Annotated in this window: 98 protein-coding genes and 4 pseudogenes; 44 read left to right on the top strand and 58 right to left on the bottom strand. The window is 54.2% G+C overall.

The features are described from left to right. Nucleotides 1-509 precede the first annotated feature (509 nt). Nucleotides 510-902 carry a cupin domain-containing protein gene (locus tag QRT08_RS18105; protein WP_286047389.1) on the bottom strand — a complete coding sequence of 131 codons (393 nt, stop codon included), beginning with the start codon at nucleotides 900-902 and terminating at the stop codon, nucleotides 510-512. Nucleotides 903-954: 52 nt separating this feature from the next. Then, nucleotides 955-1,628, bottom strand: a pseudogene (locus QRT08_RS18100) (IS6 family transposase). 124 nt (nucleotides 1,629-1,752) lie between these two features. Here QRT08_RS18100 and QRT08_RS18095 point away from each other — a divergent pair. Continuing rightward, nucleotides 1,753-2,637 (top strand): NAD(P)-dependent oxidoreductase, encoded by an 885-nt coding sequence (locus tag QRT08_RS18095; RefSeq protein ID WP_286047388.1) that lies wholly within the window; start codon nucleotides 1,753-1,755, stop codon nucleotides 2,635-2,637. A gap of 259 nt (nucleotides 2,638-2,896) precedes the next feature. Here QRT08_RS18095 and QRT08_RS18090 read toward each other — a convergent pair whose 3' ends face one another. The 10 genes and pseudogenes from QRT08_RS18090 to QRT08_RS18990 form a co-directional block, all read right to left on the bottom strand. Then, a complete protein-coding gene (locus tag QRT08_RS18090; protein WP_286047387.1) occupies nucleotides 2,897-4,036 on the bottom strand; it encodes an acyl-CoA dehydrogenase family protein in 1,140 nt (379 codons plus the stop codon). A gap of 54 nt (nucleotides 4,037-4,090) precedes the next feature. Further along, nucleotides 4,091-4,492 carry a nitrile hydratase accessory protein gene (locus tag QRT08_RS18085; protein WP_286047386.1) on the bottom strand — a complete coding sequence of 134 codons (402 nt, stop codon included), beginning with the start codon at nucleotides 4,490-4,492 and terminating at the stop codon, nucleotides 4,091-4,093. A 2-nt stretch (nucleotides 4,493-4,494) separates the two neighbouring features. Then, the gene (gene nthA, locus QRT08_RS18080) at nucleotides 4,495-5,142 is read right to left on the bottom strand and encodes a nitrile hydratase subunit alpha (RefSeq protein WP_286047385.1); all 648 of its coding nucleotides are present in this window, start codon (nucleotides 5,140-5,142) and stop codon (nucleotides 4,495-4,497) included. Beyond that, entirely contained in the window at nucleotides 5,135-5,824 is a 690-nt protein-coding gene (nthB, locus tag QRT08_RS18075) for a nitrile hydratase subunit beta (protein WP_286047384.1), read from the bottom strand. Before nthB ends, nthA begins: the two co-directional genes overlap by 8 nt. 208 nt (nucleotides 5,825-6,032) lie before the next feature. Further along, on the bottom strand, nucleotides 6,033-6,668 hold the full coding sequence (locus QRT08_RS18070) for a carboxymuconolactone decarboxylase family protein (protein ID WP_286047383.1): 636 nt from the start codon (nucleotides 6,666-6,668) through the stop codon (nucleotides 6,033-6,035). Between the two features lie 206 nt (nucleotides 6,669-6,874). Next, nucleotides 6,875-7,657 (bottom strand): creatininase family protein, encoded by a 783-nt coding sequence (locus QRT08_RS18065; protein ID WP_286047382.1) that lies wholly within the window; start codon nucleotides 7,655-7,657, stop codon nucleotides 6,875-6,877. An 85-nt stretch (nucleotides 7,658-7,742) separates the two neighbouring features. After that, complete coding sequence (locus QRT08_RS18060; RefSeq protein WP_286047381.1) at nucleotides 7,743-8,288, bottom strand: carboxymuconolactone decarboxylase family protein; 546 nt, start codon at nucleotides 8,286-8,288, stop codon at nucleotides 7,743-7,745. 96 nt (nucleotides 8,289-8,384) lie between these two features. Beyond that, on the bottom strand, nucleotides 8,385-8,783 hold the full coding sequence (locus tag QRT08_RS18055) for a universal stress protein (protein ID WP_286047380.1): 399 nt from the start codon (nucleotides 8,781-8,783) through the stop codon (nucleotides 8,385-8,387). A gap of 424 nt (nucleotides 8,784-9,207) precedes the next feature. Next, nucleotides 9,208-9,639 carry a carbon-nitrogen hydrolase family protein gene (locus tag QRT08_RS18050; protein WP_286047379.1) on the bottom strand — a complete coding sequence of 144 codons (432 nt, stop codon included), beginning with the start codon at nucleotides 9,637-9,639 and terminating at the stop codon, nucleotides 9,208-9,210. Nucleotides 9,640-9,784: 145 nt separating this feature from the next. After that, nucleotides 9,785-10,012, bottom strand: a pseudogene (locus QRT08_RS18990) (nitrilase-related carbon-nitrogen hydrolase); the annotation flags it as partial. A gap of 414 nt (nucleotides 10,013-10,426) precedes the next feature. Here QRT08_RS18990 and QRT08_RS18045 point away from each other — a divergent pair. From QRT08_RS18045 to eno, 3 genes are read left to right on the top strand one after another with little or no spacing between them, the layout of a single operon-like run. Continuing rightward, nucleotides 10,427-11,287: a DUF6282 family protein gene (locus QRT08_RS18045; RefSeq protein ID WP_286047378.1), complete on the top strand. Its 861-nt coding sequence runs from the start codon at nucleotides 10,427-10,429 to the stop codon at nucleotides 11,285-11,287. Next, nucleotides 11,284-12,663 carry a glycerate kinase type-2 family protein gene (locus tag QRT08_RS18040; protein ID WP_286047377.1) on the top strand — a complete coding sequence of 460 codons (1,380 nt, stop codon included), beginning with the start codon at nucleotides 11,284-11,286 and terminating at the stop codon, nucleotides 12,661-12,663. Before QRT08_RS18045 ends, QRT08_RS18040 begins: the two co-directional genes overlap by 4 nt. Nucleotides 12,664-12,687: 24 nt before the next feature. Further along, entirely contained in the window at nucleotides 12,688-13,965 is a 1,278-nt protein-coding gene (gene eno, locus QRT08_RS18035; protein WP_286047376.1) for a phosphopyruvate hydratase, read from the top strand. A 163-nt stretch (nucleotides 13,966-14,128) separates the two neighbouring features. On the opposite strand, the gene QRT08_RS18030 is transcribed toward eno, so the two are convergent. The 3 genes from QRT08_RS18030 to QRT08_RS18020 form a co-directional block, all read right to left on the bottom strand. Further along, nucleotides 14,129-15,682: a sodium:solute symporter family protein gene (locus QRT08_RS18030; RefSeq protein WP_286047375.1), complete on the bottom strand. Its 1,554-nt coding sequence runs from the start codon at nucleotides 15,680-15,682 to the stop codon at nucleotides 14,129-14,131. Next, nucleotides 15,675-15,977: a hypothetical protein gene (locus tag QRT08_RS18025; protein WP_286047374.1), complete on the bottom strand. Its 303-nt coding sequence runs from the start codon at nucleotides 15,975-15,977 to the stop codon at nucleotides 15,675-15,677. The genes QRT08_RS18030 and QRT08_RS18025 overlap by 8 nt, the downstream gene beginning before the upstream one ends. Before the next feature lie 614 nt (nucleotides 15,978-16,591). Further along, nucleotides 16,592-17,164 (bottom strand): DJ-1/PfpI family protein, encoded by a 573-nt coding sequence (locus QRT08_RS18020; RefSeq protein WP_286047373.1) that lies wholly within the window; start codon nucleotides 17,162-17,164, stop codon nucleotides 16,592-16,594. A gap of 268 nt (nucleotides 17,165-17,432) precedes the next feature. Here QRT08_RS18020 and QRT08_RS18985 point away from each other — a divergent pair, with 268 nt between their 5' ends. From QRT08_RS18985 to QRT08_RS18000, 5 genes are all read left to right on the top strand, one after another. Next, nucleotides 17,433-17,642: an NAD(P)-binding domain-containing protein gene (locus QRT08_RS18985; protein WP_369684863.1), complete on the top strand. Its 210-nt coding sequence runs from the start codon at nucleotides 17,433-17,435 to the stop codon at nucleotides 17,640-17,642. Next, on the top strand, nucleotides 17,643-18,095 hold the full coding sequence (locus tag QRT08_RS18015) for an NAD-binding protein (RefSeq protein ID WP_286047372.1): 453 nt from the start codon (nucleotides 17,643-17,645) through the stop codon (nucleotides 18,093-18,095). Continuing rightward, nucleotides 18,092-18,745, top strand: a complete 654-nt coding sequence (locus tag QRT08_RS18010; RefSeq protein ID WP_286047371.1) for a cyclase family protein — start codon at nucleotides 18,092-18,094, stop codon at nucleotides 18,743-18,745. Before QRT08_RS18015 ends, QRT08_RS18010 begins: the two co-directional genes overlap by 4 nt. A gap of 632 nt (nucleotides 18,746-19,377) precedes the next feature. Further along, entirely contained in the window at nucleotides 19,378-19,680 is a 303-nt protein-coding gene (locus tag QRT08_RS18005; RefSeq protein WP_286047370.1) for a PadR family transcriptional regulator, read from the top strand. Nucleotides 19,681-19,806: 126 nt separating this feature from the next. Beyond that, entirely contained in the window at nucleotides 19,807-21,942 is a 2,136-nt protein-coding gene (locus tag QRT08_RS18000; RefSeq protein WP_286047369.1) for a DUF262 domain-containing protein, read from the top strand. A 180-nt stretch (nucleotides 21,943-22,122) separates the two neighbouring features. Here QRT08_RS18000 and QRT08_RS18980 read toward each other — a convergent pair whose 3' ends face one another. Further along, a complete protein-coding gene (locus QRT08_RS18980) occupies nucleotides 22,123-22,527 on the bottom strand; it encodes a DDE-type integrase/transposase/recombinase (protein WP_369684862.1) in 405 nt (134 codons plus the stop codon). Between the two features lie 181 nt (nucleotides 22,528-22,708). On the opposite strand from QRT08_RS18980, the pseudogene QRT08_RS18975 reads away from it, so the two are divergent. After that, nucleotides 22,709-23,062 (top strand): annotated as a pseudogene (locus QRT08_RS18975) (Gfo/Idh/MocA family protein); the annotation flags it as partial. Between the two features lie 281 nt (nucleotides 23,063-23,343). Here the strand turns inward: QRT08_RS18975 and QRT08_RS17995 are convergent. From QRT08_RS17995 to QRT08_RS17985, 3 genes are all read right to left on the bottom strand, one after another. Then, complete coding sequence (locus QRT08_RS17995; RefSeq protein ID WP_286047368.1) at nucleotides 23,344-23,682, bottom strand: hypothetical protein; 339 nt, start codon at nucleotides 23,680-23,682, stop codon at nucleotides 23,344-23,346. Further along, a complete protein-coding gene (locus tag QRT08_RS17990) occupies nucleotides 23,679-24,773 on the bottom strand; it encodes a ComEC/Rec2 family competence protein (RefSeq protein ID WP_286047367.1) in 1,095 nt (364 codons plus the stop codon). Before QRT08_RS17990 ends, QRT08_RS17995 begins: the two co-directional genes overlap by 4 nt. A 162-nt stretch (nucleotides 24,774-24,935) precedes the next feature. Continuing rightward, entirely contained in the window at nucleotides 24,936-25,124 is a 189-nt protein-coding gene (locus tag QRT08_RS17985) for a hypothetical protein (RefSeq protein ID WP_286047366.1), read from the bottom strand. 220 nt (nucleotides 25,125-25,344) lie between these two features. Here QRT08_RS17985 and QRT08_RS17980 point away from each other — a divergent pair, with 220 nt between their 5' ends. The 5 genes from QRT08_RS17980 (at nucleotide 25,345) to QRT08_RS17960 (ending at nucleotide 29,027) form a co-directional block, all read left to right on the top strand. Continuing rightward, nucleotides 25,345-25,779, top strand: a complete 435-nt coding sequence (locus QRT08_RS17980; protein ID WP_286047365.1) for a TRAM domain-containing protein — start codon at nucleotides 25,345-25,347, stop codon at nucleotides 25,777-25,779. 614 nt (nucleotides 25,780-26,393) lie between these two features. After that, nucleotides 26,394-27,212, top strand: coding sequence for a ParA family protein (locus tag QRT08_RS17975; RefSeq protein ID WP_286047364.1), 819 nt, complete (start codon nucleotides 26,394-26,396; stop codon nucleotides 27,210-27,212). Further along, the gene (locus QRT08_RS17970; protein ID WP_286047363.1) at nucleotides 27,209-27,607 is read left to right on the top strand and encodes a DUF8160 family protein; all 399 of its coding nucleotides are present in this window, start codon (nucleotides 27,209-27,211) and stop codon (nucleotides 27,605-27,607) included. Before QRT08_RS17975 ends, QRT08_RS17970 begins: the two co-directional genes overlap by 4 nt. A gap of 359 nt (nucleotides 27,608-27,966) precedes the next feature. Continuing rightward, nucleotides 27,967-28,503, top strand: coding sequence for a DUF7437 domain-containing protein (locus QRT08_RS17965; RefSeq protein ID WP_286047362.1), 537 nt, complete (start codon nucleotides 27,967-27,969; stop codon nucleotides 28,501-28,503). Next, on the top strand, nucleotides 28,500-29,027 hold the full coding sequence (locus tag QRT08_RS17960; RefSeq protein WP_286047361.1) for a PIN domain-containing protein: 528 nt from the start codon (nucleotides 28,500-28,502) through the stop codon (nucleotides 29,025-29,027). The genes QRT08_RS17965 and QRT08_RS17960 overlap by 4 nt, the downstream gene beginning before the upstream one ends. A gap of 252 nt (nucleotides 29,028-29,279) precedes the next feature. Here QRT08_RS17960 and QRT08_RS17955 read toward each other — a convergent pair whose 3' ends face one another. From QRT08_RS17955 to nrfD, 4 genes are all read right to left on the bottom strand, one after another. Beyond that, on the bottom strand, nucleotides 29,280-30,560 hold the full coding sequence (locus QRT08_RS17955) for a tyrosine-type recombinase/integrase (RefSeq protein ID WP_286047360.1): 1,281 nt from the start codon (nucleotides 30,558-30,560) through the stop codon (nucleotides 29,280-29,282). 506 nt (nucleotides 30,561-31,066) lie between these two features. After that, nucleotides 31,067-32,224: an Mrp/NBP35 family ATP-binding protein gene (locus QRT08_RS17950; RefSeq protein ID WP_286047359.1), complete on the bottom strand. Its 1,158-nt coding sequence runs from the start codon at nucleotides 32,222-32,224 to the stop codon at nucleotides 31,067-31,069. Nucleotides 32,225-32,228: 4 nt separating this feature from the next. Next, entirely contained in the window at nucleotides 32,229-35,246 is a 3,018-nt protein-coding gene (locus tag QRT08_RS17945) for a molybdopterin-dependent oxidoreductase (protein ID WP_286047358.1), read from the bottom strand. A gap of 3 nt (nucleotides 35,247-35,249) precedes the next feature. Beyond that, nucleotides 35,250-37,061 (bottom strand): NrfD/PsrC family molybdoenzyme membrane anchor subunit, encoded by a 1,812-nt coding sequence (gene nrfD, locus QRT08_RS17940; RefSeq protein ID WP_286047357.1) that lies wholly within the window; start codon nucleotides 37,059-37,061, stop codon nucleotides 35,250-35,252. A gap of 560 nt (nucleotides 37,062-37,621) precedes the next feature. Between nrfD and QRT08_RS17935 the strand changes: the two genes are divergently transcribed. After that, a complete protein-coding gene (locus QRT08_RS17935; protein WP_286047356.1) occupies nucleotides 37,622-37,846 on the top strand; it encodes a hypothetical protein in 225 nt (74 codons plus the stop codon). Nucleotides 37,847-38,186: 340 nt separating this feature from the next. Here QRT08_RS17935 and QRT08_RS17930 read toward each other — a convergent pair whose 3' ends face one another. The 11 genes from QRT08_RS17930 to QRT08_RS17880 all read right to left on the bottom strand — a co-directional run bounded on the left by QRT08_RS17930 (nucleotide 38,187) and on the right by QRT08_RS17880 (nucleotide 50,738). Continuing rightward, entirely contained in the window at nucleotides 38,187-39,425 is a 1,239-nt protein-coding gene (locus tag QRT08_RS17930; protein WP_286047355.1) for a TRAP transporter large permease, read from the bottom strand. Nucleotides 39,426-39,454: 29 nt separating this feature from the next. Beyond that, nucleotides 39,455-40,000: a TRAP transporter small permease gene (locus QRT08_RS17925; RefSeq protein ID WP_286047354.1), complete on the bottom strand. Its 546-nt coding sequence runs from the start codon at nucleotides 39,998-40,000 to the stop codon at nucleotides 39,455-39,457. 44 nt (nucleotides 40,001-40,044) lie between these two features. After that, entirely contained in the window at nucleotides 40,045-41,145 is a 1,101-nt protein-coding gene (locus QRT08_RS17920; protein WP_286047353.1) for a TRAP transporter substrate-binding protein, read from the bottom strand. Between the two features lie 786 nt (nucleotides 41,146-41,931). Then, entirely contained in the window at nucleotides 41,932-42,096 is a 165-nt protein-coding gene (locus QRT08_RS17915) for a hypothetical protein (RefSeq protein WP_286047352.1), read from the bottom strand. A 233-nt stretch (nucleotides 42,097-42,329) separates the two neighbouring features. Beyond that, nucleotides 42,330-42,695, bottom strand: coding sequence for a Rieske (2Fe-2S) protein (locus QRT08_RS17910; RefSeq protein ID WP_286047351.1), 366 nt, complete (start codon nucleotides 42,693-42,695; stop codon nucleotides 42,330-42,332). Nucleotides 42,696-42,717: 22 nt separating this feature from the next. Continuing rightward, nucleotides 42,718-43,803, bottom strand: coding sequence for an amidohydrolase family protein (locus QRT08_RS17905; protein ID WP_286047350.1), 1,086 nt, complete (start codon nucleotides 43,801-43,803; stop codon nucleotides 42,718-42,720). Between the two features lie 1,009 nt (nucleotides 43,804-44,812). After that, the gene (locus QRT08_RS17900) at nucleotides 44,813-45,595 is read right to left on the bottom strand and encodes an IclR family transcriptional regulator (protein WP_286047349.1); all 783 of its coding nucleotides are present in this window, start codon (nucleotides 45,593-45,595) and stop codon (nucleotides 44,813-44,815) included. Nucleotides 45,596-46,426: 831 nt separating this feature from the next. Further along, entirely contained in the window at nucleotides 46,427-47,440 is a 1,014-nt protein-coding gene (locus QRT08_RS17895) for a YeiH family protein (RefSeq protein WP_286047348.1), read from the bottom strand. 149 nt (nucleotides 47,441-47,589) lie between these two features. After that, entirely contained in the window at nucleotides 47,590-49,071 is a 1,482-nt protein-coding gene (locus tag QRT08_RS17890; RefSeq protein ID WP_286047347.1) for a tripartite tricarboxylate transporter permease, read from the bottom strand. Nucleotides 49,072-49,092: 21 nt separating this feature from the next. After that, complete coding sequence (locus tag QRT08_RS17885) at nucleotides 49,093-49,650, bottom strand: tripartite tricarboxylate transporter TctB family protein (protein ID WP_286047346.1); 558 nt, start codon at nucleotides 49,648-49,650, stop codon at nucleotides 49,093-49,095. A 38-nt stretch (nucleotides 49,651-49,688) separates the two neighbouring features. Then, the gene (locus tag QRT08_RS17880) at nucleotides 49,689-50,738 is read right to left on the bottom strand and encodes a Bug family tripartite tricarboxylate transporter substrate binding protein (protein ID WP_286047345.1); all 1,050 of its coding nucleotides are present in this window, start codon (nucleotides 50,736-50,738) and stop codon (nucleotides 49,689-49,691) included. Nucleotides 50,739-50,925: 187 nt separating this feature from the next. Between QRT08_RS17880 and QRT08_RS17875 the strand changes: the two genes are divergently transcribed. The 4 genes from QRT08_RS17875 (at nucleotide 50,926) to QRT08_RS17860 (ending at nucleotide 54,580) form a co-directional block, all read left to right on the top strand. Beyond that, nucleotides 50,926-51,696, top strand: a complete 771-nt coding sequence (locus tag QRT08_RS17875; protein WP_286047344.1) for an IclR family transcriptional regulator — start codon at nucleotides 50,926-50,928, stop codon at nucleotides 51,694-51,696. A 272-nt stretch (nucleotides 51,697-51,968) separates the two neighbouring features. Continuing rightward, nucleotides 51,969-53,090 (top strand): mandelate racemase/muconate lactonizing enzyme family protein, encoded by a 1,122-nt coding sequence (locus tag QRT08_RS17870; protein WP_286047343.1) that lies wholly within the window; start codon nucleotides 51,969-51,971, stop codon nucleotides 53,088-53,090. Nucleotides 53,091-53,144: 54 nt separating this feature from the next. Next, nucleotides 53,145-54,218: an amidohydrolase family protein gene (locus QRT08_RS17865; protein ID WP_286047342.1), complete on the top strand. Its 1,074-nt coding sequence runs from the start codon at nucleotides 53,145-53,147 to the stop codon at nucleotides 54,216-54,218. Further along, nucleotides 54,215-54,580: a Rieske (2Fe-2S) protein gene (locus QRT08_RS17860; RefSeq protein ID WP_286047341.1), complete on the top strand. Its 366-nt coding sequence runs from the start codon at nucleotides 54,215-54,217 to the stop codon at nucleotides 54,578-54,580. The genes QRT08_RS17865 and QRT08_RS17860 overlap by 4 nt, the downstream gene beginning before the upstream one ends. 6 nt (nucleotides 54,581-54,586) lie before the next feature. Here the strand turns inward: QRT08_RS17860 and QRT08_RS17855 are convergent, their stop codons facing one another. Together QRT08_RS17855 and QRT08_RS17850 are read right to left on the bottom strand one after the other, a co-directional pair. Continuing rightward, nucleotides 54,587-54,904 carry a hypothetical protein gene (locus QRT08_RS17855; RefSeq protein ID WP_286047340.1) on the bottom strand — a complete coding sequence of 106 codons (318 nt, stop codon included), beginning with the start codon at nucleotides 54,902-54,904 and terminating at the stop codon, nucleotides 54,587-54,589. Nucleotides 54,905-54,918: 14 nt separating this feature from the next. Beyond that, complete coding sequence (locus QRT08_RS17850; RefSeq protein ID WP_286047339.1) at nucleotides 54,919-56,136, bottom strand: MFS transporter; 1,218 nt, start codon at nucleotides 56,134-56,136, stop codon at nucleotides 54,919-54,921. A gap of 123 nt (nucleotides 56,137-56,259) precedes the next feature. On the opposite strand from QRT08_RS17850, the gene QRT08_RS17845 reads away from it, so the two are divergent. From QRT08_RS17845 to QRT08_RS17810, 8 genes are all read left to right on the top strand, one after another. Further along, the gene (locus tag QRT08_RS17845; protein WP_286047338.1) at nucleotides 56,260-57,057 is read left to right on the top strand and encodes an SDR family oxidoreductase; all 798 of its coding nucleotides are present in this window, start codon (nucleotides 56,260-56,262) and stop codon (nucleotides 57,055-57,057) included. 52 nt (nucleotides 57,058-57,109) lie between these two features. Beyond that, on the top strand, nucleotides 57,110-57,517 hold the full coding sequence (locus tag QRT08_RS17840) for a universal stress protein (RefSeq protein ID WP_286047337.1): 408 nt from the start codon (nucleotides 57,110-57,112) through the stop codon (nucleotides 57,515-57,517). 89 nt (nucleotides 57,518-57,606) lie between these two features. After that, entirely contained in the window at nucleotides 57,607-57,900 is a 294-nt protein-coding gene (locus QRT08_RS17835) for a hypothetical protein (protein WP_286047336.1), read from the top strand. A 654-nt stretch (nucleotides 57,901-58,554) separates the two neighbouring features. Then, nucleotides 58,555-59,286, top strand: coding sequence for a haloacid dehalogenase type II (locus QRT08_RS17830; RefSeq protein WP_286047335.1), 732 nt, complete (start codon nucleotides 58,555-58,557; stop codon nucleotides 59,284-59,286). Between the two features lie 1,291 nt (nucleotides 59,287-60,577). Beyond that, nucleotides 60,578-61,114 carry a hypothetical protein gene (locus tag QRT08_RS17825; RefSeq protein WP_286047334.1) on the top strand — a complete coding sequence of 179 codons (537 nt, stop codon included), beginning with the start codon at nucleotides 60,578-60,580 and terminating at the stop codon, nucleotides 61,112-61,114. 896 nt (nucleotides 61,115-62,010) lie between these two features. Continuing rightward, entirely contained in the window at nucleotides 62,011-63,300 is a 1,290-nt protein-coding gene (locus QRT08_RS17820; RefSeq protein ID WP_286047333.1) for a hypothetical protein, read from the top strand. A 212-nt stretch (nucleotides 63,301-63,512) separates the two neighbouring features. Then, nucleotides 63,513-64,499: a hypothetical protein gene (locus QRT08_RS17815; RefSeq protein WP_286047332.1), complete on the top strand. Its 987-nt coding sequence runs from the start codon at nucleotides 63,513-63,515 to the stop codon at nucleotides 64,497-64,499. Then, entirely contained in the window at nucleotides 64,496-65,032 is a 537-nt protein-coding gene (locus tag QRT08_RS17810) for a hypothetical protein (RefSeq protein ID WP_286047331.1), read from the top strand. Before QRT08_RS17815 ends, QRT08_RS17810 begins: the two co-directional genes overlap by 4 nt. 1,422 nt (nucleotides 65,033-66,454) lie before the next feature. On the opposite strand, the gene QRT08_RS17805 is transcribed toward QRT08_RS17810, so the two are convergent. Further along, nucleotides 66,455-67,120, bottom strand: coding sequence for a hypothetical protein (locus QRT08_RS17805; RefSeq protein ID WP_286047330.1), 666 nt, complete (start codon nucleotides 67,118-67,120; stop codon nucleotides 66,455-66,457). Nucleotides 67,121-67,441: 321 nt separating this feature from the next. Between QRT08_RS17805 and QRT08_RS17800 the strand changes: the two genes are divergently transcribed. After that, complete coding sequence (locus QRT08_RS17800; protein WP_286047329.1) at nucleotides 67,442-67,717, top strand: hypothetical protein; 276 nt, start codon at nucleotides 67,442-67,444, stop codon at nucleotides 67,715-67,717. A gap of 101 nt (nucleotides 67,718-67,818) precedes the next feature. On the opposite strand, the gene QRT08_RS17795 is transcribed toward QRT08_RS17800, so the two are convergent. Then, nucleotides 67,819-67,965, bottom strand: coding sequence for a hypothetical protein (locus tag QRT08_RS17795; protein ID WP_286047328.1), 147 nt, complete (start codon nucleotides 67,963-67,965; stop codon nucleotides 67,819-67,821). A gap of 923 nt (nucleotides 67,966-68,888) precedes the next feature. Next, complete coding sequence (locus QRT08_RS17790; protein ID WP_286047327.1) at nucleotides 68,889-69,545, bottom strand: hypothetical protein; 657 nt, start codon at nucleotides 69,543-69,545, stop codon at nucleotides 68,889-68,891. A gap of 100 nt (nucleotides 69,546-69,645) precedes the next feature. Here QRT08_RS17790 and QRT08_RS18960 point away from each other — a divergent pair, with 100 nt between their 5' ends. The 3 genes from QRT08_RS18960 (at nucleotide 69,646) to QRT08_RS17780 (ending at nucleotide 71,100) form a co-directional block, all read left to right on the top strand. Further along, entirely contained in the window at nucleotides 69,646-69,846 is a 201-nt protein-coding gene (locus QRT08_RS18960) for a KH domain-containing protein (protein ID WP_369684860.1), read from the top strand. A 197-nt stretch (nucleotides 69,847-70,043) separates the two neighbouring features. After that, nucleotides 70,044-70,355: an MBL fold metallo-hydrolase gene (locus QRT08_RS17785; RefSeq protein ID WP_286047326.1), complete on the top strand. Its 312-nt coding sequence runs from the start codon at nucleotides 70,044-70,046 to the stop codon at nucleotides 70,353-70,355. A 292-nt stretch (nucleotides 70,356-70,647) separates the two neighbouring features. Further along, complete coding sequence (locus QRT08_RS17780; RefSeq protein WP_286047325.1) at nucleotides 70,648-71,100, top strand: MaoC/PaaZ C-terminal domain-containing protein; 453 nt, start codon at nucleotides 70,648-70,650, stop codon at nucleotides 71,098-71,100. Nucleotides 71,101-71,109: 9 nt separating this feature from the next. Here the strand turns inward: QRT08_RS17780 and QRT08_RS17775 are convergent, their stop codons facing one another. The 8 genes from QRT08_RS17775 to QRT08_RS17740 form a co-directional block, all read right to left on the bottom strand. After that, the gene (locus QRT08_RS17775) at nucleotides 71,110-71,523 is read right to left on the bottom strand and encodes a VOC family protein (protein WP_286047324.1); all 414 of its coding nucleotides are present in this window, start codon (nucleotides 71,521-71,523) and stop codon (nucleotides 71,110-71,112) included. Further along, nucleotides 71,516-71,842 (bottom strand): Zn-ribbon domain-containing OB-fold protein, encoded by a 327-nt coding sequence (locus QRT08_RS17770; RefSeq protein WP_286047323.1) that lies wholly within the window; start codon nucleotides 71,840-71,842, stop codon nucleotides 71,516-71,518. The genes QRT08_RS17775 and QRT08_RS17770 overlap by 8 nt, the downstream gene beginning before the upstream one ends. A gap of 1 nt (nucleotide 71,843) precedes the next feature. After that, entirely contained in the window at nucleotides 71,844-72,998 is a 1,155-nt protein-coding gene (locus QRT08_RS17765; protein WP_286047322.1) for a thiolase domain-containing protein, read from the bottom strand. After that, nucleotides 72,995-74,659: a class I adenylate-forming enzyme family protein gene (locus tag QRT08_RS17760; RefSeq protein ID WP_286047321.1), complete on the bottom strand. Its 1,665-nt coding sequence runs from the start codon at nucleotides 74,657-74,659 to the stop codon at nucleotides 72,995-72,997. The genes QRT08_RS17765 and QRT08_RS17760 overlap by 4 nt, the downstream gene beginning before the upstream one ends. Before the next feature lie 52 nt (nucleotides 74,660-74,711). Then, the gene (locus QRT08_RS17755) at nucleotides 74,712-76,268 is read right to left on the bottom strand and encodes a sodium:solute symporter family transporter (protein ID WP_286047320.1); all 1,557 of its coding nucleotides are present in this window, start codon (nucleotides 76,266-76,268) and stop codon (nucleotides 74,712-74,714) included. 404 nt (nucleotides 76,269-76,672) lie between these two features. Further along, nucleotides 76,673-76,903 carry a hypothetical protein gene (locus tag QRT08_RS17750; protein WP_286047319.1) on the bottom strand — a complete coding sequence of 77 codons (231 nt, stop codon included), beginning with the start codon at nucleotides 76,901-76,903 and terminating at the stop codon, nucleotides 76,673-76,675. Between the two features lie 8 nt (nucleotides 76,904-76,911). Further along, nucleotides 76,912-77,577 carry a helix-turn-helix domain-containing protein gene (locus QRT08_RS17745; protein ID WP_286047318.1) on the bottom strand — a complete coding sequence of 222 codons (666 nt, stop codon included), beginning with the start codon at nucleotides 77,575-77,577 and terminating at the stop codon, nucleotides 76,912-76,914. A 46-nt stretch (nucleotides 77,578-77,623) separates the two neighbouring features. Next, entirely contained in the window at nucleotides 77,624-79,186 is a 1,563-nt protein-coding gene (locus QRT08_RS17740; RefSeq protein ID WP_286047317.1) for an AMP-binding protein, read from the bottom strand. Between the two features lie 184 nt (nucleotides 79,187-79,370). Between QRT08_RS17740 and QRT08_RS18955 the strand changes: the two are divergent. Beyond that, nucleotides 79,371-79,726 (top strand): annotated as a pseudogene (locus QRT08_RS18955) (hypothetical protein); the annotation flags it as partial. 98 nt (nucleotides 79,727-79,824) lie between these two features. On the opposite strand, the gene QRT08_RS17735 reads toward QRT08_RS18955, so the two are convergent. Beyond that, nucleotides 79,825-80,373 (bottom strand): DUF8170 family protein, encoded by a 549-nt coding sequence (locus QRT08_RS17735; RefSeq protein WP_286047316.1) that lies wholly within the window; start codon nucleotides 80,371-80,373, stop codon nucleotides 79,825-79,827. Between the two features lie 129 nt (nucleotides 80,374-80,502). On the opposite strand from QRT08_RS17735, the gene QRT08_RS17730 reads away from it, so the two are divergent. From QRT08_RS17730 to QRT08_RS17720, 3 genes are all read left to right on the top strand, one after another. Further along, nucleotides 80,503-80,916 (top strand): MarR family transcriptional regulator, encoded by a 414-nt coding sequence (locus tag QRT08_RS17730; RefSeq protein ID WP_286047315.1) that lies wholly within the window; start codon nucleotides 80,503-80,505, stop codon nucleotides 80,914-80,916. A 254-nt stretch (nucleotides 80,917-81,170) separates the two neighbouring features. Then, nucleotides 81,171-81,494: a DUF6788 family protein gene (locus tag QRT08_RS17725; protein ID WP_286047314.1), complete on the top strand. Its 324-nt coding sequence runs from the start codon at nucleotides 81,171-81,173 to the stop codon at nucleotides 81,492-81,494. A gap of 1,284 nt (nucleotides 81,495-82,778) precedes the next feature. Further along, nucleotides 82,779-84,104, top strand: a complete 1,326-nt coding sequence (locus tag QRT08_RS17720; RefSeq protein ID WP_286047313.1) for an orc1/cdc6 family replication initiation protein — start codon at nucleotides 82,779-82,781, stop codon at nucleotides 84,102-84,104. An 803-nt stretch (nucleotides 84,105-84,907) separates the two neighbouring features. Here the strand turns inward: QRT08_RS17720 and QRT08_RS17715 are convergent. The 7 genes from QRT08_RS17715 to QRT08_RS17685 form a co-directional block, all read right to left on the bottom strand. Beyond that, nucleotides 84,908-85,813, bottom strand: coding sequence for an immunoglobulin domain-containing protein (locus QRT08_RS17715; RefSeq protein WP_286047312.1), 906 nt, complete (start codon nucleotides 85,811-85,813; stop codon nucleotides 84,908-84,910). A 55-nt stretch (nucleotides 85,814-85,868) separates the two neighbouring features. Next, entirely contained in the window at nucleotides 85,869-86,072 is a 204-nt protein-coding gene (locus tag QRT08_RS17710) for a DUF8008 family protein (RefSeq protein ID WP_286047311.1), read from the bottom strand. A gap of 101 nt (nucleotides 86,073-86,173) precedes the next feature. Then, nucleotides 86,174-86,767, bottom strand: a complete 594-nt coding sequence (locus tag QRT08_RS17705; protein ID WP_286047310.1) for a hypothetical protein — start codon at nucleotides 86,765-86,767, stop codon at nucleotides 86,174-86,176. A gap of 432 nt (nucleotides 86,768-87,199) precedes the next feature. Continuing rightward, a complete protein-coding gene (locus QRT08_RS17700; protein WP_369684859.1) occupies nucleotides 87,200-88,312 on the bottom strand; it encodes an acyltransferase in 1,113 nt (370 codons plus the stop codon). Nucleotides 88,313-88,791: 479 nt separating this feature from the next. Then, nucleotides 88,792-89,541: a hypothetical protein gene (locus QRT08_RS17695; RefSeq protein ID WP_286047308.1), complete on the bottom strand. Its 750-nt coding sequence runs from the start codon at nucleotides 89,539-89,541 to the stop codon at nucleotides 88,792-88,794. A 173-nt stretch (nucleotides 89,542-89,714) separates the two neighbouring features. Next, nucleotides 89,715-90,479, bottom strand: coding sequence for a DUF8112 family protein (locus tag QRT08_RS17690; RefSeq protein ID WP_286047307.1), 765 nt, complete (start codon nucleotides 90,477-90,479; stop codon nucleotides 89,715-89,717). After that, nucleotides 90,473-90,685: a DUF8118 domain-containing protein gene (locus tag QRT08_RS17685; RefSeq protein ID WP_286047306.1), complete on the bottom strand. Its 213-nt coding sequence runs from the start codon at nucleotides 90,683-90,685 to the stop codon at nucleotides 90,473-90,475. The genes QRT08_RS17690 and QRT08_RS17685 overlap by 7 nt, the downstream gene beginning before the upstream one ends. Nucleotides 90,686-91,882: 1,197 nt before the next feature. Here QRT08_RS17685 and QRT08_RS17680 point away from each other — a divergent pair. The 3 genes from QRT08_RS17680 (at nucleotide 91,883) to QRT08_RS17670 (ending at nucleotide 96,819) form a co-directional block, all read left to right on the top strand. Further along, a complete protein-coding gene (locus QRT08_RS17680; protein ID WP_286047305.1) occupies nucleotides 91,883-92,215 on the top strand; it encodes an ATP-binding protein in 333 nt (110 codons plus the stop codon). Between the two features lie 198 nt (nucleotides 92,216-92,413). Further along, complete coding sequence (locus QRT08_RS17675) at nucleotides 92,414-96,226, top strand: helicase-related protein (protein ID WP_286047304.1); 3,813 nt, start codon at nucleotides 92,414-92,416, stop codon at nucleotides 96,224-96,226. Between the two features lie 47 nt (nucleotides 96,227-96,273). Then, complete coding sequence (locus QRT08_RS17670; RefSeq protein WP_286047303.1) at nucleotides 96,274-96,819, top strand: TBP family protein; 546 nt, start codon at nucleotides 96,274-96,276, stop codon at nucleotides 96,817-96,819. 3 nt (nucleotides 96,820-96,822) lie between these two features. Here the strand turns inward: QRT08_RS17670 and QRT08_RS17665 are convergent, their stop codons facing one another. Beyond that, nucleotides 96,823-100,401: an Eco57I restriction-modification methylase domain-containing protein gene (locus tag QRT08_RS17665; protein WP_286047302.1), complete on the bottom strand. Its 3,579-nt coding sequence runs from the start codon at nucleotides 100,399-100,401 to the stop codon at nucleotides 96,823-96,825. A gap of 112 nt (nucleotides 100,402-100,513) precedes the next feature. Here QRT08_RS17665 and QRT08_RS17660 point away from each other — a divergent pair, with 112 nt between their 5' ends. Both QRT08_RS17660 and QRT08_RS17655 read left to right on the top strand, forming a co-directional pair. Beyond that, entirely contained in the window at nucleotides 100,514-101,920 is a 1,407-nt protein-coding gene (locus tag QRT08_RS17660) for a hypothetical protein (protein WP_286047301.1), read from the top strand. A 157-nt stretch (nucleotides 101,921-102,077) separates the two neighbouring features. Beyond that, on the top strand, nucleotides 102,078-103,034 hold the full coding sequence (locus tag QRT08_RS17655; protein ID WP_286047300.1) for a DUF4268 domain-containing protein: 957 nt from the start codon (nucleotides 102,078-102,080) through the stop codon (nucleotides 103,032-103,034). 64 nt (nucleotides 103,035-103,098) lie between these two features. Here QRT08_RS17655 and QRT08_RS17650 read toward each other — a convergent pair whose 3' ends face one another. Together QRT08_RS17650 and QRT08_RS17645 are read right to left on the bottom strand one after the other, a co-directional pair. Next, the gene (locus QRT08_RS17650; protein ID WP_286047299.1) at nucleotides 103,099-104,274 is read right to left on the bottom strand and encodes an McrC family protein; all 1,176 of its coding nucleotides are present in this window, start codon (nucleotides 104,272-104,274) and stop codon (nucleotides 103,099-103,101) included. 105 nt (nucleotides 104,275-104,379) lie between these two features. After that, nucleotides 104,380-107,403 (bottom strand): McrB family protein, encoded by a 3,024-nt coding sequence (locus tag QRT08_RS17645; protein ID WP_286047298.1) that lies wholly within the window; start codon nucleotides 107,401-107,403, stop codon nucleotides 104,380-104,382. Nucleotides 107,404-107,585: 182 nt separating this feature from the next. On the opposite strand from QRT08_RS17645, the gene QRT08_RS17640 reads away from it, so the two are divergent. From QRT08_RS17640 to QRT08_RS17630, 3 genes are all read left to right on the top strand, one after another. Then, the gene (locus QRT08_RS17640; protein WP_286047297.1) at nucleotides 107,586-108,671 is read left to right on the top strand and encodes an endonuclease NucS domain-containing protein; all 1,086 of its coding nucleotides are present in this window, start codon (nucleotides 107,586-107,588) and stop codon (nucleotides 108,669-108,671) included. A gap of 164 nt (nucleotides 108,672-108,835) precedes the next feature. Next, nucleotides 108,836-112,018 (top strand): PD-(D/E)XK nuclease family protein, encoded by a 3,183-nt coding sequence (locus QRT08_RS17635; protein ID WP_286047296.1) that lies wholly within the window; start codon nucleotides 108,836-108,838, stop codon nucleotides 112,016-112,018. Further along, the coding region (locus QRT08_RS17630; RefSeq protein WP_286047295.1) for a UvrD-helicase domain-containing protein at nucleotides 112,011-115,343 on the top strand (3,333 nt) is incomplete at its 3' end. The genes QRT08_RS17635 and QRT08_RS17630, both read left to right, overlap by 8 nt.

The following is a 115,343-nucleotide window of genomic DNA, read 5'->3' as shown; positions in this document are numbered from 1 at the left end:
AGCCAAACTCGCATCGTTCCGATCGGAGAAACGATCTGAGAGGCGATCGAGCGCCCAGTCAATGGATACATATCCTCCAGTGGCAGGTCCCTGGGGCGATCGCCGGAACGTTTCTCGTGTTGTCGTTGATCCTCGTCGGTGCAATCGTGGCTCCAGTCCCGACGGCAGTCCTCTTGGCAGTAGTGCATCTCGTCGTCAACACGATTCTAGGTGTTCGTCGCTGGACAGTCCTGTTGGGCTATCCGGTGGTATTTGTGTTCGTACCTCTGGTTGTATACGCGCTCGCTCGTCAGACGCTCGTTTGGGGTGGCCGGTGATACCACTGGCGTGGAAAGTTCGACGTGACGGTCCTCAATTAGCGACCTCAGCGGTACATCTATAATCCTCTTGTACAACACGCGCATTTGTACGTCGGCTAATATTGTACAAGGTCACAGCTCACAAACACTCGCACAGAGAGTCAACACTGCTCTCAGTGCGGGAGTTAGTTATACCGATCAGTGGGGACATCAAGCGTCAGTCGACGGCTCGTATTCATGCGCATCATCGACGGATGGTGCGCCGATAGCGAGCACACGAACCGGACCATCTGCGGACTCGGGATTGAATGCCCGCTGTGGACTTCCAGGATCGACAAACAGCGCTTGGTCAGATTCGACGACGTACTCGTCGTCGGGCGTCTCGACGTGCAGTGTCCCCTCGAGCACGTAGAACGCTTCGACTTGTTCATCGTGATAGTGATAGCTTAGTCCCGATTGCTCACCGGGAGAGAGTTCATAGACGCGAAGACCGAGCTTCGAGTCTTGGTAGTCGTACCCGGCTGCAACACTCAATGAGCGAACGTCTGTTGGGCGATCGTCCCACTGCCCAAGTTCTTCAGCGTTGACAAGGTGATACCCCATATTCCGCTATAACTATTGGTAGCTACTAAACCTATAGTTTGAGGGGCACTGTCTAGTTTAGCGCCTCCTCAATCGGTGTCTTTCTATCGAGAGCTTGGTGCAGCCTCTGACGGTTGTAGTAGTGCATAAACTGTTCACGCCATTCGTGGCGCTTGACCGACTGCCCACCCACGAGTTATGAACGCGGTCGATGCGCATTTTGAGCGTGTGAAACCACTTTTCGATCAGGTTTCGCTCGGTATAGTCCACCCGATCGCTCAATCCTACTCGAGCAAGGGAAGTCCGATATCCGAATTGGTCAACAAGAAACTCAGCCTCGGAGAGTCGTGTTTTTCCTTGAGCCGATGGAGAAATGCAGCCGCCAGATCAGTGCCACGTCGACCAAATAACGCGACGTCGAGAATCAATTTTGTCTCGGTGTCGATTGTAGCGTACACCCAAAACCAGTCGCCGTTGATCTTGGCAGCGGTCTCGTCAACCACGACCCGCGTCGGCTGCGCCTCAAGCGGGTCTGACACACGGTCAGAGCTGATGTACCCCGTTCCAAACTGCCTGATAAGAGCGTGTTACGCCGAGTAAGCGAAGAACCTCTTGTGTCTTTCGAAGCGAACAGCCAGTCGCGTGAAGCCGGACGGAGAACACCTTGACGGGCATCGCCGTCCGCTCACACTCCCACCATCCTCCTAAATCCGCCGCATAGCTCTCACTGAGCAGGTCTGCGAGCATCTTAACCAACTCACTCAATGACCTGCTCGTTCCTCAAACTGGCTTAACTAGACCGTGCTCGCGAGGATTATTAGTAGCAATTTCCGACGCTAACTTCTTATCCCGGTACTGTGATTCGTGATCCATGACAGCCCTTGGCTTCATCGGACTCGGTCAAATGGGCGGATCAATGGCAACACATCTTGCTCAAAACGACAATGAGGTCTTTGTTTTTGATCAACGTCAAGAAGCAATTAGTGCTGTTGAATCAGTAGGGGCTACAGGAACCAGTTCAGCCTCGGAGGTCGGAAAAAAAGCAGAAGTGATCTTTCTCTCGTTACCGGATCCAGAGATGGTACGAGCAGTGGTTTCGGAACTCGAAGCCACAATTAGCCCGAATTCGGTTATCATTGATACCACTACTTCGACACCAGATACGACCCGATCGATAGCAGACCAACTTGCAAATGATAATGTGGCAGTCCTTGGAGCGCCAGTCAGTGGCGGCGCAACTGGCGCAGAAAATGGAAATCTTACTGTTATGGTGGGTGGGGATCGAGCGACGGTTGAGGCTTGTCAGGAGTTTTTTGAAGCGTTCGCAACGAACGTTTTCCATATTGGAGAAGACCCTGGTTACGGACATGCAGTGAAATTACTCAACAACTATCTCTCGAATACGGCCATGGTCGCGACCTCTGAAGCGATCATTCTCGGGCAGGAGATTGGGCTTGACATTGAGACAATGTGCGAGATATTCAATGTCAGCACTGGTCGTAACTCTGCAACCGAAGACAAATTCCCGGACTACATTTTGAATGACCGTGACGTTGGGTTTGCGCTCGGATTAATGGAAAAGGATCTTCGTCTATTACTCCAATTCGCCGAAGACAACCGGATTCCACTCCTTCTCGCAAGTGTCGTGCGGAACCAAGTCGGTCGGACTCGAAATCAGTATAGCGAAACTGGAGATATGACCGACGTCTATGACTATCTTTGCGATGTTATGACGACTACGGACACAGGAAAGTAGTCGCTGTACTTGGGGCCCTTTACGTGGGTTGTGAAAGCGGTGCAACCTTACTGCTGGTCATGTAGATCTCGTAGCCGAGATTGCGACGTCAAGACGCTCCGGATTTCGATCTCCCAGCACTCGGGATACAGAGGTCAATACCTGAAGTGCTTCGTCAGATCGCTCAGTAGACGTCATTGTACATGATCGTAATTTCGATATTCCCCACGACACAGTAACGGTTCTATGAACCGAAAGAGACCGCTGGAACTCGATTGAATCAGTCGTCGTCTCGCTCGAAAACGGCCTCAGCGAGCGTATTCTTGTGGCCTTCGTTCGGGCCACCGGCAATCGTGAGAAGTTTTGCGTCACGCAGATACCGTTCGACATGGTGCTCAGTCGTGTAGCCGATACCACCGTGGAGTTGCATTGCGTCGTTTGCGTTGTCTACGGCGGCCTGTGTGGCATTGATTTTCGCCATACTGAACTCGCGTGTGACGTCGTATCCGCGATCGGCACGGTCGGCTGCACGGAGGGTGTGTAACCGAGCGGTATCGACTCGTTCAGCCATCTTCCCGACCTCCCAGCTCACCCCTTGGAAGTCGCTGATGTGCTGGCCGTACTGCTCACGGGTACTCGTGTAGGCCACTGTATCTTCGAGGGCTGCCCGGGCGATACCGACACCGCGAGCTGGGACGTTCACACCGGTATGTATCTCCCCACGCTGAACGTAGCCTTCGCCCTCCTCCCCGACGAGTCGATCATCGGGAACGCAAACATCCGAGAGGGAGACGCGCGGGGATTTGACGCTGTTCGCGCCTAGCGTCTCCCACACCGTCTCGACTTCAAAATCGTCGGTCGGAACGAGAAACGCGCTGATGTTGTGTAATGCGTCCTCCTCAGGGCCCGTTTTCGCGTACGTGAGGACGTAGTCTGCGTCAAAAAAATTCGTCACCCACTGTTTGTGGCCGTTGAGTACCCACTCATCCCCGTTACGCTCAGCGCTGGTCTCCATCTCCAGTTTATTACTTCCTGCGTTCGCCTCACTCAAGCCGAGTGCGCCGACAGTATCGAAGGACGCCATTTCGGAGAGGAGGTCCTCACGCTGCGCTTCGGTTCCGAAGCGCTCAACGACTGCCGCAACTCCGAGGTGGAGTCCGATAGTACTCGCTACGGACATGAGCCCAGCCGATAGCTCTTCGATCATCAATGCGAGTTCGACGAGGCCTTCGCCCCGGCCCCCGTACTCTTCCGGAAGCGTCACGCCCGTCAAGCGACGTTCGCCGAGTTCGCCGAAGATCGTGCTCGGGTACACCTCCTTTCGGTCGAGGTCTCGCGCCTTCGGTTTAATCTCCTCTTTTATGAACTCCCGAACCTCATCTCGTAGCTCCCGTTGATCCTCCGTCAAGTCAAATCTCATGTGCCTTGGATGTACCCCTAGCCAAGTGAAGGTTGGTCAGTGAACTAGAGGGAATTACCGGTGATGGTGACCATCGTTGCCATCATGGTTATGTTCGTGTTCGCCTTCGACAAACTCAGAAGCATCCCGGTCGCCAGAAGCAAATTCATCTACTCGCTGTTGTAAACGCTCTGCACTAATCATCTCGTCATTGAGCACTGTGCGTTCAAGTGCTTGCAACCATTGCTCGTAATAGATCTCTTCAGAGTAATTGCCTTCATTATCGCTTTTTTCAATTTCGTCGACTAATCTCGATTGGAAAGCTTTCCATTTGTATTCATTTGCGTCGTATTCAGAGAGAATAACTGCGAGAGCAAAAGCGCGCGCTTGCCATGGCGATTCGAAAACAGGTTGATCATCACTCATCGGTAGATGATCAATCGAGTATCCATCGGTGGAGGTTGACTGTTCAGTCATAATTATGCCAATCGGTCAACACCGATCATAGCGTTTCGCGTTACGTGCTCAACCAATTCGTCTTCGGAAAGATCGTCCGTACCTGGTGGCTGCTGTGGAAGAACCATATAGCGTAGCTCGGATGTACTATCCCAGACGTTGATCTCTATGGAGTCATCGAGATCAACGTCGAATTCCTCCCGTAGTAGTTCTCTGGGTTCACGTACTACTCGAGATCGATATTCCGGTGATTTGTACCAGGTTGGTGGAAGACCAAGGACGGCCCATGGGTAGCAGGAGCAAAGCGTACAGACAATAATATTATGAGTGTCTGGAGTGTTTTCCAGAGCAGTAATCTCCATTACATCTTCATTGATTTCGATATCCAATTCAGCAATAGCATCGATACCGTTGTTAAGTAGTCGCTGTTTGTAGTCCGGGTCTGTCCATGCACGAGCAACGACCTTGGCACCATTTAGTGGTCCTATTTCAGTTTCATAGGTCGAAACAACTGCATCCACAGCATCAGTCGATAATAGTCCTTCTTCGATTAGTAATGACTGAAGCGCGCGAGCCCTCGGTTCTGGGTCGTATTCATGTGCTAACTTTTCGACGGTTTCATTGATATGGTTATTTGGCGAATGGTTGTCGGTGTCTTCGTTGTTACTCATTTTTTACCTCCTCTAAATAGCTCTCCCAGAGCTCGATTCGAATATTATTGTCTTTGCTTCCCGTATCTCCCCAGATTTCGTCTAAACTGAATTCAACATTATACATAGGTTCAGCCACATCACCGCCATGAGCATGAGAATCAGGCAGAGTATGAGTTCCACGATCCTCTCGAATGATCCCTTCTGCTCGTCGAACGTATTCTGGACATCGAGTATGTCCTTTAGGATTCATATTTCGAACACGGACTTTATCACCGACTGAGAACGAGGGTTCTTGAGTCTCGCGTCGAGAACTATATCCTTCGGTAACGCCTGCAAGGAGTTCGTCAATAAGCATTGGATTGGTTTGTCGAGGAAGAGAAACATCCTCCGTATTACTGAACTCTTCGACACGGTCACGTAATTCGTCGGGGGATACAACACCCTTCTCGACGAGTAGGGTTTGAACAGCAATCAACCACCGATCATAGTATCTTGCTGTGAGATAATGATCAGGTTTCATGCGTTCAACAGCATGTCTAAACTCGTCCATATTGTGAACTCTAGAGCCAAGGGTACCGACGAATGCGCTATGAACAAGCCCCTCCCACTGATCATAGTATCCAATCGTATCTATCGTGTTTTCATCTGTATCAAGATCCCCAAACCCATCCATTCCACCAACGTCATGGATGCCATTCATAGTGTGTGTTATCTCCACGCATGGGCTTATACATATTGGAGTATTCCGGACTATTCTCCGACATACTAGAAAGAATAATGCAGAGGATTCGAGGAGAAACATAAAGATCGGACGAGATCCGTACCCTACGGGATCTCGGCCGATGGAACAGAGCTTTCGGCGAACATATCCGCCTGAAGCGTGGGCGTGCTCGGCGCGACGGTCCGAATCAGGCCAGAGTCGTCCACTCCTCGCGGCTCATGCCCGGGTAGACGATGCCAGAGATCGCCTGTAAGACGGCCGTGTAGACGTGGATCGCGATGCAGTCGAGGATCTCGAGGAGTTCGGCCTCCGAGAAGCCGAGTTCGCGCAGAGCCTCTAGGTCCGTATCGGTAATCGCGTGGGGGTTCTCGGTCGCCTTCTGTGCGAACTTGAGGACGACCTCCTCCGACGGTGAGAAGCCAGTCTCGCGGATTTCCAGACCCTTCAGGTCCTCGATAGCCGATTCGTCAATGCCGAGGTTCTCGAGCGTTGACTCGTGGAAGAACTTGCAGGCCTCGCACTCCATGACCGACGCCACGACGAGAGAGATCTTCGACTTGAGCTCAAACGGTATCTCGCCGCCGTGGTACATGTGGTGCATGTGGTCCCAGACGACCTTGAGGAGGTCCGGATCGTTGCCCAAAAGCAGCCAGAGTTTGTTGAGTCCCAAGTCCTCGTCGAGTTCGCCCTCGCGCTCTGCGCGGATCGTCCGGTAGAACTCTGCGACGCGTCCCTCGGCCTCTTCTTCAGTTACGAGGCTGACGGAGTTCTCGCGCACGTTCGTCCGATCGCCGCCGGCGGCGTCAGAATTTAACTCGACCATGTCAGCTCCCATGTATCCGGTCGAGATAAATGCATCCCGGAGGTCGGCCAATTCTCACCACCGCGAGGAGCCATACAATTATATCCGGCCTAGTGGGTGGATCGAACGCGCCGGCGAATGGGGGGTAATCTCGTCGTTTCCCGGAAACAAACCTCCTGGGGTGTCCCTACTGGTGCGGCAGTGTCTCCATCCCGCGTCGGACTCTGTCACTCCTCGATTAGCTGGGTCACCACGTCGATGCCGGCCTCGACGATTCCCTCATAGATCGTCTCCCCCTTCTCGGCGCTCGACATGGTCGGGTCGCCGACGTGCCCGAGGTTGCCGTTCTCGGGAGTGTGACGGGGGCTCGGCGAGAGGACGCGGTCATCCGGCGTGACGAGGTCGTTCGTGTGGTAGTCCGTCGGAGGGTCGCTCGTCTCCGGGACGAAGGAGTCCTCATCGACGAGGTCGGGGTACCGCGCGAGCATGAACGAGGTTTCGAACTCCCCACCGTGCATGCCGTCCTCAGGATCGCCGTCGCGCAGTTCGCGGTGCAGGCGCATACCGATCCGGAGGGGGTCGATAGCGACGAACGACACCTCGGGATAGTCTTCTGCCGCCTCCTTCATTGCTGTCTGGATCGCCGGGAGGTTCGCGACGCGGTGGCCGTTGACGGTCACGACGTTCTCGAACCCGTGGCCGGCGAGGCTCGCGTAGACGTCGCCGAGTACCGCCACAACCGTTTCCGGCGACAGCGAGACCGTCCCCGGGAAGCCCAGGTGATGGTTCGCATCCCCGTACCAGATCGGTGGCGTCGCGAGCGCGTTGGTGCTCTCGGCGATCCCCTCGGCGATATCCCGTGCCTGGAACGCGTCGACGCCAAGCGGGAGGTGCGGACCATGCTGCTCCGTCGAGCCGATCGGCACGACAGCCGTTGGTGTCGAGTGCTGGTCGAGGTACGTCTCGACGTCCCGCCAGGAGAGCTCCTGCAGTCGAACGGAATTGGTCACGCGGTCTCACCTCCGCACGCGAGAGCTACCGGGTCGGAGGTCGTGGTTGAGGCGCAGACCGTCCGGATTGGATTCGCTGTGCACATCACTTGACCTCCCATCCCACGAACTCCTCGCTGGACTCGAGTTCGACTCCTAGGGCGTCGATGACCCGCCCGAGTGCGAGGTACGCGGCGGCCACTGCCGCCGCGCCGACGACCGCTCTGTCGTCGAGGTATTCCGCTAGCGCCTCGTGGTGGGCGTCTGTCACCCGTCCACGGATGACCGCCCGCCCGTACGCGACGAGCGCCCGTTCCTCCTCGGAGAAGGGCGGGCGCTCGTCGCGAGCGATCGCACGGATCTCGCCCTCCGAAATCCCCAAATCGGTCGCGATATTGACGTGCTGGTGCCATTCGTAGGCCGATCCGATCTCCGAGGCGACGGTTAGGATCAGGAGTTCTCGCTGACGATCCGAAAGCCCCGAGTCGCTCCAGAGTGCGCCGAGGAACCCGCGTAATCCGGCGAGCACCTCTTGGTTATTCCCGACGGCGCTGTATACGTTCACCCGTTTGCCTGGCTGCAACGACGAGACGACGAGATCCCGATACTCCGGATCTAAGTCCTCGTCGACCGCGTACGGCACTCGAGCCATGGCCGAGGTACAGAATGGTGGACGATAACAATTGTGCAAGCAGGAACGTAACCCGGACGCCTGTCGGACCGGCACAGCGGAGAGTTCGAACAGAACTCAGCGGACGATCGTGACGGGTACCGGCGACCTGCGGGCCACCGTTTCGGCGACGCTGCCGAGGAGCACCCGCGTGGGGCCGGTCCGGCCGTGACTACCGACGATGACGTGGTCCACGTCAGCCGTCTCGGCGTAGTCAACGATCTCTCGTCGAGGTCGGCCCGTGACTACTTCGACGTCGACCGAGATTCCGGCCTCAGTCAACTCGTCTTCGAACTCCGCTAAGCGCTCTCGCATCTCCTCGAGGTCCGGCGGGTCCTCGTATATCGCCGTGTCGATCATCGGGATCGTGACGTGTAGAAGCGTAACCTCGGCGTTGGGGAAGGTCGAGTGGACGAAGTCGACCGCTTTCCGAGCCGGATCCGAGTTGTCCACGGCGACTAGCACATGCTCGGTCATACTTGGAGGTCGATCGGTATGTGTCAAAAACATAACGGAGATTCCGAGTTTCCGGGAAATAGACGGAGGTACTGACAGACTGAGTCACCCTCAGACACGTCGAGCCGCCGGATACGCGGGATCGCCGGATCTAGCGTCTGGGATTGGCCGGCCGTTCAGCGAGGTTTCCCGACGTGTGACGGTCAGAGTCAGTCTTCGAGCATCGGTACGAGTCGATGGTGAGAATCTCTACAGAGAATACAGCAAGAGTGTCCCGAGGCTTGATCCAGAGGCAGTTCACGGCGTCGCTATCGAACATCATGGAAGGGGTTGGGCATCATCCGTCTTCGATGTCGTGTTCGCTGCGCTCGCGTCCACGTCTGGGTTACTGGGTAGTTCTCGCGCTTGCGGGCGCGAGGTCCGTACCCATAGTCGGTTGGGCTCATCAGGGGAAGTTTGGCTCTGCTTCCACCGGTTCCTCGTCCCGTTGGGACTCGCGCTGGCGACCGTCCGTTGCCTCTAGGCCGGGCACCTCTCGTTCTCCTCGCTCGTGGAGGGGCTTCAGCCGGTTGCGGTTCACGCCGAACTTGAAAATGTCGAATCGATTGTACTGGCCGATGACGTCGTGCATCAGCTTCTGCTTGATCGTCGATTCAAGGTCGAACTCGGCGTAGACGATGCCCTTTTTGTCGTCGAGCGGTCCGGCCAGAATCTCGTCCGTCGGGCCCACGACCGCGGTGAAGTACCCCTGGTTCTTCCCGCCGAGCAACTCTTCGGCCCGGTCGGTCTCGCAAACCTCGTCGAAGTACTCGATCGAGACGATGTTGAAGAGCTTCTCCTCGAAGGCGTGCGTGTGCGACCGGATCTTCGTCGCCACCGCAATGTCGTACTCCTGGTTGAAGTGGAACGCCGGATAGTTGGAGACGTGTAGCTGCTAGCACTGCGCCATGAACGCGTAGCGGGCCAGAGAGTTTGTGCTCTCCCCGCAGGCGAGGGTGCCGAGCTGTTCTGTACGGCGTGTCGTAGGTCCGGATCGAGGAGCCGTCGCCGCGGCCCCACGAGAGCTTCTCGGCGTGGGTAGGGATGATCTTCCGGTGCTTGCCGAGCAGCTCGCCCTCGTCGCTGATGACGAGATGTGTGTTGTAGAGTGTCCCGGTCGTCGCCGGGCCGCGCTCACAGACGCCGATCACGAGGTAGATGTTCTCCTGATCGGCGACCACGCAGAGGCGGTCGGTCGGCGGACCAGGCACACCCACTGACTGTCCACGGTATACCGCTTGTACCAGTCGTAGTCGTCGATCGGGGTGTTCACCCAGTTCCAGTATGGATAACCGGGATGTACGTCTCCGGGAAGCCGATCACCTTGGCGCCGTTACCGGCTGCCTTCCGGACTAGTCAACACGTCTTCTCCACGAACGCCTCCCTGTCGAGGTAACCGGGCGACGCTTGGACCGCCACTACCGTGAACGTCTCATGCGAATACTTGTGAAGATCTCCCATATGTGACAGTAGCAGCATTTTATGATGTAAAAAGGATTACGGAGAGTGAAACGCGCTTGACGGCTCGCGGGGTGTTGCCCTCGCGACGAGCGCGCTGGAGACAGACGGATGATGACAACGCTCACCGAGACACGGACGATCGGAATCTCCGCGGAGGCGCACAGATGACGGACATTCTCGCAGACGCAATAGACATCCACGTACACACCGCTCCCGACCTCATCGAGCGGAACCTGACGGACCTCGAACTGGCGAGGGCGGCCGTCGATGCGGGCATGCAAGGAGTGGTCGTGAAGAGCCACGTCGTCCCGACCGTCGGCCGTGTCGACCTCGTGAACGACGCGGTCGGTGAGGAGGTACTCCACGGCGGAATCGCGTTGAATGGCGCCGTCGGCGGCCTCAACATCGATGCGGCGGAGACTGCCCTGAAGCTCGGGGCGAAAGTGGTCTGGCTGCCGACCGCGTGGAGCGCGAATCACGCCCGTCAGTGGCGCGAGGCGGGCACGTCCCGCTTCGTCGGTCAGCGGATCCCGGGACCGAGCGAGGAGCTTACTGTCGCGCGCAACGGAGAGGTGACAGAGCGCGTAGCCGAGATCATTGACTTCGTGGGGTCCTACGACGCGACGCTGGGAACTGGCCATGCGAGCGCGGCGGAGACGGAGGCCGTCGTCGCCGCGTGCGCAGACGCGGGCGTCCGTGTCATCGTCAACCACCCGTTTTTCCGCGTCGTCAACCTCTCTGTCGACGAGCAGCGGCGGCTCGCGGAGATGGGTGCGATCCTGGAGTACTGTGCGTACTCCGTACGGAGCACCGAAGGGCACACTGTCGAACGGGTCGCTGACGCGGTCAACAAGATCGGTGTCGAGTCGTGTCTCCTGGCGACGGACCTCGGCCAGCGGGACAATCCCCCGATCGAGGGGTTCCGCGAGTTCGCCCGCGGTGTGCGCGAGGCGGGCGTGTCCGAGGAGGACCTTTGGACCCTCGTCGCGGAGAACCCTGCGCGCGCGCTCGGACTGTCGCCGTGACCGCCGACCGACCGGGAGAGGCCGATACCGCGAACGGGACGATCCGAAACCGAGAGGACCTCATCGACGGCCCCGAAGCGGACCTCCGTCGCGCAGCCCTCGACGTGATAGAAGATGCCATCGCCGCCGTCCACCCGCATCGGCTTCTCGATCGGGAGGTGGAGAGACCCACCGAGGGCATCTTCACGATCGGCGGTGTCGAGTACGATATCGCCAATGTCGAGCGTGTGTTCGTCGTCGGCGCAGGCAAGGGCTCGCAAGCGCTGGTCGAGGCGGTCGTCGACCTGCTTGAGGGGGCCGCGGACGTAATCGAATCGCTCGCCGTCGAGAAGGCCGGCGGCGCCGAGGAGAGCGATCGCGTCCGGGTGCTCGAGGCAGGCCACCCCCTGCCCACGGAGGCGAGCGTCCGCGCGGCCGACGCCGTCTTTGACGTCGCCACCGGGGCCGAGGACGGCGACCTCATCTTCGTCTGCATCACCGGCGGCGCCTCTTCGCTCCTGGCCGCGCCGGACGACGTCACCCTCTCAGACCTCCGGACGACGACCGACCTGCTCCTCCGGTCAGGGGCACCAATCGAAGAGGTGAACGCGGTGCGGAAGTGTCTCTCCCAGGTGAAGGGGGGGCGGCTCGCTGAACGGATCGCGCCGGCTACGGGTGTCGGACTGATCGTCGTCGACGAGGTCGCTGGCGAGCCGTGGGGACCGACCGTCGTCGACGAGGTCGACCCGGCCGAGGCTGTCGAGGTGCTCAACGGCCTAGATCTCTTGGACGCGGTCCCCCGCGACGTTCGGCAGGCCCTCGCGAAAGCAAAGACGCCGGAGATCGGACCGGTCGACGTGGTTGATAACGTGACGCTGGCCACCGCGGTGGATGTCTGCGAGGCGGCCGTCGAGTGCGCGCGGACGCTGGGGTACGAGCCGCTTTTACTCTCAACGACGATCGAGGGCGAGAGCCGGGCGGTCGGGCGCGTGCTCGCCGGCATCGCGAGGGAAGCGGCGACGCACAGACGGCCGGTCGCACCCCCTTGCGCGCTCGTCTCGGGGGGCGAGACAACGGTCTCCGTCTCCGAGCCGGCGGGATTGGGCGGCCCGAACCAGGAGACGGCGCTTGGGTTCGCCCGGGGGATCGACGGCCTCGAAGGGGTTGTCGGTGCGTTTATCGGGACCGATGGGACCGACGGTCCGACAGACGTCGCGGGCGGTATTGTCGACGGCGAGACTGTTGCCCGGGCCGAAGCCCATGGCCGCCCCGTCCAAGAGGGGTTGAAGAACCACGACTCGACGGTCGTCCTCGACCACGTCGGGGACGCGATCCGGACAGGGCCGACGCACACGAACCTGATGGATCTTTGCGTGATCCTCGCACGGAGACTTTAACACGTCGGATCGAGAGGTCGTGGCATGGCTGGAGAGACGATCGAGGCGGTCGACGCGCGCGAGATCCTCGACGGACGTCTGGAGCCGACGCTTCGGGTAGAGGTCGTGACCAGCGGCGGGTCTGTGGGGCGGGCGGACGTTCCCCATGGCAGATCCAGGGGGGCGAACGAGGCAGTCGAGGTGCGCGACGGCGGCGAGCGCTACCGAGGACAGGGCGTTAGCCGTGCGGTCCGAAACGTGACCGAGGTGATCGCACCCGAACTCTCGGGGCTCTCCGTCACCCGCCAGCGGACGGTCGACGAGCGGCTCGTCACACTTGACGGGACCGATGACCGCTCGAACCTTGGCGCCAATGCGCTGACCGGCGTCTCACTCGCGACGCTGCAGGCGGGCGCGGCCAGCGTCGGACTGCCACTGTACCGGTACGTGGGCGGCGTAGACGCATCGCTTCTTCCCATCCCTTTTTTCGATATGATCGAGGGCGGAGAGCTCGCCGAGAGCGGCCTCGACTTCCAGGAGCACCAAGTCGTCCCGATCGGGACCAACTCCTTCGAGAGCGCACTCCGAAAGAGCGCCGAGGTGTATTACGAACTCGGCGACCTTCTCAAGGACGAATGGGGCGCCTCGTCGCTCAACGTCGGCGACGAGGGAGGGTATACGCCGCCGATGGACGACGCACACGACGCGCTCGACGCCGAGTTGCGGGCGATCGAGCGACTGGGCTATGACGACGAATTCGGACTGGCGCTCGACGCGGCGGCGACACACCTCTACGACCTCGAGTCCGAGACCTACCAGTACGGCGGCGAGGACTTGACCTGGGATGAACTGTTCGATGTCTACGGGGAACTCGCGGAGACGTTCCCGATCGTGTCGATAGAAGATCCGCTCTACGAGGAGGACCTCTCTGGATTCGCACGGCTCGCTGATCGACTTGATGTCCAGATCGTTGGCGATGACCTGTTCGCGACGGACCCCGCCCGCGTTGCGCGCGCGGTCGATCTCGGCGCGGCGAACGCGCTCCTCCTGAAGGTCAACCAGGTCGGGACGGTGTCAGAAGCCATGGACGCGATGGCCGCAGCCGTCGACGCCGGCTACGGCGTGCAGGTCTCAGAGCGGTCCGGACAGACGCCCGACAGCTGGCTCGCCGAGCTGACGGTCGGCCTCGGCGCTGGGCAGATCAAGACGGGTGTGACGCGGAGCGAGCGGGTTGAGCAGTACAACCGCCTGTTGGAGATCGAGGCAGAACTCGGCGGGGCGGCGTCGTACCCGGCGTGGTCGGCCGTGCGCGGCGGCCGCTGAGGGGCGCTCGCGGGACTCGAGGACCCGCTCGTGGTCAACTCGTGACAGCGGCCGAGCGAGTCAACTCGCTACCAGGGAGGACCGCCGCGTCACGTCGGGCGAGGAACGCGCGGCTTTTGATTGCGCGGAAAAATACGGAGAGAACGGTCCGGAGGCGACGCCGTCAGTCGTCAGCGGGTGTGGCGCCGGAGTCATCCGGGCGGTGGATACGCATACCCTTGACGAGCACCTCGCGGTACTCCTCCTGATGCTCCATAGGCACGGGATTGGAGACTTTTGAGACGATGTAGTAGACGACCGCGGTCAGCGCCAGGCCGTATACGGCCGGACCAAAGAACGGGAACATGCCGCCAAGTGGCGTCCAGATCGCGAGCTGCATGAAGACGAGTCCGACAAGTAGCGACCACTTCGTCCCCGCCGTGGAGGCACCCTCCCAACAGAAGAGGCCGATCACGCAGGGGATGTAGAGCAGTACCAACGCGACGCCGTCGGTTGCGAGTGGGATAATCGCCTGCTCGGCTGCCGGACTCAGCGCGAACGCCAGTACGACAAGCGAGAAGATGACAGTGAAGTACCGACCGATCTGCCCCTCGCGCTTGGACTCCATGTCAGGTCGGAACGGCCGCTTGACGATGTCGCGGACGAACAGCGAACTCGTCGTCAGGATCTGGCTGCTGATCGTCGACATTCCCGCGGCGAAGGCGGCGACAACGATAATGAGCGCGCCGACCGGCGCGAACTGCGTGTACACGTACGTCATTAGACCGTCGGCGGCGATCCCCGCCGGGAGTTCCTGGATCAGCCCCGAACTGACCCCGCCGATGATGAGCGCCGAGAAAGTGATGATCCACAGCGCCGCCGTCCCGGACAGAACCGCGGTCTTCGCGATGACCTTCGGGTTGTCGGCCATTAGCATCCGCTGCCACATGTGCGGGACGAACACCCACGCGAACATCCAGATGAGCGCGCCGGTGTACCAGTCGCCTGGCGACTCATTTTCGGTGAACACCCACAGATCGGGGTTGTTCTCAAGGGCAAGTGAGAAGCCTGCCTGGATGCCACCGGCCCAGTAGGCGACGGCGGCGGCGGTGATGACGAGCATGCTCATGAAGATCGCACCCTGGAGAGTGTCAATCCACGCGACGGCTCGTAGTCCGCCGACGTAGAGATACAGGGCGACCATCCCCATGAGGGTAAAGACCCCCCACGTGAAGTATTCGGGGACGCCAAGGGCGCCGATGAGAGCTTGGGCGGCGCCCGTGAGCTGGATGACAGCGTAGGGGACGAGTGCGAGGATCCCGATCAGCGCGACGAGGATTCGGATGACGTCGTCGCCCTCGTAGAAGTCCGCCACCAAGTCCGAGGGAGTGATATGGCCGAACCGCTGCCCGAGGAGCCAGAACCGGGTACCGATCACCCAGATCAAGAACGCCCCCGAGATATTGAAGAACGCAAAGTACAGCCACGATGTCCCACTGGAGTAGTACGTGCCAGGGCCGCCCAAAAATGCGAACGTGCTGTACCACGTCGCGAGCACCGTCCCGGTCAGGACGATGGTACCGAGGCCACCGCCGAGGTAGTAGTCCGACGGTTCAACGCTTAGCTGTTTGTTGGCGTAGTAGGCTATTATGAGCACAACCGCCATGTAGAGACCGAGCACCAGGATGACGTTCTGGAGCGTCAGAATACCGCTCTGCAGGAGGAAGAGGTCACTCACCGACGATCACCTCCGCCTCGTCGGACTCCCGCTCCTGCACCGGTTCAATCACCGTGTTGTCGACCGTATCGGCCCACGGCTTGAATAGGAAGATGTATGTCCCGATCAGCACGAGGTGCATGACTCCGTACCAAAGGTAGTGCCAGAACGCCGACTGGGGGAGCGGCCCGATCAACTCGGGTTCGTTGAACACAAGCCCGAACACTGAGAGAGCTGTAGCGAACCACGCGAACAGGATGATTCCTAGGAACACCTTCCCAATCGTCGTTTGAGGGATGATCGGAAACGCTTGCATATCAATTGACGACATATGCACCACCTTCTATCCAGTTACTACACCGGCCGCACCCCATGTGGTCAGGTAACATGAGGAATGATTCTCGTCCTTGTATTTAAATCTGCAGGGAGAGATGCTGTAGCCACGCACGGTCTAGTGTTAGCCCCCGTTTGACTAATGTACGGAAGTTGAGTGTTTGTTGTAGTCGGTGAAAATTACACTGCTGAATAAAGATTTGTACCTATCGTCGGATGTTAGGCCGACTGCCGACCCACGTCAAGTGAAAGCGATCGATACGCGTCTTCAAAATATAAAATTGCTCTTATATTTTTCAGTTACGATAGTTGAATCGACGTCAACCTAATCGAGAGAAGGCAGTCAGATGACTGTAGCTATCAACAAGACATATCGTTTCGGAGGGATCAATTTCCGGGACAGTCAATAGAAAAGGCTGCAGCAGAATCAGTACCCGGCAGCTGAACAGTCCGATACCCAATAGCAGCTGTGAGTCGATATCGATCACAGCATAGAGCCGATAATGGACTGACTCTACTGTTCCCCAAGGACTGCCACATGATAGTTTTCCGACACAACGTCAACTAATTGTTACTATTGATGGACGATCGAGGACATCAAACGAAGAGTTCCTCGCCGTAGGGGTAGTCCATTTGATCTTTGATCTCGTCTCTGATCGCCGGTGAGGCGAGCAATTCACAGAGATACAGTCCAAGGTCGATTGAGGCGGTGACACCCCTGGCCGTGATCACGTCGCCGTCACGGACGATTCGATCCTCAACGAGAGTGGCGTATTCGGGCAGTTCGTCAAAAGCCATCGGGTGCGTCGTCGCGCGTCGTCCTGAGAGAAATCCTGCTGCTCCAAGCAGGAGTGCTCCCGTACATACCGAGACTTTATACTCGCAGTCGGCGGCCGTCTTTAACCACTCCACGAAGGTCTCGTCTTCGATCAGCGGGTTGACGTTCATGCCGCCCGGAACAACAATCATATCATACCCCTTCAAATTCTCGTCCATCGCCGTTGCTGTGACGGCAAGTCCGCCTGTACCAGTCACTTCCGGTTCAGTCGCACAGATGTCCCACTCTACGTCGTCGCGGAACCTCATCGTTTTGAGTCGCGTTACGGGATCAAAGATGCCGACGAAGTCCAGCACTGTCATACCCTCGTACACGACGAACGCGATTTTCATACTCGTAAGTAGATCCTGAAGGGTATCACTCTTCGTACCGCGAGAACGTCCCTCATACATCTTTTGAACCGTGAAACCACCTCCTCGTGTGTCCGCTGAAAAAATATCAGCTGTGTTTGCCGTCGACTTGACAGACGAAGATTTCGCCGATTAAACAGTTCGGGATATCCAATGGGCTAACCGACCTACCTGTTCATCGCGATCACGCCTGTCGGACGACCGCTCTGGGGATCAGAACAATCATTGATCGGGATAAACGTTAACAGATATGGTTGCGGGTAGATTCATCGGACTCGGGAACATGGGCGGCAGCATGACTCGCCACCTCCTCAACGACGTACGCGAGTTGACAGCGTTTGAGGTCGATGCGGAGACGAGAGAGCGTCGCGGACGTCGACGTCGCCGAGGACGCCGTTTTGGGGCTCAACGGAGCGAGGTGGTCTTCCTCTCGCTGCTGGGACCTGAGCCGGTCCGCTAGGTGATTGAGGGCGAACGGACCGAAATAGATCCAAAGACGATGGTGGAGATTTTCAACGAGAACACCGGTCAAAATGCCGTGACCGAGGGTAAGTTCCTCGCGTACATTATTCCGGGCCGGTCCGAACTAGGGTTCACGCTCGCGTTGATTCACAAGGACATGCGGTTGTTCAGTCGTCTCGCTGATAACAATGACGCGCCGGTACTGCTCAGAGACACGGTCCGCAACCTCGGCGGCTACGCGAAGAAGAAGTTCGGAGATGACGCAGATATGGCTCCCTCTATGAGTTCGTCGCGCGACGAGTGGATCCGGAGGACTAAGTTCCGTCTGTCGCGTCCCGCGGTCGACAATCCTGCGACCACCGCCGTCTGCAGTCGAACGTCACACAGCCGCCGCGACCGCCGTTTGGGACGCCAACGTTTATCTACGAGAAGGGCGGCCGGTACGCTATGACACACTGGATCGACCTCTCTCAGGACCTGTATGACGGGATGCCACACGCGAGCGTCCACCCGAAGCCGTCCTTCGAGACACTAACCTGCGTCGCCGACGACGGAATCAACGTAACGCAATACACCGCTGTCACTCATGTGGGAACCCACATCGACGCACCACGACACCTCGTGGAAGGCGGCAGGACGATTGACGACTTCGAAGTCGGATTCTTCGCCGGAAGCGGAGTCGTCGTTGACGTTTCTCGCGACGAGCCCACGAAGATCTCGCTTGAGGAGTTCCAGTCGGCGCCGGGCGACGTGAAACCAGATGACATCGTGTTAATCTACACCGGCTGGTGTCACAAGTACGGTAACGACAACTACGATCCTCACCCATGGCTCTCCACCAAACTCGCCAAGTGGCTGGTCGAACGGGACGTGCGCCTTGTGGGAATCGACACGATCACCCCGGACCTCCCCGGACTCTTCCGAGAGGAGGAATGGAACAAGTATCCGGTACACCGTACACTCTTGGGCAACGGCGTACTCATCGCCGAACACCTCGGCGGGCTGGACGCCGTCGCCGGCGAACGACTAGCGATCCGCGCGTTCCCCCTGAAGATTAGGGGTGGAGACGGCGCGCAGACCCGGATCGTCGCTCGACGATAATGGTTCAGAGAGATAGCTCGGCAAATTATATCCGAAGACGACGTCTACCGCGAGGTTCGACAATGCACTCGGCGAGTGCCTATCACGTCTACAGTGCCACTTAGATGAAGCGCGATCACCGAGGCTAGTACGGGTATTCGGTCGCCGTCAGAAGACTGCCCCGGGTCGTAAACATGGTGGTCCTCGACTGAAGGAGCCCCGAAAACGAGCACACGGACGTTCGATCTGCTCTGGGTGGATTAAACGCCCGATGGGGGTTGTCAGGCTCGACGATTCATCGATGAAGCACTCCGCCAGTTAGCTGACGTCGGGACGGTCGACTACGACTCACGCACACAGACAGTCTGCCATCAGCTCTCGCTAACGTTCAAGGAATATGCGCATCCCTCTGCGTATCAGGAGTTGCCGACCGAGGTCGTCAACAGCAGCCTGCGCTGATTGTCCCGTTACTACGTCCGCTCTCAGTGATCGGTGGATCACGCAATCAGTTATCGAAGAGTTCGTCGAATACTCGCCGAATAACCAAACCGTGGAAATCCAGAACCGTTATTCAGGATGACAGTGTCAACTGAGATGATGTCAGAGCACAAACCGTTCCGGGCACCGAACAGCAGCAGCGCACCGCACACGATTTGACCGCTTTTCAACAGAACATCCTGACCGTGCTCGGCGAGGAACCGATGTACGGGCTGGCGATCAAACGCGAACTCGAGAGCTACTACGGGAGCGAGGTCGATCATGGCCGTCTGTACCCGAACCTCGACGACCTCGTCGAGCGCGGGTTCGTCGCGAAGAGCGAACTCGATAAGCGGACGAATCAGTACGAGCTGACCGACGAGGGGTACGAACTCCTCCTTGGCGACCTTGAATGGCGGTTCTCGAAGCTCGTAACCGACGACCAGCGGGCGAGCGATATCACCGCGCTCGTCGAGTAGCATCCTGGCCGATCAAAACGCAACCACGTGAGACAGCCAGACGTATGAATCCGCGTTGAATAGCTCATTGCTTTTGTAAATGGGAACCATCACAAGAACTATTGAGGCGGTAAATCTGCGTGAACCATGCAAACACGTACTGAGACGCTCGCGTCTCTGTATCAGGACGGCCTGTTCGATATCCCGTCATACCAGCGAAGCTACTCGTGGGAGCAATCACAGTTAGAGGATCTTCTGGACGACCTCCAATATCTGCCCGAGGGCTCGAGTCATTTCTTCGGAAACGTTATCCTGGATAAGCGGGACGAGCCGTACCGGACGGACAAAGGTCGCCAGCTCAACGTGTTCGATGTCGTGGACGGCCAACAGCGGTTGACGACGGCGCTCATCTTGCTTTACGTCGCAACACAGGTTGATGATGTTGTCAAGGAATCAGTAGAAACAGACAATCTGATCTTCCCCGTCGACGAACGTCCGCGACTGCTGCCACAAGATCAAGACGAGGAATACTTTCGCGATAGCCTGTTTGGCGACTCGACATTGGAGCAGACGACGCCCTCCCAAGAGCGGCTCGCTCACGCATACACATTCTTCGAGGCGGCGTTCGAGAACCCGCCGGTCAACGTCTCGGTGCGAGAGATTTCGGAGCGACTGCGCTACAGCTGCACGATCAACGTCGTCGAGATCGAGGACGATTCTGAGGCGGCGTCCATCTTCGAGAGTCTGAACGATCGCGGGAAGCCCCTCTCCACACTTGACAAGATGAAGAGCTTTCTAATGTATATGGACGACCGTTCAAGCAATCGGGGTGCACTCGAAGAGAAGATCAAACAGCGGTTTGGGGGCATCTATAAGGAGTTGTTCGTCCTCTCGAACGGCCACGACCGCGTCAGCGATTTCGATGAGGACAGCTTCCAGCGCTTCCACTGGGGCCTCTACGACGGGTACAATGCCAACGAGTACTTCGACAGTCTCGGGGCGCTCAAAACCCGGCTTCGACGCTTGTATCGGGAGGGCGATTATGAGGGCGTGCAGGCAGAGATCGACGCGTACACGACGGATCTGCGAGAAGCTGGGTCAGCCTTTGCCGCACTATTCCGTCCCACCCAACGTCCCGCTCCCGTCGAGTCTGCGTTAGAACGACTGCTCGCGCTTGGGCGGCTCGCGAATGTCCTCCCTGTCCTGATGGCGGCCCAGTTGGAGTATGGTGACGTGGCCCCGGAGGAGATGGCGGACATTGTTCATGCCTGTGAGACACTCGTGTTTCGGATGTACGCCGTCGATAATCGACGCTCTGATACCGGACGCGGCCGGCTCGTCCGCCTCGCGCACGATATCCATACTGACAAGACGATGCGAGTCGAGGATATCCTCAACCGGCTTGCGTCTATCACTCGGATCTATACCGCAGATGATCGCTTCGAACGGTTGCTGCGGGATCCCGAGCTCTACAAGTCGATGTCCAGTCGAGACGTGCGATACCTCCTGTCCCATTACGGCCAAGAACTCGGGGTCGAGGTGGGAGAGTACGTCGAACATGATCTCGAACATATTCTCTCGACTGATTTCGGCGTCGAACACATCCTTGCGCGAAACCTCGACGACGAGGACATCCCCGAGAATCTCCGCGAGGTGTTCGAGGACAACGTCCATCGACTCGGTAATCTTACAATTGCCAGCACCTACTGGAATAGCTCCTACGGCAATCTCCCGTTTGCAGAGAAAAAGACGGCAGAAGGCGATCGAGAAAAAGAGTATCAATCCTCTATCTTACGGGTGCAGCAGGTGTTGGCCAATTACGAGGAGTTCGGGCGAGACGAACTCGAAGCGCGCGAACAGGATATCGTCGACTTCGCACTCAATGAGTGGCCGCTCACCACCGAACACGACGGCGCGAGCATCTCGGCCTCCGAAACGGCGACTCACGAATCGGAGTACGAGCAGCTACCGGGCGACTTTTTCAGACGATTGACTGATCGACAGGAGGCGTTTCTCCGAATCCTTTTGGACGCGGACGAGTGGGTCCTGAGTGAAGACATCCGCCAGGAGATACAGAACGAATACGCCCTCTCGTTGGGTACAGGAGGTGGGGCGATGGCCGGTATCCTCTCTGGATTCAGCCGAAAATACGGGAGGGAGTTCGCCCGCGATCTCATCGATAGTCGATGGACAGGTGAACAAGGAGAGTACCGTCTGAATTCAGAGTATGGGTACGAAGAGGAACTACGTGACCGCCTGAATCCGGATTCGACGCACAGGTAGCCTCGCAGTGTCTCGGCCAAGTGATCGCTGAGGAAGGCGATCGCGTTCTGCTCGAAGTATGCCCGATCACCGTTGACACTCGATTTGTCATTGGCTGTCATTCAGAGAGAGACTTGATGTGCCGCGAACGCGAGTTCAGCGACGCGTATTCGTATTCGGATTTCACCACCCTTGCCGCGGTCAGTAGCTCATACCATCAACCCGAAACTCAGTCGCAGAGAGGTCGTAGCGGTCATGGAGCTGCTTGAGGGACGCAGCGGCGGGGGCGTGCCCCCGCCGCCGCGAAAGTTCCACGGCCAGAAGCAACTTTGAGTCGAGATCAACCGCCGCATACAGCCAGTACCACTCACCAGTTACTCGGACAACGGTTTCGTCGACCGCGACCCGCCATCGACGCAGCCGAGGGGAGTCGGGAGCGCTGTCGGGGAACCGACGTTCATTGAGAGATCGCTTGATACGAGCGATCAACGCCAAGGAGGTCAAGGACGGTGACCGTTTCCCTGATCGACAGCCCCATCGAATGGGGGTGGACGAACCCCACGCATTGTTCTCCTCCAGAATAGGGAGATACCGTCGTCCTGCCACCAACGTACTTCCAAAGATAGCAATCGTAAGTTGATTTGAGAATTTCCAAATAGTATTTATTTACCTCAAATGCTGGACGTAGGTTGATAACGGCGTTTCGGGAACGACTATCTGGCATGAACTCGGAAATTATGATCTCTTCCGAGCGAGAAGGACTCGAAACTGATCGCTCAATGTCGCAGTTATTGGTACAGGTGCAATCGCCCAGCGGTTGCACATACCAACCTACCAGAATCACGATCGTACGACAATCGCCGCCGTTTGTGATGCTGAAGAAACGGAAGCTATCACAGTCGCGAACAAGCTTGAGATTCCAGAATACTATACAGACTACAGAAAACTCCTCGACGACGGAAAAATCGACACCGTCAGCGTCTGCCTACCGAATCATCTCCACCGAGACGTCGTTGTCGAGGCCCTTGAGCAGAATATCCACGTCCTTTGTGATGTCCACGGTTTGCTCGATCACCGACGTCTTATTGACGACGTTGGTTCAGAAACTGGGCTTCTATTCTCTTTCATCACCAATATTTGAGTACTCTCAAAGAGAGGTATCCAGCCACTCATTGTAGGGCTATAGCTCTCCCCCAATCGTCCCTTGTACACTGTTACCCTTGGCTCGTCTATCCCGCGCCACGATTATGCCACGCTAGTATGTAGCACATCTGCCGACAAAGTACCTGCCGTCGGTTGAAATAGTTACGGTCCCATATGAATCGATTTGTAGTGTGTCTTATCAAGTTCTCACGACGTCTCTGATAACCAGATAACCGTAAGAACGAGCGATCATCGCTACCAAGGGATATAGATTCTTACCTACTGATTCTCGTCACGTCCTGGCGGCCGCTCAGCCAGCTCGTCGAACCGATCTTGAAGCTCCGACCGTCGTTGTTGAGTCGCCTGTGACTGGTGCTCGATCTCGACAATCTCACCGTCGACGAGCTCGATACTGACAACGCCCAGTTCGTCTCGTGCACGCTGGGACAAGGTGTCTGCAGAACAGTGAATCTCCTCACGGATCTCTCGATCTGATGTCCGATCATCGTTCTCTGCGACGGCATCGGCGTCACGCTTCTCGTCTTCGATCAAGATGACTGCAATCCCCTCCTCGATTCGATCGATCGTCCCGATATACGTCCCATCCGGAAGCGTCATGCAATCACTCCTGTGGCGACAGCCGCCGATGGTGAGGTGGAACGCCTCTCTTGAAGCAGAGACACGCCAGTCGTACGCGCTGCGATCGGTTCCTGCTCAGTCGGTGGCGAGGCCGGTTCAGCCTCGACTTCGGGCTCCTCACGCAGTGCCAGTGGATCGGTCGTTGCATTCGTTTGAGTTGCGACCGTCCATGTCTCACCGTCGCTTTCGAAGATCATCGTTCCATGGACAGCGGTCCAGTAGGCAGCAATATCCCGCTCGGCGAACGCCGCAAGCGATTCCTCGTGTGGATGTCCATATTGAGAGTCGTACGCCGAGGAGATAATCGTTGCTTGGGGAGCAAGCGTATCGAGGAATTCGGATGTCGAACTCGTCTTACTCCCATGATGACCTGCGTGATAGAGATCGACGTCGAGGTCGTCCCCATGGGCATCGAGTAGGCGGTCTTCGACGTCAGCGCCAGCATCACCAGTAAACAGCGCAGAGGTCTCTCCGAACTCGAGCAACACGACGACGCCGTTGTAATCCAGATCATCCGGTTTGTCGGAATTGGCAGGCGGATTCAGGACGGTAGCGTGCGTCGCCTCGTTATCAAATGGAATCTCGTCACCCTCCTGGGTCGTATACAGGGTTACGTCGTGTTCTTCAATGGCAGTGAGATAGCGGTCATAAGCCGCCGAATCGTGGGGAACACCCGAATCCCACACCGCCCCAATACCGTTTCGCTCGGTTTCGTAGTGCTCGATGATCGCCGCATGTCCTCCGATATGATCGGCGTGGCCATGGGTTGTGACCAGATGATCGATCCGGTCGATATCGTGGGCATCGAGATACGCGAGAACAGTTCGTCCATCGTTGGGCCAGTCGCCTGAATCGATCAACATCGTCTCGCCGGACGGGGCGATAATGAGTGTTGCATCGGCCTGCCCGACGTTGATCGTGTGGATCTCGAGCGCTTCGTTGAAATCGTCAGTGGGGGTGTCGTCGGTTCCAGTATCGTTGTCGGTTGGCGCGGGGTCTACATTGCTGAGACAGCCAGCGCTACTGACGAGAAGGACGAGTCCGATGAGAACGAGTCGACGCCGATCCATACACCTCAGTCTCTCGCCGCACTCATTTATTATTGAGGTATAATCCTCCCGGAATCTAGTGCGACAGTTCAGAAATGAGCTTGACGTCGAAGTCGTCGTTCGCGATCGAAAGCAGGCTGGACAGGGCGAGTCAGGTCCCTAATGTAGAGATCCAAGTAGGCATTACTCAGCGGTTACTGCAGCCATGAGTTCTCGCTTTTCAAGATCCCAGTACCAGGCAATATCCTCGATCATCGAATCGAGTGTGTCACACTCGTAACACCGACACTCCTCGTGTTTTGCAGCGTTCAGCGCTTGGACGATCAGAAGCCAATCGGTGTAGAGCCATTCGTCAGGGGTTGCAGCTGGCATACGCCCCCTGGCCTCGTAATCGTAAATAAACTCTTGGAGCCCATGGATGTCCAGTCTACCGATCGATCACCGATACTGTGAGACGGCCTCGACTCCTATACACGTCAGAGAAATACACTCTGTGCAACCGCACACTAGTTACAAAATAGGAAGAGGCAGTCCTTGCGGGTCGCTGTGCCCACGGAATTAAGTCGTCTCCTTCCAATTATTCGCCTATTCCATGGTCGAGATTTCGGATTCGCTTCGCGCTGTTTTCAGTGCGCCCGTCCACGAACGCGACGGCGCATACATTGTCGAAATCCCATCGCGAGAGGTCGCTCACGACGCCCTCACGGTAGGGGAGACGTATCGTGTTGCACTGTTGAATACGCCCACATCGACAGCAACCACCGGACAGGACACTCCGCAGTCCGCCCAATCACAGCGAGAACGGCACCGAGAGCCCCCAGAGCCGCCGGTCGACGAGGGAGAAGTACGCGAGGTGACGATCGAGACGATCGGCGATCAGGGCGACGGGATCGCGAAAGTCGAGCGGGGCTACGTCGTGATCGTCTCCGGTGCGCAACCTGGCGAGCAACCGACTGTCGAGATCGACCAGGTGCAGGAAAATGTGGCGTTCGCCAGCGTCGTCGAGGACGATCCGCGGGCACTCTAACCTGCTGTCAGTTCAAGTGATCTACTTGTTCAAATGGATATAGAGTAGCGTTGCTGTAGTGCGCCCGCGGTCATCGACGACATCAAATCCGTCGTAGTAGTTTGGACGGATGGATCTATTTTTGAGCCGATTGACAGCCTGTCTGATCGTCTTGGAGGGCGTGTGGTGCCGTGCGATACAGCTAATTGAATTCCGACTCTTGATGACGAAGCACCCGTCAATAATTTACCAACAGTTAAAAATTCTTGATTCTCCATCCTGATGATTCCTCTTGATGCCCTATTTTGTGGCTGGTTAGAGGGTCACGGAATCAGTTACGACTCACCCTCTATAGAGTCGTCTTTACCATCCACGATAAACGATGTCACGAATAAAACGAGCGAAACGAACGGAACGAATGAATTGGAGGGAACGCATTCAATGAACGATATGACTTGAAAGTCGCTCTTCTGTAGGCGTAACGAATAAAACGAGCATAACGAATTCATTGATGCAAACGAACAGCGGGTTTTAACAAGACGGAATTCCTTTCATCGAGCGAAATCCGCTCACCGAACGCACCGATCGAAACGAACAAATCGAATACAACGAATTCACCGAACGAAACGAACTAAATGAGCGAAACGAACACTGCACGAATTACCGTAGCGAATCAAAAAGGAGGCGCGGGAAAAACAACAAACGTCATTCATACTGGCGGTGCACTCTCCGCACGCGGCCACGACGTCCTTCTTGTCGACATCGACTACCATGGTGGGCTCACATGCTCGCTCGATTACAACGATCTGTACTACGACACTGACCGGACGACGCTCTTTGATGTACTCGACTTTGAACAGATGGAGTCGGTGAACGACATCATCGTGGAGCACGAGGAATTCGATATTCTCCCTGCCAGCGAGAAACTCGCGAACAATAAGAACATCCAGACCCTTCTAGAAGCTCCCAAGAGCCGAGAACGACTCGGAATGACCCTCAACAAACTTGCCAAGGACTACGACTATATTATCGTGGACACTCCCCCGTCCCTCAACGTTCTCACAGATAATGCACTTGTAGCGACCGGAAACGTGGTGATCCCGGTCCTTCCTGAAAAATTAAACGCCAATAGTCTACAGATTTTTGCTAAGCAGCTTCGAGCGCTTGAACCAGCCTATGGGAACATTAACCGCCTTGCAATCGTGTGCAATCGGGTCGAACAGAACGCGGAACACCGAAACACGATTGAAGAAATTAAATCGGCGTACTCACTACCCCTCTTCGAGATTCCGAAGCGGACGGATCTCTCCCAATCGATTGGTGGGGGGGTATCGATCTTCGGCTTCAACAAGGAGAACAAGCGCGTAGAAGATGCGCGCACGCTGTTTAACGAAATCGCCGATCTCTTCGACGAAACCTTCGAGAAAACCCCGCCAACGGAGGTGGAAGCATGAGTGATGGCTGGGGAGACGCCTCTGGGATCGAAGGCAACTACGAGGACGACGAGGAAGGGGAAGCGAACGAGACGAGTGAGGTTACCGAAGCAGGCGAAACCAATTCATTGACTGGAACGCAGGAAACGAATTCACCGAGCGAAACGAAAGAAACGAGCAAAACGAACATTAAGACCGAGTGGAACGGCCGGACGATCTACATTCCGGACGACATCCTCAACGACCTGGAGAATACATACCTTGAATCCCAGCTGAAGCTCCGGAAAACCGGTCGTGACGAGTTCAAGAAGAACCGGCATTTCTACCCGCTTCTCGTCCAGTTTGGCCTCGAAGCGCTCTCAGACGCCGACGCCGACGAAATTCAGGCCCGTCTTTCCCAGCTTGGCCAGGACTAGCTATCGGTGAACTGGCCATAGTTTCGGTCCAAGACTTGTGAGAAACTGTCCGGTACTACCCGGGGAATTGGATATCGCAATAAATAATATACATTCCCCTCAAAGCTCGAATTTGGGCCAAAGAGAGCTCTACACACAATATTCCTATCACGTCTGTTGGCCATGATTATCTCGGTAATCGCGACCCCTTTCAAGCCCTTTGACGCGTTCAGTGAACACGAATGCTGCAACTTCCCATCGCCGCTTCTCCAAGGCCGAGCTGGCGGAAGCGGCTATCTCACTGAGAGTATCGGATTGGTTGCGAGTTTCGCTCTGCCGCCGGAACCCTTATCACGAATTATCCATAATTCGTAATCGAAATGGCACACTCACCTCCTCGGTCAGGCCGACCACCTATTCAGCAGCTGCAGACGGTCGCCGACCTCCTCGAAACGCCAGCGCTCGCTCGGCTGTACGCCCACATCTTGCAACACGGTCCAGTCACCGTTTCTGAGATCGTCGACGCGCTCGACATCCCACAGGGGACCGCCTACGACTACGTGCAGAACCTCGAAACTGCTGGCTTAGTGGAAAAATCCCGTAATCAGCGCCCGTACGAATACGACGCGGAGTCAATTGCACTCACGCTCTCGACGGACGGTGAGACTCAAACGATCACGCCGGCCCTTATCGCAGCCGTTGCTCGCCGCGACGAGCACGAAGACATCGATGTCTACATCGAGCGCCATGGCCTCGACGGCCTTGCTGTCGCCCTGAAGTACGCGTACGAGTACGTCGACGGCACGGTCAACCATCGCATTGTGGCCCGAGAACTCGATCTCTCACCGCTTGAGGCCGAGATCATCCTCCAATCGCTAGAACCAGTTGCTACCGAATACGCCGACGCGGCTGCATGACGACGGTCTATCTCGCCGATACCGGCGTCTTTGTACGATGTGGTGGGCCGGACAAAGATAAATTCCAACGGCTTCGCCGAGCAGTTCGACAGGCTGGAATCTCATTGCGTATCCCACAACGCGTCTACGAAGAGCTCGGAGGGGATCCTGCAGCGGACGCGTATCCCTTGGGGAACATTCCATATCCCGATGGATTCGAGGAAGGCTGGATTGTCGTCGCTGACGAACTCAACTACACTAATCCACTCGTTTCGACGGTGATGGACGAAGCGCGCCGGTTCATCGCCAACGAGACTGACCGCAACGAGGACATCACCGAGAAAGCGGACACGGCCCTCGTTGGGCTTGCTGCACAGGTTCTCGACACCGGAGAGGCGGACTACGTCGTTCTTCTGACGACCGACAAACCGGCAGGGAGAGCGGCCGAGACGCTCTTGCCACAGCACGGCTTCAGCGACCGTATCGAATTCCGGTACGTCAGCGTCGAATATCTCGAGACGATCACGGCCAACGAATTTCGGTAACGCAGATCTGAGGCGAGAACCGATGACCGACGACTGGGCCAGAGCCTCCTGTAACGAAGGCAGCCCCTATGATGCCGATAGGAGGAAACGACCGAGACGAGCGGGGTGACTGAAACGAAAGAAATGAATTCACCGAACGTAACGAATACAATGAGCGAAACGAACATCGGGGCGAGTGGAATGGCCGGACGACATGGAGATTACACACCTCCAATCCTACGCTCCTGATATCCAGTAGGTAGCGATGGAGCGTCACGAACCGAACAGCCCGACTAGGTCATCACGCATTTCATCCCGCCGATGGCGACGTCGCTCGGGCTTCGAGAGGTAGTTATCGAGGACGACCTCGGCTGATTTCGAACCCTGCTCTTCCGCGATATCTTCAAACCGATCGGCCACCCGTTTGACCGCCGCCCCGTACGCCGTGTACCAGTATCGGCGCCCCATCTTCGGCGTTGGCGCCGTTTCGTCGACGGTGATACCAGCTTCCTCAGCGAGCTTACAGAAGTGCCGGCGGGCGGTCTCGGTCGAGATATGGCCGGATTTTGACGAGGGCGACGGCAACAGGTAGCCGTTCCAGTCGTCGCCGTGTTTGTCGTGGAGATCGTCGATTCGTGTCTTGAGTTCCTCAGTACCGACCAGCAACGCGACTGTCCCCGGCCCGTTCTTGCGGTCATCCTCGTCAAAGGTGATATATGGCTCTGGGCCCTCGGGGTCGTCCTCATCGGGCGTGAGCGTGAGCTGGCGCGTATGAAGGGCACAGACCTCGCTCGGTCGCAGTCCCCATCCACAGAGACCAACGACGAGGAGGCGGTCAGCCGGCGTCTCGGCCGTCTGGTAGAGCGCCTGTATCTGGTCGGCCTCGAGTGCGGGATTGTCCCAGTTGGGCGTCGAGTCCCATCCGAATCGGCGTTCGAGCCGCGTCGTCGGGTCGTAGTCGGCGTTTCCGAAGTCGACGCGGTGCTGGTAGAACTGCCGCACCTCTTGGACGTACTTGCGTCGCGACGCGTGCGTGTTCAGCGTCTCGTCGAGCCGCCGGAGGACGTCAAAGGTGTCCGCGACATGGGCTTTCTCCTCGGAACTTCCCTGCTCAGATCGGAGTGGAGAGAGCAGATCATCGGTGTCGTTCACCTGCTGGTAGGTCCTGACGTAGCGGCGAAGCACCGATCGTCGGGTCGCGACCGTCGATTCGGCGCGTCCCTGCCGGTCCCGGAGTTCGACGAGGTAGGATTCGAGCGCCTGGCGCGTATCCTGATCGTCGACGAACGCGAACGGGCTGTCGTCTCCGTCGTCGTTTGGCGGAACACCGATCTCGCCGTAGAAGTCCCCGGGTGAGAGGTCGAAGTTCCGAGAGAGATGCGCGATGAACCCTCGATAGTGGTCACTCAACCACGCGTAAGTCGGCGTTTCGCGGTCGGGATCGAGCTCGTCGGCTCGCATCTGCTGGGCGATCTCCTCGTGATAGAAGGCCTCGCAGTCCTCAAGGTCCATCGTGCTGTAGCGGGGTGAGTTGGTGGTGGGGTCGGTGGACATGGATGATGGCGGGCATGACGGGTTCGCGAGTGGAGCAGCGTTGTGTTTCGGCTTCTCAGTCAGGTGAACGAAATCGCGTTAGGGAAGGCGATTCGCTGTGTGTTTCCCTGATTCTAAGCCCTGGGTTTTCGGTGGTTAGAGCGTTATTCCAAATCTACTTATACTTTGTGTGGGGTGATTTTCTAATCCAGAAAACAATAACAACACAAAATTCACTCAGATAATGACTGTAGTGTATATATCCTATGTCGCTATATAGATACTCGGCCCAGCGGAAGTTGAAACTACAGCAGGTGAAGAGGTTCTGTGATATGGGTAACGGTCAAATTCTAAACGAGGACTACTATGGATAGGGCCTCAAGCGTCAATTCCTACCGTATTACCACCTTTTTCGGATAATTATCTACGATTGGTGATACTTTAGTAGTTATCTGTTTCTTTTGGTCTATTACAAACGGTAGTAGATTATGACTGATGGCTGAAATCACAAGTGGTTACGACCAAATCTACTCCAAAGAGTGATGGGAGTCAGCTACTCGTGCCGCCGTACGAGTAGCGAGCTCTCGCAATGCACGACCCGCTTGAGTATCTGTTTCTCGGATCGCGATTGGTCGTAGAGCCGATTGCTGCTCGCGTTCCTCGCGTGTTCTCGGCAGTTGGATGCGACCGACAAGCGGGACAGTAACCCCCGGCGGTTCTTTAGACTCGTTCGACTCAATTGTGCCTACGCTCGTCTCCAGCGGAATTCGCCCGAGGACCGGGACATCGAACTCCTCTGCTAAGCCGGTCGCTCCATTCGAGCCGAAAATATCATGAATCGAGCTGCAATCTGGACAGGAGAAGCCAGCCATGTTCTCCGCAATCCCAAGGATAGGCACCCCATATCGTGCGAACCCCTCCAACCCCCGACGCGCGTCATCGATAGCGACTGGTTGCGGCGTCGTCACAATCACTGCGCCGGCGACCGGAAGGTGCTGGGCGAGCGTCAACTGGGCATCACCCGTTCCAGGAGGAAGGTCAACAATCAGGTAATCTAAGCTGCCCCACTCAACGTCACCGAACAGTTGTTTGATGAATTCGTCAACGATGGGGCCACGCCAGATGACAGGGTCATCTTCTCCAGCAAGGAAATCCATGCTCATAACCCGCACGCCGTGAATTTCTCTGGGGTTAATTGCGTCATCAAGTGTTGTTGCTGGAGTTCGATTCGAGAGGCCAAGCATTGCTGGAGCGTTCGGACCGTATACGTCGGCATCGAGCACGCCGACCGTTGCACCTACTGACGCGAGCGCGACTGCGAGGTTCACTGAGATGGTGCTCTTACCAACACCACCCTTTCCACTCGAGATAGCAATCACATTCTTTACCTCAGGGATGAGATCAACTCGCTCGTCACTACCGCTCACGTTCAGTTCCCATCGGCAGCGAACATCGGATACTCCATCGATGTCGGTTGTGGCTTCCACAATCTCCTGCTCGATCTTCGACCGGATATGATCGCTGGGAATGGGGAGCGTAATCTCGACAGCGACGACACCATGTTCAACAGTGATCGAACCGATTCCGCCGAGCGCGGTAAGGTCCATGAAGAGATCCGTGTCACCCACGTTGGCCTCTGCAATCCGGCGACGAACCTTTTGTACTTGGGTCTGGTCGTCCGCCATGTGATCAGTCGTTGTTCGCTGCTGATCCCTCGTGGGGATCCCAGCGTATATTCCTACCAACTGGACCGTCAACGTACCAGCCATCGTCTTTTCCTGACTCAGTCGATGGCGCAATCGGCCGCTTGAGCCATTTCGGCCGTCGAAGGCCGTTTGGCCCAGGTGCAGGATCAGTTTTCTCGACCCACTCTTGGTAGATTTCGAATGCTCGGTCGGTATCGACATAAATGTCGCCGTAGTAGTCATCTTCCGCCGCGGGACGAACAGTCACTTTCTGGTGCCAGCAATGCATCCCTGAGATTGGATCTGGATGTGGCGCATGGGTGAGGTTCTGAGCAACGCCACCGTCGGTCCACCAGACGCGCTCACTATCCGGGTCGTCGCTTTCAAACGGGCCGATACCTTCGCTCTGCCGCATACCCCATTGGCTGTTCGAGGAATCGAGATCAACGGTGACCTTCCCATAGGGATCACCACCTTCTTCGATATCGCGATCGTCCTCACGGTTAATCTTCCATTGACCCATATGGTGAGACATCGCCACAATGCCGGGCTTGATGCTCTCGGTTACCCAGACTTCATTCACAAAGTAGCCAATTTCGGTCACCACACGGACGAGGTCGCCCGTCTCGACACCCATCCGCTTGGCGTCCTTTGTGTGGACCCACACGGGATTATTATGCGAGATCTCCTCGAGCCATTTTGAGTTTGACGAGCGCGAGTGGATCTGTGTCGGCAACCGAAACGTGGGAACGAGCACTCGCTCGCCGTTTTCGTAATCGAGCTCATCCGGGTGGACGTGCGATTTGATGTAGTGCGGCAGCGTGTACTCAAGATCATCCCACCCCCACTCCGCCATTGTTTTTGAGTAGAACTGCTGCTTTCCAGTCGGTGTCGGGAACCCGCGTCGAGGTTCACCGTTAACCATTACGCCCAGTACCTCCGAGGTGTCCGATTCAGAGTAGAACTCGGGCTCGTCGCCGCGTCGAATCGTGCCGTACTCGTCGACCCAGACATCCTCGTTCTCGAGAATCGAGGGATCCAGCGGCTCCTCGTGGAGTTTGTAATCGTTTGTCGAGGCCTCGAACGCCCCATGATGTTTCATATACTCCAATGGCTCCATCCCCGCTTCGTTAGCGGCATCGACGAGATTCTCTTCATGGTCGAAGACATACTGATAATACTCGTCGATGGTCATCTTGACCGGCTTGTCATCTTCATCGCCACGGTAGGGGCTTTCGAAGTACTGGCGGATGCCCAACTCTCCGTCTTCGTCAATTCGCCACGACAGATCAAGCCAGAATTCGTCTTCCTCCCATACCTCGCCGGGGTTAGCTTCGTAGGTCCGCTCAATGGTCTCTCCCTGCCGCTCAGCATATTCCCGAAGGACGGGCTGACGGTAGGTCACCCAGGTCCCGGCATGCGTTTCTTGGCTCTGAATATCGTGTCGTTCGGGACTATGGCCCATTGGAAGGACGTAATCAGCGAAGTAGGCCGTCTCGTTCCATGTCGGTGTAAGTGCCACATGGAGGCCAACCAACTCCTCATCGGTTAGTGCCTCGATCCATGAGAATCCGTCGGGATAGGTGTAGACGGGATTAAACACCCGCGTAAAGTAAACGCTAAGCTTCCCACGACCTTCTTTAAGGAAATACGGAAGCAACTGGCTCATCTCGTAGTGAGCGAACGGCCACTCTCGGGGAAGTTGCAGCTCGTCCCACAGCTTCTGGCGCGGCGGTTCGTTCGGGAGGTGCGGATCGTACTTATGCCACGCATTGGGTGAGGTGCCACCCTTGGTACCGACACTCCCAGTTAGCACTGACAGGAAGTGTAGGCACCGCGCGACCTGCCAGCCGCCTTCGTTGCCGCTTGCGGCACTTCGCCAGATGTGACACGCAAATCGGTCGCCGGCACGGCCGATCTTTCGGGCGATTGTTCGAATTTGGTCGGCATCGGCGCCGCTCTCTGCCTCGGCGTACTCGGGCGTAAATTCAGCGTAGAGTTCCTTCAGCGTCTCGAGGTAGGTCTCAAACGTCGAATCCCTATCGGGGTACTCTTCGTCGAGGAACTGTTGCCAGTTCACCCACTGGCGCACAAACCCGGCGTCGTATAGTTCCTCCTCTATGATTACGTTCGCCATTGCTAGCAGGACTGCAGCCTCGCTTCCTGGCTGGCTGGGAAGCCAGTAGTCCGACATGGCCGCGGTGTTAGACAGTCGCGGGTCGAGGACGGCAAGCTGGCCACCGTCTTGCATCCCTTCCATAATGCGCTGGGCATGAGGGTTGAAGTAGTGACCCGATTCGAGGTGGGCCGATAGCAGTAGAACGAACTCGGCGTTCGCGAAGTCAGCGCTCGGTCGGTCGTATTTGTGCCATAGTGCGTAGCCAGTGCGGGCACCCGCACTGCAGATGTTCGTATGGGAGTTATGACCGTCGAGTCCCCAAGCGTCGATGACCCGATCCATATACTCCTCGTGGCCAGGACGACCGACATGGTAGGTGATCTCATTCTCACGACCGTCTTCTATCGTCGTGCGCATCTCCGAGGCAATATCATCCAGCGCGTCCTCCCAGCTGACGCGCGTCCACTGTCCGCTGCCCCGTGGTCCATCCCGTTTGAGTGGGTGGAGAATGCGACCAGTGTCAGTCAGTTGGTTGATCGTTGCCGGCCCCTTCGCGCAATTGCGTCCGCGGCTTCCGGGGTGCTCCGGATTCCCTTCTATCTTGCGAATTTCACCGGTCTCGTTATCAATGTAGGTCAACAGTCCGCAGCCCGCTTCGCAGTTGAAGCAAGCTGTTGGCACGAGCGAATACTCGCGAGGCGTTCCATCGGAGCCGTACTCGGTCCAAGCGTCCCAGTCATCGGGGTCCGGGTAGCCACCAAGCAGTCCGTCCGGAACCATTCGTTCGACGTCGTTGGTACCACGAACTTGGCGCTGTTTTTTGGTATCGGTCGTCCTATTCGAGAGGAGACCGAGTTTCTCTGCGGTCGTTTCTATCCAACTCGGATTGAAATCAGATCCCATGTGTTATGCTAGTGATATCGTCTGCGGTGCGGTGATCCAACAGTACTCGAAGGCGAACAGGCCAATCAACGCAAGCACGCCTGCCCCTCCAATGAGGGGGGCACTTGCGCCAGCCACGAGCGCAACCAGCGGAAGCACGATTCCGACGCCTATCGCGCCGATCCAGAACGGCTGGCTGAACCGGCCACGGGTGATTCGCGCGGCGGCCTCTTCGGCGTCTTCGGTCTGGTGGGGTGTGAAGATTTCGGAGCCAACAAGCGCGACGTGCGCGATCAAGCCTCCGAACAGGGCAACTCGTGACGGCGCAATAAGCTGATCGAACGCGATTAGCCCGAGCAACGCGGTAACAGCGGCGCCCGCGATGAGTGACTGCACGAACATGTGCAGTGGCATCGCGGGGCTCTGCCAGAGATCGCGCCCTTTTGACTGGCTGAATAGGAACGCTGTGTAGATCGCTGTCGCTGTGGCGAGAATCGTAGTGATAACGAGCGCGAGTGGGTGGACAAAGACGCCTAAATCAAGCAGCCATCCCAGAACGATAAGGCCGAGCCAACCCCCGAATGCGGTGATGATGTACGCACCTTTCACTAACCAAGAACTCCAGTTCGGGCGCAATAGCACCCAGTGGAACCGCTGAGGTTGTTCGAGATCTAAGATGAGCAGAAGTCCAGTCAACCCGAGAAAGAGACCACTAACGAGCGCACTGATACCTAGGAGACCGGCATTCGGCTCAATGATGTTCGTCAGCATCAACAGCGCCGGAAGCAGCAATGCCCCAGCAGAGATCGACTTCGTCCAGGTATAGGAATATACTTCCCAGCCCCACGACATATAATGGCTCTCACCGATGTCGTAGACTCGACGGGCCTCTTCATGGAGTAATTCGTATGCTCGCTCCATCCGACCATTCCGGTTGTCTGTCGACTGCTCGGTTTGGCTGGTAGCAGAACTGCTCGTGACACCGCCATCAGACGCCAGCGATGTATCGTCGCGTCCGCACTTACAGTTGCCGCCACACCCACAACTGCCTCCGCAGGCACATCCCCCATCGGTACGAGTATCTTCTTTCGCAGGGCCGCGAGCGCTTGAGAACGTCACGTCGGATTCAGCAAGCGAACGGGCAGCTCGTTCGACATCGAAATCTTCTCGCTCGCCACCCTGAACTTCAATACTCGAGGGGGCGTCGCTCCACATATAGTGTTCTTCCCTGGCGGTTGTACCAGGCGTGAGACTTCCTTCGTCGCCGTCAACGTAGAACAACTTGGGCTCAGTGCCTTTCTCGGGCTTCCGGGCTTGCACCTCCTGATCGGAGATCGTCTCGGTGATCTTTGTCTCTGGATTCTCCGTGTCGCCGGCGATGATTGCGTCTTCCGGACAGACAGTGACGCAGGCGGGTTCTCTTCCGGAGTCAACACGGTGAGAGCAGTAATTACATTTCGCGGCGGTTGACGTCTCGGGATCGATATAGAGTGCGTCGTACGGACAGCCTTGCATACAAGCCTTACAGCCGATGCATCTCTCTGTGTCGAAATCAACGATACCGTCCTCGCGTTCCCAGAGCGCCGTTACAGGGCAAACATCGGTGCAGGGTGAATCATCACAATGATTGCACCGCATTACTGAGAAGTTCCGATTTGTATTTGGAAACTCTCCCTTCTCAATATACTTTACCCATGTCTTATTGACGCCGATTGGATCGTCGTGTTCCGCCTTGCACGCGACCGTGCAGGCATGACAGCCGATACATCGCCGGTTATCGATTACGAAGCCATAGTTCGTGATAGGTACCACTCCCGTTCCGTGGTAGTAAAACACATGCAAAGCGTTAACTTAAATCTTCAGTATCAGTACAGGGTACCGCTAACTTACCGAAATGGCCAGGAAGGTTCGACTCCTATCGGAGCTGATGTACACAAACCTTCCCTACCTAACAGAAGTCTTAGACAAGATTGAGTTTTTCAAGCGTGAGCGGACGGATGGCGAGTTCACGCTGTTTACGGTCGTTGGTCCTGAAATGCGTACCTCCTACACACGTTGGTCACCCGGTCAAGAAACTACTCACAACTGGCGGTTTCTGACCGAAATCGCCGAGTTGTATGATCGAACACCGTTAATCGTGGTGAAGACGCGTCATCCGCCGCCATAGCGTGAGAAATCGTATCGAATGTTGGATACAGGAACGTAAACGCCGCATTGACACGTTCTACGCATCGTTCACTGGTTACGACGTTGCTCACGAACAACTGGCTCAACAGTTCGTTTGGATAGGGGATATCTGCCTAAGTTAGTGTCGCCACTCATAATTCTCATTTGAGATAGATATCCGTGATACCAAGCATTAATATAGTGAGTATCATAATAAGTGATCACATCGCATGGCTACCGCAATCGAAGGGAAGGCACAATCGGGGCGAAACCGAGTACTGGTATTCGTCGAGATACTGGCGGTTACATTGTTTCTCGCGTACTTCATGAACCTACTATTAGTCACGCAATTAGGAATGGAATCGCTGTTCAGCAACGTCCACCAGTATCTCCTCCTCCTGATCATGTCGTTCCTGATCGCAGGAGACATAATTGCTAAGAAAATTCTCGCGTAAAGAGATACTGCACATGTTGGCGGTAGACATCTTTCTCGGCCAGTTGAATCTCGATACGCTGCTGTTTCTCAAAGAAGTTCTCACGCGGCCCTTGGTGCGACTGGCCGCTCGACCGCCTTGAGTGCGACGTCAAGCGTGAAACGTGGGGAGATCAGTCACTCATCGAAGCGTGGTTCGAAATTTTCACATGCCGAACTAGGCGCTCCTGGCACAGATTTTTGTACTATCGGCATGCTTGTGCATGCCGAAATGGGCCGCCGAAATTTCTCCAGTTTCAACCGGAGAGAACTATGCTCCGATAAGACATACGTCACCAGGGAAAAGAAATTTGGGATTGATATTAGAATGTAAAAGTGCTCAACGGTGCGTAATACGCTACAATCACCACGACGACGATCATTGCGATCAAATACGGGACAGCGTGCCTTGCGATCGCGAGTATGTCCTCCTCGGTAATTGCGGACATGACATATAGATTGAGGCCGATCGGCGGGGTGATGAATCCGACAGCTAGTGCGAGATTCATAAAGATCACGAAGTGAATCGGATCCATCCCAATTTCCGTCGCGACGGGGAGTAGTAGCGGTCCGAGAATAAGGATGTTCGGCGTCGTTTCCATGACCGCTCCGGCAACCAGGAAAATGGCAAGCATTGTGAGGACGACCTGCCAGTGTGCCGTCGTCGGTCCGATTAAGAAGTCGATTATCGTGGATGGGACCTCATAAATCGCCAGAATCTGACTGAGGACGATCGCGATACCGATGATCGGCGTGATAATTCCGTTGACTATCGCACTTTGTTCTAACATATTCGGGAAATCCGAGAAAGAGATCTCCCGCACGCTCATACCGATAGCGATGGCGACGAAAACTGCTACGGCGGCCGCTTCTGTGGGTGTGAAAATACCGGAGTAAATCCCTCCAAGAATGATCACCGGAATCATCAGGGCGAATTTCGCGTCCCAAAGTGCGGCTGCCATTTCTCGTGGGGAGCTGTGGGAACTTTTATTCTCATACCCGTTCAACCGGCTAACCACCGTATGAGCGACAATCGCGCTGACCAACACCAGTACGCCCGGAATGAGTCCGGCTATGAACAGATTTGCTACTGAAACACCAAGTACTGTTCCAGCGATAATATACGTAATACTCGGCGGAATAAGTATTCCGGTGGATGCACCGCTCGCGATAAGCGCGCTTGCGTACGGGCCCGGATAGCCGAAATCCTTGAGGTGATGATGCGAGATTCGACCGATCGCGGCAGCGTCAGACGAGTTCGAACCACTAATGGACGCGAACAATCCACATCCTAATAGCGTCGCAGTTCCCACGCCGCTATTGAAGCCACCGACAATCCTGTTCGCGAAATTCAGGAGTTTCTCCGAAAGACCAGACTCCACGATCGCATCACCCGTCAAAATGTATAACGGAATGGCGAGAAGTGCAAAGGAGTTCAGCCCTGAGAACAGCGTGCTACCGTATATGGTTGTCGGGAAGATACCGGTTTGCTGAACAAGTAACACCGATCCCAGCCCGATCGCCACAAGAACAGGGACACCGAGTGCCAGTAGCACGATCATTACGAGACCGGTGATGAGGACTATAGACATTAATCATCGCCCCTTCCAAAGATGGATTCTCCCTCGTACACCGGATGATCGTTGATAACGGCGTGGACGTCCCATACCAGCATCTGGATCGTTCGAATAGTCAGCAGTATGAACCCCAAGAGGACGGCAAACATGAAGTACTCTTGGTTAACTCGGAGTGCCTGTGTTACCGCACCCTGCTCTGCTGTTGTCTGTAGGACTGGAACGAACCAGCTTACCGAGAAATATGCGAAGATCAGCATTGCGATATCGCTGATGATGTACATTATCCCGACACCGCGATTCGAGAGATACCGATGGATAATATTAATACGGATGTGCTGCCGTTTGCGAACGCCCCAGCTCGCACCAATCCATGTTAGGTAAATAAAAGAAAATCGCGCAGTTTCCTCACCCCAAAGACTTGCAGAGTCAAGGGCGAATCTGCGGAAGACTTCGAGGACGATAATTAGGGTCAAAAAGATGTAAAATCCGTAGAGTAGAAACCGTTCCGCGTACCGGTCCAGCAAATGGAGCGCTAACCGCCATCCGGTCAGATCTTTCATAGACGAACGGAATGATAAATGAGATTCCTTATTAGACATATCTCTTATCCATCGTAGTTCGACTCCAGTTCCTCGAGGTTTGGTTCGGAAACGTCGTAATCTGAGTCCGACCGGGCTGCGCTTTCCAGCGTTTCAAACGTTTCCATATCGCCAGCGAGATCTGTCTTCCAGTCATCCCACTCCGAGCGCTGGTACCCGATTGCATCCTGCCACTGTTGTCGCTCTGATTCATCAATATCGTGGAAAGTTACGCCGCTATCACGGAGTTGGTTGTACGAGTTCTCTCTCGATGTTGGGAGTTGGTCAAGCATGTCCTGGAAAGTTTGTTCGCCTGCGTTGTCTATGGCGTCCTGCAGATCATCAGAAAGGGAGCTATACCAGCTGTGACTCATTGCGTAGGTTTGTACGTCTGGAATTATATCCGTCAACGTAACGTGGGTCAAGATGTCTCGAAACCCGAATGAGTTTGTCGCCATGAAGTCGACATGAAGCGTCTCGGCGACTCCTTCACTGAGTGCGGAAGACGTTTCGCCCCAATCGATTGGCGTCGGGTTCGCACCGATCATTTCCCACATCTGAGACAGAATTTCAGATGCGTTGATTCGATGCTTCACTCCTTCCATATCACTTGGTACAATCTTCGGCTCCGAGGCCCCTTCTCCGGTCGAGAGGTGACGCGGATCCCAACAGACATATGCGAAAGGCTCGAAGTCGCTTTCTCGGAGGTTATCGTGGACGGTGTCATCCCATTCATCACTGGTCACGAGATTCACTAGTTGCTGATTTTTTCCCGCTAAGAACGGGAGGTTGACGAGGTCGGCTGCATCCGCATATGGGGTCATGTTCCCCAACGAGAAGAGGGCCATCTCAACCGAGCCCTGCTGAACAAGACGGGCAAGTTCTGTCCCAGCACCGAGCTCTCCGCCGATGCTAAGTGTAACTGAGATCTCCCCGTCGGTTTCGTTTTCGATATTCTCTTTCAGCGCTTGGTGCATCACCGGAAGTGTACTATTGACGTCACCATACGGACTTGCGACGCGTATCTCGTTCTCGTTGGAACTATCGGTCTCTGCACATCCGGCGAGGGTCGTAACTGATGCTACACCGCATACCGTGATAAAGGATCTTCTGGTAGTACGTGACACACGAACTAGTATCAACAGTCCCCTAAATAAACCTTTCTAAGACCTATTGTTTTGATGACTCGACCGGGTGAGCGGGTCGCTTGAAAAATCGATGGGATTCGAACGACAGGTTCACTACTGTTCGATCCGAATATAACAGCGAATAACACCTTCTGACAGCGACTGCTCGGCCATATACGACGTTTTTACGACCGTTTGATGGCAATGGGAATGGCGGTGGCCTGAGTAACGGTGCGTCGATCGAAGTGTGTTGGGTATTACTAATGCTATCTGACGGAGTCGGGATGATATTTCCTACCTGAACCCGCTCGTGTTCCTTCTCTACGGATTCGCCCAAATATACGAAGCCCTTGTATGTTCTGTTCATGATCAGTGGTATCCTTACCTGGTTTAGATGAATACTCGTGAGATCCCATTCGTATTCACCTTCGTTCCAATCGTACGCGCCTCGAACGTCGATTTTTCCTTCGTCTCCCTCGTTTCGGCGCACAGTTTTCTCGTCGGGGACGAGAATTCCGTTCGTCCGCTTTTGAACGCCGAACTCCTCGGCTGGCATATTTTTTCTGTAGTACCAACCGTGACCACCGTCAGCGAGTACCCGGTTGTCAGAAATCGTCCCGCTCGCTACGTCCGGCGCCCGGAGAAGAGTAATGGCTCACGTACTGATCGGGACATTGGGGCATCGGTGATTCGGTATCTCGCCATCGACATAGACAAATTTCCACATTATAGGCACCTACTCAAAAAGAGTTATCTGGACATTGCACAGGGGTTCCGTATTGTAGACTAGTTATCCCCGATCAGTCGGCAGATCATTTTTAAGAAGATTCCTACCGTTACCTTCAGCAGAACGGCTTTCTCGCTGTAAGTGTTCATATCGGGTGTGTAGGTGAGGTCGATATCCGATGCTTCTTCTGAATTTATTGGTAACTCATTCAGCTCGCGACCCATACCGTCGATCGTCTCCTCGTTGTACTTGCAGGGAAGTCTCCCGCAAAGATCGAGCAGTTCCTCGGGTTCCCGTACAGACGATCTACAACTGGCTCGATGCCGTCGCCGAGCGCAACCAAGTCGCACTCGGCGCCCTCCTCTGTCCCGGATATTTGACCTATATCACATATCTAATCACACTAATGGCAATGAAGATCATACATACTTATAAGTTTTAATATTTAAATATTTAATTATAAAGATAATATGATATTCCCCTCTTCGATTCTTACCGGATAACTAGGGAGGCTCACGCCAGATCGTGAAATACACTCACCAGTCTGTATATCATATTCCCAGCCATGCCAAGGACAATTTAGAATCTCATCTTCTCGAGTATAAGTAAGGGTCTGCGTAAGATTTTCCGAATCCCACGTAGCTTCAGTCGTACCGGTAACTTTCCCTTCGCAACACGGACCCGCCTGGTGAAAACACCAATTGAGATATGCAACGTATTCTCCGTCGACATTGAATACCGCGATCTCCCTACCCTCAATTTCAGTCACAATCCGTTCCCCCACACCGATTTCGTCTTCTTTCGCGATGTTATATTCCTTCATCATTACGAAACTTTCTTATTAGCTATATAGTCAGGTCAAACATTTCAATCGCATTCTGAGTCATCACTTTCGTTAGATCCTCTGGATCAAACATTCGTTGAAGGTGCTGATTGAGAGTTTCTGGGTTATCGAAGTCCCAGTGTGGGTAGTCAGTCGCAAACAGAATATTGTCGGTTCCAACCACGTCAATTAATTTAGCTAGGTCCGTCTGGGCCATCGGTTCTTCGAGAGGTTGGCTTGCTACGTACATCTTTTCTCGGAAATATTCTTCGGGCATTTTCTCTAAGAGGGGAGCTTCTGAGCGCCGCATTGAGTATTCCTTGTTAAGCCGAAATAGCATGTAAGGCACCCAGGAGAGGCCTGCTTCCAAAAAGGCCCATCTGAGATCTGGGAATTTTTCTACAGTCCCTTCAACGATGAGGCTAATCATCGTCAACATCTGACTCCATGGGTGAGCGAGAGTATGTACCTCAATGAATTGATTCAGACTTTGGTTCTGTCTAGGAAATTCGAACATAAAACCGTCAGCGCTACCATGGAATGCTACATTGAGATCATTGTCCTCGGCAGCCTCCCACATGCTATCGTAGAAACTATCACCTAATGGCGGATTGGGACCAGTATTGTGAATGTAAATACCAACAATATCCTCCTCACTTGCCATTCGATCAATTTCTTCAGCGGCTTTATCTGGTTGCTGAGTCGTAATTGTAGCGAGACCAAGGAAATTGTCATATACATCCAAGAAATTGTCAATAAGAAAATCGTTATGTGCTTTCATTAGTGCTACTGACCAATCATTCTCTGGATTTCGACTCATCAACCCTAATGTGTTTATGATTGGGTAGTCAACACCTAGATCGTTGCACAGACTATGTTTTAGATCTTCAGCTGTTTGAACAGAGTCAAAATCCATGAGGAATTTCCCATTTACTGTTCGGTCCCAACCGTCATTTGGCTGTTGACCAGTGTGGGAGTCTTTCATTCGGCTCCTCCACGGCTCATCAAGATATGGTACAAGATCCTCGTGGCGGATTTGGAGATGTACGTCAGAGTCGATCGTAAGCTCGTCGCCTACTACGTCTGGGCTTGCTACCTCTTGGGACATCACATGTGAATGTTACACACACCAATATAAATTTTCCCCCAAAAATAACGGCTGAAGTATATTTAAACAACTATTTTAGTATAGGTAGCAGGATATTTGGAGCTCGATAGATGAGATGGATGACTACAATATATTTATTCAAATATTTTGACTATGAAAATAATTCCTGTTTCTATTGAGACGGTATTTATAATGTTCACTGATAGCGTACCAGATGTTACTAAAAAGAATTTAATTAACAAAAATAATAGACTACTTATCGAAGAGTAGGCTGTGCCATTACAAGAATATGTCTGTAATTGATTTCCCCTGTGTTTGTCGTTCCGAGAGAGTTACATTCTAAATAGTCTATGAATAACCCGGTTAGTGATGAATAGTAGTGCATGATCAATTTGACCGTTACCACCAGTATCTCTATTTTTAAACTGAATCCGCATTTTACTCCGTTCACCCACAGTGAATGCTGACTGATCAATTGTTTATTAGCTATATTCTATAAGTTAATGCTTATCAACATGATTAGTACAGGATCTGTCGCTGCTGCCGGATTCACTTAGACCGATACAGTAGGGCAGTGGTGATCTAAGAAGGCTTACCCGCAAGGTACTAAACGGTGATGGCATTATCGGTGATCATTAATGTCTATTTCTAACGGAGTGAGGTATTCATGAGATAGAACGGAGAATACTGGAGCCACTACCATATCTTTGATTCATAATCCTGTAATCAATTATTTTCGTTAGGAGGAAGATTAATGGCTAAAAAACCGGCTTGATGGATTAAGAACAATAAAATTTGTCAAGAGATGAAACTCCCGATCTATGATCCACCACAGTTCGACAATGGTATATATACCCACAAAACCATCCCCAAAATAGAGTCTGTTCACGATTGTAGAAATGGATAAGATGTTCGTCAGATAGGGAACAAGAACGTAAAATGACAATACAACCATTTAGGTGAATTTTAATTATTAAATATTATGTTATATTTTATATGGGTTGTTTAATTATCGTAAACTTACATTATTGTGCTTAATTTGTAGCTTGATTTCGTCTGCACTCGCTAGTACTGCGTTCGCGTATTCGTCATTAAGATCGCTTTCTGAGAGGTAATGAGCTGGTCCAGCAACACTTATACCACCCAGTATATTATGATCGGGGATCGATACTGCAGTACCAACTTCTCTAATACCTTCTTGACGCTCTTCCATATTTAACGCATATCCACGATCTCGAATCGTCTCGAGTTCCTTGTGAAGGTTTTCTCGGTCAGTAATAGTTGCGTCTGTTCGACGCGGAAGTCCATGCTTTTCGATTAAGTTAGCTACCTCCTTATCCGATAAGGTTGCGAGCATTGCTTTACCGACCGCAGTAGTACTTAGGTGAAATTGTTCTCCTAAAAGGAGATAATTTATACTATATCTAGTACGGTCGATATGTGTAAAGATTCCGAGACCACCCTGCTCGATAGCAAAGGTAGCGTTCTGATCTGTCTCCTGTCTTAGTTTCGTTACAGCAGATTCTGCGATACGACACAAATAATTGTTATCTCTCACACGACCACCAAAAGTTAAGAATTTAAAACCCAATTCGTACTTTCCTCCGTCATTAATTATATAATCCTCACTTTCGAGTGCTTTTAAATGTTTGTGGACAGTCGATTTGGGCAAATCAGACATTTCCGCTAACTCTGTTACACCAGCTTTATCAAGGATATGAAGAGAATCTAGTATAAGAAATAATGTTTTGTCTGATTTTACCCACCCTTTCTGTTGCTTACTCTCCTTCATCTCTCTGCAATGCATGGGATAGAGGGACAAAATAATTTACCTAATTTTTTAAATTCTACTAGGTCTAATTTTATATGTGTAGAATATTTAACACTAATGTATACTGTAAAAACAAAGCCCCTCTGAGATCTCTACGAAAACGACAATCACGAATCCTATTCAGATAGTTTGGAAATGATATTATTCTATCTAGGGACCATCTGTTCAATATTTGGGTACTCTCTCAGCGGGCATTCGGTTATCGAGCGCTTGACTCGGGCGCTGTGTGTTGTAGTAATTCCTAAATGCGGTGAGCTAGTTCGCAGCGCTGGTTCGCCGCCTATCTACGTCTGGTGGAACTGATCGATCCGCATTGCAAGCGTCTAAACCACTTCTCGATCAGATTCGCTTGAGGTAGTCGAGGTGACCGCGCAGTTCACACCTCGCAAGGGCGGTTAAATAGCCTATGCTGTCGATGAGAAACGACAGCTCCAAAAATAGTGTTTCTCGACCAGCTGGCCGAGAAACCCGGCCGGTGGATCGGTTCCTCGCCGGTTTGAGAGGCGAACGCCGAGCAGAAGTTTCGTCTCGACATCGATCGTCGCGTACAGTCAGTACTGTTCAGCGCCGATCGTCACCGCCGTTTCGTCGACTCTGACCCGATGAACATACTGAAGCACTGCAATTTGGTTACACTATCGCCCAAGCTTGTAACTTCTCACGAATTTCAACGGAGCCATCCATTCATATATTCTGGATTTTCTGAATAGAGGGCGTGAATGCTTCACTAATCCGTATTCCAGTCGGGAATTACTACGTCGGTCTATATGAGAATCCGTACGGAGTTGTTCACTACACTCCAAATAATACTGTGATTAACATGAGAGAGGTAGTACTAACGATAACCAGGGAAAAGAAGACAAGGAGTATAGGCTTCAAGCCTGTATTGCGGAGGGTCTTGATACGTATCTCGAGACCAAGGCCAGCAAACGCAAGCAGAAACATCCAGTTAGAGATATTTTCGAAGGAGAGGATTTGTTCATCGGATAAGATTCCAGAATTTGCGACGATCATCATGCCGAAAAATCCAATGACGAACTTTGGAAATGTGCTTTTTAGTGATCTAATTGATAAGGCGTCTCGAAAAGACTGGGATTGGTTACGTTGCATATAATAGAATGAATACATAATGACTGCACCGCCGATGAGTGCATTTCGAGAAAGTTTCACTAATACTGCCCATTGGCCGGCCGTATCAGAAAACGCGAACCCCGCAGCTGCAACAGGGCCGGTACTGAACATAGTAGTTCCTGCCCAGATCCCGAATGCAACGTCTGAAAGGCCAAGTACGCGGCCCAACAAGGGATAAGCAAATATCGTGAGAGCGTCAAATATTAGCACTGTTGCCGCTGCGTAAGCAATTTGATCCTGCCGTGCTCTAATTGCTCCAGCGACCGCGACAATAGCGGAAACACCACAAATGCTGGAACCGGCTGCAAGAAGAGATCCAACCTCCTCAGAAATGTTGAAAAAAGTGCGAGTTAGTAGTTCTAGCACTATGATTGTGAGAGAGGAGATGAGTACGATAAATAACAGGATCCGTAAGCCTGCTTCAACGACCTGATCAAACGCAATACTAGCACCCATTAGAACGATCCCACTCTCTAGCCAGAGTTTGTGTGTTTCTGTGCCATGTTGGGCCCAATCAGGAGTTCCTATCGTATTTCCAATAATAAGACCAATAAGAATAGATAAAATGAGATAATTCAAGCCAGGTATTTTATCCGCAATGAATCGACCAGCGATCCCGATAGTTAATAAGATAAAGAGACCTGGGATGTATTGTTTGAAACTGGCTATTACCATGGTATATAAATATCAAAGGTGATGACCACAACCAGTATCATTGAACTGATCGCAACTGCTTGCCATCCTCGTTCAAGTTGTCTCCAGCAATGCCTAGTTCGTACGAAGAACTGGGAGATTATATTCTGTAATTGAATTGATTGCATGAGTTATCCTTGGATCATGCTTTTAAGTGGCTTACTTGTGAGCGCTAAGAGCGCTAAAATCCAAAGCGCAATAGTGATTGGACTAGATATGAACAAAATGGATGGATCTCCCTGACTCAATTCGAGTGACCGCCGGAAGGCACCTTCTGCTAACGGCCCAAGAATAACACCAAGGACTAATGGAATGAGAGAGTAGTCGTGTTCTCTCATTGTGAATCCGAGAACACCAAAGAGAATCATAAACCAAACATCGAACAGTGATGAATTGAGGGCGTATACTCCAATAACGGTCAAGACAAGAATAATCGGAACTAACCATTGAGTAGGAAGTAGAACAACTCGAACAATATATCGCGAAATGGCAAGAGCGAAAAACAATAGAACGATATTAGCAGCAATAAGCGAAAGCATGATCGCTGTTGCTTCAGCACCAAATACTTCCATTAACTGAGGTCCTGGTTGAAGTCCGTGAAGTAATAATGCGGCCAGCATCACCGCAGTTGTTCCACTTCCAGGAATTCCCAGAACGAGTGTTGGAATAAGTGAACTAGAAGTAACAGCATTATTGGATGCTTCTGAGGCAATAACCCCCTCTGGGTTGCCTTTTCCGAACTGTTCAGGGTGATCAGAGGCGCGTTTAGCTTCTCCCCAACTAATAAAGTTAGCAACCGAGGTACCTGCGCCAGGGACCGAACCGATGATCGTACCGATACTAGTAGCTCGGAGGAGTTGAAACGGATTTTTAAGTGCGTACCGAACGCCTTCAAAAACGTTATCGTAGGAATCAACGTCAATATCCTTGTCACTAATTTTTTCTTTTTTGATCAGATAGAGCAACTCGGAGATAGCAAACAGTCCAACGATGATGGGTATGAACGGTAGATCAGAGTAGAGTTCAGGGAATCCAAAGTCTAGCCGTCGCTGGCCTGTAACTGGGTCTAATGTGATTGCGGCTATAAGCAAACCAAACAATCCTGAGAGTAGTCCTTTGGCTATGTTATCACCTAGTACAGATGCTAGAGCAATTATACCGAACATAGAGAGTGCGAAAAATTCTGGTTGACCGAATAAGAATGCGATCTCTGCAACAGGGTTAATGAGTAGTACAAGGAAGATGGCGGAGATTAGTCCGCCAAATACGCTTGCGGCAATAGAAATACCGATGGCTTGTCCTGCTTTTCCTTGTTGGCTCATTGGATACGCATCCAACACGGTCGCAGTAGCACCAGCAGTACCAGGTGTATTTATTAGTACTGCAGGAATGGCTCCTCCATAGTTGGCTCCGACGTAGATAGCAGCTAGAAACACAATAGCAGTTTCAGGGGCCATTGCCAATGTGAAGGGAAGTGCAATAGCAACGGTGTTTGTGCCAGTAAAGCCTGGTATAGCACCCGCTATGATGCCGATACAGACTGCAATACTGATTAGTACCAGATTCTCTATAGAGAGAAGAATTCCTAATCCTTGGATGAGATTGTCGAACATGTTATAATCCTTGTTTAGGTTTTACCATGGGACTGTAAATTCTATCTGTACGTAGCCACTAGGTGGTCGAATTCCCAATACCACGACGAACAGTATATAGACTGCAATAAGGGTAGCGATGCTAACGACTCCAATTAGTCGCCAGTTTTGTACCCCTCCGATATACATTATTGTAACTATTGCTAGGAATGATGCGGGGAAGAATCCAACTGTTTCCATAATGGCGATGTAGCCGATAGCAGTAACGACAACTAAAATCGAAACATCCCACTCAGAGAGCAATCGCTTCACTGATTCTGAAATACTCAAAGTAGCAGTTGGTTTGCTTAGAGTATCGAATATCTCTTTTGCATATATGACTGCAACCAGTGCGAGTGTTAGTAGTAAGATCGCGTATGGATAAACGAGTGTGCTTAACTCTAGGCGGTTCCAAGTACTATTCAGATACATTAGACAGAAAGCTAGTACCAACGTGGGAAAAGCCAGCTTCTTTACTAATCTAATGATGGTATGATCTACCTTTTCAGTCTGTTCACTGACGCTATTTTCAGTCTTCTCATTGACACCACGTGTTGACATCTGATTTGACGTTGATTGTTCAGAAGACATGTGGCAGACTAGACTACTGTTTCCATAGTATCAAGATGACTTTCCATCTGGTCTTGCTTCTCTTGAGCCAATTGTTCAGTCTCGTCTGGTGGTCTAAAATCTCGCTTTCCTTCTTGTGGGGGCGATAATTCGCTTAGATGCTCTTCGTATTCTCGTGAGGTGACGGACTCTTCGAAGGATTCTTGGAGGATACTAAGGCGTTCTGAGTATTCGTCACCTGCCTCGGCACTAGTATACCATGCATATCTGACTTCTGGTCCACTTGGAGGTATTTCTTCTTGATCAAATCCGAGAGCATCACTAAATGTAGGGGCGTTATCCGTCAATTCACTCCAATTGTTTTCTTCTGCATGGATTGCTAGAACCTCTGTATCATCAGTAGTGTTCACGCTATTGTAGACATTTGCATGGACCAAATCCACCTCTCGAGTAACGAGCGCGTTACGCGATGGACCTCCCCCATCGTAGGGGACGATGTTAAATTCTGCACCAGTTACTTCTTGCAGAAGTGCAAGCCCTAACACGTTCTGATTGTATGGACCAGAGGTGCTTACTGAAAGGTCACCCGGATTCTCGCTTGCATATTCGATTACATCAGTAATATCTTCAAATCGATCATCATCTCGATGCTTGCGCAGAACGCCTGGATCTACCAATTTGGTACCAATCCAGGCGAAATCACTAAGATCATAATCCGCATCGCCCGTGATCATAGTGAAGTTAAATGCGGGCATTGATGCTACTCCTACGGTGTAGCAATCAGGATTTGCGTCTAAAACTGCTTGTTGACCGATTTGTGTTCCGCCGCCCGGTCTATATTCCAGTTGAAGCTGACCATCGATGGATTCCTCAAAGAAAGACTGGAGTTCACGTACGCTTCGGTCAACACCCCCGCCTTCGCTGAATGGAATGATTGTTTGTATTGGATTTGATGGATAATTTTCTGCACCGCCATTATCACCGCCGCTACTAACACTAAGACAACCAGTGAGACCAATTATACTTGCACTACCAACGGTACCTAAGAATCGTCGCCGGGATCTGATGTTCGTTGTCATATAACCACCTGTGTGAATGTTATCTACTGCCAAGACAATCATCTAATTAGTCGTACTTAATTCTTTTGGTCTCATAAGCGGAGTTATGATTGATATCTCTACGGGCGTCAGAGTAGTCAAATTAGAGGCGTAGCCTTTTCGAGTGTGGAATGTATACCTTCAATAGGTTCGATTGTAACTAGTGATCATGGACAATGAACGTAGCTCTGATCGAACGATACAATCTCTCAGGACTGGCTTCAAAATAATTGAATTGTTACGTGATCAAGATGGAGGGTACCTAACGGATGTTTCTACTCAACTTAATATACCTAAGAGTACGGTATATCAGTATTTAAATACACTTGAGAAAATTGGATATTTAGTCAAAGAGGATAGCAAATATGAATTGAGTCTGAATTTTGTGTCGCTTGGAGAGTACGCACGGACACGCAAGGAAGCCTACACACTCGCTAAACCCATGGTCCAGAAGCTCGCTGATAAAACGGGAGAGCGTGCCCAATTTCTAATCGAAGAACACGGAAAAGGGATCTATCTTCATACTGACCAAGGGAGCCAAGGTGTTCAGACAGACCGCTGGATCGGTGAACAGCGATACCTTCATTCGAGCGCGGGAGGCAAAGCAATACTAGCATACTCGAAGACAAATAAAGTTGAAAAGGTGATTAATCAGATAGGATTGCCGGCTGAGACACAAAATACGATTACAGCGCCTGAAAAACTATTTAGAGAATTAGAGGAGATTACTGAAAGAGGATACAGCATAAATAACGAGGAATCGATTGATGGGCTTCGAGGCATAGGAGTACCGGTAATTGGGCCAGATGATGCGGTATTTGGGGCATTCAGCATTTCTGGCCCTGTTCGAAGATTTTCAGGAGAGTGGCTTCAAAAGGAATTGCCTGATCTTTTACTGGGGACAGCGAATGAACTCGAATTACGTCTAAAGTATATCTAGTAATGACAGATATAATAGGTGTGTTTGTCATAGACGGACTCAGGAAGTAAGTAGATAACAATCATATGTTTGTAAAGCATAATCGATAGAGAGCCCAGAGGAGACTCGCATATTAAGTTCCAATACTAAATAAATAATATAATATGCTAGTTCGTCATCGACGAACTGTGGGTAGCATACACACTGGATTTCAACGTCGTATTGCTACTACCCTCTGGGGGAAAAGTTCAAGTTGATTACTATCGCTGGTGAGGGTACAACGAGACAATCACATGGATATTCGTACCATAGACGTCCATCGGCTTGAAATACCGATGAAAGGCTCCTACCGTGCATCTGTTCACGATTTTTCAGTTATGGATTCAGTATTAATTGTACTGAATACTGCCGACGGTGAGCGGGGTATTGGAACAGTTGATCCATCGCCAGGATACTCCCGGCAAACACCATCCAACATTGAGAATGCACTTATCAATGATCTACTGCCAGCCCTTATCGAGGTGACCCCACAATCACCCAACAAACTAACCGAACTACTAGATACGTTCGAAGGAGGAGAGAATGCGAAATGCGGAATAGAGATGGCGTTTCTTGATCTGTACTGTCGACAACGGGGGCACCCGCTAGCTGAGTTATTCGGTGGAGCACTTAGACAAAAAGAAAGCCTCAATGCATGGATCGGAATTGATGCCCCGGAGAAAATGGGCGAAGAAGCGAAGCAGTGGAGAAATAAAGGATATAAATCTGCAAAATTGAAACTGAGTGGCGACTTGGAAATAGACTCTGCTCGTATCGAAACAGTATGTGAAATGGTTAATCCGAATAGAAAAGGAATGGAAGTTCGTGCCGATGCAAACGGAGCATATTCAGTATCAGATGCGATCAACCTTGCACGCTCTGTGGAACATCTTCCACTTGCCCATTTAGAACAACCAGTCCCCTTTGACGATTTAGAGGGTCTAGCTCGAGTAAGTGAATCAACGTCAGTACCAGTAATGGCGGACGAGTGTTTGTTAAGTATTCGACATCTCTCCTCCGTGATTAGCCTAAAAGCCGCTAATAGAGTGAAACTGAAGCCAATGCGGTTAGGCAGTCTTCTATCCACAAAGACTGGAATCGAGATCGCAGCGGCTGGTGGTCGATCTACGGTAGTGGGGCATGGTTTCGGTCTCTCACCAGCAACCAGTACTGAGATTCAACTGACGGCATCCACACGAGGAGTACATCGTCCGGTTGAAAGTGTAGGACCCATCAAGATGCAAGACGAGCCATTTGAGCCAACGATTACAGCTTCTGATGGATCCGCAGTCCTACCAACTGGTGCAGGGCTCGGCGTTGATATCGTCGACAACAAACTGCACTCATTTACCACAAATTCCACAGCTATTAGATGACCAATTGACCGAAACAGTAGGTTTAATACAGATCATGTAATACGCACTCATGGTATGTCGCAACAAGCCCAGAGGAAAGAGTCAATACAAGATACCACTATCGTCGATACAGACGTTCACCTGTCTGTACCAGCCAAAGAGGTAGCGAAGTATACTGACGAACCATATCGGAGTCACATGGCGAATACAGGCTATGCACCACTACCCTCAAGCGGTTGGGATCGGAATCTTGCAGGGAAGATCGAGCATTACACGGTGCAATCACCAGAAGACGTACAACAAAGACTCTGTGAAGAATTCCAAATAGATTATCCAATTCTCAATGCGACTTCGAAACTCCCTCGTCTCCCACAATCAGACTTGGCAGTAAATCTGATGTCTGCCTACAACGATCTTCTCATAGATCAGTATCTCGATGAGTATAATCACTTCTATGGGCTGGCATCGCTGGCAACTCAAAAACCAGATAAAGCCGCTGAAGAGCTTGACCGACTCGGTGATGAAGATCAAATCGTCGGCGCATATATTGCTACCACGGGCCCAAACCCACCACTCGGTGACCCGGAGTATGATATACTATACCAAGCAGCTCAAGACAATGATATTCATATCGCCTATCATGGTAGTGGTGGAGCATTCATGTTCGAATTTCCTCGACAGAATCAATCGTTTGAGAAGTTCATTGAAGTACACACCATGGCCCACACCTGGAGTCAAATGATGACCTTGTCAAGTCTCCTCGTACATGGTGTACCTGAGAAATTCCCTGATCTCAATTTCACATTCCTTGAAGCAGGTATCGGCTGGATACCGATGATGATGTTCCGCCTCAATAAAGAATACTCCATTCGCCGCAGCGAGGCGCCTCTCCTCAAGAAAAGTCCTGAAGAGTATATCCGTGAATTCTACTTTGCCAGCCAACCAATCGGTGAAGCAAACGATCCCACGCATATGAAACAACTGATAGACATGGTTGGCGTGGATGCGCTCACATTCGCATCTGACTACCCCCACTGGGACTTCGACCATCCAGACGCGCTTGAGCAGTATCTTTCGACGTTCGATGAAGAGGGTCGTCAGAAGGTAATGTACAAGAATGCCTCCGATGCGTTTGCGCTTGAGCTATGACTGATCATATAGTAGCATCTGTAGATGAGCTTGAAGAAGGTGGTCGAATCATCACACAGCTGAATGGGAGAGAAATCTGTGTGTTCAATATAGACGGAGAGTATTACGCATACAATAATTGGTGTGCTCATCAAGCAGGACCAGTCTGCGAGGGAAACATAACAGGGACTACCGAGGCTTCTTTTGATCCTGAGTCTCTAGAAGTCTCGTTGGAGTATTGCCATGAAGGGGAGATCTTGAATTGTCCTTGGCATGGATGGGAATACGAAGTCAAATCTGGCAAGTGTCTGTCCAGACAAAAGGTTCAGCTTCCCAGTTACCCGGTTCGAATTGAGGAAGAGGAGATCATCGTAACGCTATAACGGGAGTTAGTCTTTGAGCGAGGCAGCTATCAGCTGGCAAAATTCCGAAGAAGTCATCTCATAAATGGTATTTCCTTTATCATTACGATATCGTCCGATTAGGCCTGCAGTTATTCCATCGATTCTGACTTCCCAGTCATCACCGTACCGAGTATCGATACCCAGTAGGGAAATATTACAGTCGTGTTCTTGCTCGAGACGACTAATGACTGTGTGTGTGTAACACCCATCTGAGAATTTGGGAGGGTCGTACTCAGGTAAGCTAAATTCTTCTCGTATATTTTGATTGGTTGTCCACCAATCTGGATGGGTGTCATCAGCCATGATAGCAAGTATATCTATTGGGAGGTACTTAGATGTTTGAGAAACGCAACCAGTAGGCCCCCAAGGCTCAGGCTTGCTATTAGGACCGAAAATGATACAACGAAATTTGAGATATCTGTGAGATAGCCAACAAGCACAGGAGAAAGCGCTCCAACGAGAGTCATAATCGTTCGAACAATGCCGAGAACACCCCCTCCGATAGAGGTGGGAATTAAATCCATTAGGTAGGAATCGCGGACAGGTCTAAAACCGTGAAGACCGATTCCCATTATAAGTGTTAGTAATAGTAGTGGGATGGTCATCTCAATGATGATGATGAGTACGAGGCTGAGAATCATGACGCAAAACAGTAAAATAGAGATAGGAAGGCGACCGATCCTATCACTCAGATTTCCAGTAATCAGTTGACTGAGACTCGCTACGAACAAAAGAGAATAGGCTGTACTCGCCGTCGTTGGAGAGAGTCCCTTCTGGTTAGCAAAGAATAGAGGTAGAAAAGAAGCGATACCATTCCAACTAAAGGTGAAAAGAGTCATTACGACCAGAAAAACGGTCAGCTTCGTGTCAGAGAATATAGAGAGATACAGAGACAGGCGGTAATCATCACCGTCACCCTCCACTGTAGCCTGGTTCGGACTAAGGGTAGATGACGGTATATTTTGGATGAACAGAATTCCCAAACAGATACCTGCGATGGCAATAAGGGGAAACACTAAGCTCCAGTGGAATGAGCTGGATAACAATCCAACAACAATAATAGGAGCGACAATACCACCAAATTGGCCAATCGTGTCTAGGATCCCTAGTGCAGATCCAGTTCGGTGAGGATATTGTTTCGAGAGAAACGGTATTGCAACAGTCTTGTGAATACCAGTGCCAATACCAATTAGTACAGCTGCAGCAGTAAAGAGGGTAAATGAAGGCGCGAAGAAGATTATAATCGAAGCTATAGCAAAGATGCCAACCCCGCTTAGTATTATGATAGGTTCTCCAAAACGATCTCCTAACATACCGGCAGGAAGCTGGGCAGCAGAATATCCTAACATGAGAAGAGTAAACAACAACCCCGTCTGGGTATTAGAGACGCTATATGTTCCCTGAAGAGTTTCGAAAAGAGGAGGGAATACATATCGTGAAAACTGTACCATAAACCAGATAAGAGAGACAAGAATGATGAGTCGGTACTCAAGCAGTCGAAGTACCGCTGCTGAAGGTAGCTGGCTTCTCGCCACGATGTGCTATACATACCTCTATAAGAGAGTGTTTCACTCTTTGGTTGGAGGCAGTATGCGTACAAGATTGAACAGACAGAACACCAAGGATAGTATTAAAAAGCCAGGCGGAGAGTGGCGATCATGGACTTACAGCTAGAAGACAAGACAGCATTCGTAGCTGCTTCAAGCAAAGGCCTAGGAAAAGCAAGTGCTAAGCGATTAGCGAAGGAAGGAGCAAACGTCGGTATCTCCTCTCGAGATGAAGGGAACGTATCACAGGCACGGGAGGAGATCATTTCAGAGTCAGGAATCACTGAATCTCAGATCTATGCAACAGTTTGTGATCTGGATGATGAAATTTCGATTGAATCTGCTGTTGAAGCGACGACCGAGGAGTTCGGAGGGTTAGAAATTCTTGTGAATAATCACGGAGGTCCTCCAGCGGTAACGTTTGAGGCAGCAACCGATGAACAGTGGGATAGTGCCTATACGAGTGTAATTAAAGCAAATATTCGTCTTGCTCAGGCCGGTTTGCCTCATCTTAGTGAAGGAGAGGACGGGTCACTTATTACGGTGACGAGTGCGTCTGCTCGTGAGCCGGGAAGTAATCATGCGATCTCGAATGTATTTCGTTTAGGCCTGTATGGTTTGACCAAATCCATTGCTCATGAGTATTCGCCAACCGTTCGTGCAAACTGCATCACGCCGCGATTTGTAATGACAGATCGAATAAAGTATAAAATTAAACGACGAGCGGAACATCGAGATATCTCAATAGAGGAAGCAACAGAATCAAGAGAGCAGGAAGTTTTATTAGAACGAGCTGGGAGACCAAACGAGTTCGCAGATGCAGTTGCGTTTCTGGCATCACCACGAGCTAGTTACACTACTGGAAGCGTTTTTGATGTGGATGGTGGATGGTCTCGAAGCGTACTCTGAGTTATAGTTGATGTATCATGATGTTTAAGTAGTTGTACGCCGAGAATTGGCTATGATAGTGGCAGCCGCTGTTGATGGGAGTAGCGACTCTAAGCATCTTGTAGCAGAGGCAGCAGAATTAGCAGATGCTCTAAGAAGAGAGCTGCATGTAGTGCATGTAATGGAGAAATCGGACATGAAACAAGGTACGGGAGATGTAGAAGGCCCAGATACTCGTTCGATTAAGCAACAGGCAGAAGATTTAGCTGCGGATACTGCTTCAGAAATAAGCGCTAATTTCACGCCAATTGGACTGATAGGGAAACCTGCAAGAGAGATTGTTACATATACAGAGAATCACGATATAGATTACCTAATCATTGGAGGGAAACAGCAATCACCTGTAGGAAAAGCTGTGTTTGGTAGTACGACACAACAAATTCTTCTTAATACAGATTGCAACGTTATAACTGTAAATTAATGTAGATCAGGTCTATTATCTAGAAAAACACAGTACTTCCGATGAACAAATACCTATTCCGATAATTTCGGAGACACGCCTCTATCAAGGTGAAGATCCCTCCGGCTCACAATGGCCGACTCCCCCTCGTTGCTGTATCGCTGCTCGCTTCACCGGTGCTAGGTGGCTATCTCATCGCTTTTTCAGAGCCGCTTACCTTTCCTTGGACCGGTGGCGCACGCTCGGTAGTATGGTTGCGCACCACGGACAGTGATGACGAGGAAACGCTGGACTTCCGTGTCGGGTTCGGCGCGTTCGCCGGCAGCGACTTCGCAGAGCAAGTCGAAGCGGTGGGCGATGAACTCAAGCGCGAATTTCAGGAAGCGAGCGTGAGCTTTCAATGATACTGATGCCGACGCATGAAGCTGCTTGAGACCAGCTTTCTCATCGACTATCTCAACGAGCAGCCCTACACAATCGAGCATCTTGAGGCAAACACACAAGCGGGGTATACGACCCTGACGATCACCCCTACGAGGCGTGTGCCGGAGCGACCCGTTCGACCGCGAGCGGTAAACCAATCGAGATGATTACCGACGCGATCGCATGGACCGACGTGTCAGCGTTTGACGACTCAGCCGCTTGCGAAGCTGCCGACATTCGTGCAGCATTGCTCAATCGTAGGATCCCGATCCCAGCACCGGATATCCTGAACGCAGGCGTTGCTCGCGCGTTTGATTGTGAGCCGATCGCGACTGGCGCCCACTTTGCTCAGGTCCCGCTACTCGATACTCATAATCCTCGAGACACCCATGTCTAATGGGACATCTCGTGACGGAGCATTCTTGAAACTCTGGCGGTCGTGAACCGGATGGATAACGGAGATCCCTCAAGTAGTAGCGCTCTCCGTAGAGGAGAAGAAAAGTCCATCTTCAACCGAACAGAGAAGAGCCTCCACAGTCATGGATTGGTATGTTTCAGATGGGGATCCGAACACGAGCGGATGATTCGAGGGCCGGGAGAACTGAGCGATTCATCCCACTACAGAGCGAATCCCGATGACAGTTTCAAATGTCGACGCGCTCGTCTTCGACGTGTTTGGCACGGTCGTCGACTGGCGAAGCGGCGTCATTCGCGACGGGGAGCGGCTCAACGAGACCAAGGGATTGGCTGTCGATTGGGCGGCGTTCGCCGACGCCTGGCGCGAGGAGTATCAACCGTCGCTTGCCCGCGTTCGACAGGGAGCGATACCGTGGCGCAATCTCGACGTCCTCCATCGCGAATCGCTCGAGCAACTCCTCGAGCGCTTCGGGGTCGACGGGTTGACCGACGAGGAGATCGAGCACCTCAACCGCGTCTGGCACCGACTGGATCCCTGGCCCGATGCGATTCCTAGCCTCAACCGACTCCGTACAGACTACCTCATCGCCTCACTCTCGAACGGCCACGTGCGACTCCTCGCGAACATGGCCAAGCGAGCTGGCATCCCGTGGGATCTCGTTCTTTCTGCCGAACTCTCGGGACACTACAAGCCCGACGAGGAGGCGTACCTGACCGCGGTCGACCTCCTCGATCTCCAGCCGACGGCGGTCATGATGGTCGCGGCGCACGAGCGGGATCTGGACGCGAGCCGCGAGGCTGGGCTCCGCACCGCCTACGTCCACCGGCCCCTAGAGTGGGGTCCAGAGCGAGTCGATGATGCCGAACGACCGGCCGAGTCAGCATACGACATCGTGGCTGCGGATCTCGTCGACCTCGCGGACCGACTCGGTTCTGAAACCATCATATGACTAGCTGGTCTTTACCGTGGAACCGTGACCACGGTGTTTTGTCTAGGCTGGCCCCGGAGTGCCGACAGCTGTCCAACCGGTCAGTCGTTCTTTCGGAGACTCTCACGCACGTCACAGGCAACCGCGCCAAACACGGCGTCGGATTCCGTCGGCCGTTCCCGGTCGAATCGCGTGACCTCCTCTACGGACGCGAGTTCGTATCGCAACAAGGGAGCCCGCTGTCGCGGGTCCAACCCCCGGCAGCGTTGTAAGGTCGTCCTCACACCCGAGTTCGTGATCCGCGAGCCAGTCGTATGCCATCCCGACGGCAGCCTCCGGCATCTTCGTTCGGGCAGCGCCGATCGCCGGCATCCTCCCTTTCGATACCACGTATGTCGATCCCTGGTCGGCACGGTGTCCCTGACCGCGACCTCTTCATCAGAGGGTGGGTGCCACCGTTACCTGGAAGCGACCGGTCGACACCCACCGAACCCGATTGGGCGTCTGGGTCCGGAGTTGCCTTCCCACGAAACCGTCCCGTGACCAGGCTCCACATCCACCAGTGGACCTGTGTTTCCAACGGCGTGCCACTGGCGAAGCCGCGGATGAGATCCGTTGCGATTCCCACACTGACCGCCCGGTCGATTCCGGTCGCCCTGCTGATATCAATCGGATCCGCAGAGTGGAGGAGATCTGCGACAGCGGTGTGCCCCGCGTCGGCGAACGCGATGAGTCGGGAGCGATCCATGCGCTGGTCGTACTGGCGTTACTCGTCAATACCTGTATGCCGGAGATGCTCGAGATACGCGCGGGCAGCCTCCCCAGCGATTCGGATCGACGCGGGGTCGAGAGAGCCCTGCTGAAGCGATTCACTGAGCGTCTCAAGCGAGTATCGGGTTGTCCGAAGCGGTTCCAAGCGTTCGGTCTCGGTATCGTAGAACTCGCGATTGACACCCGTGAGAGATACGGTAGTCGAGTCACAGCAGCGAATTCCACCAGCGAAACGAGCGACATACCGGGTGATTCGAACGTCAATACCTGTTCTCGCATCCATCCCTCGTTCGCTGCGTCCATCCGTTCACATCGGCGCACTCTCAGTCTCCTTTCGAGACGTATTGTCTATTCACGAATCCTGCCGTTATCGTACTACTATATGGACTAATATCCTCTAAACGATAAAAGTTATAGTTATACAACGAAATATTCTCGATGAATGTCTTCGACTACTTCTCCGGAGAACCGGCACGTTCGGCCAGGTGACCGCGTTATCGATTCCGAACTGGACGTCGAGATCACCGACCCCGATCAACCGATGCAGTATCTGGGCGTTCTCATCACGTACGCCGACCCACGAAAGCTTGCTCGAAATGCCGGCTTCGAGGTCGAGTCGTCACGTACAGCCCCGCTCGCGGCCGAACCGGCCGGGATGGGTATCGTCGCCCAGTGGACAACCCTCTCTGAGCACGACCTCCTCGACCAGCTCGCGGACGCAGAGACGCTTGCTGCCAGCATCAAAGCACAGTCGATTCCGGTAACAGTTCGACCGCTTTCGCGACTGCGATCGGTCGAAGGTGTTCTCAGGGCCGCCGAGGACTGCGGGATGGTCTATGGCGATGCGCTTGGACCCGTGCTGGACGTTCAGACACCCCCGTCCCCGTTGCGTGCTATCAGTGACTGGCTTCGTGCGTGGGGCTACAGTCCTACCTACGATCAGGAGACCGAAACGCTTCGTATCGCTCGGACTGGACAGACGTGTGCCGTCTTCCCGGATGGCTCGATCGTCGGTGAACAGCCCCTTCGCGACGAACTCGAAGGCGTCCTCACGCAGTCGCCCGAACGGCCCTCATAGCGAGCAGGCATTGGCGGCCTGCTGCCTTCCTGGTCGTGAAGAGCTGGAGGGACCGTTAGTTCCCGTATCACAGCCAATTTGTTTATTATCCCATAGAGCGTCGTATTTTATCGATATTCTTCCAATATCTACGGGTAAAATTCTAACAAAAACAGCTATTACTCCTCCTGATGGACAAGTGACTGGGGCACAGGTACGCCAAGAACGGTCTTGGCCGGACGGGACCAACGTCCGACCTCGTGCTTCGATTGAGGCGAAGCAATGCCAATATTAGAAACATCCGGACATAAATGTGTCCGTCCGACGAATGCGGGTATCGACACCGGTCACCGACCATATGATGGGCGGAGCGCCAAGACCCCCTCTTGTAGGGGCGGCGGGCTACTCCTGCGTCTCCGTTCGTTGCTGTGCTGTCTACGGGTGCGGTTCAGCGACGACACCGATCGCCGGATTACGTGCCCGAAGTGTGGTGCTCGTGGCGATCCAGCCAGAATCAACGGTTTTCACTACTGTGAGTACTTCAAGGAAAACGGAACTCGCTCGCCTGCGGACACCGGCGAGTCCCGATCACCGACCGAAGCCAATGAAACGGCTCGCGATGACGACCGTCCGACCGTCGAGGGCGATCCCGATGTGTGAACCAACTAGCGAGCGGTCTCGACGGGCGGAGGTGAGCGCCCTTGGCTGTCGCACGACCGATGGAGAGTCGGGTTCGGACGGGCTGGGAACACCGCTGCTCGAATGTCCGCTCTGTGGTGCCGTTGGACTCACAGGCGAGATCGTCGATCACGACTGTCTCGGGTTTTTCGTGCGAACGCAGCGTCGAAGCGCGAGACAGCGTCCGTTGACGGCAGCGACCACGGTCGATCAGGGACCCGACGGGGAGGCTACGACTGATGAGTGAGCCCTTCGATGGGAGCTCTAGGCGCTCTCGCTCGCGGGAGAAAGATCGGGTTAGCCTCCAAGCGGCGATCCATGGCGTGGAACGACGCCTGTCGTTCTCCCACGATGTCGATCTCCCGCTCGAGGAGTTCGTTGCGGTCCGTGAACCTGATGGCCGTTCGTATTCCGATCGGCTTCCCGAATCGCGTCTACCAGGCGCCGGCGAACAGAAGGTCAACTGCGGGTGGGGACTGCAGGCACTGCACTGTCCCAGCTGTGCCGGTCTTGCTACAGCTGGGCGAGCGTGCCGCCGGTTCGGGTGTCCAGCGTGTCACGAGTCCGGCGAGTTTCGGCGGGCGCGTACTGTGGCGTCAAAACTCGAGTCGCTCAGACAGCACCGAGCCGCCCGAAGCGATGCGGGGGTGTATCTACATCATCTCGTCGTCTCGCTTCCTGCCTCGGTCCGCTTCAATTCGATTCGACCCTACGAGCGATCATTGACGGTAATCAAGCTCCTCCTCGATCGAATCAATGTCGATGCAGGCTATATAATCTATCATCCATACGTGTTACAATCGGATGACGAGTCCGATGTGGGGCCTTCAAGCCAGCTCAAAGAGGGCTGGAAGGAAACGCGATTGGCGATCGAAGCGGACGACTGGGAGTCAGTTCGGGACGACCGGTTGGTCTTTCGCCCGCATTTTCACGTTATCGGTGTTTCCGAGTTCGTCAAAACGAAAGCTCAGACAAAAGCACTCGAGGATCGAACCGGTATCGTCATCCATCGGATCGCACGGCGACGCTCGGATGGTAAACCGCGCTCGATCGCCGCCAGAGACGAGCTGTGCCGGATCCTGCTCAATGAGCTCACCCATGTCGGGGTGCGCTCGTCGGAGGGGAGCGATGATGCGGTGTTGGCGCGTCTGTTCGGGCAGGTCACGAACCACCAGGCAGAGCCGGCAGTCCACGGGCATATGACCGGCATTCTCCGCGACATCGCCGGGGGGATCCTCGGTGTTGATTTCTCCGAATATCGCTGTTTGAACTGTGCTGAGACGGGGACTGACAGCTGTCCGTGTCGGACGACGGCGAGGGGTGATTCGACCGGGGTTCGGTCGTCACACGGAACGTGTAACGGGAAGCTCCGGTCACTGCATGGTGCCCCACAACTGTTGGCCGATCCGGCGTGGCGAGCACGGATCACGGCTGAGTACGGCGCCGAGCGGATCACGGCGCTCGAAGAGGCCGTCGAGGAGTGGAACGCCACCGCGGGGATCCATCCGAACGAGTATCCAGACGACTGAGACGCGCCAGTCGTCCCCGAGCGGGTACGGGCGTTCGGTCCCGTCGAGTAACGCCTAGCGTACTAGTCAGCGGTGGGTTCGCTAGCACAGTGTCGGGCCAGCGGTGGAAATCGCTCGGCACACGCACCTTTTTTGCGTAACGTCTGCAGTAGAGGCCAAGGAAGGGGTTGTCTAATAGAGAAATCGGTCGGTCACAATTACTTATCCTGCTAGTGGGAGGTGTCTCTCGACATCCATATGATATAAGATACGAACCCACCGACCGCTACCCCGACTACGACCAGCTCCGCGGCGTCACCCTCACCGACCCCCAGCTCGCCAGCATCCTCCGGCACAAAACCCGCCGCGCCCGAAAGGGCGCGCTCGACCACCGCGCGTACGTCCGCGAGCTCATCGACTTTCTGAGCCACGCCCCCGGGACGTTTCGCTTCGAGGCGCCCGAGGACGGCAGGCCCACCGCCCGGTTCGGACGACAGGTCCAGGACACCCCCGGCCACGCGCTCTACCAACCTGCGGCGGCGTGGCTCACCGACGCGTGCGAGGACGACGAGCGCGAGCGCCACCACGCCGCCTACGAGCGCACCCTCACCGCCGACGACGAGGGCTTCGCCAGCCTCACCGACGACGTCCTCGAGATCGCCCGCGACCTCGGGCGCGGCGCGCGCACCCGCGAGGACGCCCTCGAGGCGCTGTTCGAGCGCCTCGGCGCGGATCCCACCGTCTGGGAGGCCCGGAAGGCCGGCCACGACGGGCGCGTCCATCTGGGCAACCGCGCCGTGGGCTCGCGGGGGATCGGCCTGTTTCGCCCCGACCCCACCGAGATGGACACCGACCCGAGCTTCGGGCGCGCGCCGACCCCCGCGATCGACCTCGAGCCCGACGCCGACGACCCCACGGTCGACGCCCGCGTGAGCGCCGACGCCATCGAGGTGCGCGCCACGCTCCCCGAGGGCGGGCACGTCGCGCTCGTCACCCCGGAGGGCCGCCCCGTGGTCGCGACCGGCTATCTCGACCCCGGCGAGGGCACCGTGCCCTTCGCGCGCGCCGACCTCGAGCTCGCAGACGACGTCGACACGCTGCTGGCGATGCTCTTCAAGGGCACCGAGGGCGAGGGCTTCGACCTCGAAAACGCGCCCTACACCCTGCACGGGGCGCTCGTGCGCGACGAGGTGGCGCTGGCCGGGGAGGTGGCCCAGTGAGCGCCTCGCCTCTCGAGAGCGACGCCGAGCGCACCGAGAAGCTCGCCGCCCGGTTAGAAGAGATCGCCGACGAGCTCGATGAGGGGGGCGATCGCGAGGCGGCGGTGGGCGACGTCGTGCGCGCGTTGCGCCGCTACGCCGTCGCCGACGGGTGGTTCGCGAAGCACTCGGCGATCGAGACCGCGGGCACGAAGTTCGTCTCGCGCACGGTCGCCGGTCAGGACTGCGTCGCGCTGTTCCGCCCGGACGACCCGGACGAGCTGCCGGCGATCCTGCGGAGCGGGCCCTCGCCGATCCGCGATGATGAGTTCGCCGAACTGGTGCGCGAGGCGGCGGACGATCTGGTCTCCCTCGAGCGCGAGCCCGCCGCGGTCTTCGAGGGGCTGTTGTTGCTGTTGGGCAACGAGCCCGCCTGTCTGTTGCAGGATCACGTCCAGGCCGGGGGGAAGGTCTACTTCAAGTCCCGCCTGGCGGGCGTGCTCGGGACGGTGCTGGTGCAGGCGACCGGCGACGAGGACGCGGGGGAGGCGTAGATGACGGACTGAGAGCATGATAGCTACAGGGATCTAGTCTGTGGTGCGACCTACTCACGAAACGAAGTCGTCGTAGATCGGAGGATGACGGCTATGCAGTATCAGGAGTAATAAGCGAAGACGGTGCAATTTTAATCCGTTTTTCCTTCCCGACAAATCGTCGGTAGGCGTCCTTATCCTGTCAACTAATGGTAATCCAGAGATCTACAACGCCATTTACGCTGACGAGTGGAGTTGTGTGATATCAGAGTACAGTCCGATAGTGATCTCACAGTGACCGCTGCCATTCTACGTATGGACAGCCTCAATGCCTCGCGCTCTCGCTATTGAATAACCAACAAGTTACCAAAAAACACAATAAGGTGATAATAACAGTATAGATGAGGAACTGAGGAGGACCTACAAATGAGCGATAACTCTGAAAATACAAGAAGTTGTCCGTATTGTAAAGAGGAAATCAAAGTTGACGCAATCAAATGTCGATACTGTGATTCGAATATCCAACCCGAGAGCCCGTCTCACGAGGGAACGTGCCCATACTGTAAAGAAGAAGTCGATCTAGAGGCTATAAAGTGCAAACACTGTTTGTCGTATATTGGAGGCACTACAGTGCCCTCAATGAACCTCAACGAAGAGATATTGCGGGGCCATCAGAGTAGGTTCTATCACATTCCAGAAAAAACGGAGGTTCCTTCTTCTCAGGCTCACACGCAATGGCCCTTGCCGGAGGATGCTCCTGACTGGTATTGCAGAGCGTTCCCGTGGCAGTGTCTTCCCATTGGATATCCATTTCCCCGACAACCACGACTGTAGAGGTCCAATATTTCCGTTCTCTTCTTGCCGTTCTCCCGCTCCTTGGATAGTCGCTCCAGTAATCGATTGTTGACTTTCACGATGGATGGTCGATTTGGACGATGAATATCAATCGGCTCTAAGAAGCTGAACCGATTCGATGCTCAGGATGCCGTCGATAATAGCATACTTGTTAGGTATCAAAACCAGTGAGTGCTCATCGAATATCCTCCAAATAATTCCTGAAATATACTACCCCAATTCATTAATCTCGATCACAAATTTTATCTATATGTTTAATGTTATAAATTAGATTATATATTATATCGGATTCTGTGGTTCCTCCGACCTCCTATCAGGACCTAGATCAGGGGCAGTTGGTCCAGTCCCTCCTAATAGCCACTCCCAGACCACTCTACGGATATCTTCATCACTTAGTTGGGAGGAAGGTCTTTGCGGTCTTGAATCCCGTGGAGTTGCTGTAATCTGCTGCAGCCACACCGGTGGCCACTGGTTAATAGCTTCATCAGATTCGGAGAGTAATTGGGCCAGCAATTTGTCCTGTTCGGCAAGGGTTAGCTCTGCAATACGTTCTTGGATTTCAGGTATTTCTGGTGACATGATGACTTTCTAAGGGCATAACTTGTCGCAGGCAGTATATGCGGCGAATACCGCTATTCCTACCCCAATCCCTCCGGCCACACACCCGACAACTGTTGCACAGGCACCCGCGACAGCTGCTGCTCCCTCTTTTGCACCGAGAGCTACTCCGCCAGCACATGCGGTTTCGCATACATCAAGCGCTACTGGTCCGGTACCAGACTGGCCCATTCCGAACTCTTGGAATTCAGATCGATCAGGTAATTCTGGATCCTCATCAAGGGCTGTTAAAAAAGCATTCATTGTAGTTATTGAAGACGCAAGTTGCCAAAGTGGGGGTTTCTCATCTGAGATCTCGCTTTCCGAGAGGGTAGATACGTGTACCTGACCTGCTTCATCTATGAGGAAGTCCGCTAATAGCTGATCTTCAAATCTGACTTCTGAATACAGTTCTCTCGCGGAGCCACGACTTCGGATTTCTCCTACTTCATTTTCTTGTGTCTCAAACTGGATTGTGACTTCTGTCGGTCGTCCTAGACCAGAATGAGTTTTCACTCTTAGAGAGTTCAGCTGGTTCTGTGGGTTAAGATCTATTTCCCTCTCACGTGGTTGACGCTGTTCTAATCCTCGAATTATTTCTCTACGATTAATAGGGGATAGTTCTCGTACTCGCATTCTTATGTCCTCTGTTGACATAGGTCATGGATATCAGGTAGTACATTGACAAGTATCTTGCGAAGATGTGCTTCAGATGAAATGGAATAATATGCGTTCGTCCGGGTCTGGTCGATGTCCTCGCGGTCCAGCCGGACTTCTCGCTCGTTCCCGGTGATCAGGGCATGAGCGTGGTCTGGGTCGTTCTGGTCGATATACACGGCGTGGGCAATTTGGGAGGTCGCTCTACTGAGAATTACACTGACGCTTGATAGGCAACGTACGTGGCGTTCCTCCATCGGGCTCCATCTTGCAATCAATGCGCTAACCCTCAGGTTCCTCTCTGGGTTTCGGGAGGACTGCATGCATCAGCAGTCGCAATTCGATACCCTTGAGTGTCCAGAGGGAATGCTCGATAACGATTTTGCGATCACGCTACTGCACGAGTATGCTCACGCGATGCTCCGTTTCGGCGTCACCGACAAGAATGAGCGGTCGAAGCCGGGGTCATCGCGTACACCGGCGGCCGGGATTGCGACCTTGATACAAGTGGTTCAGCGTTCTATTTTGTCGCGTGGAGAGGGCGACGATACTGAGATGATTCAGGATCGGCTCAGTCTCCCGGCGAAGTGGGAATGACGTAGCCGTCGTCGATCGAGGGTGGAACCGATCGATAAAGGACCGCGATGAGACTGTAGTAGCGATTCCTAACGGCGAAATTCTCGATGTAGACGCCGTCATCACGCCGAATGAAGCTCCTCCAACCGCTCGATCCAGTTATGGACCCACGAGTAAAAGCTATCGATTTGCTGGGCGATCCGGTGAATTGAATCTCCCGGCCGGATCGCGACCACGACCTTCGCCGCAGTCTCGTCGACGTACTCCATCGTCGCTAGTCATCGATATTGAATCTAATTAACAGATACCCTGTCTCGCCTCTGGCAGCCCAGTCCACCCAGTGGTCAAGCAGCGGGTGACTACTCAACAGAGGATCCGATTGTCGCTATTCGTTAAGTACGTCTATCTGCACCCGCCGAGGAATGGAGGCGCAGTTTCCATCGCCATCGATCCAGACCGACCAGTACCTACCTCCCGTACTCTAGGTGGCGGATCGAGTAGCAGAACACCACGACCACGTTGCCCAGTCCACGGACCATCCGGACCACGAGTATCGTCGTACGCAGTGCTCGGGCTACTCGACGGCAAGACGGATAAAATGTCGGTGGACGTACCGCAGATTGACGGTGTTACTATCGGACACGGAGCGGACGAGGCAGTGTGCGAGCGCTGGAGCGACGACATCGAGCGGGTTGGAGACTGTTCCATCACAGGAAGCGCGCACCTGCTTCCGGGTGTACGATCCCGACGAGTACGAGACCGTTCTCCCCGGATCTTCAGCGATGGATGGCTCCAACTCAGGGCGTGTCTGGACTGATAGCGCTGCCGCCTATGGCTCCTCCGATCATTACGAGCGTCACGAAGTGCACTACCGCTGGCGAATGGGCGTCCGATCGAAGAGCTGCTCGACTTCCTCCTTCGGTGGGATGGCTACAGCCCCGACGTCGCCCTTCGCCGGATCGAGGGCGGCGCAGAGGCCGCTCGCGTGCCAATCGCGGGCCGAACGCGCTCCGTGGTGCGCGAGGAGTTCGTCACGGCTGGCTGTGAGGCCACGCTCACCCCGGTGTCGGCGCTGACGGTGCAGGGACGATGGGGCACGTCCCCGTTATGGCCACGTGTTGGGAGTGGGCCGACACCGCCGACGAGGCGCTCGCGCTCCACGGGTTCGACGCCGACGGCGTACTGGTGTTCACTAGTCGGTGAGGGCTGTCGATACCCCCTCTTCGATGTCCTCGAGACAGTCCTCGATCTCTCCTCGGAGGTTCTGGTCACCAACGACCGATCCATTAGCGAATATGGCACATGTCTGATCGGACTGTGACACACGAAGCGTATCGGTCTCCGGATCGTACTGCACCTGATAGTCAAAGGCGCTGAGCAAAGCAGCGGGTGCTTGTAACGCGGGAGGCGTATAGACGGGATCGAGGAGTGCTTTGAGTGCCTCTTCGTAGGCCAGTCCCGCCTCCTCAGCCGCGGTGAGCGTGCCTTCGACCGAGCGAAGCCGTGAGAGGGGCCGAGGTGCGAGTGGAAGCTGCTGGCGTTCAACGCCGGTCGCAAGGGCCGTTGGATCGTCTCGGTGCGTGAGCAGTCCGTACATCTCGAGGTCTTGCCAGTATGCGAGGAGACCGATGTCGGTCGAAGCTGACCGCGAGCGAGGATGGGTCGGCGCCAGATCGAGCCCTGTGGCTGCTCCCAGCGCTCGGCTGTCGTCGATTTTGATGAGGACGAGGAGATACCCAAGCGGATCGCTCGGATCGGTCCGCTCCATACGGAGCTCGCGTTCGAGGACACGGTCGCCGGGCGAGAGGTCGATGGTGGGAGTGGTTACACTCATCGCCTGGAAGACCATCGTGTGGATACATAAAGTAATCTGAGCGATTTTGGAAATTCCAACACACGTACTGTCTAGATGAGAAACATGACGAGGGCAGGCGCCGCGTCTGCATAGAGTGAACGACACTCCCCGCCAGCGGGACACGGTGAGTGATCAATCAGCCCCCATCCATACCGAGATACCGTCCACGTTTGCGGAGCGCGACGGATTGGCTCGGAAGCTCGCCAGCGCGGTCCAAAAGCGATTCACGATCCGTCCCGCCCCAGGTCCCAGGCAAGCCCATCTGCGGCGAAGCTCTGGATTCTCGAGCTCATAGTTGACGAGGCTGGCATCACAAGTCTACGATCCGATCCGCCTACCCCGCCGTCGCGGTAAAGGGGAATACACGCCGCCGTACGGGAGCGCAGAGTGAGGAACTCAAACACAGGATCCGATTACGGTCGACTACGGGACTGTCGCCGACTTCGCGCCCGCCATCACGCTCACGTTCTGCGACGCCGGCCACATCCTCGGGTGGGCCTCGCACACGTCCGCGTCAGTGACGGTTTCCACAACGTCGTCCGCTCGGATGGCGTCGACTACCCCGAGACGCGCCTGTTCAACGGCGCATCGAACGACTTCCCACGCGCCGAGACACTCATCATAGAATCGACCTACAGCCGGCGCACTGACTTCCAGATGGATCAGGACGACAGTGAGCGCAAACTCATCGAACTAATCAACGACACGCACGAGAAGAGTCGAACGATGGTTATTCCAGCGATCGCAGTCGGTTGCTCACGAGAGCTGCTGCGCGTCCTGGAGAAAACGATGCGGGAGGGATAACTCCCGAAACTGCCGATCTATGTCGACGGAATGATCCGTGAGGCAACGGCGATCCACACGGCGTATCCAGAGTTCCTCCGTGACGGGATCGGGCGTTCCGTCGACTCTCTTGGTCGGAGAGCGACCAGTATGAGTCAAGAACGTACGAGCCACTTCGCGAGTTCGGTGGGTGAGGGATTCGCTGATTCACAGGGCGCTAGGAATGCTCACAGACAACCTCAGTGGGAATCAAGGCGTCTGAACCCAGTGGACGACCGACCGAATTATCTAATGACACCGCAACACGGGTCGTATGTGTAACCTGCATTACGACGACTTCGTTGTCGGTGAAATCTACGAGTTCGGTGACGTCGAGATTACCAAGAAAGAGATCGTCGAGTTCGGTCGGCAGTACGATCCCCTGCCATTTCACACGGACGATGCTGCTGGCGCGGAAACGCCGTTCGACGGCGTCATCACTAGCGGATTACAGACGTTCGCACTGTCTCAGCGGCAGATCGTCGATAATCTCTACGGGAACGCTCGTATCTTGGGAAGCGTCGGATTCGAGGACGTCTCGTTCCCTAACCCTGTCGGCCCAGGGGACAGGCTCTCCACCACCCTAGAGGTCCTTAAGAAGCGCCCGTCCAAAAGCGACCCGACACGCGGACTCGTCGCGCTTGAGCGGACGGTTCGAAATCAGCACGACTCGGTCGTCCTTCGAGCGGTCAACAACGTACTCTTCGAACGAAAAACCAGTAACTAGTCGAGAACTCTAGATCACTTCTTCATCGCGCTCAACTAGCTCGATGTTCACGCCATTACCGGCCGCTTGTTCGAGGAACGCGACGCTTGCACCTCCGGCTCCTTGACGAGGAGCTGGATCGCGAAGTCCAATACCTGCTCGTTTGAGATCTTCGAGCACGCCCTCAATGTCCTCAACGCGAAACGCAATGTGGTGAAGGAATCCGGAGTGGTCCTGTTCTACGAGAAGTTGTGTGAACTCGTCGTCTGCGAGCGGTTCGACAAGTTCGATCAGTTCGGTGCCATTGCTCATGAACGCGATCTCAACACCGAACTCCGGGACGCGTTCTGTCTTTACCAGTTCGATGCCGAGCTGTTCGTAAATTCCTCTTGAGGACGTAATGTCCTCGACGAGCACGCCGATGTGATCGATTTGTTCAACCATGGGTCTCGAAGTAGAATGTACCACGTCGCTCTTCGACGAACTGTACGTCGTCGCCGAGGTCTGGATCCGAGCGGTCGGTAAGGCGTGCCGTCACCCGGGCGGTCTCGTCAGTACCGACATCGATGACACAGACCTCGTACGGGGCGTCATCTTCGACCTCCGCGCCTGGAACCCGTATCGTCGTCGTCGCGTAGACGGTTCCGTGTCCAGATATTGAATGGGGATCCATCTGTTCGCTGAGACACTCGCGGCAAACGGCTGTACGATGACCGTAGATGTTTCCACACTCCACACACTTTGTGGCTGGGAACTGATTCATGTTATTTCCTCCCAAGGACACTAACTGTACAGACCGCACCGCTGCCGCCTAAATTGTGGGTGAGACCTGTCTGTGCGTCCGCAACTTGGTTTTCGTGGTCCCCGTTCAGTTGTCGACAAATCTCATAGATCTGTCCAAGTCCTGTCGCGCCAACGGGATGGCCTTTCGAGAGGAGTCCGCCGCTGGGATTAATGGGAATCTCGCCGTCGACTGCGGTGTCCCCGGCTGCAGCAGCGGCCGCGCCCTCTCCCTTCGGGAAGAACCTCAGATCCTCAGAGTCGCCGACCTCTGCTGAGCTGAAGCAGTCGTGAAGTTCGACGACGTCAATATCGGCCGGCGTAACGTCAGCCTCGGAGTACACCCGGCTAGCCGCAGTACGGGTCGCCTCGAATGTCGTGAGGTCATCGTAGCGGTAGGCACCACTGCGTCCAGACGTGTGGGCCGTCGCGAGCACCTCGATCGGATCCGACGTAACCGAGGGTGCCATATCGCTCGCCGTCAGGACGACTGCCGTCGCCCCGTCGGCTGCCGGACAACAGTCGTATAACCGGAGAGGGTCGGCGATCGGCTCTGATTCCATCACGTCATCGATTGTAATCGGCTCGCGAAATCGGGCTCGGGGGTTCTCAGCTGCATTCCGCCGGTTCTTCACCGCAACTTTCGAGATATCTTCGCGGTCAACGCTGTACTCGTGGAGATATCGGCTCGTGAAGAGTCCGTAGAACCCTGGGAAGGTCAGTCCTGTCTGCCCTTCGGTCGTCCCATCAGCGGCAGCTGCGAGGGCTTGTGTGAACTCTGCTGTTGGGACGCCGGTCATCTTCTCGACGCCGACAACGACAACAACATCGTGAACGCCCATTGCAATCTGCTGGCGCGCCTGGTGGAACGCGATTCCGGAGCTAGCACAGGCACCCTCCGTCTTCATGACCGGAATGTCCTCGAGCCCAACGGCGTCGGCAACCAGTGCCGCGAGCAGTTCCTGGCCCTCAAGCATCCCGGCTGCGAAGTTCCCAAGAGAGAGCGCTTCGACTGCCGACCGCTCGAGACCTGATGAATCAAGCGCTCTCGCCACTGCCTTCGTAGCGAGGTCTTTGATCCCGTCATCGTGAACGCCGTACGTCGTTGTGCCGCGGCCGACGATCGCGACGTCCCTCATATCGATGCCTCCCACTCGGATAGCTCCGCCTCGCGGTCCCAGCCGTGGTCGTCGTGCTCGGCCTCTTCATTGGCCAGTTGAACCCGTTTGATTCGTTCGCTCGGCGTCCGTGGGAAGGTATCGACGAACTCGACGTACCGTGGGACCTTGTGGCTCGCAAGTTGGCCGGCGACCTGCGAGACGATGTCTGCAGGAGTCAGGTCTGGAGAGGTTCGGTTGACCAGTACCTTCACCTCCTCGCCACGGAGATCGTCCGGGACGGGGATGATCGCTGACTCTTCGACATCGGGGTGCTCGTCGATCACGTTCTCGATCTCCTGAGCCGAGATATTCTCTCCGCTTCGCCGGATCATGAACTTCTTCCGATCGACGTAGTAGTAGTAGCCCTCGTCGTCGCTGCGGGCGATGTCTCCCGAGTAGATCACTCTCTCACGGAGCGTTTCCTTAGTCTTTGCAGGCATGTTCCAGTACTCAAGCATGGCACCGGGATCGGTCCGGATCAGTTCGCCCTTTCTGCCCGGTCCGACCTTGTTCCCGCCGTCGTCGATTAGTGTCACTTCGTGTCCCAGGTCCGGGAACATCGGTTTTCCGATCGCGCCCACCTTGATCTCGTCCTCGTCGGGGTGGTTGAGGATGAGCGTGGGGCTCTCGGTCTGGGAGTAGAGCTGGACGACGGTGAGGTTGAACTTCTCCTCGAAGTGCTCCCACAGCTCCATCGAGATCGGACCGATCGCGATCTCGAGGTCGTTCTCCGGGATGTCCTCGGCGTCGTAGGCGGAATCGAGGATTTTAGGTAGCCCTCCGAGGACGTTGATTGAGGTGACGCCATAGGTCGCAATCTCGTCCATGAACTTGCTCGCGCTGAACCGATCCGAGAGGACGTACTCCCGGCCGGCGATCAACGGACCCAACATCGAGTAGAACTGGTTGTTCCCGTGGAACAACGGGAAGCCGTTGTAGTTGACGTCATCGTCCGGCAGCGGTGCGCCGAGGAAGCTCTTCGCGCCCAGCAGGAACGACTGGTTAGAGAGCACCGCGGGCTTCGGAAGGCCGGTCGTGCCCGACGTCGAGAGGATCGCCATCGGATCGTCTGCGCCGACCGCCACGTCCGGGTTCGTCTCGGGTACCTGCTCCGCTAAGTCGTCGAGGAAGTAGGTGTCGACGCCCTCGAGGTCCGCGATCCGGTTGTAAGCGTCCGCGTCGATCGCGATCACACGCTCGATCGCATTGTGATCGGCCGCCACCTCGGTGATGTTCTCTAGGATCAGCTCGTCCGACTGAGCGAGGATCGTCGACACGCCCGCGGAGTCAAGCGTGTGTTCGACCTCCCGGGCGCGGTACTCCCAGCTGATCGGCGTCTCGATCGCCCCGAGCTTCGCGCATCCGAAAATGCCCGCGACGTACTCAGGGCGGTTCGTCAGGTAGAGCCCGACGCGATTGCCAAAGCCGACCCCGATCTCGGCCAGAGCGTTGGCAACGCGGTTGGCCCGACGGTTCATCTCCGCGAACGTGGCTGTCTCGCCGGTCGGCGCGTACGTGAAGTACCGTCGATCCGACCACAGGTCGGCGGCCGTCTCGAGGACGTCCTTGATTGATTCTTGTTCCCTGATTTCCGGGTGAAGTGTGTCCTGAACGGTCTCGTAGTCGTAATCGTCCGTCATTTGTATTTGTTGAATCGTATTTGGTGTCGAGAGTTACTTTGCTGGAGGGTCGTCAGTCGTCCGACACCTCGTCGGGCTCCGGTCGGTTAGCGACGGAACCGTCAACGTTCAACCGCTCTTGGTAGAAGATCTCGTTGAGGAAGCTCCTGTCGAGCGTCTGGCTGGTGACGAAGCTCAGCAGCGGGACGAGGACGAAGCTGACAATGATTCCTAGACCCGAACCGCGCCACGGCACCGTCCACAGCGTCAGCCCTAGCGTCTGACCAAGACCGAAGTAGCCGATCGTGTGGATCGAGAACCCGACGACGGCACTAACCTTCGCCGCGGTCGGCGTGACGCCGTCCCAGATGGAGCCCCAGAGAAGGATTGGAACGAACGCGGCCGCAAACGCGCCGATGCCGACCCACATTAGCCCGGTGAGGAAGTTCGGCGGATTGAACGCAATGATCAAGGCCACGACGGCCATGACGAGGATCATCAGCCGGGTTCCCAAGTTGGTCTGGCGATCCAGGGTTGCCTCGTCGATGTTCCACTCAAGCAGCGGCACAAGCGTGTCCTTGTACAGGTCGTTCGACACGGCGATCGCGCAAGTGAGGAACAACCCCGCGGTCGTTGACATGATGGCGGCGAAGATCGCGACCCCGACGAACGCGTAGACAGCGTCCGGGACGACCTGCGAAACGAGGACAAGCGTCGCAATGTCGGCCGTCTCGAGGTTCGGCGCGACAGCGCGCCCAGCTAAGCCGCCCACCAGCATCAGCCCGTACATCACCGTCATGAACAGCAGCGCGACCAGGAGGGTCCACTTGACGTTCTTCTCATCGTCGAGGGCCATCCAGAGTCGGGACAGTTGCGGGGTGAGCGCGAACAGCCCCAGCGCGAGGAAGATGGCGGGCCCGTTGAACGCGCTGAAGTGGGGTTCCCCGAACATCGAACTCGCACCGAGACTCGCGTCCTGGGCGGCGACGGCGGCGTTCATGTCACCGATTCCTCCGACGGCGACGAAGCCGGAGACGATCACGATTACGCCCAGGATGAGCATAAATGCACCCTGGATGGCGCTGTTCAGGATTTCCGCGTGGGCACCGCCGATCATCACGTACGCGACGATGATCGCGGCACCGATCAGGATGCCAGTGGTATAGGTCAGCGGCGTCATCTCCGTGATGGCGAGGCTCGCCCCGGCGAACTGCCCAGCAATGTAGAACGCTAGGAACAGCGTGACGATCGCCGAGAACGCGCGTAAAAACGGGCTCTGGAATCGCTTCCCGAAGAAGTCCGGAAGCGAGTTCGCCTCCAGATCACGGCTGAACCGGTTCAGCTGGTACGCAGAGACGGCCCACGCGATTACCATTAGTCCGTACCCGTAACCGTACCACATTCCGGACCAGCCGTAGCTGTAGACGAGGCCTGGGTTCCCCAGCGTTGCCGCCGCACTACACGCGGTCGCACCGACCGCGAGACCAATCCAGACCGGGCCGTAACTCGTCGGTGCCACGATGAAGTCGCGCAACCCCTTCGTTCGTTTCGTCGCGACGTACGTCAGGACAAACAGCAGTCCAAGGAAGAGGATTCCAAAGACCGCTGTCCAACCGTACAGCCCAATCACGCCGACCTACCCTCCGTGAACTCAAGTGTGTCCTCGTACCCGGACTTCACGACCCACCTGATGTATAACCCCAGAACGATCCACGTCGTGATCATCACGCCTGCGGTAATGTATATCATTATCATGCTGTGCGTGATTCGATTGTTTCGAGCACTACAATAGTTCCTGTCGCGATAAGATGTGATATATATCGATGATTATATACTGGACGCAGAACGGGTGTCGAGCGGTCGATTCGAGCCGACAACTAGGTGAGATCCTGGATGAACAGGAAGTCGTCTTGGATGGCGACCTCGCCGCGGATCGCATCGGCGAGCAGGTGCTCCCACGCGGTCGATCCAATCGCGACCTCCCCTGTCGCCATCCGGTCTGAAATGACGAGTGCGATCCGATCGACTCCGTGGTCACGAACGCGATAAGACGGTTCGCCGGCGTTTCAGTACCGCGAATGAGCGGCACTCCCACCCCTCCCTTATCGTCGTGCACACGTGCCGACAGCCGGTCCACCCGCCGTTATCAGAGCCCTCTGGGGCGTGAACGACGAACGTTCGCTCCCTTTCCGGAGGGTGGTCCCGCTCAAGGATCGTCAGAACATCGGCTTGCTCCGGCGACTCAATCGCGACCAGCGTCGTCATCTGCTCCCCTACTCGTCGTCAATGTCGCTAAACAGGATCTCCAGCAGCCCGTACTGCGCCTTCCGTAGTTTCGTGCTGAGGGTCGATTGACTAATGTCGAGTCGGTCGGCCACGTCCTCGCTCGTCGCCGTCTGGGGCACCGCGTAGTAGCCCATCCGAAACGAGGTTTCCAGCGTGGTCAATTGGTCGTCCGTCAGTTTCCCGCGGACTGTGTACTTCAGCCGGTCCGTCTCAAGCGGGTAGGTGAGCCCGTCGACCTGCGTCGTTCCCACTAGCTCGAAGGAGCTGTACGCCGACTCGATCTCATCGGCGAACTCCTTGAGGTGGTCCCAGTCGCGGACCGAGACGATCGCTTTGAGTCTTCCCTCCTCAACGTGGATCCGATGGGGGATGGCGCCGTTCATTGCTATCGTCTTGAGGATGAACCGCTCGGACTCCTCGACTAGCAAAAGTACGTACCAGACGGACGATGTCTCGTGTATCCTCGCAGCGCCGAGCACCTCCACGCCGGTGAACTCCACGAGGCGAGCTTCGAGGTCTACGTCCGACACGGTCGTCATCGTAAGGAACTCGAGCCAGGCGTTCTCGCCGGCGTGGATCGCATTGTCAAGTTCGACGCCCGTCAGCTCAGCGACTCCTTCGACGAGCCGCTCCAGCCCCCCCAACGCTCGCATCTGAAATTCGATACGTAGAATCCTGATCACCCCCTGTGCCCGGCGATTACCAGTACGGTTTCCGGAGCGACTTCTTGTCTATCTTCCCGTACGGCGTCTCCGGCAGCTTACCGACGGTATCCATCGATTGAGGGATCTGGTGCTCCTTGAGGCCCATTTCACGACAGAACTCTTGGATCGACTCGAGCGAGATGTCATTCTCCATGACGACGATCGCCTTGATGACCTGTTCGATGTCGAGCTGGTTCCCGCTCAAAACGTCAAATGTCTCCCGGTGCTTCGGAATCCCGATTATCGCAACCTGGTGGATCTCTGGATAGCGTTGCACGACATTCTCCACTTCACTTGGGAAGACGGGCTGTCCGTTCGAGATGATCACGTCCTGAATGCGGTCGAACACGTACAGTCGGCCGTCGTCGCCAATCCGGCCAAGGTCCCCGGTGTAGATCCGGTTGCGCTCGCCGACAAGCGGCTCTCGGGACCAGTATCCTTTCATCGCGTACGGCGACGAGACGACGATCTCCCCAACGTCCCCTTCCCACCGATTTTCCGGGTCGGCGATCGAGACGTCCGCGAGTTGGACCGGATAGCCCGCCGACAGCAGTGCGTCCTCACGCTCGGGATCGTGATCGGCCTTCGAGAGTACTGACACGAGGTTCGGGACCTCGGTGAGGCCGTACAACTGGATGAATACCGGCCCGAGCCGATCGATCCCTTCCATGAGGACGACCGACGGAATCGATGACGCGCCGTAGACTAATGTTTCCAGCGAGCTTGTCTCTGCGTCGTCGAGATCTGGATCGTCGAGCAGCTGAGATATCATCGTCGGGACGAGGAACGACCAAGTGATCTGGTCATCCTTGACCGTTTCAAGAAACTGTGACGGATTATACTCCTGTTCGAGGACGATCGTTCCTCCCTGAGCCAAGATCGCTCGAGCAATATATCCCGCAGAATGACCGAGCGGCGTCGTGAGTAGCGCTCGTTCTCGTTTCCCGATCTCGAGTTCTGCGATATGAGAGTAGGTGTTGAGGAGCAATCCACGATGCGTGTGCATCGCGCCTTTTGGCTCGCCCGTTGTTCCCCCGGTATAGTATATGGCGGCAACGTCCTCCGAAGATGGGTTCACGGTCGGCACGTCGCGATCTGCCTTGGATAACAACTCGTCGAAGCTGTGGAATCCGATCGGGAACTCCGATCCGTCCTCGACCCCAATAATATGATCGAGGTCGAAGGATGCATCCTGTTGGAGGGCTCGCCCGATCGAAAAGAATGTTGGTCCGAGTACGAGGGTCCGTGCCCCGGCGTCATCCAAGATCGATTGAATCGAGTCCGAGTCTAATTCACTATTCAGTGGAATTATGGTCGCACCGGCGCGTATTGCAGCAATTTCCGTTATCAGATATTCCGGTCGGTTCTTCATCATAATTGCAACGCAATCGCCCGGATTCATTCCCATCGATTGGAAAGCGTTCGCGATCCGTCCCGTCCGCTCCTCAATCGTTGCATACGATAACGTTTCACTCCGGAAGGAAACGGCGATACGATCATCGTACCGATATAACAGTTTATGATAAAATTCTGTGAGGGAGGGTATTTCGTTGTTCATCCGTGTTCACCCAAGGAAAGATTCTGTACGATATTGATCGATAACTCAACCATTTTACTTAAATCACTCGTTCGCGCTACTTGACTGGTAGCGCCGGCGTGATGGTGTACTCACAGTCGTCGGTGGCTATTGTCACAGTCAAATCTCTCTCATGGGCGGTGGACCTCCTATGGCTCCAAGGCGTCCGGTCGAAGATCTCTTCCAAGATGGTGATCGCGGTCCTGACGCCGTCGCTCCGGATGGAGGATGCACAGGTAGATGTCCGGGTCCGAATGGTCACCTCAGCGGACGACGACCTGACCGACGATCCCGAACCCCGCACTCGTCGCGCGGTCACCGAGGGATGTCGGTCTCGCCGCTTGAGAACGGGAGTCGGTACGAGGGACAATCCGCGTCCGGAACCGCTACGAGGTCGACGTGATCGGTGAATCATGTCCCTGTGCGGACTGGCAACAGCGAACGCCGGCTGGCGGCTGCACACATAGGCGTCGTATCGACCACAAAATCAAGCGTGGGCGTGTCCCTCAACCGGGTGGCTGATCCTCGGCTGACGCGGATTGGCCGTGATTAACCAACAAATCGGCCGGATCCTCGTTGGTGTTGGTTAACGCCGTTGGACAGATCGGTTTCGTCTGCTGTCACGGGAGTTCCTCAGTCACGTCAACGAGGTCCGCTTCGGTCTGCCAGCGATACAACCGCCCGTCCCGGTCGAACAGCTCGAAGACGCCGTCCTGCATCCAGCCGAACGGCTGTTCCTCATCCTCGTACGCTCGCTTGAGAACGTGACTTTTGGAGAAATACTCGGTCGTGCCGACGAGCAATCCCTGCTCGACGAGGAAGTCGCTCGGTTCCTTTTCGGCAACGCCGACGAGGTACGTCACGATATCGGCAATCAGGCAGAACTTCTGGATGCTGTTGTCCCACTCGCCTCGGATATCGACCATTCGGAAGGCGTATGCGTCGGTACGTCGGTTGAGGCGATCCACTACGAGGTTCAACCGCCGGATTGGTTCCCGGTCGTAGTTCCCGAGGACGAAGTACGACCGGTCGTTCTCGTAGACAGGGGTCAACTCGCTCAAGGCATGGAGAATTTCCTCGTTGTCCGCCAGTGAGATCTCCTCGTCGTCGAGTCGGTTCTTGATGCTCGTGAGGACCTCGTCGGGGACGGGCGGCTCCTCGTTGAACATATACTGCCCTTCTCGAAGCCGCGAGATATGGTTTATGGAGTAAATTACTCATTTAGTCGTATCTTGGTTTACTCTAGAGTGTTTTACTCAAGGGTAAACTACTTGGCGTCAGAGAGTGAACTGTGACGTATGAGTACCGATCTGGGTAGTGCTGGCGGGAGGGAAACCCGCGAGCTCGTCCACTTCGTCACCCAGCAGACGCGGTTCGCACTCATCAATAACATCCTCCAGCATCCCGAGCAACTCCCCTCGATGTACGAACTCGAAGAGCTCAACCCCAGCGTGAGCGATGCCACCGTCTACAAGCACATCCAGAAGCTAATCGACGCCGGCATTGTCAAGGAGGTCGCCTTGGACGACAACCAGCGCCGACAGGGCTATCCTTGGAAGTTCTACGGTCTCACCGAGGACGGACGGACATTCCTCGAGGAGCACAATCTGCTCGACGCGGAGGAGACCCTCCAGCAGATCTACGAGACCATCGCCGACAAGCCCGAGAAGATGGTCAAATACGAGAACGCCCCCCGCCCCGCTGATCCGTAACCCGCCCCCGAAACTGCTCAGTGCGGTCGAGCGTGTCCATGATGGCGATGATCGTATCGACACGCTCGATAGTGGCGAAGACCTCACGGTTGATGTACCCCAGTCCGCTGTAACGCAGCACGAAACTGGCCGATAAACGAGTTTCAGCGGGTGTTATACCATGCTGGCGAGCCGGCTGGAGTGGGGATGTCGCCGACTTAACCAACAAACCTATGCGTTCGGCGTCTATGTTGGTTAATACGGATCGACCTCATATGTCCTCCGAGCCACCGACACCACCATCAGAACTGCCCGCAGATGTCGTCGACACGCTTGGCGAGTATTCGCCCGCGCTGCTCCGTCGCGTTGCTCGTTATGCCGAGGAACTCGCCGAGTACCGAGAGCGTGAGGCTTGCCTCGCTGAGAAGGACGATGAAGACGAGATCGAAGAGCACTCCGACGACCTCCCTGAGGACGTCCCCTCGAAAGCGACGATCACGATCAAGGAGATCAACAACAATCGGTACTACTACTGGCAATGGAGAGAAGGGGACAAGGTCAAATCCAAGTACAAAGCACCAGTCAATTCGAGCGAATGAATTCACCAACAATCGTTGTCGTTCCTACATTTCGATTATCGATGAACGCGGCGCTGGCACGTCCCACTTTCGGGACCTCGTTTACGATGTCCTAACAGACGAACCACGAAGCGAGGAGAGGGGCATCAGTTCTGGAGTTCACGCCAGGGTACGGATATGTCCACGTCGTTCCGGCCCAGTCCATTCGGAATTACCTCGAGAATCTCGTCCATCGTCATCCGCATGTGTTCGAACGAGCCATACAGGAGCTCAAAAGCGATCGTGAGATGTACCCCGCGTTCTTAACCAACGAGACTGTTGAAAGGCGGCTTTTCGTTGGTTACCTGGAGGTAGAGCCTCCAATCGGCTTATAATCGGAGACACGAGGATTGTGCGCATCGACGTACAGTGACGTAGATTTCGATGAATCGCATTCTGATCGTCGAGATGCGAAGGCTCACCCCTATCGACTTGTTCACCGGGACCACGTGCGTACACAGAGTCACCTCTATCGATTTGTTCAGGAGCGCATCTACAGGCAGTCTGATCCACGTGGAGGAACACGCCTGAGTTACAGGGTAGAACTGTGAACGGGGAAGCAACGACTAATGAACGAATTCTGGATGTTGCAGTGCTGACTCTGGAATCACCCTCTCACCCCTATCGATTTGTTCACGCAGCAAAGAGCGCTACGGGAGCAGTTTGACACCGATGGAAGTTACGGAATCTGCCGTCATCAGGAGCTTTTCCCGTATCTCCACATTTATAGGATCGCCTTCGACGTTTTCGAGAGATGGGGGCGATGTAGAACAAATCGATAGAGGAGACTGGACGGGTTAGAAGCGAGTCTAAGGGCTTGTATTGAAGATACAGGTACCAACCCTCCCCAGGCTACAGGTAGCTTGTTTAAGTTAAGAAACGAAGTCAAATAGGACGACTCCGATAGTTTCAAACAAATCGATAGGGGTGTGTTTACTCTAGCTAGACTAGTGCTAGAACTAGTAGAAAGAAGAATAGATAGAGAGAACAACAACCTCATCCACCGAAACATTCGGCTTTGGGTGGTAATAGCATGCTCAAGATCAAGTCACCCCCTCCCTCCGTTGTGGATAGAACAAATCGATAGGGGTGAGAGGGTGTCCTTCATTCCTCGCGAGACCGTCCAGAGAAACCCCTCCTAACAAATCGTCGGAGGTTTACAAGCAAAATACTAGAACTCTTTGATTCTCTGCCTCTGAGCGTCACAGCGGTAGAAAAGAAATCGACGGGGGAATCTTTTAGTATCCTGATAGAGTGGGGTGGGGTATGCCTACAGATCCTGGTCCCGAGGAAACACCCGAGTCCACGGGTTCTATCAAGGACCTCATTCTGGAGCAGGAAGAAGCCGCGAGTCTCATCAAAAATCGGTCTCTTCTCGAACCAAACGAGATCGTCGACGAGGAGCGTATCGTCGGTCGTGATTCCCAACTCACCGACATCACCCAGCATCTTCGCGTCGCGATCAGCAACGAACGTCCCCCGAATCTTTTCCTCTATGGCCCGTCAGGGACTGGGAAGTCACTCATCATCAACGCTGTTTGTGCGAACATCGTCGAACTCTGCGAAAGCCGTGATATTAGATTCGGCGTGATCCAGATGAACTGTCAGAACGTCGGCACACTCGGCTCAGCCGTCTATGAGTTGGCTCGAAAAGTCGCAAACGACGTCGAAGCGACCGTCGAGGTCCCAGAACACGGCATCCCAAACAAGAAAAAATGGCGAGAACTCTATCGGCTAATCAACGAGCACTACGACACAGTCGTATTCGTTCTTGACGAACTCGATATGCTCGTCGGTCGGCGAGATAAGGACGAGCCGGCCTTCTCTCGTCTGCTTTACCAGCTGTCTCGTGCTGGGAGCACGGACGAGATCACCGCCCAGGTCTCGGTGATCGCCATCACCAACGACACGAAGATGATGGAGAACGTTGGCAGTCGAGCGCTCAGTTCGTTTACGCCCGAGGACATCCACTTCAGCGACTACGACGCCAATCAGCTCCGAGAGATCCTTCGAGCTCGGAAGGACGCTTTCCATGAAGGAGCTCTCAGTAACGACGTGATCCCACTAGCAGCAGCGTTCGCTGCCCAAACGAATGGGGACGCACGGAAGGCAATCGACCTCATGCGAACAGCAGGGGCAATCGCTGAGAAAGCAACTGCGGACCAGGTCCGAGAAGAACACATTCGAGAAGCCCAGGACAAAGTCGAGAAGAACCGCGTTCTTGAAGTGACTCGTGGGATTAGCACTCAGAAGAAGCTCTGTCTCTTCGCGACTGCTGCCGTTGCTCGGGAAACCGGGACTGGTGCAGCGAAAAGTCCGTTCGGCTACCGAGTGTATCAGTATCTGACGGGAACACTCGGTGCAGATCAGTACCACCAGGAGACGTACGTGAACAAGATGAAGGAACTCACGACGTATTCCTTGGTCGAGACAGAGCGGAAAAGCCAGGGGCCACATTCGGGAAGCTACCTTGAGTTTACGTTTGGAGAGAACCCGAACACCATCATCGAGACACTTCGGGAAGATTCGCGGCTGAAGGACGTCCACGTGGACGAACTACGGACCGTCGTGAAGGCTCAGATCGATCAGTAGCTCCTACGCAGAACAAATCGATAGGGGTGAGGGTGTTACACTGACCTCGTTCACACGACATCGGAACAAGTCGATAGAGGTGTGCCTCCAGCGATTGGTGGTTTCTCCCACAACAAATCGATAGAGGCGTCTCTCGCGCCACGTTTCGGTATTCGCAGGGGATATTCACTCGGTAGTGTGCTCGGAGCACGGGTGCAAGCAGAGCCGCCCCCATTTCACCTACTGGCGGTGATGATTCACTGATCGACGCTCACATTCATGTAGCTGCCTTTGATGACCTCCTCGAAGGGGTTGCCACGAACCAGGGATTCAGCGTCCGACACACTCTCGAGTACGATCTTGGAAACGAACCGCGTCTCTGACGCCCAGTTGGGCGTCCCAGGCTCAGGAACATGGACGAGTCGAATCACGTACGACCGATCCCTCGGTGGAATACCTTACAGCGACGGTATTCGTTAGCCGTTGGTCGGAAGTGGAACGGTAGGGTACGGCCGCCAACCGCCTTCACCTCAACGGGAACGAACTGGCTGATATCGAATTCTCGCCGTGGACCTGATCATGGACCAAACGGGTTGATTCGTCGACCCCGGTGCTCTGTTCACGCGTGGCGGTACAGAGTCTGACCAGTGGGTAATCCCGAAGCCCTCCATCTCTCAGGTGGTCACACCAGTCGACGATAGAATCACGTACCAACCCACCTCCGACAAAAGCAGCAGTAGTTCCTGGTCCCGGACCCGGTCGGCGGACGGAACAGACTCGAGAAACACGCTGTCGCGTCGAGCACTCTCGCTGAACTGCGAATTTCACTCCGTTAATGCAGCTCGAAGCGTTGACCCTGGGCACCCAAAGATCTCGTCGAACTCATCGGGCTGCATCGCCGCAAACGTCCGGAGGCCCTCTTTCGACGTGATTCCGTATTCAAGAGCGAGATAGTCCTTGGTCGCTGCTCCGATGCGAGGTAGTTGCGCGAGATCGTCCTCGTATTCCAGCTGGTGGCTCTCTAACCACTCGTGTGCCTGCGTGAGCGCTTCATCGGGCGTGAGTTCGTCTTCCGGCCCGGCCTCGATCGAGTACCCTTTTCGATACCAAACGGTTCGGCCGGCATCCGGCGCGTTACACGAGACAGTCGTACTCCCGTCTGGTGCGGGACTAATCGTGAGATTGAATCGTCCTGCGGAGACCCACCGGATGCGATTCGACGATGACTCCACAAGCTCCCATCCGGTGAACGAGTCTTCAGGGGTGAGATTCGCGAGCGGCCCGGTGTCCCCGAACGAACCGCCGGTCGCGAAGCCATCGAGATGGTTCGTCGCGATACTGGAGACGACGTCTCGATCGACACCGGTTTCTTTGGCGATGTCCATCGGGTCTGCGGTCCCGAGGAAGTCGTCGATCTCGGTGTAGTCGGCGTCAGCAAAGGCAACGAGCCGCTCGCGGTTCACGAGGCGCTCGTGATGGAGTCGATCGTCGATGCCTGTTTCTGTGAGATGCTGGAGGTAGTCGCGGGCGGTCGAATCAGCAATTCGGACGTGCGCTGTCGCTACAGCTCCCTGTTCGAGCGCGTCGACGAGCGTTGAGAGCGAATACGATGTCGTGACGAGTGCAGTCCACTCCTCGTCGTCCTCATCGAACAGCTCGAGATCGGTTTCTGGTTCGAAGTAGGGGGGTCGTTGCGTATCCGCAAATTCGAGCAGTGAAACGAGCGTCATTCTCAGTAGTATCTGCTAATCTCTCGCATAAATAGGGACGTGTCGCTCGGAGGACTCACGGAGAGGCCACACAGGAACGACTCGAGCGGGCGTACGCGGCGCCGTCGTCCTTGATGACCGTCTCGCCACGATCCGTCCCGACAGTGGGTGTATCGACGTTGGGCTCGACGTTCTTCGAGTGGAAGTGGACGTTTCTCTCGAGGTCGCGTGATTGGAGCTCCGTGACCGTCTTGCGGGTACTGCCGACCTTGCGGCGCAATGCTTCGAGTAGAACGTCTTGGTGGTCGACTGACTGGCGAGTGAGCTGGTACTACTGGGCTATTGGACCCGGGCTTCCAAGTGCGCTCGCGGTAATTACTCCTACGCGCCGTCGGAGTCTTCATCGAGACGGTCGTCGATAAACGATTGGGTCGTCTTTTCCATCGGTATGACGTCTTCGATGACGAGGCCGTCTTTGATATGGGAAACCATCGTTACGGCGTCGTAGATCGCTCGGGCGAGGTTAGTGTAGGTACCGCCGTGGACGTAGCCAACGGGCTCGTCTTCATCGGAGCGATAGGCGTAGCCCATGAGTTCGTAGCCGGGAGCGTACGTCGGCGTGGGATCCGACATTGGATCGGACTGTGGAGCGTGTTCGCTATAGACGAGGAGAACGCGCGATCGCGTCGAGGAGTCGACACCCGGCACTGGATACTCGCTAACCCATTCGATCGAGTGGGTTTCGATGACAGCATCAGTTACCGAGATGGACTGTTGGGAGCCATCCTCCTGGCGGTCGTGCTCGTCGGGAGAACGTAGTGTTTCATGGGTAATCCCGCTACAATCCCAGCCCGCTACATCAAGGAGGGCCACGAGTTCGGCCGATGATTCGAGCGGGGCGAACGGGGCATCGACATGGTTCGAGAGGTCGAATCGGGCGTCAGTCAGGAACTCAGGTAGGGTCGACATTGACACCACTAGTAAACAAAATGAGATGACATAACGTTTCGGGTAGTTGACGAAACGAGTGGTCTTCGGTAGCAACCGACTCCTTTATCTGTACACGCTATTTTTAGCAGTTCTTGGGAGCCAGAAAGTGCATACAATCGTGTCACTAGATCCTCTTGACACGGTCTGAGGTTGTACAAGGTTGCGTCTGACTCATCACACCGTGGTGTAATCTGCTTCCGAAGGTAGCACCGACGAAATCGTTTCTACTACCCACACTACTATTGTACGTAACTAGGGTTGTTCGTGGTTCGCTCTCGCGGACCCTTCTCGCTTGTATTGGATCGATGTCAGGACAGCACACTCCCTGTGGGGGTGTTCCTTGGCCTGATCCCAACGAGCGTGATCTCTGGTCGGCCACGCCGGGCTCGATAACAAGTACTGGGTTTCAGTAAGGGTTCAATAAGGCCATTGCTTCCGTATTCGATCAAGACGTGGTAGATGGTCTCCGTCAATTTCGATAAGCCCTGCTTTGTGGGCTGCAAGGTAGACGAAGAGGGCACCAAAGAAGGTCGTCGGCGTCAACAATAGATGCCAGAGGATAGTGTTGGTCGCCTCAATATCGATTTGACGCAATGGGCCGTCTGTGCGCTCTAATACGTACAGTACAGCAGGGTGGACGACATAGATGCCGACAGCGTATTTCCCCCATGACGGTACTGAAGTAGATCGGCCAAGATGCGGTCGTGAGAGCAGTAAGAGGAATAATGAGATCGTGAGGAATACAGTACTGATCGTATAACTCGCCGTATAGACCCCTTGGGCAAGCGTCTCACCTGTGAGGACATAGCCAAGGACGTATCGTTCTCCGATATGGAGAATGCTAAACAATATAGTAGCACCGAGATAGAATGAACTGTGTTCAGAGTCTGGTTGCCAATCGGATGAGGCAATCCAGTAGCCGAGACTAGTATAAAAGAACCCAAAGAAGAGTGCATCCCTCGTCGGAAAGGGAATATCGACGACCATCGTATAACTCGTTCCCAATAAGCCAATGACGTGAAGGCCTGCCGAAACGGGCAGTAAGTATTTCGTCGAATTCGATAGAATAGCGAGGCAAATGAACCCAAGCGAGAACAGTAATGCAGGGAGAAACCAGAGGATCTCTGAGACGGAGTTGCCGTAGTAGAGCAGACCGACTGGTGATATGAATTCGCCTATTTTAAGCAGACTACTGTGGAGTATCGCTTCGTTAGTGTCCCCGGCGCGTACGGCAGTCCCAGTAAGAAATACAGGAAATGCCAGCAAAAGCCCAAATATGTACAGTGAGGTGATAGTGGTCGCTCGCTTGATGAAGTACGTCGTTGGATCGCGGGAACCTACTTTGAGTGCGAAAAAATACCCAGAGGTTACGAAGAAGAACGGAACTGCAAATCGTGCCGTACTGTCTATTACAAAGTTGAGTGTATTGCCGTACACTCCCAGTCCTCTAAATGGGTCTGTATGGATCGAGACGATGAAGGCCATCGCGAGTAGTCGCATCGAATCGACACTCCATATTCGACCGGCCATTGGTTGAGAGGTGGCGGTTCTAGTTGTGAGCTTTTCGATTTATGGAGTAAGAGTTAAAATATCATGTAGGAAATGGACAGACCGCTCAGGATGACTCTAAAGAAAAAGCAGCGAGAGTTTCACGGGTCACCCGACCCGTGGTACTTCACGACGGAGGTAACAGCATGGCCGTGCAAGGGATTTTCTGGGAGTTGCCACTCCTGAATGAGTTCACTGATACGGGTTCACTAGATTCCCATTGTGCTGGAAGGGGACCCTTGTGCAACTGATCCTGCTGGGAATAGTACAACGTTGCACAAGGTACTGTCTGACTGATCACACCGTGGTGTGATATGCGTCCGACGGTAGAACTAGCAAATTCGTTTCTACACCCTCCACTACTCCTACACCAGGGTAAGGCTGTTCGGAGTTGTAACTAGGAGCGGAGGGCGTGCCCGGGGTGGTTGGTTCGAACTATGCTCCTTCCTGTTGTTCTGGTGTTAGGACATCACGCTCTCTGCAGGGGGCTGCTCGAGATCCCGATCACAACGATCGTGATACCGGTCGGCCGCCTCCTCGTCGATGACCACGAGCTTCTTGCCACGCCGTTTCGTCTGCTCGACCTCGTCCTTCCCCAACTTCTCGAGGAAGTCCATAACACGGGCCACAGTTTGCGTATGCGGCTTCGTTCCTTCGACGGCGGCGATCACCTTTGTAATTGTCCGACTGTTCAACACGAGACCAGCAGGGGCTTTCTCGGCGTAATCGCGGACATCGTGTGCGATGAATCGGGCGCGCTCCTGATTGGTCGTGAGCTCGCGATCAGCGATGTGCTCCGGGAGCGCACAGATGCGCTCAAGCGGTGTTTCGATATCGTGTGGCTGCGTCTTGTCTGTCTCCACCCCAGAGGTTCCGTTGGTAGCTGTGGCTTCCTCTAACTCGTCGAGTCGATTCTGGGCTCGATCAGCGTTCTCTGTCGTGCTTTGCAGAATCGATCCCACGGGGATCTCGGCGATCCAGATATCCGTGAGACCCGCGGTGTCCTCGTCTGATCGGATCTCAATGGGATCGTGTTCGCGGTGGGCTTCGAGCTGCTCGATCCGTTCGTCCTTGCGCTCGACTTCAGCTTCGAGTTCGGCAACACGCTCGGTAAGCGCCTCGAGTTGCTCGTAGACCGAGTCGAGCGATGGCTCGTCGGTCGTCGCGGGCTGGTCGGTGGCGGTGCTCTCGGTCGGTGTAGTGTCGGTCATTGGAAACAGGATGGTTGTGAGACGATCGTGGTGCCCGTCTCGTGGCTGGCGAGCGATTCAACAGCGTAGCTCGGCAGGGTGATTACACTCGGGAGAAAGACTGGGACAGGCAGGGCTCTCGGTGGGCGTGTGCCGCTAGCGCTGTGAGAGAGCTCGCCCATCGGTGGCGCGGGTTACTCCTGACTTTGGGAGTGGGCTGGTGCGTGAACGCCCGTGCGAACGGCGGGGCTCGTTGTGCAGTGGGTGTCCCTGTTGGTGATCGCGGGGTCGCCGTCGGGATCGGTCTCCTCGGTGGCGTCGGTCGGATCACCCGTACAGGCACGGACGTGTTGAGGCCACGCGCTCATCCCGATCTTCGCGTCACACTGGGGACAGGGCTTAGTGGTTTGTTCGCCCTGGCGGGCGATTTGGCAGTTCCCGCATTGGCTGGCCGTACTCGCCTCGGCTTCCGCCAGTGGAACAGGCGTGTACTGGGCGGTACTGTTGCAGTTGCACAGTGGCTGGCCCTCGCCGTCGTCGATGTGATAGACAGCGCTTGCGGGATTCTGGATGTGGGTGTCTCGGAGGAGGGCTGTCGACGGTTCTTCTGTGTGGGCTTTGGCGCTGCCCTGGCCCGGGGCGCTTGCGTCGAGCGTTTGGATATTACCGAGTGTCTGGAACTCACTCTGGGTGCGGACATCCAGCGTTCGGGTGAGTCGGGACTGGAGGAGGTGTTCGCTCAGGCCCAGCGTCGGACTGGTGAGTTTCTCGGGGGTGCATTGTCGGCAGTAAATCCGTTCGATCGCGAACGTGGGGACGTCTTCTTCGCGGGCGGCGTAGATCGTGACCTGTTCGCCCTCGCGCAGGGTGCGGTTGCAGGCGGTGCATTCGGGGTTGGTGTCGGAGAGTCGCGCGCCGGCGAACAGTTGGGTGGTGTCGGTGCTGATTTCGGTCAGCATCGGTCGGCCACCCCACAGTCCTCGGCGTGGAAGGCCTCGCGGTGGAGGTCCTGCTCGCGAATGGATTCACGTTCGCAGGCTTCGCAGCGCCAGTAGGTGGTGGCGTTGGCGACCGTCGGGGGTTCGTGGTGGGGACCGGTGATTCGGTGGTCCGTGTTCTGTTCGGAGGCGATACTGTTTTCTGGGGTAGAGTTATTAGTGCTCATTGCTTCTCGTGGGTTTGAGAAGCGCGGTCCGGTGCTCTAACACCGGGCCAGATTCATTCTGGCGAAACCACCCTCCTCAGCTACTGTTATGGCTTAGCCCCACTTATATTTTGCGTATTGCAAAGTAATAGTACAAAGCACTATTGCAAAGCAGATACTATTACCCAAAGCGCCTATGTGACATTGTATGCCGATTCAACTGACTGAATCTATGGTCGATTTACTTGATTGGTTTGCCGACCAGCCCTGTTCTTGTGCAACTGTTGGTCGGATTGAGAATGAGGTTGATTGGTCACGAGAGACGATTCGAAATAACCTTAAGCAACTAATCGCAGCCGATTATGCCGAACAGATGTATGTACCAACTGGTGAATACAGGTTAATAGAAGATCCTCGAGAGTCAAGAGATCAGACCTAACTACGAACGATACGGTGGCTGGACTACAGCGGCGACCCGATCTCGGACCAGAAGTATCAGCTGCTCTGCGCTACTGGTGCTCAGCGAGTAATGGACGGTCTCGGGACGAGCGAGAACCATGAACGCAGCACGCTCGCGAAGGTGCATTCGAACTGTTTCTCGGCTCAAAAAACTCGGGGATACCGAACTCTATGGACACGGTAATCGGGGGTACGAGATTGATCTTGCGGTCGGTACAATTGACATGAAGACTGTGTGGCCGCGATGTAACCAGCCGTCGTTGATGGTTGGTGCATCGAACGAACTCACGGCCGACTACTACGTCTGATCCACCTGCTCAATCAACGGTGTTACCGGATTCTGGGATATGCACCGGCCGCGGTTGTGACACTATCACCGGTGAGCTGAATCCACGTATACTCGGACGTCCGAGTGTGAGATGTGCCATAGGACCGGCTATGGCCCTCCACCTCGACAGTAATCGAGGTATTCCGATTACAGCTATAGGCGAAACCGGACAGTAGCGAAAAATCATTTTGCACGTTCGCGAGTAACTGTACGCGTGGGAAGGCTCCACAGTTATTAGTTACAATGGCAATACACTAGGAAATATGTCAGCCCAGTCTCCTGAGCTACACGTCGTTCTTAAAGCCGAAGTGGAGGAAAAGACACGATAGTCGGCTATCGCGAACGACGAGTATCAGATAGTCCTTGTTGATGGCAAGATTTTCAATTGCAAACATCACTATGAGCAGAAAGATCCTGATCCTCGGTCCCACATGTGGGTCTCTGATATAATCCAAGAATCAGAGGTCCCTAAACCTGTATCCGACGTATTCCGCCAGCAACTATCTGCCAGCGGCGCAAGTTTCTCCGGCGGGGGGTCCCAGCCGAGTACGTCTGATGTGCTCAATACGAGAGTAGTATCATGGTTTCGAGACAACGGCACGATATACAGATTCGAGAAGGGACACTCAGGCTATGTCGAGATCGAAAAAGATGGTAGGGGGATCGCTCCAAAGGACGTTCCGAGAGAAGTCCTAAACGAGGTTGATCCTATGTGTGGTAACAACTTCGAGTACCTCCATGATATGATATATGGGGACGACTAGTTGACCAATCAGTATGTTCGATGAGGAGGACCGAGCATGTACGGTGAGAGAGCAAAGCGAAGCCTACCCCAGAACCAGTGATCGTACTCCGGATGCTCAGTTGCAGCCAGAGCCGACCACCATGTTACCACTCGGCGGGGCTGCAGATATAGCCGCGAAAGACTAAGTTGGTTTAATTAGAATTCCCCGATAGTCAGAATGCTTTCCGTTCCCCCTCTTGTCGATAATGCGGGCACATCTCTCGAAGAAGTTTACAAGAAAATCATCCCTCAAATAGAGGAGGCACGCATCGCAACTGGTTACTTCTATCTCTCCGGTTTCGACCTTTACAAAGATGACCTAGAAAATCTGGCTGGTCCCAACGACCTCGGCCACGCTCCGCTTCGCATTCTTATGGGTCGCCAGACCAACCAGCAGACCGCTGACGAGATTGAGAAAGGTCAAAATCTACGGGAGACATTCAAGCAGGAACTCAAAGACGACATTGAGAGTTTGAACAACGCACAACTCGGGCGACTCAATCGGCTTCGAGAGTTCATCGCAGAGGGCACTGTTGAGGTCCGTGTTCGGAACCCTGAGAATGGTTATTTCCACGCAAAGGGAGCTGCGTTCCGCGCCCCACTTGACGACGGTGAAGAACCAGCCTCTGACGGCGAGGTAGACACACGGGCCTGCGCGACAATCGTCGGCTCCTCAAACTTCTCGGCTAGTGGCCACCGAAACAATATCGAACTTAACCTCACTAGCCAAGACCGCTATCAGACTCAAGCTTTCGAAAATTGGTACGATAACCAGTGGGCGAACGCCGAGGAATTCAGCGAAGAAATCATTCGTATCATCGAAAACAGCGACCAGTACAAAGAATGGAAGGAGAAGCAGGAAAATGAGGAGGAGTCCGTCGGTATCGATGATGATGAACTCGGGACATATCTTGAACCCTTCGAACTCTACAAACTCCTCGCGTACGACGAACTCAGTGGTAACGTAAGCGCCCGAGACAGCCCGCTCTACTATTTCCAGAAACTCGGTTACGAGAGCGCACGCGCGAAACTCTCCCAGTATGACGGCTGTATCATCTCCGACTCAGTTGGTCTCGGCAAGTCGTTTATTGGCGGTGAATTGCTCTATGACTACCGGCAGCGTGGCGACCGCTGTCTACTCATCGTCCCTGCGAACTTGACCGACCAGTGGGAGGACCTCCTCCAAGATGGCACTGATGAGGACGGAAACCCCTATTTCGGATTGGAGGTGGACGGAAAACACCTAAATGTGATGAGTGTCAGCAAGTTCCAAAACCTCGGCTACGAGGAAGTCCAAGATCTCCGTGACGAGTTCGACGTGCTTCTCATTGACGAGGCCCACCGCTTCCGTAACTTCGGCAGGTGGCGGCCGAACCCAGACCACGATGACGACTATAAGGGAACGCGGCGGCACGCAAATCTCCGACAGTTACGCGGGAAGACGATGATAATGCTGACCGCGACACCCATCAACAACAGCGCCACCGACCTGAAGAATCTCATCAGCCTCTTCACGAGCTCGGAGGATCTCCGCAATAAGGCCTCACTTGACTTCGATGCATTCGACGAGTACATCGAACTCGCTGAAACGCGAAAAGATATCGCCGCTGGAAAAGAGGAGTTCTCGGACCAGGAGCAACAGCAAATCACCGAGCAATTGCGGCGCCACTCCAAGGAGATCTCGAACATCCTTAATGAGGTAATGGTTCTACGGACACGCAAACACGTCAAGGAACAGATTCAGGACGACGAGGACTTCGAGATGAGTTTCAAACCGCCGAAACTTCACAAGGAACAGTACTCGCTGCCGCCCGCCTACCAGCCGATCTACCGAATGCTCCCCGACGTAATGGACGCGCTCCACCTCCCGCACATCACGGTGAAGAACCCGCAGGCTGGGGGAACATTGAAAGCTCTCTACAAATTGAACCTCCTCAAGCGACTGGAGTCTTCGACGTACGCATTCGTCCAGTCCATCGAGACTCTTCATCAGAGCGAGCGTCGTCTCCTTAGTTTTCTGGAAGACCTGCCCGAAGACGAGAACATCGATCTCTTGCGCAGCGTGCAGGATGGCGAAGCCGCTGTAACCATCAATGACTTCGTTGAGGGGGAGGATGCCGCTGAAGACCTTGAACAGACGCTCGAAGAATTCGGCTTTGACTCAACCGCTGTCCGCGCTGACGGTGGCGATGGGGAGGCAGAGAACGAATTAGCGGATGCAACGATTGGCGAAGTCAAGAACTACATCCGCGAGGACCTGACGCTACTCGCGTACTTCCTCACGCAATTTATCGGCGACGTAGCCCGCGACACCGGAGACGTAAGCGACCATGCAGTCACGGTACGACAGTGGCTCCACGACCACAATGCGGGAACACTCCCCGATGTCCCTGAGGACGAAATGAACCCCGTCCTGTACCCGAGGAGTGACCTGACAGAAGTGGATTCTGCGACCCGGGACTTTTACGAGGCCGTCTTCTCACTGCGAGAGTTCCGCGACCCAAAAATCGACCGGCTCGCGGAGGTTCTACAAAATCACGAGCAGAAGGTCCTCATCTTCACGCAATATCGAGGAACCGCCGATTACGTCTATCGGACGCTCCGAAATAATCCCGACTCTCCGCTGACAGCAGGAAACAGCGCGGTCGTAAAGGGCGGCGACGAGAACAAGCAGGGCATTATCCAGCGATTCGCGCCGCAGGCGTCCGGGTATCAGAGTACGCTCGCGGAATCAGATGAAACCGAACTACAGTATGTCGTCGCCACCGACACACTCAGCGAGGGTGTGAACCTGCAGGACGTTCACGTCGCGGTTAACTACGACCTGCCTTGGAACCCAATGCGCATCGTTCAGCGCGTTGGTCGTATCGACCGCATCGGGACTACGGCGGAGAAGCATGTCCACAATTTCTACCCGGACGGCGACATCGAGGCGGCCATCAAGTTGCTGAAGCGGCTGCAGGCGAAAATCAACGATATCGCCCTCATCGTCGGAAAGGAAAACAACATTCTCGACCCGAATGAAGACCAGATTCTGGAGAAGGCAGGCGTCGATACCCAGAAGACAATTGGAGAACTAGAAGTCGATGAAATTGAGGACTCGCTGCGGCGGTCGCGCGAGATCGAGGACGTGAACGAACTCGATGACACGAGCAAAAATCCACTCCTGCGAAACGCAGGGAGTAACGAGGAGGCTGCGTACGACCGCTTCCTGCTCAAGCGCGAGTTGAATGAGGAGTACGGGCTCACCGCCGATGACTTCAAGTACGCGGAGGACTTCTTCGACGACTCGCCGGACGAGCGGGAGTTCCTCTATACGAACGCCAAAAACCACGACAAGGGACCGCGTCCGGGTGTGTTCGGGCTCGCACACCTCTGGTTCGACAGCAAAGACGAGAACGCCCCACTCGGACGGGTGCGTCGGGCGTTCTACTACAAACCATTCAGCGACGACGTGAAGGAGCGGTCCGTACAGACGCTTTCAATCAGTCCGTCCGTTGAGGGCGAGCCAGTCTCGAGGAACCTCGACCACGTGTTGGCGAATCGTGAGGAGATTGAAGATGTACTCAATGACCGGCTCGAAGCGATACAGAAAGGGCAGGTTGAGGGCGCGTTCAAGCAGGGCGATTCATTCTCGACGGAACAGGAGACGATTCTGGACTTCCTTGCCCACTATATCCAGCCGAACTTCGCGGACAACACCTGCTCACACGAAGACCACGGCACGATTGGTAAGTGGGCCGACGACCTCCACAGTCGGCTTGGTGGGGTCAAACTTGCAAATACCGACGAAGACCGGATTCTCCGCGAGACCTTTCGTCACCACGATGAGTACGACTCGTTCACAGATTGGCCGACTACCGAGTTTCTCGAAGCCCTTGAATCATTTCTTGTAGAGAATATTGAGGCCTCTACTGAGTATCAGGATACGCTCGTTGGGGAGAGTGAAGTCCAAGCACAGTTAGTCTGTTGGGGTATTGTTGGCACATAGATGGAGTATGTCGGGGCTCTTTTGGCTATGTACTGTTTGTCTTCAGTATGGATAACTATGCCCTAGTGAACGTGGTTGCTGGGGGTGACCTCGGTATTGAGGTCGATTTACACAACGTATTTGAGGATTTGAGACATCTCTCTCCATCATACGAGCCGGAGGTAGCCCCCGGTCTACATTTTGAGTTGCCTAATACATCTGTGACAGTTATGCTGTTTCGGACTGGAACATATCATCTTACTGGGGGAAAAGATGTTGACCAGATTAAGGAGGCGTATAATGAATTGGTAGATATAATAGAAGAGCATCTGGGACTGAAGGCCGTTATTGAGGACCCTGACGTGCGAAATTTAGTATATAAAGGAGACATTGGTCAGGAGGTTGATCTAAAGGCGGTCGCATTGGTTCTTCATGGAGACGTAGAGTATGACCCCTCTCTGAGCCCGGGACTATATTACCGTAAGAAGGAATATCGCGGTCTTTTCACCCTCTACCGAACTGGCTCATATATTTACACTGGAAATCCAGACCCCTTTGAGGCACAGAAAGCACTTGAATTGTTTAATGAGGAACTCAGACAATTATTGAATTGAGTGTTAGTCTGATAACTCTAAATACTTCTCCTCGACAATATTGAAGTAGGCGTCGGTCATTACACGCGGATTTTGTACCCGATGGAAGTCCTCCAGAATGAACTTTGCATCATCATAGTCCAAGCCATATACATGGAGAGCAGCAGCGTCAATTTCGGCCTGTATTCTACTCCGATCTTTCTTTTCTGTCGCGGGTTCAATATCGCCTAGCCTCTCCCTCATTTCCCTAAATTCATCCCCATAACAATTCAGACGAGCCGCTCTATAGGAGATATATTCGAACCATTCATCCCCATGGTCTAATTTCGGAACTTGTGACTCAAGAAGACTATATGTAGCAATTCGCTTATCTGTCTTCTCACCGATTAAGAAGTCAAACGGAAGACTGTTGAGGAGACCTAGTAGTGCGAATATTTCCCAATCGGAGTACTTCTTCTTATACACGCTATGCAGAGGAACCTGCGACATTGAGGCTTCATCGGGTTCAATAGAATACGGACGAATCGTGGTCAGGTTTGTATAGGTTACAACACCTTTTGGTAGGACTGCAGCAATAGTCGTACGTTCATCTGTTGGTCGCGCAATATCACGATAGGCAAGACGGTATTCAGCACAGTCTAATAATACGTCACTCTCGCTCAGATCTTCACCTCTTTTTTCATCTAGATACTCGTTCACGGCTTTTTTCTTCGATTTAGAGGAAGGTGCATCAATACTCTCATAGATGGCATTCTTTAGTGCTCTCGTATTCTTCTGTCTAATTCGTGTTTTGGCACTCTTTTCAGGTTCCTCATCTTCAGGAATACCATAGTAATTCACTTCCTGCGCATAGGGTGGCGAGTAAGAGAACTGGAAAATATTCCGACCCCCGTATAAGCGATACCTGTTCTCCCCGCCTTCATCAAAGAATCTGTCAGAGTCATTTGTCTGGTCAAGTTCTCTGTATGTGTTCACAGCCCACGCTTGTTCAAGCGAAGAGTGCTGAGTGATTTTCTGTAGGATATCGACATGCTCACTAGAGCGAATCTTGGGGAACATCCCTGATTCGGGTGAGAATTTAAGTAGTACTTTGGCAGGTGTCGATATCCCGCTGGCTTCCGGCGTCCTGAGTACTGAGAGGTCGCCTCGTTTGAAGGAACAGAGAACTGACTGAGTTTCGCTTCCTACTGTGAATGTAGATATAGTGAAGGTATAGCGAGTATCTACGTGTTGGAAGATACCTCGGTTTTCAAAGGTAAAGAGTGAATCAAGTGTATTCTTTTTCAGCAAATTCCGCCTCAGATTCTTGTACGACCCACCTGTGAAAACGATGTTTGGGATGATTAGCGAAACATATGAGCCGTCGTTAACTATTTTTTCACTTCTCTCTAGGAATAGAGGTGCCAAGTCCGTATCACCAGCGACAGTACGCCCACTTACTTGGGCAGTTTGTTTTGAAAACTGGCTTCGGTAATAGGTTCCCAAACGGCCAGCTTGCTGTTTATACTCCTCCCATCCCTCTGCAATTTCATCCTTCTCTAAGAGTTCTTCTTGACGGTTGTCCTTTAGTTTAGTTGGCAGACTTCGGAAACCGGGGTCATATTTTATAAAGTAATCATCCCTTGTCACTTTCACTTTGTCCCATGGGGGGTTTCCGACGATAACATCAAATCCCCCATCTGCGTAAACTGAAGCGAACTCAAGTACCCAATGAAATGGTGAATACTCTCTGATTTCCGTAAGCGAAACATTATCTACCCCTGCCTCTTTGAACCTCTGACGGATTTTTTCATCTAGGGAATTACTATATTCGTTAATTCGCGTTTCGGCTAACCTTCTCGCATTTGTCGCTTCATGCGATGTATCTGCCTTTTTATGGCGTTCAACCGCCGTGATTACCTCCTCATACATCTCCTGCACACTTTCACCAACACCGCCACCAAAGTTCGAGAGGGAGGCATCTCCTTTGTCAGTAGCAATTTCTTGGACATCTGTGAATCCGATGAGCGAGTTCCCTTGTCGAATGTTGAAGTCAATGTTGGGGAGCGGTTCAACCTCTCCAGGCTCATCCTCAATGTCCGCCACCATCGAGAGCCACAGCCGGAGTTTGCATATCTCGATTGCACCTTCGTCGATGTCTACCCCGTACAGATTGTTAAGAATAATAGTTCGCTTCGCATACAACGACGCGTTTCCCTTCCCTGACGTGATGATGTCCAACTCGTCACGCGTCCGAGACGACAGTTCCCAGCCCTTCCCTTCGTCTTCGAGTTGCTGGAAGAACTCAATACATTGCATATAGAGGTCGAGAAGAACCTCCTGTGCAGCGAGCAGGAACGCCCCACTCCCTACGGCTGGGTCAAGGATTTGTACCTCTTTTAGAATGTCGTGATAGAGGGTCTCGACGTGGCTAGTCTCCACGTTCTCAGTCGCGGCCTGCTGTGTAACTGTCCCACCGTCAGCGATAGCCGCCGTATCAACACTCGCGCCCACCTCTAGGAAACCAAATACGTCATCGATTTCCTCGTAGCTCGTGTCGACGGTTTCGTTGAGTTGGTCAAGGAGATATGGATGGACCGTTCGTCGAGCCATGAAGCCCGTGATTTCTTCAGGCGTGTAGTACGCGCCCATCTCCTTCTGGTTGACCGTCTGCTCGAAGATGTGCCCGAGAACCGCCGGGGAGAGGTTCTTCGGGTCAACGATGTCTAGCCGTTCGTCAACGTTCCAGTTCCAGTCGGAGAGGAAGTCCAGAATATCGTCGAACAGTTCATTCGTCTTCTCAGCGGAGTCGCCCAGTTTCGCGTCTTCGAATTCTTCCTCAACGGGGTTCTTCGCGAACAGACCGCCGTTCAAGTACGGGAGTTTACCGAAGTTCGGGTTCTGCTTGTCCTCCGCGAGATACTCGAAAAACAGTGGCTCGTAGAACTCCTCGTAGCGGTCATCGCCCTGGTCCACGACCTTCGCGGGCTGTTCGTGGAGGTAGTCGGGGTTATGGGCGAGCAGGCGCTTCTCCTGAATGAAGTAGAGGAAAATCATCCGGTCAAGAATGACCTGCACGTACCGTTGCTTCGCGTCACCCCGGTCATCAGGGATGCCGGAAACTTCCTGTAAGAGGTCGGTGCGCAGATTCTCAAACTGGTGGTAGAACTTCTTGACGATCTGTCGAGTATCGTAGAGCGTGTCGTAGATGGCCGCCGACGAGCCGTACTCGATGGAGTTCAGTTTCTGTAAAACGGTATGCTTCTCGCCGCTCTTACTTCGGAACTGTTCCTTGGTGAAGGTGAGTTTCTGGTGCTTAATGCGACCGTGTTGCTGACCTTCCCAACTTCGCATACGTGTGAGGAAGGTAAACTCCTTGAAGTCGTTCGTCGCGACGAGATTAGTGTGGCGTGTGCGGTTTTCTGGTTTAAAGTCGGTTGCAGATTCACCCGGTCCAGCTTCAACAAGAACTACGAATTCGTTATCAGAGAGTTGGAGAACTAATTGATGGTTCTCTCCGAGCTTCGGTCGTGGTTTGAGTCCGCGCTTCTCGAATGAATCAGCGATGTCCTGCAGAGAATCCCAGCCTGTGATATCGGAGGCTATGATCTGCTGAAGAGTCATATACTTGGGAAGCAACCTTGACGTTATCAATGTATGGGACTTACATTATTTCGGCGTTGATCAATTATAGCCATAAGAGCGATTTGGCGATTCAGAAGAGAATTGAGTTCATATGGACCGCTTAGAGACAAACCCAAACCAGAAGTTGGCAATAGCAATAAAAGATTTTCAAGAAGAGGTTATTGAGGATGGTGCTACTGAAAAGGTAAGCATTCCTGGAATCAGCAGACGAGATATACTCATTGGAATCATAGTCGATACTCTATTAGATGACTTCGGGATTGAAATCTCTCACACTACAGCAGAACTCCGAGTGAGAGAAACCTTCCAGAAGATGATGAGGGAGAATTTAAAAAATGAATACAATGATCCAGTAAGTCGGTTCCGCAAAGAATGGCCAGAGGTTTCTGAATCTAAATCCCTATCCAAGTTTACGATCCTCATTCCTCTTCCAATTGCAAACCATGATAATGTACTTCCAGGCAAAATCGAGTTCAACGGACACGCACTCAATCGTGTCGGCCCAGGTCCATGGAAGAAATTCGAACACCAAGCCCGAACCACGGAGGCTCAAGACACCCATGGATATCCACCGAATCTGAATGAGTTTATCGAGGGAACTGACCTACAGAGTGTGACCTCATCAGAATACACATTTTGGAGATTCAATAAAGAGGGAATAGATATAGACTATATTGTTCAACAGATGAAATCCGTTTTAAATGTACTTCTTGGCCAACTCTGTTTTGTTGCTGATAATCAAATTCCAACTGCTATGGATCACTCCCTAAATAAAGTTCAAACCAGAACAAGGACCGTTTTTCGATTACCACCGTTCTATCTTATTTTCCAGGATTCGATTTTCCACCGAATTCATCCCGACACGTATCCTGTTCAAAAGCCTATTCCACGGATAAGAAATGATTTCAATTTTAGTGATATAATGAACGCATTCCCATCTCTTGGGACATTTAGCGAGGGAAAAAATAGTATCTATCGGGATAATCCTTCTGTACATGTCCGTCCTGTTGAAGCCACTTTGGGAGCCTCTTTCAGAACTTTAGGCCAGGCATTGCGGGAGACTGATCCAGAGTTGATGTTTCTGTGGTTATATCGGACGCTAGAGCACATAACATTCACAAAGTACTCCAAATCGAAGGAGCCATTGATTCGAGCATTACGTTTGTTGAATATCAATCCGGACCAACAATTAACGCGATTTGTAGATGTCGTGAAAGATAGGCGTAACACCATCGTTCACGACGGGATTGACGTGCAGATCACCCAAACTGAAATAAATCTATTAAAATCACTTTCAATCAGCGCTATCAGACAAGTTGGAAAGATATCTCAGGATAACGGAACCGATGAAATTGTCTCCCTGCTAATTACGGACGATCTCTCGTCTAAGATACGTACTCTACAACGAAAAGAGAGAGAAGTAACTGATCAGCTCTCATCTCTCCAGGATAAACTGGAGGTATTCGAAGATATTCAAGAATGGACTCGAGAGAATTGAATCTCTATCATCCAGTCCGTTCAAGCTGCAACTGCTTATTTAAATATCAAAGACACCTACCACAAGTACTACACGGACACATCCTCAACCAACTGCTACGAAATAGTAGTATTTTGCACAATGTATTACAACTTACACGATAGCACACCAACAGAGTATGACTCACGAGATCGGAAGTATCGAAGAACACGACCTACGAAGCGTCTGGCCACACGAAGAATACGACTTCACGAGGTGGTTGATGGAGAATATCGATCACCTCACCGCCAAACTAGGAATTGAGGTCGAAGACGTCTCTCACGAGGAAGCAATAGGCAGTTTCTCTGCTGATATCGTCGGCACTGAGATGAATACCGGTCGGCCCGTCGTCATCGAAAATCAGTACCAGACAACGGATCACGATCATCTGGGCAAGCTACTCACCTACTCAGCTGGGAAGGACGCCGGCTTCACGATCTGGATAGCCGAGAACTTCCGTCCCGAACACAAGAGCGTTCTCGAGTGGCTCAACGAGAGTGGCCCGAAGGACGTCCGGTTCTTCGGTATTAAGCCGCGGGTCATCTCAATCGATGGGACCGAAGCGAGAGGATTCGAGTTCGAAATCGTAGTTGAACCGAACGACTGGGAACGAGAACTGACGGGAGAGCTCAGTGAAACCGAACGGACGTATCTGGAGTTCTATGAAGCACTAACGGAGGCGTACTCACAACGGCGTTCCGACTGGTATAAACTTACACCACAGCCCCAGAGTTGGTTGGTATTCGGAGCGGGGATTGGGGGTGTCAGTTTGGGGTGGGCATTCCATCAGGGGCCCGAATTCTCGGTCGAACTCTATATCGACACCTCGGATAAAGATCGGAATGAAGCGATCTACGATACTCTAAAACAGCATCAAAATGAAATCCACACGAATCTCGCGGATCTTGACGAAGAGCTCGTCTGGCAACGACTTCCCGAGAAGCGTGCTTGCCGCATTAAATGCCCCTGTAGTATCCCGAACAAGCTATCCGAGCTATCAACAGAAGAACAGGAACAACTCGTCAAGTGGGGTGTTGAGACGATGGATCAGTTCCAAGATGAATTCGAGCAGCGAATCGCTGATTTAGCAATCTAGGTCGAAACTAGTCGCTATTCATAGTTGCTGCAAACTCGTCCTCGATTCACAATGAACCAGTAATCTACTTCTCGTTATCAGCTTCAGACACTGCCAGTTGGGAGGTAATTGCCTCTACCACTACTTGTTCGAATGACTCGGATCTTCGTCTGTCATAAGACGTCGGTACTTCTACCAAGGTCAGTGACCGCAACCCCCGAACAGAATACTGCGAGCCAACACGCCCCTCTTGTTCCGGATACAGCAACACGCCCGGGGCATCGTGCGCCACTTGATACGCCACCAACTGATAGATATCCTCGTTAGAAGGCACTTGACTCCAACCAGCATCCACCTTCCATTTTGCATCCCCAACCAACACTGGCCGCCCCTCTCCATCCCGAATCAACACATCAGGTCGAATCGTAATCGAGCGCTTCCCACCCGCCACAAGCTTTTGCGAACTGGCCTGTGAATGACTCGTCCAACCTGGCCGTTCCGCGACAAACGTCCTCATGGCCCGCTCAACGACTGATTCAAAGATTCGATTCATATCCACTAACAACGCAAACGACGCCCTCCGACCCGATCGCAACTCATCGACGTAGACACTCCGCAGCACGAGCTTCGTGAGTCGCAACAGATCAGTATAATACGCCGACAATCGCGTCAACTCAATTCCCTCAAGATCAACCGGCCGAACAGACTCAAGCGTCACCTGCCGCCGCAGCCGATGCTGATGGCGCTCAAGAGCCTGACTCAACGATCGGTCCCGAACAAACCGCATCAACAGCGTCGTCGCATACAACACCGCTCGATTCACGATTGTATCCGCAGTGCGCTCGTCGTACGTACAGTCGAACGTCGTCGGCATCGGGCCATGGCGCTGTAACTGACGCTGCACATTAACTCGTCCACGTAGATACGAGACGGTCCGATCTACACGCTGGTAATCGGTCTGTAACCCTTGGCGAAGCACAGTATTCAATTCAGCTTTGTAGATCGATGCCAGTGCCTCGATGAAGGTCTGGCCGGCTGTCAACGACGTCGCCTCATCGATCGTCGTTGCCTCAACACCGTGTGCATATCGCAACATCGCCAAGAGATCCGTTCCAGGTGCCTTCGGTCGAATTTCGATCATCGGTCCATCAGGGAGCGACACGACACCGACATGTTGGGTTGCTCGCAAGACCGCCGTCCCATCCGATTGGTACTGCACCTCCAACCGCGTTGCCTCCCGATTGACCTCCAACTCAAGCATTCGACGAGCCCGCTGACTGAGTCCCAGCGGTTCCGTCGTCTCGTACTCCCGCAGCTTAATGTCCGGATCGTACACTGACTCAGCACCTAGTGTGTCTACCATGGCTTAGTCGACAGCCTCACTGCTGCTACCCGGATCACTATGATGTTCAAGGAGGGCTTCTCGAAGCTCCACTAACCGTTGGTTTTCATATTCCGGATGGCGCCAGTACTCCGATCCATTGGCCTCTCCGTTATACTCTGAAACCGTACGCATGATCTTCTTCGCTAACCCCGACAACGAATACAGTTCCTCGTCGTACAACCATCGAACAGCGTTCTGCTGTCCGGTTTCACCAGTCACTTCACACCGCCAGAACGGCGCAGATGCATCATAGGCTTCAGTCGAATCAGTAGGCACCTTCTGCTCATTAAAGAGCAATACAGTACCTTGTTCAAGTATGCCTTCATCTAAGAGCAGATCGATCGTATATACTGTCGTGTGATTTTCCGGGTCCTCGGAATGCCCCCACTCCGTATCGATCCCTGCGATTTCGATCAGAGTCTGTGCAAGTTCCTCTGGATCAAATGCCCGAATTTGCTCGGTCGACCAATCGAACACCTTTCCACCCCCACCGGCAAACAGATCCTGTTGGATGCGATCAAACTGCCCGAAGTAATACTCTGTCAACAAGGGCAGAATCTCGTACTGCCAGGCATCGACAATTGATTGCAATTGCTCCTCAAAAGAATCCTCCTTAGTAAGCCCAAGCAAGTATGAGTGGCCGATCTGCTTGCCTTTCCCCAAATCGGGAGCTGCCAGAATCGCGTCGTTCAATTGCTCGACACCCAATATAGACAGCGCAAGCAATTGACGCACTGGATCCGGACTGTTCAGTGCTGTATCTGTAACGTCTTGCGCACCTGCGAAATCGTAGGCATCGTACAGGACGCTCATATCGGGTGGACACTCGATGAATCGGAAGCGACGACGGAGTGCCGTATCGACGAGGGCAATCGACCGATCGGCAGTGTTCATCGTTCCGATCACGTAGAGATTCGGCGGCACGCCAAAGCGCTCGTCCGAATGCGGGAGTGTTGTTCGTGTCTCATTCGCCCGTGTAAGTCGCTTGTCCGACTCAAGGAGTGTGATCGTCTCACCGAAGATCTGTGCGAGATTCCCCCGATTGATCTCGTCGATGATCAGCACATACGGCGGTGGCGACTCCTCATCGTCACTCTGTTCGTACGCGTCTTGAGCGCGTTCACAGAATCGCTTGAACACCCCATCTTTCACATCATAGCTTACGGCTCCATCTCGTGCTTCAGCGGACAGCCCTTCGATGAAATCCTCGTACGCAAACGATGGATGGAACGTGACCACCTCGAGTTGCTCTTCAGTCGCTGTTTCAGTCTGATTAGCAATCCACCAGCGGGCAAACCGTTGGGCAGTGTAGGTTTTCCCAGTCCCAGGTGGGCCATGGAACACAAGTTGGCCGGTATGTGTGAGTTGGCGTTCAATCGTTGCGGCATTCGCTGGGGGGTCAGAATCGGCTGTGAGCGCCTTCGGTTTCTGACGATACTTCCCCTTCAGCAGGAGCTCCATCTTCACATGGTTGAAATTAGGGCGGTTTACGCCGGCCTGCTGTTGGAGTTCTCGAAGAAGAACGACAAAGAGCGTTTGTCCCTTCGTCAGTGATCCAACGTACCCTGCACCAATTGTCTCTGCGTGCTCATCGAGAGCGGTTTTGTTTTCTTGGTACAGCTCACGAATTCGCTCATAGATCGACACGTCCTGCGTAGCGATCTCGCCTCCAACGAGATCGTTCCGACGGAGAACATCGGTCCACTCCTCGATTACTGAGCTGAGAATCTCAGTACCGAGCAGATTTCGTTCAGTATCCTTTTCAAGGCGGTCAAGAATATCCGTCGTGGCCTCTGCGATTCTCTCGTACTCGCCGGCGTCTTCCAGAGAGGTTGTCGTACCGTTAGCGAAGACTGCGAGATCGAGATACTCCATCGTATGCCCGTAGAAGGCACAGTCCGCAATTTCGAGATCAGTGGCCCACTCTGGAATACCGTCATCGCTCAGCTTTGCAACGGGCTCACGAAGATGATAGTGATCTGCAGCATCTCGCACATCTTCGACAAAGCGGGCATACCGTTCGTTTGTGGCTGACTGCGTGCTTGGCGGACTGTAACCCAAGATCTCCATCCCAGCGATTGCGCGTTTATTGAGGATTGCAAACTCCTCTGGGCGAAGTGATCGCAGAATCTCGGTGGCAACAGCCCAGCCGAATCCACGGAGAGCGATGACGTCCTCAACAGACCCACTCTCGATAGCATCTTGGAGGACAGTAGCGATTTCAGCCGGTGTATTCTCGGCAAAAATGAGTTCATCGAGATAGTAATCGAGACTTCCCCAAGCACGTGTCGCCCAGAAATGGGCTGGATCGACAAGCTCTTCGAACGTTTCGCGAGACGGATTCTCGAGAAAAGCATTCGCTTTCCGGCGTTTCGTCTGAACCTCGTTCCAGTAGTGTGTTAGATCCGGTGTGTCGCTTTCTTGAATGGAGGCCTGGTCGCCTGCTACCTCGTAGCCATGGCGCTGGAGGTATTCCTGAAGCGTTTCACCTTGTTCTTGAGCAAAGATCGCAACGAGCTCATCTGGGCATTTGGTGAAGTAAAATCCCTCAACCAAGGAGAGGTTCTTATCATAGATAAGGCCGGTATAGTCGTCACGGATTTGCCGTAGTTCCTCCTGATAAGCGTCGTTCTCGAGTACATCCTCATAGATATCGATCGGCTCATCAAACTCACTATAGTCAGTCAGCCACCGTCGATAGCCACCGGCTTGTCGCTGTTCGTCAGTCCAGGTAAACTCCGGAATCCCTTCAAAATCTTCCTCGAGTTCTGAGTCGATCGTCGAGACACCGGCAATCTGCTGGCGGTCCTGCAGCAGATGAAGGACGATATCACCGACAGCTGCCTCACGCATCGTTTCATACGTGTTGTGCCCAGCTCGGTTCTGTGAAGGCGAATATACCGCTTGTCCGAGTCTGAGTGGCCCCTCCTGTTTGTAACCCCGGCCCTCGAGTCTGGTTTTCTCGATCCAGACAGCGGGATTCTCAGTACGGACTGCTGGGTCCATACACCCCTCCAAGAAGAACACAGTAAAAATTGGCAGGGTTTGGAAAGAGCAATCGGTAGTAGCGAATCGGGAATCAACAAGAGTAACTCCATGTATACTAGTCCTTGATTAGATTCACGTAGATCGAACCAACAAGCGGATCAATGCACAATTCACCCCAGTAAGAAAACCGACGCACCATTATGCCAATCGAATTTGGACTCTGGCGGATCGATAACAACGATTTCCGCCGACTGTCCTCACAACGACTCACCAATGAATCGAGACTCGAGCAACTCCTCGTTGAGGATCCGAACCTCTTGGGCAGCAAACTCCTCATCATTGGTCAACAGGTCCATACAGCGAGCGGCAATCGTCTCGATCTCTTAGGAATCGACGTCGACGGTGACCTCCATATTATCGAGCTCAAACGCGATCGAACACCCCGCGATGTCGTTGCACAGGCACTAGACTATGCGGCGTGGGTTCGAACACTCACGTACGACGATATTGTCGATCTCTACAATGAGTTCGAAACGGACCACGAGTTTGAGACAGCATTCGCCGAACAGTTCGGCGCCAGCCGACCAGACGGTGCACCAGATATTCCTGAAGACATCAACCAGAGCCACAGTCTCACGATCGTCGCTTCCGAACTAGACGGAGCAACCGAACGCATTATCGAGTATTTGGCCGAAGAATACAGCGTCCCGGTGAATGCGGTCCGGTTCAACTACTATGAAGACGACGGTCGCGAGTACATCGGCCGAACATGGCTTATCGATCCACAGGAGACGAACGAACCACCAAGCAAACGAGAGTCGTGGAATGGCCGGGATTTCTACGTTTCCTTTGGTGAGGGAGTCCATCGCTCATGGCGTGATGCACGCCAGTATGGATTCATCTCTGGTGGACAGGGCGAATGGTACAGCCGGACGCTTGGTCAACTCTCCATTGATGACCGTGTTTTCGTCCACGTACCCCAGCACGGCTATGTCGGTGTTGGGAACGTCACTCAAGAGAAAACTCCCGTGACCGAATTTACAGTCAAGATTGACGGCGAGGACCGGCCGATTCTCGACTGTGAGCTTGCAGCTACTGCAATGGATGAAAACGCCGCTGATCCAGAATTACGGGAATACGTCGTTGGCGTCGAATGGATCGATACACGACCGTTGAACGAGGCGTATTGGGAAACGGGCATGTACGCGAACCAAAACACTGTCACGAAACTCCGGAATCAATTCACCCTCGATCGACTGTCCGACACATTCCAGATCGATCGCTAAGCTATCACTTATATCGAGAACGATCCAACAGCTATCTTCCCATCAGTAGAGTAGAAAATATTCTCTCTTCTCACCAGCATCTATTTATGATAGATACTTCCAGAGAATAGCAACGCAACAGTTCACGATACCGACCAGTCGATTATCGTGAACCGCAGACCAGAATGCCAACACCAACCCTCCTCTATGGGCCCTCATTCGATCGCCTCCGCACTGAAGCATTCACTCGTATCGACACTCAAGCAGACACTCCGAAACGCGTCCTTTTCATCGAAGCAAACACGTCACAACACGATGCGCACCGGGATCACTGGCGCACTACCCATGATCCACTCCAACTAACGGTCTGTGAGCTTTCGGATGTCGTCCGACAGGCACACGATCGCCTGAGTGCTCCGATTCCAGAAGTCGACACACTTGATCGTCAGCGAATCATCGAGAGAGCAGTCGCCGATATCTCCCAACTCGAGAAACCACGTCAGTATACGGACTTCGTTAGCGAGCTCATTCGCGCCCTTGAGGAAAGCGGCTACTATTCACCTGCGGCGGTAACATCCGCTCTCTCGAGTACCGATCTATCCGCCGATCGCATCGACGTCATTCGAGAGACATTCGAACGATACTGTACGTATCGAGACGCCATCGCCCATCCAGCGGCCGAACCACGCAGCCAGCTCTATGCGACTCTCGCGAATACGAGTACCTCACTCAAGAGTGCGTTCCCATCAGTTGACACAATCATCCTGTCTGGCTATACGGATCCATCCCCTGTCGAGATCGCAGTTATCCAGCGGCTTACCGAGGAATTCCCACTGACGATTCTGCTCCCAACCACGAACAGCGCCACTGCCGACTCGGCCAATCCAGCTGGTGTCGATCGCCATCTTACACGAACACGCGAGGCATTCGACCCACTCGAATACACCGCCGACTACATTCCCCCAACCGAAGAAACGGCCCTCCAAACCGCCGTCAGTCGGATGTACACCTACGAGGCCGGCACCGAACCGGCTGTTTCTACGGACGCCGTTTCCTGGCATACAGCGCCGACCCCTGACCGCGAAGTTCGCCACCTCGCTCGTAGACTTCGCGAACAACTGGCGGATTCAGCAGCTCCTTCGCCGGACGAGACACTTATTCTCGCCCCAGGACTCCTGACCTACCGCGACCAGATCAGCGATATCTTCGGCGAGTACGGGATCGAGTATACGACCAGTCTCAGTATCCTCCTCGAGCAGACCTACGCTGGTCGAGCGATGCTGGATACGATCGCACTCTGTCTCGAAGACACCAGCGAACCCCTGACCCGATTGGCCACCAACCCTGTCGTGTCCCTTCCGGAGATTGACACTGCGGCACTCGTTGCGCTCGAACGACGATATCGACCATGTGACCTCGAGACGCTCATAGGACGCTCTCCGTCGAAATGGCACACAACACTCTCAGAGATCCAGACGTCCGCAAGAAGGGCCCGATCGAACGACAGCATCGCAGCGATCCGCGGCATTGCGAACCTATTTGAAACGCTCGAATTCGAGACGAACGTTGAGAATCTCCCCCAGGACGTCGAAGGAGGCTACGAACGCCGCGCAATCAGTCGCGCCAAACGAATCCTCCAGTCGCTACTCAGGGTTTGTGAGCACGATGAACTCGATATAGAGAACCCACTACGCGAAATCGAACAAGCTTTCGAGGGAGTCCGGGTTCCAGCCCCAAAACAATATCACGCAAACCGCATTCGGATTATTGGCCTTGAGGACACCCTAATGGCCGATTGCTCAGCGCTCTACGTGCTCGGTGCCACAGAGGAGAACCTCCCCGGCCGCAAGAGCCGACCGCGTTACTTCCAACAGCTTGCCGATGCCGCCGGGGTACTCCCGGCAGATCGCCACCAAGAGCTGGCCCGGTACCGCTTCGGAGCAATTGTCTCTAATGCGGACACAGTCCATATCACGACGCCCGAAGAGACAATGGACGGTGAGCAGATCCTCCCCTCCTCACTTGTCAAGGAACTCGCTCGAACGGCTACCGTGACACGAACGGCCGGGATCGACGACGAACCGCGTGGATCGTGCGAGGACGTTCAGCGGACTCTCGCCGGCAGTACGCCAGCCGAACTCGAGGAGCTACTCAACGGTCCACCGGCGACAGACTCGTTCACTCCAGCGCAAATAGAGAGTTGTCGGATCGGTGCTGAATGCGCATCGAATCGTGCCACACCTGGGCCATCGATCCATGATGGACGGCTCCCCACAAACAAGCTCGACGAGCTGAACGATCGGCTCACGAAACGGCCCTACAGCCCCTCCCGGCTCAACACCTACGCCCAATGTGGGTTCAAGTACTACCTTCGAAACGGGTTCGAACTCGAGGAACCCGACGAAGAGTTAGCCGACGCCGGGCGGTTCGCGATCGGCGACATCGTTCACGAAACTCTCGAACGGTTCTACACTGGACTCGCCAAAGAGACAACCGGTGGCGTTGACCTCACAGCGTACGACGAGACCGACCTTCGCCAGCGTCTGTATGCTGCCGGCGAACGGGCCGTTGCTGACCACGATGAATCGTTTGCCAGTCCCTTCGATCGTCAACAGTTGGCCGCTCTCTTCGCCGGGCTCGTACCCCCGGAAGACAACCAGTTTTTCCTCGGAACGGACGAAGGTGATGAGGAAAGTACCGGGCTCTTCGTCGAGTTCCTGCGTCGCGAACAACGCGATGGGGACTGGCGGCCACGATTTTTCGAACAGTGGTTCGATGGAGAGGTGGGTCCCATTCAGACACCGGACGGCACCGAACTTCCCGTCTCCGGGCTGATCGACCGGATCGACCTCGATACGAATACGCTAGCCGCCGCTCGCGTACTCGATTATAAGACATACAAGGCAGACACAAACGACGCGATCAGGGGCATTGACTTCCAGCTGCTGGCCTACACGTTCGGCGCTCGACGATTCCTCGAGACCGAACTCGGCGACCCACCCCAGCGAGTCGAAGCCGGCTATCGCATCGTTAAGCCCCCAACGACAGTGACACACAAACAGTCACTACCCCAGACGATCGAATCGAACCTCGATATCCCAGCAGAGCAGTTCTTCCGAACTGTCGCTCCCCGCCGATTCACGGAGATCACCGAAGCGATCGAGGCGGGAACGTTTTCGCCGGCAATCGTCGGCGAAGAGACCGCCAAATGCCAGTACTGTGCGTTCAGCGACGTCTGTGATGTGCGCCATCACCAGCGTTTCGAGGCGATCGAAGCGATCGATGAACAGGAGCTTTCGGTGTACGTTCCAGACGGTACCCGTCCGGGAGATCTTACTGAGCACCTTGAGGTGACGGCAGATGAGTGATGATACCTCGACGTATGAAGAGCGACTCCTAACAGACTACTCAGCCCAAGTAAGCGCAACTGAGGAGCTCGAACTCACCACGGAGCAACAACAGGCACTCACCCTCGATCAAAACATCGCGATCACTGCCGGTGCAGGCACTGGCAAAACAACGACGCTCACGGAACGCTACCGACACATCCTCAAGGAACACCCGGAACTCAGCCCAACCCAAATCGTCACGATCACCTTCACTCGTGATGCGACAAGCGAGATGTGCGACCGAATTCGTGGTGTCGTCGACGACGCGCTCGATTCAGCCGACCCGGAAACGTACGATCGATGGCAACGGGCCAAAGACGACATCGAGGACGCCTACATACACACGATCCATGGATTTTGCAGCCGTATCCTCGAGGAGTACGCCGTCGAGGCAGGTGTTCACCCTGATTTCGAGACGCTCGACAATAGCGACGCAGCAACGCTGATTGAGCGGACTGTTCGGGACGTCCTTGCGTATGTTCTCGATGAGGCCACACATCTCCGGACGGCTGACGAAATCGAAACGCGAAAAACGACACTTACAGATGACGTCGAACGTCTCGCACGCCTGTATTCACGCGATGATCTTGCCAGTCTCCTCGCGGGACTACTCAACGAACGCCCGGAAAGCAACCAGTGGGCTGACCAGCTACTCGAAACGAGCCACGAAGAGTACGTAGCGGCTGTCTTCGAACGAGCGTGCCCACTTTCCCCGGAGACCGTCAACACGCTTCTCGCTCAACCAGCGGTGTGTGAGGCCCTCGAAACTATCAGGGAGCTTGCAGCCAACGACTACGAATTTACTGACGAACCCGACGACGGCATTGCGACTCTCGAACTACTTGGCTCCCAGCTCCCGGACGGACCAATCGACGGTGCCGAGACGGCGACCTACCAACAGCTCTTCTTGGATTTCTGTGATCAGGTAACCACAGGGAAAGGGGCGCTGTATGCCAGTGCAACCTCGTATGCAGGCACGGCGAGTCGCTGGAAAAAGTATGGCTGCACGGCGGATCACGAAGCGCTCACAGCCGCCTGCAAGACGCTGATCGAGGCGCTCGATCCCGAGGACCAAGACCTGAGCTTCGATGGGGCGGCGATCGAACGTTCGATACCGTATGTCTACGCGATTGCCCGTCTCTATCAGACCGTTCGAGTAGAGTACACACGGCGAAAAGAGGCACAGCATGCACTGGACTATTCGGATCTAATCGAGCGCACAATTGACTTCCTCGAGACACACGACCGAGCGCGCCATGAGCTTCGCGAGCAGTTCGAGTATCTCATGGTTGACGAAGTTCAGGACACGGATCCACGCCAGTGGGAACTCGTGACGCTTTTGACTGGCTCCGAAGAGCCTGGTTTCGACGGCGAGAACGTCTTTCTGGTCGGTGATGAGAAACAGAGCATCTATCGCTTTCGCCGGGCCGACGTCACGATGTTTCGTGAGGCCCGCGATCGTCTCAAGAGGGCGAACCCAGAATCCACAGAGACAGCCCAACAGCTCAGCGGGAACTTCCGAACACTCTCGAATCCGCTGACATTCATCAACGAACTGTTCGAGGAGGTCTTTCAGCCCGAAGGCGATGAGTACCAGCCATACGAGGCACGTCCACAGTGGCTGACGCCTGAGCGATCGGAGGGCACCGAGATTGACGGAACGGTCGAATACCTCGTTGTGCCGGAAACGGACCAAGACGTTGCACCACTAGGCCTCGAGAATACGTGGTTCGATGAGCGGACCTACCGCTCGAAAGGCGAGCGGGAAGCTTACGGCGTTGCCGCCCGGCTCACGCGGTTGTTCGATGACCCACCACAGATCTACGATCCCGACACCGACGAGTATCGAGCAGCCCAACCGCGGGACGTAGCCCTCCTCTTTCGGACACGGACTCGATTCCCGGAATTCGAACGCGCATTCGAAGAGTACGACATTCCCTACAGCAGCTTCGGCGCCCGAGGCTTCTACGAGACATCCGAAATCCAGCCGTTGGTGAACCTGCTCAAGGTGCTCCAAGATCCCACTCAAGATATCCCGCTGTACGGTGTGTTGCGATCGCCGCTGTTCGGGTTCACCGATGAGCAACTCGCAGCACTGTACGACTCGGACGAATGTCTCTGGGAGCAACTGGCGACAATGGACAGTGCCCTCGAAACTGCTCACGATCAACTCAAGCAGTGGCGAACGCAGGCTGGGCTTGACAGGAGCGATCGAATTACGACATGGGCGGCGTTAGTCTCGGAGATCATCGACGATACGGGCTATCTGATCAGCGTCGGTGCCGACGAGCGGCCTGAGCAAGCCGTCGTGAACGTCAATAAATTCCGCGAGCAGCTCCGAACGTGGGAGGAAGGAAGCGCTCTCCCGCTCGTCGAAGTGATCGAGCGTATCGAGCGCGAACGTGACCAGGAGACTGATCCTGGCGAAGCAATGATCCCGGCGGCGATCGATGGCGTCCAACTCAGGACGGTCCATTCGGCGAAGGGTCTTGAGTTCCCGATCGTCGTCGTTCCAGAGCTCAGCCGCGGCGTGAGCAAACGGTCGACAATTACCGATAACAGTCAGCGTCGACATTCGCTTGCCTATCTCGAGACAGTAGGTGAGGAGCCAGTCCTCGGCATCAAGGGGCCCTCCCCAGCGAACAGCTTCGAGACGACTGCAACGCCGGATTACAATATCGCAGAGAATGTCCAACAACAGGAACTACGGGCTGAGAGTCGGCGTCTCCTATACGTTGCAACGACACGCGTTCGGGATCACCTCTTGTTGACGAGTACCCACGCCGTCGGATCGGACAGGGAGGCTACTTTCGGTGAGTACGATACCGGCGAGCAAGCCTCCAATTGGCGTGATCTCGTTCAGCCGGTTCTCCTCGAAGATCGAGAGCTTCTTCCGGACCTCGCCACGGCAGGCATCGCAACAGACTCGCTCGGAGAGGGCCAGTACACCGTTCGACGGCCGCCAACGCCCGTTTCGGGACCGGCTGAGTCAGCGACGACTGAACGCGCCTGTGATATCGAGCTTTCAGAACCTCCTGAATCGACAGCGGGGATCGCTCTGTCTGCAACTGCCGTCCGTGATCTGGTTTCGACTCACTCGTCACATGACGAATCACAGATGGAAACAGACCACAGTTCTTTCCTCACTGAGTCGCCTTCCAGAGAGGGACTGGCACCGACGCAATTCGGGACGGCCGTCCATCGACTGTGTGAGCTATCTCTTGCTGGCAGTACCATCGATTGGTCTACAACACCGACCCAGATTGTCGACACCCCCGATCGATTATCGCCGACAGTCATCGAG

The sequence above is a fragment of the Halalkalicoccus sp. NIPERK01 genome, from assembly GCF_030287405.1.
Taxonomy (GTDB): domain Archaea; phylum Halobacteriota; class Halobacteria; order Halobacteriales; family Halalkalicoccaceae; genus Halalkalicoccus.
The sequence above is the reverse complement of the archived record's forward strand: the minus strand, read 5'-3'. Positions and strand labels throughout refer to the sequence as shown.

Bases quoted from the DNA above. Each gene is read 5' to 3' on its own strand.
- QRT08_RS18010 (WP_286047371.1), top strand. From the start codon at position 18,092: ATGACACACTGGATCGACCTCTCTCAGGACCTGTATGACGGGATGCCA.
- QRT08_RS17665 (WP_286047302.1), bottom strand. From the start codon at position 100,401: ATGACTCTTCAGCAGATCATAGCCTCCGATATCACAGGCTGGGATTCT.
- QRT08_RS17865 (WP_286047342.1), top strand. From the start codon at position 53,145: ATGTCGCAACAAGCCCAGAGGAAAGAGTCAATACAAGATACCACTATC.
- QRT08_RS17770 (WP_286047323.1), bottom strand. From the start codon at position 71,842: ATGAATCAGTTCCCAGCCACAAAGTGTGTGGAGTGTGGAAACATCTAC.
- QRT08_RS17820 (WP_286047333.1), top strand. From the start codon at position 62,011: ATGAGTGAGCCCTTCGATGGGAGCTCTAGGCGCTCTCGCTCGCGGGAG.
- QRT08_RS17645 (WP_286047298.1), bottom strand. From the start codon at position 107,403: ATGGACCCAGCAGTCCGTACTGAGAATCCCGCTGTCTGGATCGAGAAA.
- QRT08_RS17640 (WP_286047297.1), top strand. From the start codon at position 107,586: ATGCCAATCGAATTTGGACTCTGGCGGATCGATAACAACGATTTCCGC.
- QRT08_RS18045 (WP_286047378.1), top strand. From the start codon at position 10,427: ATGACGGACATTCTCGCAGACGCAATAGACATCCACGTACACACCGCT.
- QRT08_RS17635 (WP_286047296.1), top strand. From the start codon at position 108,836: ATGCCAACACCAACCCTCCTCTATGGGCCCTCATTCGATCGCCTCCGC.
- QRT08_RS17700 (WP_369684859.1), bottom strand. From the start codon at position 88,312: ATGGCCGGTCGAATATGGAGTGTCGATTCGATGCGACTACTCGCGATG.
- QRT08_RS17945 (WP_286047358.1), bottom strand. From the start codon at position 35,246: ATGGGATCTGATTTCAATCCGAGTTGGATAGAAACGACCGCAGAGAAA.
- QRT08_RS17845 (WP_286047338.1), top strand. From the start codon at position 56,260: ATGGACTTACAGCTAGAAGACAAGACAGCATTCGTAGCTGCTTCAAGC.
- QRT08_RS17855 (WP_286047340.1), bottom strand. From the start codon at position 54,904: ATGGCTGATGACACCCATCCAGATTGGTGGACAACCAATCAAAATATA.
- QRT08_RS17765 (WP_286047322.1), bottom strand. From the start codon at position 72,998: ATGAGGGACGTCGCGATCGTCGGCCGCGGCACAACGACGTACGGCGTT.
- QRT08_RS17720 (WP_286047313.1), top strand. From the start codon at position 82,779: ATGCCTACAGATCCTGGTCCCGAGGAAACACCCGAGTCCACGGGTTCT.
- QRT08_RS18090 (WP_286047387.1), bottom strand. From the start codon at position 4,036: ATGAGATTTGACTTGACGGAGGATCAACGGGAGCTACGAGATGAGGTT.
- QRT08_RS17915 (WP_286047352.1), bottom strand. From the start codon at position 42,096: ATGGGTCGCGAGCTGAATGAGTTACCAATAAATTCAGAAGAAGCATCG.
- QRT08_RS18025 (WP_286047374.1), bottom strand. From the start codon at position 15,977: ATGCAAGCGTTTCCGATCATCCCTCAAACGACGATTGGGAAGGTGTTC.
- QRT08_RS17965 (WP_286047362.1), top strand. From the start codon at position 27,967: ATGGCACACTCACCTCCTCGGTCAGGCCGACCACCTATTCAGCAGCTG.
- QRT08_RS17675 (WP_286047304.1), top strand. From the start codon at position 92,414: ATGCTTTCCGTTCCCCCTCTTGTCGATAATGCGGGCACATCTCTCGAA.
- QRT08_RS17750 (WP_286047319.1), bottom strand. From the start codon at position 76,903: ATGACGACGCTGGTCGCGATTGAGTCGCCGGAGCAAGCCGATGTTCTG.
- QRT08_RS17935 (WP_286047356.1), top strand. From the start codon at position 37,622: ATGGCTACCGCAATCGAAGGGAAGGCACAATCGGGGCGAAACCGAGTA.
- QRT08_RS17690 (WP_286047307.1), bottom strand. From the start codon at position 90,479: ATGCTGACCGAAATCAGCACCGACACCACCCAACTGTTCGCCGGCGCG.
- QRT08_RS17950 (WP_286047359.1), bottom strand. From the start codon at position 32,224: ATGGCGGACGACCAGACCCAAGTACAAAAGGTTCGTCGCCGGATTGCA.
- QRT08_RS17780 (WP_286047325.1), top strand. From the start codon at position 70,648: ATGTGTAACCTGCATTACGACGACTTCGTTGTCGGTGAAATCTACGAG.
- QRT08_RS17885 (WP_286047346.1), bottom strand. From the start codon at position 49,650: ATGTCAACACGTGGTGTCAATGAGAAGACTGAAAATAGCGTCAGTGAA.
- QRT08_RS17655 (WP_286047300.1), top strand. From the start codon at position 102,078: ATGACTCACGAGATCGGAAGTATCGAAGAACACGACCTACGAAGCGTC.
- QRT08_RS17980 (WP_286047365.1), top strand. From the start codon at position 25,345: ATGGTCGAGATTTCGGATTCGCTTCGCGCTGTTTTCAGTGCGCCCGTC.
- QRT08_RS17905 (WP_286047350.1), bottom strand. From the start codon at position 43,803: ATGTCCCAAGAGGTAGCAAGCCCAGACGTAGTAGGCGACGAGCTTACG.
- QRT08_RS17715 (WP_286047312.1), bottom strand. From the start codon at position 85,813: ATGACGCTCGTTTCACTGCTCGAATTTGCGGATACGCAACGACCCCCC.
- QRT08_RS17735 (WP_286047316.1), bottom strand. From the start codon at position 80,373: ATGTTCAACGAGGAGCCGCCCGTCCCCGACGAGGTCCTCACGAGCATC.
- QRT08_RS18085 (WP_286047386.1), bottom strand. From the start codon at position 4,492: ATGACTGAACAGTCAACCTCCACCGATGGATACTCGATTGATCATCTA.
- QRT08_RS17670 (WP_286047303.1), top strand. From the start codon at position 96,274: ATGGATAACTATGCCCTAGTGAACGTGGTTGCTGGGGGTGACCTCGGT.
- QRT08_RS17760 (WP_286047321.1), bottom strand. From the start codon at position 74,659: ATGACGGACGATTACGACTACGAGACCGTTCAGGACACACTTCACCCG.
- QRT08_RS17805 (WP_286047330.1), bottom strand. From the start codon at position 67,120: ATGTCAACAGAGGACATAAGAATGCGAGTACGAGAACTATCCCCTATT.
- QRT08_RS17955 (WP_286047360.1), bottom strand. From the start codon at position 30,560: ATGTCCACCGACCCCACCACCAACTCACCCCGCTACAGCACGATGGAC.
- QRT08_RS17680 (WP_286047305.1), top strand. From the start codon at position 91,883: ATGTGGGTCTCTGATATAATCCAAGAATCAGAGGTCCCTAAACCTGTA.
- QRT08_RS17860 (WP_286047341.1), top strand. From the start codon at position 54,215: ATGACTGATCATATAGTAGCATCTGTAGATGAGCTTGAAGAAGGTGGT.
- QRT08_RS17975 (WP_286047364.1), top strand. From the start codon at position 26,394: ATGAGCGAAACGAACACTGCACGAATTACCGTAGCGAATCAAAAAGGA.
- QRT08_RS17740 (WP_286047317.1), bottom strand. From the start codon at position 79,186: ATGAACAACGAAATACCCTCCCTCACAGAATTTTATCATAAACTGTTA.
- QRT08_RS17800 (WP_286047329.1), top strand. From the start codon at position 67,442: ATGCATCAGCAGTCGCAATTCGATACCCTTGAGTGTCCAGAGGGAATG.
- QRT08_RS17650 (WP_286047299.1), bottom strand. From the start codon at position 104,274: ATGCTTGAGTTGGAGGTCAATCGGGAGGCAACGCGGTTGGAGGTGCAG.
- QRT08_RS17930 (WP_286047355.1), bottom strand. From the start codon at position 39,425: ATGATCGTGCTACTGGCACTCGGTGTCCCTGTTCTTGTGGCGATCGGG.
- QRT08_RS17890 (WP_286047347.1), bottom strand. From the start codon at position 49,071: ATGTTCGACAATCTCATCCAAGGATTAGGAATTCTTCTCTCTATAGAG.
- QRT08_RS17995 (WP_286047368.1), bottom strand. From the start codon at position 23,682: ATGACGCTTCCGGATGGGACGTATATCGGGACGATCGATCGAATCGAG.
- QRT08_RS17825 (WP_286047334.1), top strand. From the start codon at position 60,578: ATGCAGTATCTGGGCGTTCTCATCACGTACGCCGACCCACGAAAGCTT.
- QRT08_RS17695 (WP_286047308.1), bottom strand. From the start codon at position 89,541: ATGACCGACACTACACCGACCGAGAGCACCGCCACCGACCAGCCCGCG.
- QRT08_RS17900 (WP_286047349.1), bottom strand. From the start codon at position 45,595: ATGAAGGAGAGTAAGCAACAGAAAGGGTGGGTAAAATCAGACAAAACA.
- QRT08_RS17895 (WP_286047348.1), bottom strand. From the start codon at position 47,440: ATGGTAATAGCCAGTTTCAAACAATACATCCCAGGTCTCTTTATCTTA.
- eno (WP_286047376.1), top strand. From the start codon at position 12,688: ATGGCTGGAGAGACGATCGAGGCGGTCGACGCGCGCGAGATCCTCGAC.
- QRT08_RS18060 (WP_286047381.1), bottom strand. From the start codon at position 8,288: ATGGCTCGAGTGCCGTACGCGGTCGACGAGGACTTAGATCCGGAGTAT.
- QRT08_RS18000 (WP_286047369.1), top strand. From the start codon at position 19,807: ATGCAAACACGTACTGAGACGCTCGCGTCTCTGTATCAGGACGGCCTG.
- QRT08_RS17795 (WP_286047328.1), bottom strand. From the start codon at position 67,965: ATGGAGTACGTCGACGAGACTGCGGCGAAGGTCGTGGTCGCGATCCGG.
- nthA (WP_286047385.1), bottom strand. From the start codon at position 5,142: ATGAGTAACAACGAAGACACCGACAACCATTCGCCAAATAACCATATC.
- QRT08_RS17970 (WP_286047363.1), top strand. From the start codon at position 27,209: ATGAGTGATGGCTGGGGAGACGCCTCTGGGATCGAAGGCAACTACGAG.
- QRT08_RS17730 (WP_286047315.1), top strand. From the start codon at position 80,503: ATGAGTACCGATCTGGGTAGTGCTGGCGGGAGGGAAACCCGCGAGCTC.
- QRT08_RS17985 (WP_286047366.1), bottom strand. From the start codon at position 25,124: ATGCCAGCTGCAACCCCTGACGAATGGCTCTACACCGATTGGCTTCTG.
- nthB (WP_286047384.1), bottom strand. From the start codon at position 5,824: ATGAATGGCATCCATGACGTTGGTGGAATGGATGGGTTTGGGGATCTT.
- QRT08_RS17840 (WP_286047337.1), top strand. From the start codon at position 57,110: ATGATAGTGGCAGCCGCTGTTGATGGGAGTAGCGACTCTAAGCATCTT.
- QRT08_RS17910 (WP_286047351.1), bottom strand. From the start codon at position 42,695: ATGAAGGAATATAACATCGCGAAAGAAGACGAAATCGGTGTGGGGGAA.
- QRT08_RS17775 (WP_286047324.1), bottom strand. From the start codon at position 71,523: ATGGTTGAACAAATCGATCACATCGGCGTGCTCGTCGAGGACATTACG.
- QRT08_RS17870 (WP_286047343.1), top strand. From the start codon at position 51,969: ATGGATATTCGTACCATAGACGTCCATCGGCTTGAAATACCGATGAAA.
- QRT08_RS17725 (WP_286047314.1), top strand. From the start codon at position 81,171: ATGTCCTCCGAGCCACCGACACCACCATCAGAACTGCCCGCAGATGTC.
- QRT08_RS17990 (WP_286047367.1), bottom strand. From the start codon at position 24,773: ATGGATCGGCGTCGACTCGTTCTCATCGGACTCGTCCTTCTCGTCAGT.
- QRT08_RS17685 (WP_286047306.1), bottom strand. From the start codon at position 90,685: ATGAGCACTAATAACTCTACCCCAGAAAACAGTATCGCCTCCGAACAG.
- QRT08_RS17790 (WP_286047327.1), bottom strand. From the start codon at position 69,545: ATGGTCTTCCAGGCGATGAGTGTAACCACTCCCACCATCGACCTCTCG.
- QRT08_RS18985 (WP_369684863.1), top strand. From the start codon at position 17,433: ATGGTTGCGGGTAGATTCATCGGACTCGGGAACATGGGCGGCAGCATG.
- QRT08_RS18055 (WP_286047380.1), bottom strand. From the start codon at position 8,783: ATGACCGAGCATGTGCTAGTCGCCGTGGACAACTCGGATCCGGCTCGG.
- QRT08_RS17875 (WP_286047344.1), top strand. From the start codon at position 50,926: ATGGACAATGAACGTAGCTCTGATCGAACGATACAATCTCTCAGGACT.
- QRT08_RS17745 (WP_286047318.1), bottom strand. From the start codon at position 77,577: ATGCGAGCGTTGGGGGGGCTGGAGCGGCTCGTCGAAGGAGTCGCTGAG.
- QRT08_RS17925 (WP_286047354.1), bottom strand. From the start codon at position 40,000: ATGAAAGATCTGACCGGATGGCGGTTAGCGCTCCATTTGCTGGACCGG.
- QRT08_RS17880 (WP_286047345.1), bottom strand. From the start codon at position 50,738: ATGACAACGAACATCAGATCCCGGCGACGATTCTTAGGTACCGTTGGT.
- QRT08_RS17660 (WP_286047301.1), top strand. From the start codon at position 100,514: ATGGACCGCTTAGAGACAAACCCAAACCAGAAGTTGGCAATAGCAATA.
- QRT08_RS18070 (WP_286047383.1), bottom strand. From the start codon at position 6,668: ATGGTCGAGTTAAATTCTGACGCCGCCGGCGGCGATCGGACGAACGTG.
- QRT08_RS18105 (WP_286047389.1), bottom strand. From the start codon at position 902: ATGGGGTATCACCTTGTCAACGCTGAAGAACTTGGGCAGTGGGACGAT.
- QRT08_RS17960 (WP_286047361.1), top strand. From the start codon at position 28,500: ATGACGACGGTCTATCTCGCCGATACCGGCGTCTTTGTACGATGTGGT.
- QRT08_RS18095 (WP_286047388.1), top strand. From the start codon at position 1,753: ATGACAGCCCTTGGCTTCATCGGACTCGGTCAAATGGGCGGATCAATG.
- QRT08_RS17830 (WP_286047335.1), top strand. From the start codon at position 58,555: ATGACAGTTTCAAATGTCGACGCGCTCGTCTTCGACGTGTTTGGCACG.
- QRT08_RS18020 (WP_286047373.1), bottom strand. From the start codon at position 17,164: ATGAAAATCGCGTTCGTCGTGTACGAGGGTATGACAGTGCTGGACTTC.